114 protein-coding genes (1 of these 114 cut by a window edge) are annotated in these 112327 nt (G+C 64.0%); 52 read left to right on the top strand and 62 right to left on the bottom strand.

What is annotated here, in order from left to right:
- The 4 genes from AC5RTB_RS07915 to AC5RTB_RS07900 form a co-directional block, all read right to left on the bottom strand.
- Positions 1–739: the 5' portion of an ABC transporter permease gene (locus tag AC5RTB_RS07915; RefSeq protein ID WP_494060520.1), read on the bottom strand. Its footprint begins 275 nt before the window's first position; only the first 739 of its 1014 coding nucleotides appear in the window; its start codon is at positions 737–739; the stop codon falls past the left edge of the window.
- A gap of 2 nt (positions 740–741) precedes the next feature.
- Positions 742–2322, bottom strand: a complete 1581-nt coding sequence (locus AC5RTB_RS07910) for an ABC transporter substrate-binding protein (RefSeq protein WP_494060519.1) — start codon at positions 2320–2322, stop codon at positions 742–744.
- 150 nt (positions 2323–2472) lie between these two features.
- Positions 2473–2859: a VOC family protein gene (locus AC5RTB_RS07905; RefSeq protein WP_494060518.1), complete on the bottom strand. Its 387-nt coding sequence runs from the start codon at positions 2857–2859 to the stop codon at positions 2473–2475.
- Positions 2860–2961: 102 nt separating this feature from the next.
- Positions 2962–4869 carry an FAD-binding monooxygenase gene (locus tag AC5RTB_RS07900; RefSeq protein ID WP_494060517.1) on the bottom strand — a complete coding sequence of 636 codons (1908 nt, stop codon included), beginning with the start codon at positions 4867–4869 and terminating at the stop codon, positions 2962–2964.
- Between the two features lie 244 nt (positions 4870–5113).
- On the opposite strand from AC5RTB_RS07900, the gene AC5RTB_RS07895 reads away from it, so the two are divergent.
- Genes AC5RTB_RS07895 through AC5RTB_RS07865 form a run of 7 tightly spaced genes read left to right on the top strand, consistent with a single transcriptional unit; the run spans position 5114 to position 13105 of the window.
- Positions 5114–6610 (top strand): fumarylacetoacetate hydrolase family protein, encoded by a 1497-nt coding sequence (locus tag AC5RTB_RS07895; protein ID WP_494060516.1) that lies wholly within the window; start codon positions 5114–5116, stop codon positions 6608–6610.
- Positions 6603–7310 (top strand): GntR family transcriptional regulator, encoded by a 708-nt coding sequence (locus tag AC5RTB_RS07890; protein WP_494060515.1) that lies wholly within the window; start codon positions 6603–6605, stop codon positions 7308–7310. The genes AC5RTB_RS07895 and AC5RTB_RS07890 overlap by 8 nt, the downstream gene beginning before the upstream one ends.
- A gap of 25 nt (positions 7311–7335) precedes the next feature.
- Positions 7336–8874: a 5-carboxymethyl-2-hydroxymuconate semialdehyde dehydrogenase gene (gene hpaE / locus AC5RTB_RS07885; RefSeq protein WP_494060514.1), complete on the top strand. Its 1539-nt coding sequence runs from the start codon at positions 7336–7338 to the stop codon at positions 8872–8874.
- 34 nt (positions 8875–8908) lie between these two features.
- Entirely contained in the window at positions 8909–9994 is a 1086-nt protein-coding gene (hpaD, locus tag AC5RTB_RS07880) for a 3,4-dihydroxyphenylacetate 2,3-dioxygenase (protein WP_494060513.1), read from the top strand.
- A 2-nt stretch (positions 9995–9996) separates the two neighbouring features.
- Positions 9997–10782, top strand: coding sequence for a 2-oxo-hept-4-ene-1,7-dioate hydratase (hpaH, locus tag AC5RTB_RS07875; RefSeq protein ID WP_494060512.1), 786 nt, complete (start codon positions 9997–9999; stop codon positions 10780–10782).
- A complete protein-coding gene (locus tag AC5RTB_RS07870) occupies positions 10767–11582 on the top strand; it encodes an HpcH/HpaI aldolase family protein (protein WP_494060511.1) in 816 nt (271 codons plus the stop codon). Before hpaH ends, AC5RTB_RS07870 begins: the two co-directional genes overlap by 16 nt.
- A 17-nt stretch (positions 11583–11599) precedes the next feature.
- Entirely contained in the window at positions 11600–13105 is a 1506-nt protein-coding gene (locus AC5RTB_RS07865) for an NAD-dependent succinate-semialdehyde dehydrogenase (RefSeq protein ID WP_494060510.1), read from the top strand.
- Between the two features lie 88 nt (positions 13106–13193).
- On the opposite strand, the gene AC5RTB_RS07860 is transcribed toward AC5RTB_RS07865, so the two are convergent.
- Positions 13194–14189 carry an acyl-CoA thioesterase gene (locus AC5RTB_RS07860; protein ID WP_494060509.1) on the bottom strand — a complete coding sequence of 332 codons (996 nt, stop codon included), beginning with the start codon at positions 14187–14189 and terminating at the stop codon, positions 13194–13196.
- A gap of 62 nt (positions 14190–14251) precedes the next feature.
- Positions 14252–14485 carry a metallothionein gene (locus AC5RTB_RS07855; protein WP_494060508.1) on the bottom strand — a complete coding sequence of 78 codons (234 nt, stop codon included), beginning with the start codon at positions 14483–14485 and terminating at the stop codon, positions 14252–14254.
- Positions 14486–14715: 230 nt separating this feature from the next.
- On the opposite strand from AC5RTB_RS07855, the gene AC5RTB_RS07850 reads away from it, so the two are divergent.
- From AC5RTB_RS07850 to AC5RTB_RS07840, 3 genes are read left to right on the top strand one after another with little or no spacing between them, the layout of a single operon-like run.
- Positions 14716–15834, top strand: coding sequence for a LolA family protein (locus AC5RTB_RS07850; RefSeq protein ID WP_494060845.1), 1119 nt, complete (start codon positions 14716–14718; stop codon positions 15832–15834).
- Positions 15831–16787, top strand: coding sequence for an ATP-binding cassette domain-containing protein (locus AC5RTB_RS07845; RefSeq protein ID WP_494060507.1), 957 nt, complete (start codon positions 15831–15833; stop codon positions 16785–16787). The genes AC5RTB_RS07850 and AC5RTB_RS07845 overlap by 4 nt, the downstream gene beginning before the upstream one ends.
- Positions 16777–17646: an ABC transporter permease gene (locus AC5RTB_RS07840; protein WP_494060506.1), complete on the top strand. Its 870-nt coding sequence runs from the start codon at positions 16777–16779 to the stop codon at positions 17644–17646. The genes AC5RTB_RS07845 and AC5RTB_RS07840 overlap by 11 nt, the downstream gene beginning before the upstream one ends.
- Before the next feature lie 26 nt (positions 17647–17672).
- On the opposite strand, the gene AC5RTB_RS07835 is transcribed toward AC5RTB_RS07840, so the two are convergent.
- Positions 17673–18668, bottom strand: coding sequence for an adenosine deaminase (locus tag AC5RTB_RS07835; protein WP_494060505.1), 996 nt, complete (start codon positions 18666–18668; stop codon positions 17673–17675).
- 94 nt (positions 18669–18762) lie between these two features.
- Here AC5RTB_RS07835 and AC5RTB_RS07830 point away from each other — a divergent pair, with 94 nt between their 5' ends.
- Positions 18763–18996 (top strand): hypothetical protein, encoded by a 234-nt coding sequence (locus AC5RTB_RS07830; protein WP_494060504.1) that lies wholly within the window; start codon positions 18763–18765, stop codon positions 18994–18996.
- On the opposite strand, the gene AC5RTB_RS07825 is transcribed toward AC5RTB_RS07830, so the two are convergent.
- Positions 18993–19580 carry a pullulanase X25 domain-containing protein gene (locus tag AC5RTB_RS07825; protein ID WP_494060503.1) on the bottom strand — a complete coding sequence of 196 codons (588 nt, stop codon included), beginning with the start codon at positions 19578–19580 and terminating at the stop codon, positions 18993–18995. The two genes, AC5RTB_RS07830 and AC5RTB_RS07825, sit on opposite strands and share 4 nt — an antisense overlap.
- Before the next feature lie 352 nt (positions 19581–19932).
- Between AC5RTB_RS07825 and AC5RTB_RS07820 the strand changes: the two genes are divergently transcribed.
- The 3 genes from AC5RTB_RS07820 to AC5RTB_RS07810 all read left to right on the top strand — a co-directional run bounded on the left by AC5RTB_RS07820 (position 19933) and on the right by AC5RTB_RS07810 (position 23437).
- Positions 19933–20427 carry a nucleoside deaminase gene (locus tag AC5RTB_RS07820; RefSeq protein ID WP_494060502.1) on the top strand — a complete coding sequence of 165 codons (495 nt, stop codon included), beginning with the start codon at positions 19933–19935 and terminating at the stop codon, positions 20425–20427.
- Positions 20428–20437: 10 nt separating this feature from the next.
- Positions 20438–21946 carry an NCS2 family permease gene (locus AC5RTB_RS07815; protein ID WP_494060501.1) on the top strand — a complete coding sequence of 503 codons (1509 nt, stop codon included), beginning with the start codon at positions 20438–20440 and terminating at the stop codon, positions 21944–21946.
- A 159-nt stretch (positions 21947–22105) separates the two neighbouring features.
- Positions 22106–23437 carry an alpha-galactosidase gene (locus tag AC5RTB_RS07810; protein WP_494060500.1) on the top strand — a complete coding sequence of 444 codons (1332 nt, stop codon included), beginning with the start codon at positions 22106–22108 and terminating at the stop codon, positions 23435–23437.
- A gap of 18 nt (positions 23438–23455) precedes the next feature.
- Here AC5RTB_RS07810 and AC5RTB_RS07805 read toward each other — a convergent pair whose 3' ends face one another.
- From AC5RTB_RS07805 to AC5RTB_RS07790, 4 genes are read right to left on the bottom strand one after another with little or no spacing between them, the layout of a single operon-like run.
- Positions 23456–23758: a DUF4193 domain-containing protein gene (locus AC5RTB_RS07805; protein WP_490892667.1), complete on the bottom strand. Its 303-nt coding sequence runs from the start codon at positions 23756–23758 to the stop codon at positions 23456–23458.
- Between the two features lie 54 nt (positions 23759–23812).
- Positions 23813–24646, bottom strand: a complete 834-nt coding sequence (xdhC, locus tag AC5RTB_RS07800; RefSeq protein WP_494060499.1) for a xanthine dehydrogenase accessory protein XdhC — start codon at positions 24644–24646, stop codon at positions 23813–23815.
- A gap of 1 nt (position 24647) precedes the next feature.
- Positions 24648–27038 carry a xanthine dehydrogenase molybdopterin binding subunit gene (xdhB, locus tag AC5RTB_RS07795; protein ID WP_494060498.1) on the bottom strand — a complete coding sequence of 797 codons (2391 nt, stop codon included), beginning with the start codon at positions 27036–27038 and terminating at the stop codon, positions 24648–24650.
- On the bottom strand, positions 27035–28531 hold the full coding sequence (locus AC5RTB_RS07790; protein ID WP_494060844.1) for a xanthine dehydrogenase small subunit: 1497 nt from the start codon (positions 28529–28531) through the stop codon (positions 27035–27037). The genes xdhB and AC5RTB_RS07790 overlap by 4 nt, the downstream gene beginning before the upstream one ends.
- Before the next feature lie 279 nt (positions 28532–28810).
- Between AC5RTB_RS07790 and AC5RTB_RS07785 the strand changes: the two genes are divergently transcribed.
- Positions 28811–30832 (top strand): FG-GAP-like repeat-containing protein, encoded by a 2022-nt coding sequence (locus AC5RTB_RS07785; RefSeq protein ID WP_494060497.1) that lies wholly within the window; start codon positions 28811–28813, stop codon positions 30830–30832.
- A gap of 23 nt (positions 30833–30855) precedes the next feature.
- On the opposite strand, the gene AC5RTB_RS07780 is transcribed toward AC5RTB_RS07785, so the two are convergent.
- Positions 30856–31344, bottom strand: coding sequence for a flavin reductase family protein (locus AC5RTB_RS07780; RefSeq protein WP_494060496.1), 489 nt, complete (start codon positions 31342–31344; stop codon positions 30856–30858).
- 164 nt (positions 31345–31508) lie between these two features.
- Here AC5RTB_RS07780 and AC5RTB_RS07775 point away from each other — a divergent pair, with 164 nt between their 5' ends.
- From AC5RTB_RS07775 to AC5RTB_RS07765, 3 genes are all read left to right on the top strand, one after another.
- Positions 31509–32912 carry an LLM class flavin-dependent oxidoreductase gene (locus AC5RTB_RS07775; protein WP_494060495.1) on the top strand — a complete coding sequence of 468 codons (1404 nt, stop codon included), beginning with the start codon at positions 31509–31511 and terminating at the stop codon, positions 32910–32912.
- A gap of 224 nt (positions 32913–33136) precedes the next feature.
- The gene (locus AC5RTB_RS07770) at positions 33137–34210 is read left to right on the top strand and encodes an alkene reductase (protein ID WP_494060494.1); all 1074 of its coding nucleotides are present in this window, start codon (positions 33137–33139) and stop codon (positions 34208–34210) included.
- Between the two features lie 15 nt (positions 34211–34225).
- Complete coding sequence (locus tag AC5RTB_RS07765; protein WP_494060843.1) at positions 34226–34930, top strand: YwaF family protein; 705 nt, start codon at positions 34226–34228, stop codon at positions 34928–34930.
- On the opposite strand, the gene AC5RTB_RS07760 is transcribed toward AC5RTB_RS07765, so the two are convergent.
- Genes AC5RTB_RS07760 through AC5RTB_RS07745 form a run of 4 tightly spaced genes read right to left on the bottom strand, consistent with a single transcriptional unit; the run spans position 34923 to position 40049 of the window.
- Positions 34923–35735 (bottom strand): bifunctional allantoicase/(S)-ureidoglycine aminohydrolase, encoded by an 813-nt coding sequence (locus tag AC5RTB_RS07760; protein ID WP_494060493.1) that lies wholly within the window; start codon positions 35733–35735, stop codon positions 34923–34925. The two genes, AC5RTB_RS07765 and AC5RTB_RS07760, sit on opposite strands and share 8 nt — an antisense overlap.
- Before the next feature lie 10 nt (positions 35736–35745).
- The gene (locus AC5RTB_RS07755) at positions 35746–37011 is read right to left on the bottom strand and encodes a DUF6986 family protein (protein WP_494060492.1); all 1266 of its coding nucleotides are present in this window, start codon (positions 37009–37011) and stop codon (positions 35746–35748) included.
- Positions 37012–38610 carry a malate synthase A gene (gene aceB, locus AC5RTB_RS07750; protein WP_494060491.1) on the bottom strand — a complete coding sequence of 533 codons (1599 nt, stop codon included), beginning with the start codon at positions 38608–38610 and terminating at the stop codon, positions 37012–37014.
- A gap of 11 nt (positions 38611–38621) precedes the next feature.
- The gene (locus AC5RTB_RS07745) at positions 38622–40049 is read right to left on the bottom strand and encodes an NAD-dependent malic enzyme (protein ID WP_494060490.1); all 1428 of its coding nucleotides are present in this window, start codon (positions 40047–40049) and stop codon (positions 38622–38624) included.
- Between the two features lie 305 nt (positions 40050–40354).
- On the opposite strand from AC5RTB_RS07745, the gene AC5RTB_RS07740 reads away from it, so the two are divergent.
- The 7 genes from AC5RTB_RS07740 to AC5RTB_RS07710 all read left to right on the top strand — a co-directional run bounded on the left by AC5RTB_RS07740 (position 40355) and on the right by AC5RTB_RS07710 (position 47245).
- Positions 40355–41116, top strand: coding sequence for an IclR family transcriptional regulator (locus AC5RTB_RS07740; RefSeq protein WP_490892646.1), 762 nt, complete (start codon positions 40355–40357; stop codon positions 41114–41116).
- Positions 41117–41144: 28 nt separating this feature from the next.
- Positions 41145–41735: a GNAT family N-acetyltransferase gene (locus tag AC5RTB_RS07735; protein WP_494060489.1), complete on the top strand. Its 591-nt coding sequence runs from the start codon at positions 41145–41147 to the stop codon at positions 41733–41735.
- A gap of 42 nt (positions 41736–41777) precedes the next feature.
- Positions 41778–42446, top strand: a complete 669-nt coding sequence (locus AC5RTB_RS07730; RefSeq protein ID WP_494060488.1) for a TetR/AcrR family transcriptional regulator — start codon at positions 41778–41780, stop codon at positions 42444–42446.
- Between the two features lie 67 nt (positions 42447–42513).
- Positions 42514–43428, top strand: a complete 915-nt coding sequence (locus tag AC5RTB_RS07725; RefSeq protein WP_494060487.1) for an ABC transporter ATP-binding protein — start codon at positions 42514–42516, stop codon at positions 43426–43428.
- A gap of 5 nt (positions 43429–43433) precedes the next feature.
- Positions 43434–45089 (top strand): ABC transporter permease, encoded by a 1656-nt coding sequence (locus AC5RTB_RS07720; RefSeq protein WP_494060486.1) that lies wholly within the window; start codon positions 43434–43436, stop codon positions 45087–45089.
- A gap of 42 nt (positions 45090–45131) precedes the next feature.
- Positions 45132–45728: a DinB family protein gene (locus tag AC5RTB_RS07715; RefSeq protein ID WP_494060485.1), complete on the top strand. Its 597-nt coding sequence runs from the start codon at positions 45132–45134 to the stop codon at positions 45726–45728.
- 128 nt (positions 45729–45856) lie between these two features.
- Positions 45857–47245, top strand: coding sequence for a glycoside-pentoside-hexuronide (GPH):cation symporter (locus AC5RTB_RS07710; RefSeq protein ID WP_494060484.1), 1389 nt, complete (start codon positions 45857–45859; stop codon positions 47243–47245).
- 24 nt (positions 47246–47269) lie between these two features.
- On the opposite strand, the gene AC5RTB_RS07705 is transcribed toward AC5RTB_RS07710, so the two are convergent.
- Positions 47270–47635 (bottom strand): VOC family protein, encoded by a 366-nt coding sequence (locus AC5RTB_RS07705; protein WP_494060483.1) that lies wholly within the window; start codon positions 47633–47635, stop codon positions 47270–47272.
- Between the two features lie 139 nt (positions 47636–47774).
- Here AC5RTB_RS07705 and murJ point away from each other — a divergent pair, with 139 nt between their 5' ends.
- Positions 47775–49307 carry a murein biosynthesis integral membrane protein MurJ gene (murJ, locus tag AC5RTB_RS07700; protein WP_494060482.1) on the top strand — a complete coding sequence of 511 codons (1533 nt, stop codon included), beginning with the start codon at positions 47775–47777 and terminating at the stop codon, positions 49305–49307.
- An 8-nt stretch (positions 49308–49315) separates the two neighbouring features.
- On the opposite strand, the gene AC5RTB_RS07695 is transcribed toward murJ, so the two are convergent.
- The 6 genes from AC5RTB_RS07695 to uraD form a co-directional block, all read right to left on the bottom strand.
- Positions 49316–50515 carry an ATP-grasp domain-containing protein gene (locus AC5RTB_RS07695; protein ID WP_494060481.1) on the bottom strand — a complete coding sequence of 400 codons (1200 nt, stop codon included), beginning with the start codon at positions 50513–50515 and terminating at the stop codon, positions 49316–49318.
- A gap of 132 nt (positions 50516–50647) precedes the next feature.
- Entirely contained in the window at positions 50648–51997 is a 1350-nt protein-coding gene (locus tag AC5RTB_RS07690) for an 8-oxoguanine deaminase (protein ID WP_494060480.1), read from the bottom strand.
- A 141-nt stretch (positions 51998–52138) separates the two neighbouring features.
- Entirely contained in the window at positions 52139–53692 is a 1554-nt protein-coding gene (locus AC5RTB_RS07685) for a nucleobase:cation symporter-2 family protein (protein WP_494060479.1), read from the bottom strand.
- A gap of 129 nt (positions 53693–53821) precedes the next feature.
- Complete coding sequence (gene pucL / locus AC5RTB_RS07680; RefSeq protein WP_494060478.1) at positions 53822–54784, bottom strand: factor-independent urate hydroxylase; 963 nt, start codon at positions 54782–54784, stop codon at positions 53822–53824.
- Between the two features lie 2 nt (positions 54785–54786).
- Entirely contained in the window at positions 54787–55128 is a 342-nt protein-coding gene (gene uraH, locus AC5RTB_RS07675) for a hydroxyisourate hydrolase (RefSeq protein ID WP_494060477.1), read from the bottom strand.
- Positions 55125–55619, bottom strand: a complete 495-nt coding sequence (gene uraD / locus AC5RTB_RS07670) for a 2-oxo-4-hydroxy-4-carboxy-5-ureidoimidazoline decarboxylase (protein ID WP_494060476.1) — start codon at positions 55617–55619, stop codon at positions 55125–55127. Before uraD ends, uraH begins: the two co-directional genes overlap by 4 nt.
- Positions 55620–55862: 243 nt before the next feature.
- Between uraD and AC5RTB_RS07665 the strand changes: the two genes are divergently transcribed.
- The 3 genes from AC5RTB_RS07665 to AC5RTB_RS07655 all read left to right on the top strand — a co-directional run bounded on the left by AC5RTB_RS07665 (position 55863) and on the right by AC5RTB_RS07655 (position 58514).
- Entirely contained in the window at positions 55863–56879 is a 1017-nt protein-coding gene (locus AC5RTB_RS07665; RefSeq protein ID WP_494060842.1) for a PHP domain-containing protein, read from the top strand.
- Positions 56876–57640: an SDR family oxidoreductase gene (locus tag AC5RTB_RS07660; protein WP_494060475.1), complete on the top strand. Its 765-nt coding sequence runs from the start codon at positions 56876–56878 to the stop codon at positions 57638–57640. The genes AC5RTB_RS07665 and AC5RTB_RS07660 overlap by 4 nt, the downstream gene beginning before the upstream one ends.
- Positions 57641–58130: 490 nt before the next feature.
- A complete protein-coding gene (locus AC5RTB_RS07655; protein WP_494060474.1) occupies positions 58131–58514 on the top strand; it encodes a helix-turn-helix domain-containing protein in 384 nt (127 codons plus the stop codon).
- Here the strand turns inward: AC5RTB_RS07655 and AC5RTB_RS07650 are convergent.
- Positions 58494–59711 (bottom strand): PucR family transcriptional regulator, encoded by a 1218-nt coding sequence (locus AC5RTB_RS07650; protein WP_494060473.1) that lies wholly within the window; start codon positions 59709–59711, stop codon positions 58494–58496. The two genes, AC5RTB_RS07655 and AC5RTB_RS07650, sit on opposite strands and share 21 nt — an antisense overlap.
- A 320-nt stretch (positions 59712–60031) precedes the next feature.
- Here AC5RTB_RS07650 and ald point away from each other — a divergent pair, with 320 nt between their 5' ends.
- Positions 60032–61144, top strand: a complete 1113-nt coding sequence (gene ald, locus AC5RTB_RS07645; protein ID WP_494060472.1) for an alanine dehydrogenase — start codon at positions 60032–60034, stop codon at positions 61142–61144.
- Here ald and AC5RTB_RS07640 read toward each other — a convergent pair.
- Positions 61141–62163: a Gfo/Idh/MocA family protein gene (locus AC5RTB_RS07640; protein WP_494060471.1), complete on the bottom strand. Its 1023-nt coding sequence runs from the start codon at positions 62161–62163 to the stop codon at positions 61141–61143. The genes ald and AC5RTB_RS07640 overlap by 4 nt on opposite strands.
- 141 nt (positions 62164–62304) lie before the next feature.
- On the opposite strand from AC5RTB_RS07640, the gene AC5RTB_RS07635 reads away from it, so the two are divergent.
- Together AC5RTB_RS07635 and AC5RTB_RS07630 are read left to right on the top strand one after the other, a co-directional pair.
- The gene (locus tag AC5RTB_RS07635; protein ID WP_494060470.1) at positions 62305–62814 is read left to right on the top strand and encodes a helix-turn-helix domain-containing protein; all 510 of its coding nucleotides are present in this window, start codon (positions 62305–62307) and stop codon (positions 62812–62814) included.
- Between the two features lie 147 nt (positions 62815–62961).
- Positions 62962–63525, top strand: a complete 564-nt coding sequence (locus AC5RTB_RS07630; protein ID WP_494060469.1) for an NADPH-dependent FMN reductase — start codon at positions 62962–62964, stop codon at positions 63523–63525.
- 85 nt (positions 63526–63610) lie between these two features.
- Here the strand turns inward: AC5RTB_RS07630 and AC5RTB_RS07625 are convergent, their stop codons facing one another.
- The 3 genes from AC5RTB_RS07625 to AC5RTB_RS07615 all read right to left on the bottom strand — a co-directional run bounded on the left by AC5RTB_RS07625 (position 63611) and on the right by AC5RTB_RS07615 (position 65043).
- Positions 63611–63802, bottom strand: a complete 192-nt coding sequence (locus AC5RTB_RS07625) for a hypothetical protein (RefSeq protein WP_494060468.1) — start codon at positions 63800–63802, stop codon at positions 63611–63613.
- Positions 63803–63852: 50 nt separating this feature from the next.
- Positions 63853–64812, bottom strand: a complete 960-nt coding sequence (locus tag AC5RTB_RS07620) for a lantibiotic dehydratase C-terminal domain-containing protein (RefSeq protein WP_494060467.1) — start codon at positions 64810–64812, stop codon at positions 63853–63855.
- A gap of 96 nt (positions 64813–64908) precedes the next feature.
- A complete protein-coding gene (locus AC5RTB_RS07615) occupies positions 64909–65043 on the bottom strand; it encodes a hypothetical protein (protein WP_275450934.1) in 135 nt (44 codons plus the stop codon).
- Positions 65044–65394: 351 nt separating this feature from the next.
- Between AC5RTB_RS07615 and AC5RTB_RS07610 the strand changes: the two genes are divergently transcribed.
- Positions 65395–66396, top strand: a complete 1002-nt coding sequence (locus AC5RTB_RS07610) for a LuxR C-terminal-related transcriptional regulator (RefSeq protein ID WP_494060466.1) — start codon at positions 65395–65397, stop codon at positions 66394–66396.
- A 46-nt stretch (positions 66397–66442) separates the two neighbouring features.
- A complete protein-coding gene (locus AC5RTB_RS07605) occupies positions 66443–67744 on the top strand; it encodes an aminotransferase-like domain-containing protein (RefSeq protein WP_494060465.1) in 1302 nt (433 codons plus the stop codon).
- Positions 67745–67782: 38 nt separating this feature from the next.
- On the opposite strand, the gene AC5RTB_RS07600 is transcribed toward AC5RTB_RS07605, so the two are convergent.
- The 4 genes from AC5RTB_RS07600 to AC5RTB_RS07585 form a co-directional block, all read right to left on the bottom strand.
- Positions 67783–69225: a dihydrolipoamide acetyltransferase family protein gene (locus AC5RTB_RS07600; RefSeq protein ID WP_494060464.1), complete on the bottom strand. Its 1443-nt coding sequence runs from the start codon at positions 69223–69225 to the stop codon at positions 67783–67785.
- A 10-nt stretch (positions 69226–69235) separates the two neighbouring features.
- Positions 69236–70210, bottom strand: coding sequence for an alpha-ketoacid dehydrogenase subunit beta (locus AC5RTB_RS07595; protein WP_494060463.1), 975 nt, complete (start codon positions 70208–70210; stop codon positions 69236–69238).
- Entirely contained in the window at positions 70210–71382 is a 1173-nt protein-coding gene (pdhA, locus tag AC5RTB_RS07590; protein ID WP_494060462.1) for a pyruvate dehydrogenase (acetyl-transferring) E1 component subunit alpha, read from the bottom strand. The genes AC5RTB_RS07595 and pdhA overlap by 1 nt, the downstream gene beginning before the upstream one ends.
- A gap of 123 nt (positions 71383–71505) precedes the next feature.
- Positions 71506–72645, bottom strand: coding sequence for a histidinol-phosphate transaminase (locus AC5RTB_RS07585; RefSeq protein ID WP_494060461.1), 1140 nt, complete (start codon positions 72643–72645; stop codon positions 71506–71508).
- A 102-nt stretch (positions 72646–72747) separates the two neighbouring features.
- Here AC5RTB_RS07585 and AC5RTB_RS07580 point away from each other — a divergent pair, with 102 nt between their 5' ends.
- A complete protein-coding gene (locus AC5RTB_RS07580) occupies positions 72748–73152 on the top strand; it encodes a phage holin family protein (protein WP_494060460.1) in 405 nt (134 codons plus the stop codon).
- Here the strand turns inward: AC5RTB_RS07580 and AC5RTB_RS07575 are convergent.
- Both AC5RTB_RS07575 and AC5RTB_RS07570 read right to left on the bottom strand, forming a co-directional pair.
- Positions 73114–74379, bottom strand: coding sequence for a hypothetical protein (locus AC5RTB_RS07575; protein WP_494060459.1), 1266 nt, complete (start codon positions 74377–74379; stop codon positions 73114–73116). The genes AC5RTB_RS07580 and AC5RTB_RS07575 overlap by 39 nt on opposite strands.
- Positions 74376–74576 (bottom strand): hypothetical protein, encoded by a 201-nt coding sequence (locus AC5RTB_RS07570; protein WP_494060458.1) that lies wholly within the window; start codon positions 74574–74576, stop codon positions 74376–74378. Before AC5RTB_RS07570 ends, AC5RTB_RS07575 begins: the two co-directional genes overlap by 4 nt.
- A gap of 263 nt (positions 74577–74839) precedes the next feature.
- On the opposite strand from AC5RTB_RS07570, the gene purB reads away from it, so the two are divergent.
- Complete coding sequence (gene purB, locus AC5RTB_RS07565; protein WP_494060457.1) at positions 74840–76279, top strand: adenylosuccinate lyase; 1440 nt, start codon at positions 74840–74842, stop codon at positions 76277–76279.
- Positions 76280–76307: 28 nt separating this feature from the next.
- Positions 76308–77228 (top strand): AEC family transporter, encoded by a 921-nt coding sequence (locus AC5RTB_RS07560; protein ID WP_494060456.1) that lies wholly within the window; start codon positions 76308–76310, stop codon positions 77226–77228.
- On the opposite strand, the gene AC5RTB_RS07555 is transcribed toward AC5RTB_RS07560, so the two are convergent.
- The 5 genes from AC5RTB_RS07555 to AC5RTB_RS07535 all read right to left on the bottom strand — a co-directional run bounded on the left by AC5RTB_RS07555 (position 77220) and on the right by AC5RTB_RS07535 (position 81355).
- The gene (locus tag AC5RTB_RS07555) at positions 77220–77738 is read right to left on the bottom strand and encodes a 2'-5' RNA ligase family protein (protein WP_494060455.1); all 519 of its coding nucleotides are present in this window, start codon (positions 77736–77738) and stop codon (positions 77220–77222) included. The genes AC5RTB_RS07560 and AC5RTB_RS07555 overlap by 9 nt on opposite strands.
- Before the next feature lie 2 nt (positions 77739–77740).
- Positions 77741–78646: an FHA domain-containing protein gene (locus AC5RTB_RS07550; protein ID WP_494060454.1), complete on the bottom strand. Its 906-nt coding sequence runs from the start codon at positions 78644–78646 to the stop codon at positions 77741–77743.
- Positions 78647–78649: 3 nt separating this feature from the next.
- Positions 78650–78895 carry a hypothetical protein gene (locus tag AC5RTB_RS07545; protein ID WP_494060453.1) on the bottom strand — a complete coding sequence of 82 codons (246 nt, stop codon included), beginning with the start codon at positions 78893–78895 and terminating at the stop codon, positions 78650–78652.
- Positions 78896–79004: 109 nt separating this feature from the next.
- Entirely contained in the window at positions 79005–79727 is a 723-nt protein-coding gene (locus tag AC5RTB_RS07540) for a response regulator (protein ID WP_494060452.1), read from the bottom strand.
- Entirely contained in the window at positions 79724–81355 is a 1632-nt protein-coding gene (locus AC5RTB_RS07535) for an ATP-binding protein (protein WP_494060451.1), read from the bottom strand. The genes AC5RTB_RS07540 and AC5RTB_RS07535 overlap by 4 nt, the downstream gene beginning before the upstream one ends.
- Positions 81356–81564: 209 nt before the next feature.
- On the opposite strand from AC5RTB_RS07535, the gene AC5RTB_RS07530 reads away from it, so the two are divergent.
- Genes AC5RTB_RS07530 through AC5RTB_RS07515 form a run of 4 tightly spaced genes read left to right on the top strand, consistent with a single transcriptional unit; the run spans position 81565 to position 85061 of the window.
- Positions 81565–82566, top strand: coding sequence for a Bug family tripartite tricarboxylate transporter substrate binding protein (locus AC5RTB_RS07530; protein WP_494060450.1), 1002 nt, complete (start codon positions 81565–81567; stop codon positions 82564–82566).
- Positions 82567–82571: 5 nt separating this feature from the next.
- Complete coding sequence (locus AC5RTB_RS07525) at positions 82572–83120, top strand: tripartite tricarboxylate transporter TctB family protein (RefSeq protein WP_494060449.1); 549 nt, start codon at positions 82572–82574, stop codon at positions 83118–83120.
- Positions 83113–84672 (top strand): tripartite tricarboxylate transporter permease, encoded by a 1560-nt coding sequence (locus AC5RTB_RS07520; protein WP_494060448.1) that lies wholly within the window; start codon positions 83113–83115, stop codon positions 84670–84672. The genes AC5RTB_RS07525 and AC5RTB_RS07520 overlap by 8 nt, the downstream gene beginning before the upstream one ends.
- The gene (locus AC5RTB_RS07515) at positions 84669–85061 is read left to right on the top strand and encodes a universal stress protein (RefSeq protein ID WP_494060447.1); all 393 of its coding nucleotides are present in this window, start codon (positions 84669–84671) and stop codon (positions 85059–85061) included. Before AC5RTB_RS07520 ends, AC5RTB_RS07515 begins: the two co-directional genes overlap by 4 nt.
- 56 nt (positions 85062–85117) lie before the next feature.
- Here AC5RTB_RS07515 and AC5RTB_RS07510 read toward each other — a convergent pair whose 3' ends face one another.
- From AC5RTB_RS07510 to AC5RTB_RS07495, 4 genes are all read right to left on the bottom strand, one after another.
- Entirely contained in the window at positions 85118–85618 is a 501-nt protein-coding gene (locus AC5RTB_RS07510) for an SRPBCC family protein (protein ID WP_494060446.1), read from the bottom strand.
- A gap of 26 nt (positions 85619–85644) precedes the next feature.
- Positions 85645–85977 carry an ArsR/SmtB family transcription factor gene (locus AC5RTB_RS07505; RefSeq protein ID WP_494060445.1) on the bottom strand — a complete coding sequence of 111 codons (333 nt, stop codon included), beginning with the start codon at positions 85975–85977 and terminating at the stop codon, positions 85645–85647.
- 33 nt (positions 85978–86010) lie between these two features.
- Positions 86011–86568 carry a dihydrofolate reductase family protein gene (locus AC5RTB_RS07500; RefSeq protein WP_494060444.1) on the bottom strand — a complete coding sequence of 186 codons (558 nt, stop codon included), beginning with the start codon at positions 86566–86568 and terminating at the stop codon, positions 86011–86013.
- Positions 86569–86629: 61 nt separating this feature from the next.
- Positions 86630–87187 (bottom strand): TetR/AcrR family transcriptional regulator, encoded by a 558-nt coding sequence (locus tag AC5RTB_RS07495; protein ID WP_494060443.1) that lies wholly within the window; start codon positions 87185–87187, stop codon positions 86630–86632.
- Between the two features lie 64 nt (positions 87188–87251).
- Here AC5RTB_RS07495 and AC5RTB_RS07490 point away from each other — a divergent pair, with 64 nt between their 5' ends.
- Positions 87252–88796: an MFS transporter gene (locus tag AC5RTB_RS07490; RefSeq protein ID WP_494060442.1), complete on the top strand. Its 1545-nt coding sequence runs from the start codon at positions 87252–87254 to the stop codon at positions 88794–88796.
- Positions 88797–88864: 68 nt separating this feature from the next.
- Here the strand turns inward: AC5RTB_RS07490 and AC5RTB_RS07485 are convergent, their stop codons facing one another.
- A complete protein-coding gene (locus AC5RTB_RS07485; protein WP_494060441.1) occupies positions 88865–89509 on the bottom strand; it encodes a thioredoxin-like domain-containing protein in 645 nt (214 codons plus the stop codon).
- 58 nt (positions 89510–89567) lie between these two features.
- On the bottom strand, positions 89568–90221 hold the full coding sequence (locus AC5RTB_RS07480) for a DUF305 domain-containing protein (protein WP_494060440.1): 654 nt from the start codon (positions 90219–90221) through the stop codon (positions 89568–89570).
- Between the two features lie 130 nt (positions 90222–90351).
- On the opposite strand from AC5RTB_RS07480, the gene AC5RTB_RS07475 reads away from it, so the two are divergent.
- Genes AC5RTB_RS07475 through AC5RTB_RS07465 form a run of 3 tightly spaced genes read left to right on the top strand, consistent with a single transcriptional unit; the run spans position 90352 to position 93274 of the window.
- Positions 90352–90669 (top strand): metal-sensitive transcriptional regulator, encoded by a 318-nt coding sequence (locus AC5RTB_RS07475; RefSeq protein WP_494060439.1) that lies wholly within the window; start codon positions 90352–90354, stop codon positions 90667–90669.
- 34 nt (positions 90670–90703) lie between these two features.
- Entirely contained in the window at positions 90704–90928 is a 225-nt protein-coding gene (locus AC5RTB_RS07470) for a heavy-metal-associated domain-containing protein (RefSeq protein WP_490892951.1), read from the top strand.
- Between the two features lie 48 nt (positions 90929–90976).
- Positions 90977–93274 (top strand): heavy metal translocating P-type ATPase, encoded by a 2298-nt coding sequence (locus tag AC5RTB_RS07465; protein ID WP_494060438.1) that lies wholly within the window; start codon positions 90977–90979, stop codon positions 93272–93274.
- Positions 93275–93332: 58 nt separating this feature from the next.
- On the opposite strand, the gene AC5RTB_RS07460 is transcribed toward AC5RTB_RS07465, so the two are convergent.
- From AC5RTB_RS07460 to AC5RTB_RS07425, 8 genes are all read right to left on the bottom strand, one after another.
- The gene (locus tag AC5RTB_RS07460; protein WP_494060437.1) at positions 93333–94310 is read right to left on the bottom strand and encodes an EamA family transporter; all 978 of its coding nucleotides are present in this window, start codon (positions 94308–94310) and stop codon (positions 93333–93335) included.
- A gap of 105 nt (positions 94311–94415) precedes the next feature.
- Complete coding sequence (locus AC5RTB_RS07455) at positions 94416–94994, bottom strand: HhH-GPD-type base excision DNA repair protein (protein WP_494060436.1); 579 nt, start codon at positions 94992–94994, stop codon at positions 94416–94418.
- Between the two features lie 21 nt (positions 94995–95015).
- Complete coding sequence (locus AC5RTB_RS07450) at positions 95016–95384, bottom strand: helix-turn-helix transcriptional regulator (RefSeq protein WP_494060435.1); 369 nt, start codon at positions 95382–95384, stop codon at positions 95016–95018.
- A gap of 9 nt (positions 95385–95393) precedes the next feature.
- Positions 95394–96446 (bottom strand): TerC family protein, encoded by a 1053-nt coding sequence (locus AC5RTB_RS07445; protein WP_494060434.1) that lies wholly within the window; start codon positions 96444–96446, stop codon positions 95394–95396.
- Positions 96447–96634: 188 nt separating this feature from the next.
- Positions 96635–97066, bottom strand: coding sequence for a DUF1761 domain-containing protein (locus tag AC5RTB_RS07440; RefSeq protein WP_494060433.1), 432 nt, complete (start codon positions 97064–97066; stop codon positions 96635–96637).
- Between the two features lie 17 nt (positions 97067–97083).
- Positions 97084–97419 (bottom strand): hypothetical protein, encoded by a 336-nt coding sequence (locus AC5RTB_RS07435; RefSeq protein WP_494060432.1) that lies wholly within the window; start codon positions 97417–97419, stop codon positions 97084–97086.
- A 39-nt stretch (positions 97420–97458) separates the two neighbouring features.
- Positions 97459–98049: a hypothetical protein gene (locus AC5RTB_RS07430; RefSeq protein ID WP_494060431.1), complete on the bottom strand. Its 591-nt coding sequence runs from the start codon at positions 98047–98049 to the stop codon at positions 97459–97461.
- Positions 98050–98091: 42 nt separating this feature from the next.
- Entirely contained in the window at positions 98092–99429 is a 1338-nt protein-coding gene (locus tag AC5RTB_RS07425; RefSeq protein WP_494060430.1) for an MATE family efflux transporter, read from the bottom strand.
- 105 nt (positions 99430–99534) lie between these two features.
- On the opposite strand from AC5RTB_RS07425, the gene AC5RTB_RS07420 reads away from it, so the two are divergent.
- Positions 99535–99780 (top strand): hypothetical protein, encoded by a 246-nt coding sequence (locus AC5RTB_RS07420; RefSeq protein ID WP_494060429.1) that lies wholly within the window; start codon positions 99535–99537, stop codon positions 99778–99780.
- Positions 99781–99785: 5 nt separating this feature from the next.
- Here the strand turns inward: AC5RTB_RS07420 and AC5RTB_RS07415 are convergent, their stop codons facing one another.
- Positions 99786–100415 carry a TetR/AcrR family transcriptional regulator gene (locus tag AC5RTB_RS07415; protein WP_494060428.1) on the bottom strand — a complete coding sequence of 210 codons (630 nt, stop codon included), beginning with the start codon at positions 100413–100415 and terminating at the stop codon, positions 99786–99788.
- A gap of 234 nt (positions 100416–100649) precedes the next feature.
- Here AC5RTB_RS07415 and AC5RTB_RS07410 point away from each other — a divergent pair, with 234 nt between their 5' ends.
- On the top strand, positions 100650–101882 hold the full coding sequence (locus AC5RTB_RS07410) for a saccharopine dehydrogenase family protein (protein ID WP_494060427.1): 1233 nt from the start codon (positions 100650–100652) through the stop codon (positions 101880–101882).
- A 23-nt stretch (positions 101883–101905) separates the two neighbouring features.
- On the opposite strand, the gene AC5RTB_RS07405 is transcribed toward AC5RTB_RS07410, so the two are convergent.
- From AC5RTB_RS07405 to AC5RTB_RS07390, 4 genes are read right to left on the bottom strand one after another with little or no spacing between them, the layout of a single operon-like run.
- A complete protein-coding gene (locus AC5RTB_RS07405) occupies positions 101906–103504 on the bottom strand; it encodes an amidohydrolase (protein ID WP_494060426.1) in 1599 nt (532 codons plus the stop codon).
- Between the two features lie 3 nt (positions 103505–103507).
- On the bottom strand, positions 103508–104317 hold the full coding sequence (locus AC5RTB_RS07400) for a sulfite exporter TauE/SafE family protein (RefSeq protein ID WP_494060425.1): 810 nt from the start codon (positions 104315–104317) through the stop codon (positions 103508–103510).
- Positions 104314–105870 carry a gamma-glutamyltransferase family protein gene (locus tag AC5RTB_RS07395; RefSeq protein WP_494060424.1) on the bottom strand — a complete coding sequence of 519 codons (1557 nt, stop codon included), beginning with the start codon at positions 105868–105870 and terminating at the stop codon, positions 104314–104316. The genes AC5RTB_RS07400 and AC5RTB_RS07395 overlap by 4 nt, the downstream gene beginning before the upstream one ends.
- A 17-nt stretch (positions 105871–105887) precedes the next feature.
- The gene (locus AC5RTB_RS07390) at positions 105888–106637 is read right to left on the bottom strand and encodes a FadR/GntR family transcriptional regulator (protein WP_494060423.1); all 750 of its coding nucleotides are present in this window, start codon (positions 106635–106637) and stop codon (positions 105888–105890) included.
- Positions 106638–106745: 108 nt separating this feature from the next.
- On the opposite strand from AC5RTB_RS07390, the gene AC5RTB_RS07385 reads away from it, so the two are divergent.
- The 5 genes from AC5RTB_RS07385 (at position 106746) to AC5RTB_RS07365 (ending at position 111554) form a co-directional block, all read left to right on the top strand.
- Positions 106746–107603: an ABC transporter substrate-binding protein gene (locus tag AC5RTB_RS07385; protein ID WP_494060422.1), complete on the top strand. Its 858-nt coding sequence runs from the start codon at positions 106746–106748 to the stop codon at positions 107601–107603.
- Between the two features lie 23 nt (positions 107604–107626).
- Positions 107627–108436, top strand: coding sequence for an amino acid ABC transporter permease (locus tag AC5RTB_RS07380; protein ID WP_494060421.1), 810 nt, complete (start codon positions 107627–107629; stop codon positions 108434–108436).
- Between the two features lie 16 nt (positions 108437–108452).
- Complete coding sequence (locus AC5RTB_RS07375) at positions 108453–109265, top strand: amino acid ABC transporter ATP-binding protein (protein WP_494060841.1); 813 nt, start codon at positions 108453–108455, stop codon at positions 109263–109265.
- Between the two features lie 97 nt (positions 109266–109362).
- On the top strand, positions 109363–110109 hold the full coding sequence (locus tag AC5RTB_RS07370; RefSeq protein ID WP_494060420.1) for a TetR/AcrR family transcriptional regulator: 747 nt from the start codon (positions 109363–109365) through the stop codon (positions 110107–110109).
- Between the two features lie 26 nt (positions 110110–110135).
- Positions 110136–111554 carry an NAD-dependent succinate-semialdehyde dehydrogenase gene (locus AC5RTB_RS07365; protein ID WP_494060419.1) on the top strand — a complete coding sequence of 473 codons (1419 nt, stop codon included), beginning with the start codon at positions 110136–110138 and terminating at the stop codon, positions 111552–111554.
- Here AC5RTB_RS07365 and AC5RTB_RS07360 read toward each other — a convergent pair.
- From AC5RTB_RS07360 to AC5RTB_RS07350, 3 genes are all read right to left on the bottom strand, one after another.
- Positions 111504–111833: a hypothetical protein gene (locus AC5RTB_RS07360; protein ID WP_494060418.1), complete on the bottom strand. Its 330-nt coding sequence runs from the start codon at positions 111831–111833 to the stop codon at positions 111504–111506. The genes AC5RTB_RS07365 and AC5RTB_RS07360 overlap by 51 nt on opposite strands.
- Complete coding sequence (locus tag AC5RTB_RS07355) at positions 111833–112066, bottom strand: hypothetical protein (protein WP_494060417.1); 234 nt, start codon at positions 112064–112066, stop codon at positions 111833–111835. Before AC5RTB_RS07355 ends, AC5RTB_RS07360 begins: the two co-directional genes overlap by 1 nt.
- Before the next feature lie 176 nt (positions 112067–112242).
- Positions 112243–112327 (bottom strand): integrase core domain-containing protein (locus AC5RTB_RS07350; protein WP_494060840.1); only part of this gene is annotated, 85 nt, incomplete at its 5' end.

The raw sequence follows: 112327 nt of genomic DNA, 5'->3' as shown, positions 1-112327 counted from the left end.
TCCCCGCGAGGCCCTTGGTCCGCGCGAAATGCACCTGCTCGGACTCCAGGATCTGCGCGACTGTGTCCCTGGTGACCCGCGCGAACAGGCCGGAAAGACCGACTGCCAGTGTCAGGGCCGGGAGCACGATGTTTCCCCGCTCCCCGTGCCCGGCAGCCGGCACCCAGCCGAGCTGGACGGAGAAGACAATGATGAGGACGAGCCCTAACACGAAGGGCGGCAGGGCCCTGACCACCGCTACCCACCCGTCGGTGAGTCGATCGACCGCACCGCCACGGCTCTGGGCGGCCAGCAGGCCGATGGTCATCCCGAGGGTAATCGAGAGTATGAGCGCCGCCGCCGCCAGTTGCAGGGTTGCCGACAAGTGGTGTGTCAGCTCCTCGATGACCGAGGCGCCGGTGACCAGGGAGGTGCCGAAGTCCAGGCGGAGGGCACCGAGGATCCAGTCACCGAGCTGCTGCCAGGCCGGGGCATCAAGACCGACGTCGGCGCGGACTTCTGCGGCGGCTGCGGCATCCACCTTGTCGTATCCGTAGCGGCCGGCGGCGATGCGAAAGGCGATGTCGCCGGGCAGGTGCTGGACGATGACAAAGCAGGTGACTGTCACTGCGAGGGCGACGCCGACCGCCTGGGCTGCGCGGCGGGCGAGGATCCTGCCGACGGCCTGCGCCAGGGTGTGGTCGCGGTCGGTTCGCCCGGGCGAAACATGTTCTGCCGAAGGGGCTGAAAGGGTGCTCATGGCTAGCCCTGGATGGAGACGTCGGCCAGGTTCCAGTTGCGCTCGAGCGGGTCGAGGACGAAACCTTCGACGGCTTCGTTGACGATGACGCTCTGGCGGTACCAGGACACAGGTACGACGGGCAGCTCTTCCTGCAGGGTGCTCGCTATCTGCTCGCGGGCGGTGTCTGCCTCAGCATCTGTGTGCTCCGCGTCTGTGACCAACTGGTCCAGGGCCCTGAGCATGTCGGGATCGCTCCAATTCATTGAACCCCAGTCGGCGCCTTCAGCCGGGTAGTCCTTCAGGAGCGTGACAATCGGGTCCGGTACCAGGGCGAAGTTGCGGGTGAAGAGCGCCATTTCGAGTGTGTTGTCGGCGTGGGCGGCTGGGATCTCGCTCGAATTGTCTACCCGCACCTCAACGTCAACGCCCACCTCGACCAGTGCTGCCTGGATAGCGGCTGCCATTGTCGGCAGCTCGGGACGGTCGGGGAACGTCAGCAGTTCCACCTGCAACGGCTGCCCATCCTTCTCGCGCACGCCGTCGGCGCCCATAAGCCAGCCTGACTCGTCAAGGAGCGCGGCGGCGCGCTCAGGGTCAAACGTCAGCGGGTCGAGGCCCTCGTTATGCCACGATGCGAGGGCAGGAGGGAACATCTGGGTGGCGCTGATCTCGGGATCCCGCAGCACGGCCGTAGCCATCGCTGAGCGGTCCAGGGCCATCGACAGTGCCTGCCGTACGCGCTGATCCGAAAGGGCCGGGTGCTCGGCGTTGAGCTTGAGCACTATGGTGCGCGGAAGCAGCGCAGACTCGACGTGCAGCCCGTGTTTACCCTCGACTCGCTGCAGGCTGGTTGGATCCATCCCGAACGTGAGGTCGGCCTGTCCGCTCTCGGCCATCAGGGCGCGGTTTTCTGCCCGTCCGACGGTCTCGTAAATCACGCGGTCCACCCTGGGGGCCTGCCCGTCGTAGCCCTCGAAGGCTTCCAGTTCAATCCTTGACGGTGGTGCCACCTCGAGCACCCGGTACGGCCCGGAACCAACGACTTCGGAAACCGTTCCATCCTCGGCGTAGGAAGAGGGAGCGAGAATCTGTGTGCTTGTTGCAGCCAGAACCGCCGGCAGCGGCGCGAATGGTTCGGACAGCGCAATGACGACGGCGGCGTCCTGGGCCCGTACTTCCGCTATCGGGGCAACGGCGATGGTGTTCGCCTCGGAGGTACGCGCTGCCTCCAGAGCGGCGACTACGGCTTCGGCGTCTACTGGTGTGTTGTCGTGGAATACAGCGCCCTCGCGCAGGGTGAATGTCCATTCCAGCCCGTCCTCGGATGCACTCCACTCAGACGCAAGTCCGGGCTGCAGCTGCCCCGACTCATCCGCATCCACGAGCGTCTCGGCGACCTGCAGGCGCGTGAAGATTCCCTCGGCGGTGGTGGGATCGAGGCCGTGGACTTCGTATGGGCCGATCACATCGAGCACACCGTCTCCAGCTCCGGCATCGGGGGCGCTGACTGACGCCGGGTTATCACTGGCACAACCGGCGAGCGTAACCGCGACGATGGCCGCCATAGCGGTAGTGGAGAGCAGGAAAGGGCGTAGGGGCATGGAGCAGTCCTTGAATCAGGGGAAGTGTTGGCCGGTAGGGCACCAGAAAGACTATAGGTAATGATAATCGTTTTCAATTACAGATATGAGAATGATCCAGTGAGGTGACCGGTCCGGGCATACGGCCCCGAAGAGGCCTGTTCGGCAGGCCTAAGTGTTAATGGTTGACGCGCTTCGCTCTTCGATCCGGGTCAGCGCAATCTTGGCTCCCGAAGGGTCCGTCACAATGGCAACCCAGTGCCCAGGGGCGCTCTCCACGGGCTCGAGCAGAACGCTCCCGCCAAGCTCCACCGTGCGGGCCAGCGCGGCGTCAAGGTCCGCCGGCTCGAAGTAGGGGACCACGTCGCCGGGCTCGAGTACAGCGATCACCGGGGCAAACCCGTGCTGCAGGTCCGGGAATCCGCCTGCCACGTTTCCGGCGTTGAATCTGGTGTGCTGACCCGACTCCGTTTCGAAGCCCAGCACGCCCTCATAGAAGGCTGCGGACCTGGCCGGATCGGTCGAGGCGATATCGATAAATCCCAAAGGAGTCGGCATGAGGCTCAGCCTATAAAAGCTGACGCCGCTGCCTCAATGGGTCACAGGGAGAACAGAAAAGTTGCCGGGGAACCCTCGTTCCCCGGCAACCTGATGAAACCGCTACGCCTGGTTGCTGACCAGCCCGCGCCCTGTCCGAATCCCCGCGAAGAAGGCGCCGAGTTCTGACGTCGCCGTCAGCGGCAGCACGTTGGCCACGTACTGGTCCGGACGGACGACGACGACGACGCCTCCCCGGTCCAGACCGCGAACCTCGAAGATGTCCGCTTCCGGATCAGCACCGAAGACCTTTTCCAGGTAGTTGAGCTTGAACGGTCCGACCTCGGGTTTAAAGACCGCGGGCACGGCATTGATATCGATCGTGTGGTGATCCTGCTGGTAAATCACCTTGACGTCGAACCACGCGTCGATATCCGCACCCTCGGGCGTTGCGGACAGCGGTGACTCGGCCGAGTTCGTCAGCCACTCGGCGAAGTTGGTGACCTTCGACGGGTTGCCCGGCAGCGGCTCGTCCGCGAAGACGTAGATCCGCCAACGTCCGTCCGCCGTCGCGTGGTGGCCGAGGTGAACCGGGTTGGTGTCACAGACCCTGAAGACGGGTGCCGACTTGAAACGCTTGCCGATCGGGAATCCGGTGGCAAGCTCCTGGTGCGTCGCCTCCCCCACAATCATGGACGGCGAATACTGCGTCATGAACCCTGCGGGGAACTCCATGGTGCGGACGTAGAAGTTCTCGAGTTCCGTGGGGTCTTCGAACTCTTCGGGCTTCTTGGCCATGAGCGAGGACCATTGCTTGTCGAAATCGATCAGGTTCTTCGCAACCACCTGACGTTCGGCGGAGTACGTGGACAGCAGGCTCTCCGGGCTGCGGCCTTCCAGAACATGGCCGAGCTTCCAGGCGATGTTGAAGCCGTCCTGCATGGAGACGTTCATCCCCTGTCCGGCCTTCGCGCTGTGTGTATGGCAGGCGTCGCCGGTGATGAAGACGCGTGGAGTGCGGGTACCCAGCTCTTCAGGGCGGACGTCGTCGAACCGGTCAGTGAGGCGGTGGCCAACCTCGTACACGCTGTGCCAAGCAACGTTGCGCACATCAAGCGTGTAGGGGGAGAGGATCGCGTTGGCCTTCTCGATGATTTCGTCGATGGTGGTACTGCGGATATCACCCTTGGTGTGCGCCTCCACCTCACCGAGATCCACGTACATACGGAACAGGTGGCCGCCCTCGCGCGGGATCAGCAGGATGCTTCCGCCCTCGCCGGACTGGATGGCGCACTTCAGCCGGATATCGGGGAAGTCCGTGACAGCGAGGACGTCCATGACCCCCCACGCATGATTGGCCGCATCACCGGCCAGCGTGCACCCGATCGCCTTACGCACTTTACTGCGGGCTCCGTCCCCGCCGATCACGTACTTGGCACGCACAGTCCGTTCCTGCCCCTCGCGCGGCCCGGCCGTGTGGAGCAGCGTGACGCTGACGGGGTACTCCCCCTCGTTGGAAACATCGAGACTCTGGAATTCCAGCCCGTAGTCCGGCTTCATTCGGGTCGGGGAATTCGCCATGAACTCGGCGAAGTAGTCAAGGACACGCGCCTGGTTCACGATCAGATGCGGGAACTCGCTGATCCCGGTGGGGTCATCGAGCGGCCGGGCGGTCCGGATGATGCGGGATGGGTCAGCGGGATCGGGCTTCCAGAAAGCCATTTCGGTGATCCGGTACGCCTCGGCAGTGATGCGCTCAGCAAACCCGAACGCCTGGAAAGTCTCAACACTTCGGGCCTGAATGCCGTCCGCCTGACCAATGGCGAGCCGCTCGGGCCGGCGCTCCACGATGCGCGTGGTGATATTCGGAAACTGGGACAGCTGCGCGGCGGCGAGCATGCCCGCTGGTCCGCTGCCCACAATCAGGACGTCGACCTCGTCCGGCAGCTCTTCGGGCCTGTCGATGCCGACGCCGGCCGCTGCCTGGATCCGCGGGTCACCGGATACATAGCCGTGATGGTGAAACTGCACGGGCTTTCCTCACTCACATCTTTGTGGAACTTTACGGGGTTGCCGCCCCTTCAATATGTTCGTTATTTGAACAGGTAATTCAATAATCGAATGAGCGGTGTCAAAACTGTACGACGGATATGATGCGCAACACAACACTTTTCGCTTCACCGGAAGGGGGTTGACGTGTCTCACTTCACAAGCCATACTTATCGTATACGATTTCGTACATCAGTAACGAACTCATCGACGAGGAGACAACGGCATGACCATGGAGTCCCAGACCCGGACAGCGAGTGCAGAATTGCTTGCCCGCACCCGCAAGGTCATCGCCGTCCACATCAACTACCCAAGCCGTGCCGCCCAGCGGGGCCGCACGCCGCAGCAGCCCTCCTACTTCCTGAAGCCGCCGTCGTCGCTCGCGTTGGGATCGGTTGACGCACCGGGCACCATCGAGCGTCCCCTCGGGTGTGAACTGCTTGGGTATGAGGGCGAAATCGCGCTCATCATCGGCAATCCTGCACGCAGGGTGAGCCTCGAAGACGCTTGGGGGCATGTCGCTTGGGTTACCGCCAGCAATGACCTCGGAATTTATGATCTGCGCTACGCAGACAAGGGCTCAAACGTCCGCTCCAAGGGCGGGGACGGCTTCACACCGGTTGGCCCTGAGCTGATCCCGGCGGGCGAAATCGACCCCGCCGCGATGCGACTGCAGACCTGGCACAACGGTGAACTCGTGCAGGACGACACCACCGAAGACCTCCTCTTCCCATTCGCGCAGCTCGTCGCTGACCTGTCGCAGCTCCTCACCCTCGAGGAAGGCGACATGATCCTCACCGGCACGCCGGCGGGTGCCTCCGTGGCCAGGCCGGGCGACGTCGTCGAAATCGAAGTCACCGCAGGCGGATACAGCAGCGGCAAGCTCACCACCCGCGTGGTGGAAGGAACGACGCCGTTCGCTGACTTCGGCGCGCAGCCCAAGTCGGACGACTCACAACGCGAGGAGGCCTACGGTTCCCGTGAGGCCGCCGGCCTGGAGCCGGCCACGCAGGCGCTGCCCCCGGAACTGAAGAAGAAACTGGAGAGCGTCGCCACTGCCACACTCTCCTCCCAGCTGCGCAAGCGGGGGCTGAACAACGTCAGCATCGACGGCCTGCAGGCCACGCGACCGGACCGCCGCGTCGTCGGCCTGGCACGCACCCTGCGTTACGTCCCCAATCGTGAAGACCTCTTCAAGACCCACGGCGGTGGATTCAACGCGCAGAAGCGCGCCATTGATTCAGTGAACGACGGCGAAGTCCTCGTCATGGAGGCACGCGGCGAGAAGGGCACGGGAACAGTAGGCGACATCCTCGCCATGCGCGCCCAGGTGCGCGGAGCGGCCGCGATCATCACGGACGGCGGCGTCCGCGACTACTCGGCCGTCGCCGACCTCGATATGCCCACCTACTTCGCCAACCCCCATCCCGCGGTGCTCGGCCGCCGGCACGTCCCGTGGGACACCGACATCACCATCGCGTGCGGCGGAACCACCGTACAACCCGGCGACATCATCGTGGCCGACTCCGACGGCATCCTGGTGATCCCGCCCGCACTCGCCGAGGAACTCGTGGATGACTGCATCCAGCAGGAGAAGGAAGAGACCTTCATCTTCGAAATGGTCAAGCAGGGCAACAGCGTTGACGGGCTCTACCCCATGAACGCGGACTGGAAGGCGAAGTACCAGGAGTGGACTTCAGCGGAAGGAGAAACCGGTGAGTGAAACCGCCGTCGCACGATCCGCCGTCGTACAGGAAGCCGGCGAGACCAAGGCGGGCAGCAAGTCAGAGCAGGCCTATACCTCTATCAAGGCACGCATTGTGGAGGGGACCTTCTCCCCCGGCTACCGGCTGGTGCTGGCGAAGATCGCCGAAGACCTCGGCTTCAGCGTGGTGCCCGTACGTGAAGCGATCCGGCGTCTGGAAGCCGAGGGGCTCGTGAAGTTTGAGCGCAACGTCGGCGCCACGGTCTCCGGGATCGACCCGACGGAGTACCTCTACACGATGCAGACGCTCAGCATCGTGGAGGGAGCGGCCACCGCGCTATCAGCACCGTTGATCGATTCCACGGCGATCGGCCGCGCCCGTGCCGTGAACGAGGAGATGCGGAACTGCCTCGACCACTTCGACCCGGTCCGCTTCACCTCGCTCAACCAGGACTTCCACAGCGTCCTCTTCGAGCACTGTCCGAATCCGCACATCCTCGATCTGGTCCACCGCGGCTGGAACCGGCTGGCTTCGCTGCGGTCGTCAACCTTCCGGTTTGTCCCCGGACGCGCACATGAATCCGTGCGCGAACACGAAGCGCTGCTTCAACTCATCGAATCCAATGCCGACGCCGACGCCATCGAGCGCGCGGCCCGGCAGCACCGCTCCGCCACCCTCGACGCTTACCTCGCGCAAGCGCCCGCCACCACTGAATAAATCCCAGCAGTCAGGAAGAGAAACAATGACGTCCACCGTCCCTGAAACCACCCACTACGTGCCCAAGGACCTGCCCACGCACATCCAGCACTACATCAACGGGAAGTTCGTCGACTCCGTCGGCGGGAAAACCTTCGATGTTCTGGACCCGGTGTCCAACAGCAACTACGCCACCGCTGCAGCAGGCCAGAAGGAAGACATCGATCTGGCAGTCGCCGCCGCGCGCGAAGCCTTCGTCAACGGCCCGTGGCCGAAGATGAAGCCCCGCGAGCGTGCCCGCGTCCTGAACAGGATCGCCGACGCCGTCGAAGCGCAGGAATCGCGCCTCGCCGAACTCGAAACCTTCGACACCGGCCTGCCCATCACCCAGGCAAAAGGCCAGGCCTTGCGTGCGGCCGAGAACTTCCGCTTCTTTGCGGACCTCATCGTGGCCCAGTTCGACGACGCCATGAAGGTTCCCGGCTCCCAGATCAACTACGTGAACCGGAAGCCCATCGGTGTTGCCGGGCTGATCACGCCCTGGAACACACCGTTCATGCTTGAGTCCTGGAAGCTCGCCCCGGCGCTGGCGACCGGCAACACTGTAGTCCTCAAGCCCGCCGAGTTCACTCCGCTCTCCGCTTCCCTGTGGGCCCAGATCTTCAAGGACGCGGGCCTGCCCGACGGCGTCTTCAACCTGGTCAACGGTCTCGGTGAGGAAGCCGGTGACGCCCTGGTGAAGCACCCGGACGTTCCGTTGATCTCCTTCACCGGTGAAACCACCACCGGCCAGACGATCTTCCGCAATGCCGCCGCCAACCTCAAGGGCCTCTCGATGGAACTCGGCGGAAAGTCACCCTGCGTGGTGTTCGCTGATGCGGACCTCGACGCCGCGATTGACTCCGCGCTCTTCGGCGTGTTCTCCCTCAACGGCGAGCGCTGCACCGCGGGTTCGCGCATCCTCGTGGAGCGGGCCGTCTACAACGAGTTCTGCGAGAAGTACGCTGCCCGCGCGAAGACCATCGTCGTGGGTGACCCACACGACCCGAAGACTCAGGTCGGCGCGCTGGTCCATCCCGAGCATTACGAGAAGGTTGCCTCCTACGTGGAGATCGGCAAGTCCGAGGGCCGGCTCCTCGCCGGCGGCGGACGCCCCGAGCACCTTCCGGAAGGCAACTACATCGCACCGACCGTTTTTGCCGACGTCGCACCTGAGGCACGCATCTTCCAGGAGGAGATCTTCGGTCCCGTCGTCGCGATCACCCCGTTTGAGAACGACGACGAAGCGCTCGCCCTGGCGAACAACACCAGGTACGGCCTGGCGGCCTACATCTGGACACAGAACCTGACCCGCGCGCACAACTTCTCCCAGAATGTGGAGGCCGGCATGGTGTGGCTCAACAGCCACAACGTCCGCGACCTCCGTACCCCGTTCGGTGGAGTAAAGGCCTCCGGCCTGGGCCACGAGGGCGGTTACCGCTCGATCGACTTCTACACCGACCAGCAGGCCGTGCACATCACGCTCGGCCCTGTTCACACCCCGAAGTTCGGCAGCGTCGAAGACTCCGCCGCCAACGAGGGCTAACCACCCCCTTCCTGCTCAAAGAAGAGAGAACATCATGACCAACTTCGTACCCACCCCCTCGGTCCCGGCTCCGGACATTGTCCGCTGCGCCTACATGGAGATCGTGGTCACTGACCTCGTCAGGTCGCGCGAGTTCTACGTCGACGTCCTCGGTCTGCACGTCACCGAGGAAGACGAGAACAACATCTACCTCCGTCCCCTTGAGGAATTCATCCACCACAATCTGGTGCTGCGGAAGGGACCGGTGGCCGCGGTCGCCGCCTTCGCCTACCGCGTGAAGTCACCCGCCGAGGTGGACGCCGCGGAGGCCTACTACAAGGAACTGGGTTGCCGGACCGAGCGCCGCAAGGAAGGCTTCACCAAGGGCATCGGCGATTCCGTCCGCGTCGAGGACCCGCTGGGCTTCCCCTACGAGTTCTTCTACGAGGTGGAGCACGTCGAGCGCCTCACCCAGCGCTACGACCTCTACTCCGCCGGCGAACTGGTGCGCCTGGACCACTTCAACCAGGTCACCCCGGACGTGCCGCGCGGCCGCAAGTACCTCGAGGATCTGGGCTTCCGGGTCTCCGAGGACATCCAGGATTCCGACGGCGTCACGTACGCCGCTTGGATGCACCGCAAGCAGACCGTCCACGACACCGCGCTGACCGGCGGCAATGGCCCCCGCATGCACCACGTTGCCTTCGCCACCCACGAGAAGCACAACATCATCCAGATTTGCGACAAGATGGGCGCGCTGCGCATCAGTGACCGTATTGAGCGCGGTCCCGGCCGTCACGGTGTGTCCAACGCGTTCTACCTCTACATCCTGGACCCGGACGGTCACCGCATCGAGATCTACACGCAGGACTACTACACGGGTGATCCGGACAACCCCACGATCACCTGGGATGTCCACGACAACCAGCGCCGCGACTGGTGGGGCAACCCGGTTGTTCCCTCCTGGTACACCGAGGCGTCCCTCGTCCTGGACCTCGACGGCAACCCGCAGCCGGTCATCGAGCGCGAGGAGAAGAGCGAGATGGCCGTCACGGTCGGCGCTGACGGTTTCTCCTACACCCGCAAGGACGGGTCGCCGGAGGGCGACCGGACGGGCTTCAAGCTGGGAGCGCAGCTGTAGCCATGCTGGACGACGCGACGATTGAGGCCATTGCAGACGAACTGGTGGAGGCCGGCCGCAGCCGCACCCCCATTCCCCGGCTGACCGCCCGCTACCCGGACATGACCGTCGAGGACTCCTATGCTGTCCAGCAGTTGTGGCGCCGGCGCAACGAGGAAGCCGGTCGCACCCTGGTGGGACGCAAGATCGGCCTCACGTCCAAGGCCATGCAGGCAGCCACCGGGATCACCGAGCCGGACTACGGCGCCATCTTCGATGACATGGTGCTGGAAACTGGCTGCTCGGTGGAGTGGGACAAGTACACCCACCCGCGCGTCGAGGTGGAGCTGGCGTTCGTGTTGAAGGACGGGCTGAAGGGCCCGGGCTGCACTATCTTCGACGTCCTGAACGCAACGGACTACGTGGTTCCGGCCCTCGAGATCCTGGATTCCCGGATCGAGATGGAAGGCCGGACCATCGTGGACACCATCTCGGACAACGCCGCGATGGGTGCCATGGTGGTGGGCGGGCGTCCGGTGAAGCCGGACGCCGTCGACCTCCGCTGGGTCGCCGCCATCCTCTACAAGAACCAGACCGTGGAGGAGACGGGCGTCGCGGCCGGTGTGCTGGACCACCCTGCGGCCGGCGTCCACTGGCTGGCCAACAAGATTGCGGCCCACGGGGACAGCCTCAAGGCCGGGGACATCATCCTCGCCGGTTCCTTCACCCGTCCCCTCTGGGTTCACAAGGGCGACACCGTCCACGCCGATTACGGACCACTCGGAGCTGTGACATGCCACTTCCACTAGAGACCACCTTCCGCGACGCGCTCCGCAAGCAAAGCGGTAAAGCAGGCCGGCCGCTGGCGGGAATGTGGGTGTGCTCGGGCAGCCCGCTGATCGCGGAACTCTGCGCGGGAGCCGGTCTGGACTGGCTCCTCGTCGACGCCGAGCACAGTCCGAACGGACTCGAGTCGATCCTCGCCCAGCTCCAGGCGATCCACGGTTACCCCGTCTCCACAATGGTCCGGCCGCCCGTGAACGACACTGTCCTCATCAAGCAGTACCTGGACATCGGTGTGCAGAACCTGCTCATCCCGATGGTCCACTCTGTCGCGGAAGCCGAGGCCGCTGTGGCCGCCACGCGATACCCGCCGGAGGGTGTGCGCGGGGTCGGTTCGGCGCTGGCGCGCGCGGCGCGCTGGAACCGGGTGCCGGACTACCTGGCCCGGGCCTCCGACACGATCACCGTGACAGTGCAGATCGAGTCCGCGGCCGCCGTCGAAGCCGTGGAGGACATCCTCAAGGTCGACGGTGTGGACGCCATCTTCGTCGGCCCCTCCGACCTCGCGGCTTCCATGGGCGTGCTCGGCCAGCAGGAGCACCCCGAGGTTCGCGCCGCCGTCGAACGCTGCCTTGAGGCAGCGCAAAAAACCGGGAAGCCGGCGGGCGTGAACGCCTTCAATCCTGATACCGCCCGCCACTACCTGGACGCCGGGGCCGGCTTCATCCTGGTGGGTGCCGACGTCGCCCTGCTGGCTCGGGGCTCAGAAGCCCTCGCCGCCCAGTTCATCCCCGCACCCGATGGCGATACTCCCAACAGCTACTGACCTTCGAAGGGCACCCCATGACAGTTTCCCCAGCGCACTCCTCTGCCGTCTCGTCTGAACGCGAAGCCCGGCTCCTCTCCACCGTGCCCACCGGCCTCCTGATCGGCGGCCAGTGGGGGGACGCGTCCGACGGCGGCACTTTCGACGTGCGTGACCCCGCCACCGGCGAGGTGCTCGCCACTCTTGCCTCAGCGACCAGTGAGGACGCGGTCGCCGCCCTCGATGCCGCCGATGCAGCTCAGGCGTCCTGGACGCGGACCGCTCCACGCGAACGTGCCGAAATCCTGCGCCACGCGTTCGACCTGGTGACGGAGCGCGCCGAGGACTTCGCGCTGCTGATGACACTGGAAATGGGCAAGCCGCTGGCCGAAGCACGCGGCGAAGTGACCTACGGCGCCGAATTCCTGCGCTGGTTCTCGGAGGAGGCCGTACGCGACTACGGCCGCTACCTCACCACCCCTGAGGGCAAGAACAAGATCCTGGTCCAGCACAAGCCGGTCGGCCCCTGCCTGCTCATCACGCCATGGAACTTCCCGCTGGCGATGGCAACCCGGAAGGTGGCTCCCGCCGTCGCAGCCGGCTGCACCATGGTGCTGAAGCCTGCGAAGCTCACGCCGCTGACAGCACAGCTGTTCGCCCAGACCATGCTCGACGCCGGCCTGCCCGCGGGAGTGCTCAACGTCGTACCTTCCTCCAGTGCCTCCGGAATCTCCGGGCCGCTGTTGAAAGATTCCCGGCTGCGCAAGATCTCCTTCACGGGCTCAACGCCGGTCGGCAAACGCCTCATGGCAGATGCCGCACAGAACGTGCTGCGCACCTCCATGGAGCTGGGCGGCAATGCGCCGTTCATCGTGTTCGACGACGCGGATCTCGACAGGGCCGTTGAGGGAGCAATGGCCGCGAAGATGCGCAACATGGGCGAAGCCTGCACCGCCGCGAACCGCTTCCTCGTGCAGGAGTCCGTCGCGGAGGAATTCACCGCAAGGTTCGCCGCCGCCATGGGGTCGTTGACCACGGGGCGCGGCACCGAGCCCGGAACGCAGGTAGGCCCGCTGATCGACGGTGATGCCCGGGACGACGTGCACGCTTTGGTCAGCGCCGCCGTCGACGCCGGTGCCACAGCCGTGACCGGCGGCTCACCAGTTGAAGGGGCAGGTTACTTCTACCCCCCGACGGTCCTCGGCAACGTGCCCAACAACGCCGACATCCTCCGTCAGGAGATCTTCGGTCCGGTAGCACCCGTAACAACGTTCGCCACCGAGGAGGACGCGATCCGCCTCGCCAACGCCAGCGAGTACGGCCTGGCCTCCTACCTGTACAGCAGGGACTTCAATCGCCTGCTGCGCGTAGCCGAACAGATCGAATTCGGCATGGTCGGATTCAACGCCGGTGTCATCTCCAATGCGGCAGCGCCCTTCGGCGGTGTGAAGCAGTCCGGGCTGGGCCGCGAGGGCGGCTCCGAGGGAATCGCGGAGTACACCACAACGCAGTACATCGGGATCGCGGACCCCTACGCCAACTGATCCCCCGGAACTTTTGTGCGGCTGTGGTGACTCTGCAGCCGCTTGGGCCGCCGTGGTTGCGCAAAAGTTGCGGTATGGACCGCTGCCGCTAGCCGGAGAGGTGGTTGGGGAGGCTGCTTCCCGGCGCCCGGCCCCGGATTTCCAGCAGTTCCCTGGCGTGCGCTGCCAGGCGCTTGTCCTCTTCCGAGCGCGGTTCCCACGGTGGAACCGGCACCGCGGTACCTGACTCATCCCTGGCCACCATTACGGTGAGGCAGTACGTGGTGAGTTGCATGTCCCGTCCGGTCGGCTTGCCGGAGCGGACATGGACGGCGATGTGCATGCCCTTGTTGCCCGTGTAGACCAGGCGTGCCTCCACCTCCACGAGATCGCCGATCAGCAGCGGCCGGTAGAAGCGTACGCCGCCGGAGAAGACGGCCACCGTATCCTGGCCGCAGTAGCGCGTGGCGCAGATGTAGGCGGCTTCATCGATCCAGTCCATGACGGTGCCGCCGTGCACCTTCCCGCCCCAGTTCACGTCCGTGGGTGCGGCGAGGAAGCGGAGGGTTACGCGTTCAGCGGTGCCGGCGCCGGTATATTCCTGCCCGTTCATGGCGGCGACGATGGCATCGCGCACCTCGATCCGGGCAATAGCCTGGTCGCGCAGCTCGATCTCTTTGGGAGTCTCCGGCTGGAACTGCGGCACCGGTACGGGTTTGCCGTCCGGTCCCACTGCAACGAAGATCACGAGGCACTGGCTGCGCATCGTCGCCTCGCCGCCCTTGACGTCCCCCGAGGAGACGATGGTGCGGATGTGGAGCGAGGACCTGCCGGTGTAGACGATGGTCGCTTCGACTTCGACCATGTCGCCGACGTTCACCGGGTCCGCGAAGTGGATATTCCCTACGTACGCCGTCACGCAGTAGCTTTTGGCCCAGCCGACGGCGGCCGCGTATGCCGCCTTGTCCACCCACTCGAGCACCGTTCCGGCGTCCACGGAGCCGCTGTGTCCGAGGTCCGTGGGAGCGGCGAGAAAGCGCAGCGTCACTGAGTGCGGGTTGGGGCGTTCAGTCGTTTCGGCGCGCCCTCGCGTCCCGGTATCCATGGTTTTTACGGTAGCGGAAGGAGGCCTTTACGCACGGGTTGTGACTCCTCCGGCCGCCCTGCTCATGAACGGTCGGACACCCCCTGCTCCCCTGACGCGCGTGCGCAGTGGGCGCAGCAATACATGGTTCCGTCACTTTCGACTCCGTGGCCGAGGATGCGGCAGTTGCAATGCGCGCAGCTCGGAGCCATCGCATGAACGGCACATTCGAAACTGTCGAAGGTGCCCCGGGACTCGCCCCTGGTCACGGTGAAGGTCTTGTCGTACTCATTACCGCAGGTGTCGCACGTTGCCATGACTACTCCCTAGGTTTTGCTGTGATCTAACTCACACAACAAGCCTACTCTCCCTCGAGCAGGAGGAGGGTCGGCGAAGGTTCGACCAGGCATGCAGCAATTCTCCTGTGCGACCTTGGGGGAGCTTTGATACGCGCGGGGGCGGAAACTCCAACGCAATTCTCAGGTTCCGGGTGTACCGTGGCGCGAAGGATCCATTCCGCGTTACCACCAGAACGAGGAAGTTTGTGATGACTCCTACAGGGCAAAAATCATGGCGTCAGTGGACTCCGGCAGCCGTCGCTGCCGGGGCGGTAGGCGCAGCGGCGCTGGTGGCTCCGTTCAGCGCCAACGCAGCGGTTGACCTTCCTGACAAGACCGCCGAGGAAGTCCTCGCGCTCGTCCAGGAGAAGAACGCGGACGTGTTCTCCGGCACCGTGGAGCAAAGCTCAAACCTCGGCCTTCCCGACCTCTCCACTCTTGAGGCGACGGGCGGAGGAGGCGGCTATAACGACGACGGCGAAACCTTACCGGCGAGCGCCGCCGTCGAACTTTTGACCGGCTCCCACACCGCCCGGGTATTCGTCAACGGGCCCGAACAGGCACGCCTGCAGGTGCTCGACCGGCTTGAGGAACGCAACGTTATCCGCAACGGCGATGACCTCTGGTACTACAACTCGGATGAAAATGAAGCCATCCACGCCACCCTCGAGGGCCATGACAAGCCCCACGGCGGGACCCACGCACCCAACGACGTCGCCGCGCATTTCCTCGAGAAGGTCGACCCGTCCACTGAGGTCACCGTCGGGTCCGACCGCATGGTCGCCGGGCGCCCGGTCTACGATCTGGTCCTGACACCGCGCTCAACTGACACGCTCGTGGGTTCCGTGACCATCGCCGTCGACGGCGAAACCGGCCTCCCGCTCGGTGTTACGGTGGCGACCGCCGGCAACGGTGCCCCGGCGTTCAGCTCCACCTTCACCAAGATCAGCTACGAGGAACCCGCCGCGGACGTATTCGCGTTCACCCCGCCGGACGGTGCCACCGTCACCGAGATCGAGCACGACGGGCACAAGCACGGACACGGGCACTGGGACGGGCACAAGCACGGCCACATGCATGATCATGCCGACATGGATGCTGCGGCGGCAGAAAAGCCGACGGTCGTCGGCGAAGGCTGGGACGCCGTCGTCGTTGTTCCTGCCGGGCAGCAGCAGATCCCGGAAGAGCTGATGCAGCTCAGTACGCCGGTCGACGGCGGCCAGCTTCTCTCCACTGCGCTGGTGAACGTGCTGATCACTGACGACGGCCGCATCATCGCCGGTTCAGTCACCGTTGAACGCCTGCAGGCAGTAGCCGCGCAAGCGTGAGCGGGGGCGCCGACCTCGTCATCGAGACAGCAGGCCTGACCAAGCGGTTGGGCGGACGGAACGTGGTCAACGGGATCGACCTCGCGGTGCCGCGGGGTTCGGTCTTCGGCTTCCTCGGTCCCAACGGTTCCGGGAAAACCACCACCATCCGCATTCTACTCGGCCTGGTGTCCGCCAGCTCCGGGGATGTCCGGGTGCTCGGTAAGTCCATTCCACGGGCACTCCAGGAGGTGCTCCCCCGCGTCGGAGCCCTCGTGGAGGGTCCCGGCTTCTATCCGTTCCTCTCCGGCACCGCGAACCTGCTCCGCCTCGACGCCGCCGACCGCTACGTCTCCCCCTCCACACGTCGGCAGCGTGTTGAAACGGCACTCGACCGGGTCGGGCTCTCGCAGACGGCAAACAAGGCAGTAGGCCGCTATTCGCTTGGCATGAAGCAGCGCCTCGGGATCGCGAACGCGCTCCTCACGCACCGGGACCTGATTGTCCTCGACGAACCCACCAACGGCCTCGACCCGCAGGGCACCCGCGAGGTCCGGCACCTCGTCCGGTCCCTGACGGAGGAGGGCACCACGGTGTTCGTCTCGAGCCACCTGCTCACGGAGGTCGAGCAGATCTGTTCCCACGCCGCGGTGCTCAGCGCCGGCTCCCTCGTGGCGCAGGGCAGCCTGGAGGAACTGCGCCGCTCCGGCGAACCCCGTATCCGCGTGGTCACCCCGGATGTGCCGGAGACCCACGCCGTCCTGCGGCGCCTCGGAACCACACCCGACGACGACGGCGCCCTCAACGGCGCGCACAGCGTCACCGCGCTGCTCCCCGCCGGACTGCCGCCGGACCGAGTGGTGCGGGCGCTGGTCGAGGCGGACGTCCGCGTGAACGGCTTTACCGTGGATCAGGCCGGCTTGGAGGATCTTTTCGTTGCGCTCACCGGGGAGGGGTTCGACGTTGTCCAGTGACACAGCGTCTACCAGTACAAGGACGGCGTCAACGCGGCGTAGGTCTTTCGGCTGGCGTTTCCTCGCGTCCGAACTGTCCGTGCTTTTCCGTAGACGCCGCACGTGGGCGCTGCTGGCCGCGCTCGCGGCGATTCCGGTGCTCATTGCCATTGCCGTGAAGCTTTCCTCCGGCCCGTCCCGGGGGCGGGGACCGGCGTTCCTCGACCAGGTCAGCCAGAACGGATTGTTCGTTGCGGTCGTCGCGACCATCGTCGCTATTCCGCTGTTCCTGCCGTTGACGGTCGGGGTGGTCGCGGGCGACACGGTCGCCGGTGAAGCAAGCACCGGCACGCTGCGGTACCTGCTCATGTCTCCGGTGGCGCGCGGGCGGCTGCTGATCGTGAAGTATGTGGGCGCCGTCGTCTTCTGCCTGGCGGCGACCTTCACCGTAGCGGCGGTGGGCACGCTCATGGGTGCGCTGCTGTTCCCGGTTGGGCCGGTGACCCTGCTGTCGGGCACGAGCATCGAGGTACCCGAAGCGCTGCTGCGCATTGCACTGGTGAGCCTCTACGTGACACTGTCCCTGTTGGGGTTGTGCGCCGTCGGGCTGTTCATGTCCACGCTGACCGACGTCCCGGTGGGAGCAATGGCTGCGACCGTGGTGGCGTCAGTGGTCAGCCAGGTGATCGGGCAGCTTCCGCAGCTGGAGTGGATCCATCCGTGGCTGCTCACCCAGTACTGGCTGGGCTTCGCGGACCTCCTGCGCGACCCGATCGTGTGGGACTCGTTCACCGCGAACGCCCTGCTGCAGGCGGGCTACATCGTGGTGTTCGGTGCCCTCGCCTACGGTCGCTTCAGCACCAAGGACGTGCTCGCGTAAGGCTCCCCGTCGGACATCACGAGCTGCTACTGCCTTTCTGCCCGCCAGGCGTCGATCTCGGCAAGAAGCTCCCCGCGGCGCATGTCGGTGATGAAGGCGGAGCGCACTGAGTTCGTGGCGAGTTGTGCCAGCTGAGCGTCAGTGAAATCGAAGACCGCCTGGAGTTGCGCGAAGTTGTCATCCACATAACCGCCGAAATACGCGGGATCATCCGAGTTCACGCACACGTTCAGCCCGCGCTCCATCATGCGGGGCAGCGGATGATCGGCGAGCGTGTCGACAGCCCGCAGACGCACGTTCGAGAGCGGACAAACAGTCAGCGGCGTCTGCTCTGTCACGAGCCGTTCCACCAGTTCCTCGTCCTCCATGCACCGGATGCCGTGGTCAATCCGCGAGACCTTCAGCAGATCGAGTGCCTCCCGGATGTGCTCCGGTGGGCCCTCCTCCCCTGCGTGGGCAATGCACTTCAGACCTGCCTCGTGGGCCCGCTCGTACAGGGTTACGAAGTTCCGCGGCGGATGGCCTACTTCCGCCGAATCCAGGCCGATGCCGATGATCGGAGCATTAGTCGCCAGCAGTTGCTCGAGTACTGCCAGTGCTTCCTCGGCTGGTTCATCACGAAGGAACGCGGCGATCAATTCGGTGCTGATGCCGTACTCCTCCTCGCTGCCCTGCAGTGCGGAAGCCACCCCGTTCACGCAGGTGGCGAGTGATATTCCGCGCGAGAGGTGCGCCTGGGGGTCCATCATGATTTCGGCGTGCCGGACCCCCGCCGCCGCGGCGCGCGAAAGGTAGGCGCGGGTCATATCCGCGAAATCCTGCTCGGTTTGCAGGACAGCCATGTTCTCGTAGTACAGGTTCAGAAACGCCTGCAGATCCGCGAACTGATACTGCCGGCGCAAATCCTCAACATCCGCGTAGGGCAGCTCGATGCCGTTCCGTCTGGCGAGCGCGAAGATCAGGTCCGGCTCCAGCGTCCCTTCAATATGCAGGTGCAACTCGGCCGTAGGCAACACAGACATGGCAGCTCTCTCTTTCGGGTGTGCGGCATGGATGCTCAAGCATGAAGAGGACTACGCTAGCGCGGTCTGCCGCATTGATGAAAGGATCACACCCATGACTGACAACGCCGCTGAGAGCACGCACACGCACCACGCCGACCCTCGCGAGGCGGTCATCGAACCTGCCCCGCACGCCGGACACGCGGCGAACATCCGCGAGGAGCAGGGGACGCACGAGGCCGGCGCCGTCCCACCGGCCTATGTTGGCGAGGGCGAACCCGGGAACAGGCCGGAAGACGCCGCCGACGACTCAGGCCACTGGGACGAGCTGGGCCGGGAAAACCCCTAGACCAGGGCGCCGTCCAGTACGGTCACGTCGACGTCCTTCGAGCGGTGGTCGTACCGGAAGGTGACCACACCGCCGTCGTGCTGGAATACGTGGTTGGCGCCGTCCCGGACGCCGAACGCGCCGTAGTTCTCTTCCCAGGAATGGTCGATGGCGACCTTGTACTCGTAGGTGCCGGCCGGCAACTGCGCGGTCAGTTCCCAGCGCTGCGAGACGGGGCTGTAGGCCATCTGGACCTGCTCGGCTGCCGGTGCCCAATCTTCGGCGCCCAGGCGGTGGCCGAAGTTGCCGGCGAGAGCAACGCCGTTGGGCGCTGCAGCGTAACGCGAGCCTTCCTCGGTGACGGTCCAGCCGGCGCGGCCCTTGACGATGAGGCCGGACTTCACGAGCGAGGCTGTGGCCGCCGTCAGGCGCTTGACGCCGCGGGCGGCGCCGCCGCTGAGGACTTCGCTCTCCCACTCGCTGAGCGGAACGCGGCTCACCGCTTCTGCCAGCACGTCGGTGCCTTTCACAGATTCTCCGCGCTTTTCAGCCAGGATCTGGACGATGGCCTTCAGTCGACCGGCAGTGTTGTCTTGAGCACTCATGTGTGGACCTCCAAGTAGCTGTGCTTCCATAAGAATTTTGACAGCGCTTGCTCCTAATCTCGGGAGCCCCGGCGGCGTTCGGCATGTCGTGTCGGAATGTGACCTGAACCTGTTCCACCATCACAGGTAGATTCCATAAAGTGAGAAAGAAATTTCGCAAAACCTATGGCGCACGTCACAAACCACTGCTAACGTCATGTAACGAAGCCAACGGCGGGCTCCGCGAACCGGAGCTATCTACCAGGTGGACCTGCAAATCCCCATACCGCAGCAGTCTGGTCGCATGACACCGCTCCCTCGTTGGCGCCCGTGGACTCGAGTGATTGCTGCCCCACGTTTCGGGAGTATCACCGTGACTACCACCACCAAAGAAGAGCAGTTCCTCTCCAGAGCCATTTCCCTGGCAACTGACAATGTTTCCAATTCCGGTGGGCCGTTCGGCGCGCTCATCGTGACACTCGACGGCAAGGCATTCGAAGGAGTCAACCGGGTCACCGCCAACAATGATCCGACGGCGCACGCCGAGGTCATGGCGATCCGCAACGCCTGCGCGGCCCTCGAAACCTTCGACCTGTCCGGCAGTACCCTCTACTCCAGCTGCGAACCGTGCCCGCTCTGCCTGTCGGCCGCCCTCTGGGCCCGGGTGGACGCCGTCGTCTTCGCTGCCGACCGGACCGACGCAGCCAAAGCCGGTTTCGACGACGCGGTGTTCTATGACTACTTCGCCACGCCTGTGGAGGACCGGTCGATGCCGGTGCGCCATCACAAACTCACTCCGTCGGCGCAAGTAACCGCCACGGCACCCTTCGAAGCGTGGAGCACTCTCGCCGCGCGCGTGGATTACTAGGGAGCACGCCATGGCTATTCTCACCGAGACCGGCGGCCACCCCGAGCCCTCCGGCCGGGGTTCCACCCGTCAACCCGTTCGCCCGGCGGCGCTGACCCCGCTCGACCGATACTTCAAGATCACCGAACGCGGCTCGACGAAGAGCCGTGAGGTCCGCGGCGGCTTCGTCACGTTCTTCACGATGGCCTATATCGTCATTCTCAACCCGCTGATCCTCGGCGGATTCAGTCCCGACGCCGCTGCGCTCGACGTCGAGGGAGGCTGGCTTCAGGCCACCCAGATTGCCGCCGTGACCGGGCTGACTGCCGGTGTCATGACCATTCTCTTCGGTGTTGTTGCCAACCTCCCGTTCGGCATTGCTGCCGGACTGGGGATCAACTCGTTCCTCGCCGTGTCTGTGGTCGGCGACGTTACCTGGGCCGAAGCGATGGGGTTGGTCGTCATCAACGGCCTGTTGATCGTGCTCCTGGCGGTCACCGGCCTCCGATCCGCAATCTTCAACGCGGTTCCACGGCAACTCAAGGCTGCGATCACGGTGGGAATCGGCCTGTTCATCGCCTTCATCGGCTTCGTGGACTCGGGGTTCGTCACCCGCACGCCGGGCGGTCCGCCAGTGCAAATGGGCGACGGCGGCTCCATCACCACTGTGCCGACCGTGGTCTTCATCATCGGCCTCATCACCATGGGGATCCTGATCGCCCGAAAGGTTCAGGGCGGCCTGCTCATCGGTATCATCGTCACCACGGTGATCGCGATCATCGTCGAAATGTCGCTGCGGCTCGGCGCGGGCGGACCGGACAATCCCACCGGCTGGCACCTCAACGCGCCGGTCATTCCCTCGAACATCGTCTCGCTTCCGGACTTCAGCCTGGTGGGGGCGTTCGACCTCTTCGGTGCGTTTGACCGCATCGGCGCGCTTGCCGCGACGATGCTGGTGTTCACCCTGGTCTTCACCAACTTCTTCGACGCCATGGGCACTATGACCGGCCTCGCAAAGCAGGCCAGGCTGACGGACAAGCGCGGTAACTTCCCCCGCCTGAAGTCGGCACTGGTGATCGAGGGTGTGGGTGCGGTTGCAGGCGGTGGATCGTCGGCGTCCTCCAACACCGTGTTCATCGACTCGGCAGCCGGCATCGGTGAGGGCGCTCGGACGGGTCTCGCCTCGGTGGTGACCGGCGCGCTCTTCCTGGCGGCCATGTTCTTCACCCCGTTGACCGCGGTGGTGCCGCTGGAGGTAGCGGCGGCGGCCCTCGTCGTCGTCGGTGCCATGATGGTGGCGCAGATCCGCGAGATCGACTTCCGCAACTTCTCGATCGCACTGCCCGCATTCCTGACCATCGTGACCATGCCGCTGACGTACTCGATCGCGAACGGCATCGGCGCCGGGTTCATCAGCTGGGTCATCATCCGCGCATCGTCCGGGAAAGCGCGCAAGATCCATCCGCTCCTGTGGGTGGTGGCCGCGGGGTTCCTGGTCTACTTCGCCCGCGGACCGATCACGTTGTGGATGGGCGGCTGACCCGGACCTTCCACACTCCCCCTCCGGCATCGTTCCACTTCGGGACGGTGCCGGAGGAGCGCGGCGACCGTGTGAGGCTTACGCTATCCATTGACGCCTAAGGTCTCAGCGGGCGCTTCAAAGATGCACGTCGCGATGCTAACCGGGGAGAGATCTTTCATGGCGCAAACACCCTCCATACGCCCACCCATGGGTTGGAACAGCTGGGACTGTTACGGAACCACCATCACGGAAGCAGAAGTGCTTTCGAACGCACAATTCATGGCGGACTTCCTCCTCCCTTACGGGTGGGACACCGTGGTCGTCGACATTGACTGGTCGGACCCTGATGCCCGTTCGCACGGTTACAACCCGGGGGCTTCGCTGTTCGTCGATGACTACGGTCGGCTCATCCCGGATCCTGTCCGGTTTCCCAGCTCTTCCGGCGGCGCGGGCTTTAGGCCGTTGGCCGATAAGCTGCACACCCTCGGACTGCGGTTCGGCATCCACACCATGCGAGGCATACCGCGCCGAGCAGTTGAGCTCGGCACCCCGGTACTCGGGACCAGCGTCTCCGCCGCCGAAATAGCAGATCCGAGCAACGTCTGCGAGTGGAACCCGGACATGTTCGGGCTCGACCTCTCGCACCCCGCAGCGCAGGCCTACTATGACTCGACTCTTGAGCTTTACGCCGACTGGGGCATCGACTTCATCAAGGCCGATGACATGCTGTGGCCATACCAGAGCGGGGATATCGAAGCTTACAGCCGGGCGATCGCCCGGACGGGGCGTGCGATTGAGCTGAGTCTGTCACCCGGCCGAGACCTGTCCCTCTCACATCTGGATCACCTCCGCCAACATGCCACGATGTGGCGCATCTGCGACGATCTGTGGGACAACTGGGACGACGTGCAGGGGAACTTCGCCCGCTTCGCGCGCTGGGCTCCAGTCGCCGGTCCCGGTGGGTGGCCTGACGGCGATATGTTGCCGCTCGGTCGGCTGGGCATCCGCGCGGAACGCGGAGAACCCAGGGACGACGGACTCACGCCCGCCGAACGCATCTCCCTGCTCACTCTGTGGGTCATCGCCCGATCACCACTGATGATCGGAGGCGATCTTCCGACATCCGATCCGGAAACCATCGCGCTATTCACCAAACCGGACGTATTGGCGTTGCACGCGGAAGCCACCGCGAGCCGCGAAGTGTTCCGCGAGAACGGGCTCGTCTTATGGACGGCCGACGGTCCCGACGGCGTACAGTGGGCTGCCGCGTTCAACCTCCGCGACGAAGCCCGTTCACTCGCCCTCGATGTGCGCAGCATTGGACTGCCTCTGTCAGCGCATGGTCAACTTCGCGGCAGCGTGACCAACGTCTGGACAGGGGACCCGTTACCGGCAACAGCGGTTACCCGACAGAACGACGACGCACGCGGCGTCGCGCCTGGCAGCGTTGCGCTCCAAGCTGATCTGGAAGCGCATGGCGCGCTTCTCATCCGCTTCGATCCCCGTTGACGCTTACAGTCCCTGCAGTCAGCTTTCGCAGTCGGCGCAGAACTGCGCGCCGTTTTTCTCCCGGGCCAGCTGGCTTCGGTGCCGTACCAGGAAGCAGGACATGCAGGTGAACTCGTCCGCCTGGGCGGGGATCACGTGGATCTGGAGTTCCTCTTCGAGCATCGCGCCCGGCAGGTCGAACCCCTCAGCGGTGTCCGCTTCATCGACGTCGTTCACGGCTGTCTTCGCGGCGGAACTACGCTCAGCCTTCAGCGCCTCAAGCGACTCGTTTGCGGGCTGATCTTCTTCACGGACGCGCGGGGCGTCGTAGTCTGTAGCCATATGTGGTGCTGATCCTCCTTATAGATGCGGTGCAACAGCGTACATGCACATGAGTCATTTCGCATCGCCCTCCAACGTCTGTTCGCTCGTGGCAGGAGAGGAGAGGCTCCGCAGCAGATCCGCCGCCGCACTCACCGCGATGACCGCCGGCGCCTTCCCCGTCACATCCGGCAACCCGATGGGGCACTGGATCCGCTCAATCTCGGCCTCGGCGTACCCCTCCGCCCCCAACTTCTGCCGGAACCGTGACCATTTCGCCCGCGATCCGATCAGCCCAACGCTCCCCAGATCCCCCCGGCGAAGTGCTGCATCACACAGCAGGAAATCCTCGGAGTGGTCGTGGCTCATGATGAATACGTGCGCGCCGGCGGGCAGTTCACCCAGGAAGGAATCCGGCACCGGAGTGTGCACCACGTGCACGTTTGCCACACCGGAGGTCACATCGGCAAGACGCTCGGGCTGCAGCTGCTCAGCCCTGCTATCCACCAGGTACAGATTCATGGGCAGCCGCGACAGGATCCTGCCGAGCTCATACCCCACATGCCCGACGCCGAACACCGCCACCGTGGGCAGCGACAGGAACGGCTCAAGCAGCACCCGCACCTTCCCACCGCAGCATTGCCGGCCGTGCTGCGTCACCGCATGCTCACTCAGGGAGAACTCGGCGTTCTCCGTCTCCGCGACGCCCGCGGCCATCATCTCCCGCGCGCGGTCGATCACCGTGGCCTCGAGGTTGCCGCCGCCGATGGTGCCCCAGGTGGAAGATGCGCCCACGACCATTTTCGCCCCGGCTTCCCGAGGTGAATGCCCACGTACCTCCGACACAGTCGCCAGCACACCCGGCAGACCCGAGGACCTCAGGTGCTGCAGCGCCTCCAGCCAGTCCATGTCAACGTGCTGAACTCGAGGCGGAGGTGAGCTCGTCCACGTCCAAAGAAGAGGACGACGACGACGGCGCGGTGACCCGCTCGATCGCCCAGAACACCGCTTCCGGAGTGGCCGGGCTGGCGAGCTCCACGGCGCAGTCGCCCGGCCCGAAGGCCGCAACTGCTTCGCGGAGGGCCTCGCGGACACTGAACGCCAGCATCAACGGGGGTTCGCCCACGGCCTTAGACCCGTAGACCACGCCGCTTTCGGTGGCCCGCTCGAACAGGTGGACGTTGAACTCCTCGGGCATCTCGGAGAAGCTCGGCAGCTTGTAGGTGCTGGCGGACTGCGTGGTGATCCGGCCGCGGTTGGCGCCGTCGGAGGTGTCCCAGCGCAGGTCCTCGAGCGTGAGCCACCCGGCGCCCTGCACGAAGCCGCCCTCGATCTGCCCGACGTCGATCATCGGCGAGAGGCTGTCGCCGACGTCGTGCACGATGTCCGTGCGCACCTGGCGATAGGCACCGGTGAAACGGTCGACTTCCACCTCGCTGAGCGCCGCGCCGTAACTGAAGTACTTGAACGGTTCGCCCTGCATGCGGGAGCTGTCCCAGTGCAGGCCTTCCGTCCTGTAGTACCCAGCGGCCCAGAGGGAGACCCGCTGGAAGTACGCGTCGCGGGCCACCTCGGCGAAGGTGAGCTCCGTATCGTGGAAGCCGATGCCGGTGACCTTCCCGTCGTCGAAACGGACGTCGTCGGGGTGGATGTTGAGCTTCCGGGCAGCAACCTCAGCCAGCCGGGAGCTGATCTGCTCGCAGGCGTTCTTGATGGCGCCGCCGTTGAGGTCGGCACCGGAACTTGCCGCCGTCGCCGACGTGTTGGGCACCTTGTCCGTCCGCGTCGGCGCGAGCCGAACCAGGGACAGCGGAATGCCAAGCGCCGTTGCAGCAACCTGCCGCATCTTGGTGTGTAGGCCCTGGCCCATCTCGGTGCCACCATGGTTGATCAGCACGGAGCCGTCTTTGTAGACGTGCACCAGCGCGCCTGCCTGGTTGAACGCGGTGAGGTTGAAGGAGATGCCGAACTTCACCGGGGTCATGCCGAGCGCCCGCTTGGTATTGGGGTGCTGCGCGTTGAACTCGGCTATTTCCTCGCGGCGCCGTGCGACGTCGGAACGATCCGCGAGCGACTGCCAGATCGCAGTCAGCCGTTCCGCATGCCGCACCGGCTGCCCGTACGGCGTGCTCTGCCCCGGCTCGTAGAAATTACGACGGCGAAGCTCGCTCGGATCGAGCCCCAGCAACGGCGCGCACCGACCCAGCAGGTCCTCCATGATGAGCATGCCCTGAGGGCCGCCGAAACCGCGGAACGCCGTCTGGGACGTCTTGTTAGTCTTCGCGATCCGGCCGTGGACCTCAATGTTCGGGATGTAGTACGCGTTGTCGATATGGCACAGCGCCCGCTGAAGCACGGGCTCGGAAAGGTCGAGGCTCCAGCCGCCGTCGCTGGTGAGGGTGGCTTTGAGCGCCTGGAGGCGACCGTCGTTGTCGAACCCTACTTCCCAGCGCGCGTGGAACGGGTGACGCTTTCCGGACATCGTGATGTCCTGCGTGCGGTTCAGCCGCAGCCGGACCGGCCGCCCGGTGAGGGTGGCGCCGAGGGCCGCGATGGCCGCGAAGCCGTGCGGCTGCATTTCCTTGCCGCCGAATCCGCCACCCATTCGGAGGCACTGCACCGTGACATCGTGGTTGGCGAGGTTCAGCACATGCGCCACGATCTCCTGCGTCTCCGAGGGGTGCTGGGTGCTGCACTGGACGAACATCTGCCCGGCCTCGTCGATGTACGCGAACGAGGCGTGGGTTTCCAGATAGAAGTGCTCCTGTCCGCTGAACTGGAACTCGCCGCTGAACCGGTGGGCTGAGTTCTCCAGAGCCGCGTCCGGCTCACCGCGCGCGATTGTCGGCCGGTTCCCCTGGAAGCTCTCGGCTTCGATGGCTTCTTCAACCGTGATCACTGACGGGAGCGGCTCGTAGTCAACCTCGACTGCCTCCGCCCCGAGGCGTGCAGCTTCCAGTGACTCGCCCAGCACCCAGCACACGGCATGGCCGTAGTACATGACTTCGCTGGGGAAGAGAGGTTCGTCGTGCTTGATTCCGGCGTCATTGACTCCCGGGACGTCCGACGCCGTCAGTACCCTCACCACGCCGGGAACCCCGAGCGCGGGCTCGGTGCGCATGCCAACGATGCGGGCGTGCGCGTGCGGGGCCTGGACCGGCCAGGCGTGCAGGACGTTCTGCCTCCGGACCACAAGGTCGTCGGTGTACAGCGCTGTTCCGGTTACGTGGGCGGCGGCGCTCTCATGGGAGACGGGAACGCCGACCACAGGGTTCACGGGACGATCGGCGAGCGACTTCACTTGGTCACCTCCAGAGCAGGTGCGTTCTCGGCATGGAATCTCAGCAGGGCCTGCCTCAGCATGGCGGAGCGGTAGAGCGAGCTGGCTCTCATGTCATCGATCGGCGTCCCTTCACCAGCCATAACGACGGCGGCGGCCGCCACCGTGTCGGATGTCCAGGGCTGCCCGACCAGCGCGCCTTCGGTTGCCAGTGCGCGTATCGGAGTCGCCGCCACGCCACCCAGCCCAATGCGGATGGAGCTTACGACGCCGTCACTGAGCTGAAGCGCGATAGCCACCGACACACTGGAGATGTCGTCGAAGCGCCGCTTGGCAATCTTGTAGAAGGCAGTGCTTTCGGCGAGCGGCAGCGGAATCCGGATGGCCCGGAGCATCTCGTGGGGCTTGCGGACGCTCTGGCGGTAGCCGGTGTAATACTCCGACAGCGGAACCTCCCGCTCACCGTCGGTGGAGGAAAGGACAACCCTCGCATCCAGCGCCAGGAAGACCGGCGCGGAGTCACCGATGGGTGAGCCGGTGGATAGGTTCCCGCCGAAGGTCGCGGCATTGCGGATCAGGCGTGAGGCGAACTGCGGGAACAGGTGGCTCAACAGCGGAACCCTGCCGTCGATTGTCCGCTCGACTTCTGAGAGTGTCAGGGCGGCACCGATCTCGATGGAGTCGGTGTCGAACGTCAGCGCCCGAAGTTCCTCCAGACGATCTATGGCGAGGACCAGCGGCGGACGCGAATGCCGGAGATTGACTTCAACGCCGAGGTCCGTGGCACCGGCAACGAGCTTCACGTCCGAGCTGTCCCGCAGGGTCTGATGCACTTCGTTCAGCGACTGCGGGCGGAGGAACTCAGCCTCGCCGTTGACCCTCGTGTGGCGCGGCGCAGGGGCCGGGCGGTTCTGGCGCTCCAGCAGTGGGTCGGAGTCTGTCGGTGTATCGAGTGCGTAGGCCGCGTCGCGGATGGGCCGGTAGCCGGTGCAGCGGCACAGGTTGCCGCTCAGCGCGTGGAGGTCGAATCCATTGGGGCCGCACTCGTGGTCGGTAGCATGCTCTTCACCGACGACGGCTGTTCCTGTTTCCTTCTCGCTCTCCGCCGCGCTGCGCTCCGGCCGGTAGTACTCCGCAGCCATTGAGCAGATGAATCCGGGGGTGCAGTATCCGCACTGCGAACCTCCGCGGTCCGCCATCTCGCGCTGTACCGGGTGCAGCTCCTCAGGAGTGCAGGCGTCCGAGACGTTTCCCAGCCCCTCGGCGGTGATGATTTCCTGGCCGTCGAAGGCCAGCGCCGGGGGTAGGCACGCGTTGACCGAGGTCCATCGACTGCGGTCGGATCCGTCCGGGCGGGCCACCAGGACCGCGCAGGCGCCGCACTCCCCTTCAGCGCAGCCTTCCTTGGATCCTGTAAGACCTTCGTCCCGTAACCAGTCGAGTAATCGAGTGTGGGGGTTTGTCCCGCTGCAGTCCCGGACTTTGCCGTTGACGGTTACCTTGATTCCGTCCATCATTCACGCTCCCGTACGAACCGGACCGACGCGCCAACCGAACCGCCTGGACAATCCCGGACCGCGTGGAAGGTCCGTGTCCAGAGTGTTCGTTACGTAGTTTCGGTGTGATCTAGCGTACACCCTTTCGACGGAAAATTGTTTCCACAATGTGGGATTTTCTGCGCTGCGACGACGAAGGCGATCGGGTGCGCTGGTGGTTTCCAAATGTCTGCTATATCTTCAGCGATAGAAACGTGCGGCTGCGGATCAGTCCCACGCTGATCAGGGGACACGCACGTGCACATATCTTCCCGCCTGCCCGGACGCCGGCAGCAGGCCATTGCAGTATTCTGCGCCGCTTTGACGACGCTCATCTTCATTTCGCCGATAGCTCCTGCTGCGGCCACTCCCGCCAATCCTCTGGCTGCCAATGAAGCCACTGAGCCAATCGTGACGTTCTCAAGCGTCCCTGTGGTCGGGGATCAGTTCCGGGCCGATGCCAAGATCGACCGGAGGGCGGTTTGGGAGAAGATCTCGTACCGCTGGTTTGTGGACGGGCAGCACGACCCCTCCGTATTGGGCCCTAGCTCCTTTACGGTCCGCCCGGACCACTTTGGTCGCCGCATTTCGGCTGAGCTGACTCTGAAAGCGTACGGCGAGGATCCAGTAGTTTACATGTCCGAGGAGTCTCTGCCTGTCCAAGGTGCCATCAGCTTCGGCTGGCAGGTGAACCCGGAGACGCCCATTCTGGGCAAGACTATTTCCACCGGCGCAAACGGCTTTATTCTGTCTCCCGTCCTCGACAGCGGACCGGAAAAAACCTACGTGTGGTCCCGGAACGGAGCCCCGATCCCCGGAGCGGATTCACCCTCCTATACGGTCACCGAGGAAGACCTGGGCGCCGATCTCACGAGCACAGTCACAGTGTCCGCGCCCGGATACAAGACGTGGACCAGCACGTCTTCCCCAGCCGAAGCGTTCCGGGGATACCTGGAACTGTCCTCACCGCCCACCATCACCTGGGACCGTAGCGTCGCCTCCAACAACGTTCCCACCGGCACCGTGCTGCGAGCCTCTGCCCCTCCGGTCACCGGTACCGCGCCAACTGACCTGACCTATGCGTACCAGTGGTATGCCTCGGGCGACTGGACGACCGAAGCGATTCCCGGCGCGACCGGGTCGACGTACACCGCTGCCCCGGGATACATCGGCAAGAGTATTAATGTCGGCGTCACACCAGTCGCTGCTCATTACAAGGGCCGGGTAGGGGGCGTCGCATCCAACCTACGACCGTACGTCTGGGGCAAGTTCACGGGAGTCACCGCCCCGACTATCAAAGGCACGGCCCTACCCGGTGAAGTCCTCACCGCCGTGCCTGGAACCCCCAGTCCTTCTGCTGAGACCATCATGTACGAGTGGTACCGAGACGAAGAGAAGCTCACCGTCTGGAGTGCCGACCCGACGTATGCGGTCACGCGGGATGACCGCGGACACAGGATTTCGGTGCGCGCCCGATACCACCGCACCCACTATTACGACAGCACCACGAGCTTATCCAGGCCGATAGCACCGACCTTCGACCCCCGCGCTTTCATGGATTTCACCGGCGACGATAAATCAGACGTCCTGGCACGTGACAAAGCCGGTGTTCTCTGGGTATACCCAGGCAACGGAGCTGGCGGCTGGAAACCCCGCTACCAGCTTCAGAACGGACACGAGGGCTTCCTCGGCCTCGTCAGAACGGGCGACTTCAACGGTGACGGCCTCCCTGACTATCTCGCCCAGGACGCCTGGGGAAAGTTGTGGATGTCCGACGGGCCTTCCGGATCCTTTGTCGGAACCGGCTGGAACGGATTCACCATTATTGCCCCTGACGACTTCAACGGCGACGGGAAGGTCGATGTCATGGCCCGGGACAAGTACGGTGCCCTCTACCTCTACCCTGGCAACGGGACCGGCGGCTTCAAGCCTCGGGTAAAGATCGGCTCAGGCTGGCAGAACTTCACGACCATCTTCGGCCCCGGGGATTTCAGCGGCGACGGGAAGGTCGATGTCATGGCCCGCGACAAGTATGGGGCCCTCTACCTGTACCCGGGAAACAGGTCCGGCGGCTGGAAGCCACGGGTGAAAATCGGCTCAGGCTGGCAGAACTTCACCAGCGTTAGTGCCGCGGGCGACTTCGACGGCGACGGGAACGTCGACGTCATGGCCCGCGACAAGTATGGGGCCCTCTACCTGTACCCGGGAAACGGGTCCGGCGGCTGGAAGCCGCGAGTGAAAATCGGCTCAGGCTGGCAGAACTTCACCAGCATCTTCTAGCCAGACGGTCGCACCTAACAGCACTACCAAGGGGAAGGAATCCCGTAACTCCCCCGATAGAACAACAAAGGATCTTCGTCGTTGCCCTCTTCCAGCGCATGGACCAGGGCCGCAACGATGGTGTGGTCACCGCCGTCGTACTCCGCCCACAGCGTGCAGTCCGCCCATGCAATGCACCCGTCCAGAACCGGTGCTCCCGAAGGTGCCGGCGACCACCGGACGCCGGCGAAGCGATCCGCTCCCGGGCGCGCGAACGCGTTGCTGATTTCTTTTTGCTCCACGGAGAGAACATTGATGCAGAAGTTGCCGGCGTCGCGGATCAAGGGCCATGTCGTCGAGGTCCGCGCAGGATTGAAGCTGACAAGCGGCGGGTCCAGCGACAGGGAGGCAAAGGACTGGCAGGTGAAGCCAACCGGGCCGTCGTCGCTCACGGCAGTCACGACGGTGATACCGGAGCAGAATCTGCCCAGGACCTCGCGCTGCGTTTTGCCGCCTCCGGGGAACGGTGCCATACGGTGATCCTCTCGGCCGGGACCAGGACCGGCATTGAATGACCCCTTAGACTCTCGACTGCCATGGGCGAGGTATCCAGTTCTTTACCTCAGGTTTCGCTTCTCTCTGCGGCTCGGGAACCGGCACCCATACTGGGAAAAGCGCCAGCTTCGAAGGAGACCCCATGGCAACCACTGACGGACCACGCCGACACGTCCGCTTCAACGCGTTCGACATGAACTGCGTGGGACACCAGTCCCCCGGCATGTGGCGCCATCCGGACGATCAGTCCTGGCGGTACAAGGACATCCGCTACTGGGCGGATCTGGCGCAGACATTGGAGAAGGGCCTCTTCGACGGCATCTTCATCGCCGATGTCCTTGGAACCTATGACACCTACGGGTCCTCCAACGCCTCCGCGCTCCGGGAGGGCACACAGGTCCCCGTCAATGATCCCTTCCTCCTGGTGTCCGCGATGGCCGTTGTCACTGAGAACCTCGGCTTCGGCGTCACGGCCGGCACCGCCTACGAGCACCCTTACCCGTTCGCCCGCCGCCTATCCACGCTGGACCACATCACCAACGGACGCTTCGGTTGGAACGTGGTGACCGGCTACCTGCCATCCGCGGCGCGCAACATGGGCAACGAGGACCAGCTCGAGCACGATGAACGCTACAACCACGCAGACGAATACCTTGAGGTGATCTACAAGCTGCTCGAAGGCTCCTGGGAGGACGACGCCGTCGTGCGCGACCGCGAGCGCGGCATCTTCACCGATCCGGAGAAGATTCACGAAATCCGGCATGAGGGCAAGTACTTCAAGGTCCCCGGCATACACATCAGCGAACCTTCGCCCCAGCGCACCCCCGTGATCTATCAGGCTGGGGCGTCCCCCCGCGGCATGGGTTTCGCGGCAGGGAACGCGGAGGCGATCTTCGTCGCCTCGCCCACCAAGTCCATCCTCAAGGACACAGTGACGAAGATCCGCGACGCCGTCGAGGCGGCCGGACGGGACCGGCACTCGGTGCGGATCTATACCCTGCTCACCGTTATTACCGACGAGACCAGCGAAGCCGCGCACGCCAAGCACGAGGAATACAAGCAGTATGCCAGCAACGAGGGTGCGCTGACCCTGATGTCGGGCTGGATGGGCATCGACTTGTCTGAGTACGCCCTCGATGATCCGATCGGTGAGGTGAAGTCCAACGCCATCCAGTCGACGGTGTCGAACTTCCAGAAAGTGAACGACGACGGCAAGCCCTGGACAGTGCGCGACATCGCGGAGTCGGCGAGTATCGGCGGCCTTGGCCCGCGACTGGTCGGTTCCGGCGCGGAGGTGGCCGAGGAGCTTATTGCCTGGGTCGACGAGACCGACGTCGACGGCTTCAACCTGGCTTACGCCATCACGCCCGGAACCTTCGAGGACATCGTGAAGTACGTTGTGCCCGAACTGCAGGCGCGCGGTGCCTACCAGACCGAATACGCTCCCGGAACGCTCCGCAACAAGCTCTTCGGCAAGGGCGACCGGCTGCCGGAGGACCACAAGGGCAGCGGTTACCGGGTAGGAGCTGCAGTCCGGCAGGGTTAGTCACCTCATAGGCCTGAGCAGCGCTGCCGCCGGGCTCACTGCCAGACTGGACCACATAAAACTTCCTCCTGCTGGTTACCGCCGACGATCCACTCAGCCCGCTGTCCAATGCGTCTTCCAGCCTACGGTGCACCAGCCGTCTCATGTGATCCACATCGCACCCGGAATAGGTGCTCCCGCACGAGTGCTTCATCCTATGAAAGCTTCCGTGAAAGGACTCCCGCATGCTGTTTTCCCCGATCACCCTTGGCGAGCTGAAACTGCCCAACCGCCTGGTCATGGCGCCGCTTACCCGCTGCCGTTCCGGGGAGGACGGTGTTCCCGGCCCCATGGTCGTCGAGCACTACCGCCAGCGCGCATCTCTCGGGCTGATCGTCAGCGAGGGAACGTATCCCAGCCACGCCGGCCAGGGCTTTCCAGGCCAGCCGGGGCTGGTGACCGAGGAACAGCTCGAAGGCTGGTCGCGGGTCACTGACGCCGTTCATGCCGAAGGCGGCCGCATCTTCGCTCAGGTCATGCACGCAGGGCGCGTCACCCATGAGGACACCAATGGCGGCCGGACCGTCGTGGGCCCAAGCGCCATCGCGATCGATGGCCTGACCCGCACCTACAAGGGCAAGCAGCCCTACCCGGTCCCGCATGCGTTGACGCCCACGGAAATACAGGGCGTCATTCAGGAGTTCGTCCAGGGTTCACTCAATGCCATCAAGGCCGGGTTCGACGGCGTCGAGATGCACTCCGCCAACGGTTACCTCCTCCACGAATTCCTCTCCCCCGCTGCCAACCAGCGCGATGACGAGTACGGCGGCTCCCCGGAGAACCGGGTGAGGTTCGTTGTCGAGGTAGTGAAGGCAGTAGCCGAAGAAGTCGGCGCAGAGCGGGTAGGAATCCGTATCTCCCCGGAGCACAACATCCAGGGCGCAAACGAGCTGGACCATGAGGATCTCCGCCGCACCTACTCACTGCTGACGCAGGCTCTTTCACCGCTGGGCCTGGCGTATCTCAGCGTGCTGCATAAGGAGCCCGCCGGTGAGCTCGTCCGGGAACTGCGCGAACAGTTCGACGGCGCGTTCCTGCTGAACACGGGGTTCAGCGTCATGACCACAAGGGATGAGGCGATCGCACTGGTCGAGAACGACCTGGCCGACGCCGTCGTCGTCGGCCGTCCGGCCATCGCCAATCCCGACCTGGTGCGTCGCTGGAAGGAAGACCTGCCGGTCAACGAACCGGACATGGCGACCTTCTACACCAGCGGCGCCGAGGGCTACACGGACTACCCCGCCTACCAACCGGCCTAAGCTTAGGCGGTGACCATGGAGTTGCCTTGGGCGGTACAGGTGTTCACCCCGTATGGGATCACGCACTTGGGCCTCCTGGTCGGAGTCACCGTCGGTTCGGCGCTGCTGGTGATCCTCGGACGTCGGCACCGGTGCAGCCCCGGCAGCCGTACCTTCTCACGTGCATTCGCCTCGGTGCTTCTGGTGTACGCGTTGACTATGCTGGTCTTCCGCCTGCAACCTTCGCAATGGGACCTTGATTCCTCGTTACCCCTGCACATTTCGGACCTCGCCTGGATGGTGGCTGTCTACGCCCTGTGGAGCCGGCGAAAATGGGCTTTCTCGCTGACCTACTACTGGGGGCTTACCCTGATACCGCACGCGATGATCACGCCTGCCGTCAGAGCCGGTTTTCCGGACATCTACTTCATCGACTACTGGGTCCAGCACGCTTTGGTGCTCTGGGCAACCGTATATCTCACCTGGGGTCTCGGAATGCGGCCGAACTGGCACAGCTACGCCACGGTTGTGGCGGCCACCCTGGTGTGGGCTGTCCTGGTGTTCGGATTCAACGCGGTCGCCGGGACGAACTACGGTTTCCTCAACGCCAAGCCTCCCGATTCCTCAGTATTGGACCTGATGGGAGACTGGCCCTGGTACCTGGCCGTTGAAGTTGCCGTCGCCCTCTCCCTTTGGGCACTGATCACCTGGCCCTGGACGCGGAAGCCCGTGGTCAGGTGAGCTTGATCTGCCGGTTCACGTCCTTGTACAGCAGGTACCGGAAGTTGGACGGGCCGCCCGCGTAGCAGGCTTGGGGGCAGAAGGCGCGGAGGGACATGTAATCGCCCTCCTGGACCTCCACCCAGTCCTGGTTGAGCCGGTACACGGCCTTGCCTTCAAGCACGTACAGGCCGTGCTCCATGACGTGGGTCTCCGCGAAGGGAATGACGGCGCCGGGCTCGAAGGTGACCACGTTGATGTGCATGTCGTACGCCATGTCATCGGTCGGCAGCATGCGGGTGGTGCGCCACTTGTTGTCCGTGCCGGGCATCGCGCCGGGCTCGATATCCTGCTCGTTGCCCACACGCGCCTTCGGGGTGTGCCCGGCGAGCGGCTGGTAGGCCTTGCGGATCCACTGGAACTTCGCGGGCTCCGGCGCGGAATTGGACACCTCCCAGTCAGCTCCCGGCGGAACGAACGCAAAGCCGCCCGGCGTGAGGTCGTGCAGTTCGCCGTCGAGCTTGACGGTGAGCGTTCCCTCGAGGAGGAACACGAACGACTCCACTCCGGCCTCGGGTTCGGGATCGGTGGACCCGCCGCCCTGCGATACCTCCACGAGGTACTGGGCGAACGTCGTCGCACCGCCGGCCACCGGGCGGTTCAGGATCCAGGTGCGGGTTCCCGTCCATTCAGGGAGTTCGCTCACCACGATGTCGCGAAGGACCCCGCGGGGAATCACGGTGTAGGCCTCGGTGACGACGGCGCGTCCGGTCAAAAGGTCCGTCTGCGGCGGCAGTACGGATTCGGGTGCGTAGTAGTTGCTCAACGTTCAGTCCTTAGATATTTTCAGCTGTTTCAGGAAGCTTCCGCGGATGCGCGAGAGCTTCCAGGTCGGGAAGGGATATGCCGGCCAGTTCGTTTACTTCGGCCTCGGTGACGGCGCCGCAGAGCACGCCGCGGTGGACGAAGCGGGCAAGTGCCCTGGCGGTTGCAGGCTCATCGAGGATCGCGCTCTCGATCCGGTGCACGTAGTTGCGAAGGCGCGTGGCCGCTGCCGGAAGGCCCTCCCGGTAGAACGTGTACGTGGAAATGAACCGGCTGGGCAGCTGCGCAGGGTGCAGGTCCCACCCCTGGTAGTAGCCGCGTTCCAGCGAGCGTCGCACCAGCCTGGCGTGCAGTGCCCAGGCCGCGGACACCTCGGTGTCCGTGCCGACCGGCAGGATATTGGTCGACCCGTCCGACAGTCGGACGCCGGTGCCGGCGACCGCCACCTGCATGACCTGCTTGGCATAGTCGGCCGCGGGGTGTTCCATCGACTGGTAGGCGGCGGCGATCTGCAGCGAATCGCTGTAGTCATACGTGCCGTAGTGCAGGGCGGATACCCGGCCCTCCGCACGGTGAAGCAGTTGTGCAACAGGCACGGTGCCGTCGGCAGCCAGAATCAGCTGCGGCGTTTCCATCTGCACCTCGAACCGGAGCCTGCCTGACGGAAGGCCATGCACGGCTTCGAGCCGCTCGCATGCGAACACCATGGCTTCGACCTGCGCCACCGTCGACACCTTCGGCAGGGTCAGCACCAGCCCCTCGGGAAGCGGACCTTCAGCGAGCAGCCCGCCCACGAAGAGGTCCAGCGTCCGCAGCGCACGACGGCGGGTCGGCTCCTCGAAGCACTTGAACCGGATGCCGATGAACGGCGGCGCGATCCCGTCCCGCGCCGCCCGTGCCACGGCGATGGCTGCGCGGGCAGCGTCGGCATCCTCTTCGTCGTCGGGCCGGTTGCCGTACCCGTCCTCGAAGTCGAGGCGGAGGTCCTCGATTGGCTCGGCGGCGAGCTTCGCGCTCACCAGCGTGCCGACGTCGTCGTTCGCGCCCAAAGCGCTGCACAGCGCACCCATGCCACCGGAGCGTTCGACGGCGGCAACCGCCTCACGCCCCCAGTCACCCGGGAGGGAAGGCTGGTACCGGTCGGCCGGAACATACACCGTATGCACCGACTGCCGGGCACCGCTGTCGCCGGGGTAGCTGAAGCGCAGGAGACGGTCAGTGTCAGCCAGCTTCGAGTCGATCGCGGCATAGTCGTCGAAACCGAGAGCGAACTTCACTCAGCTCACCAACTCATAGGCAGGGAGGGTGAGGAAATCCGTGTAGTCCTCGGAGACGCAGATGTCCGCGATGAGGCGACTTGCCGGCTCGTAGAACCTGGTGAACGCTTCGTCGCCGACTTCGCCGTGCAGCCTCTCGGTTTCCTCCGCGAGGATCGAGTTCACCAGGTCGGGGGTGACCGTATTGCCGGTGTCGGCCAACACGACCTTGTTCCGGATCTGCTGCCAGACCTGGGAGCGGGAGATTTCTGCCGTTGCCGCATCTTCCATCAGGTTGTGGATGGCGACCGCACCGTTCCCGGACAGCCACACCGCAACATAGGCGACGGCGACATAAAGGTTGGCGCGCAGGCCCACCTCGGTGACGTCACCGTCGGCGGATTCCACGTCGAGGAGTTGCTCTGCAGTTACGTCGACCTCGGGCCGCTGCCGGTCAATCTGGTTCGGCTTGTCTCCCAGGACGGCATCGAAGACCTCACGGCACACGGGCACGAGGTCGGGGTGGGCAACCCAGGAGCCGTCGAAGCCGTCATTGGCCTCGCGGGTCTTGTCCGCGCGGACCTTCTCGAAGGCCTGGGCCGTAACCTCGGGTTCGCGGCGGTTGGGGATGAACGCGGCCATGCCGCCCATGGCGAAGGCGCCGCGACGGTGGCAGGTCTTCACCAGAAGTTCGGTGTACGCCCGCATGAATGGAGCGGTCATGGCAACCGACGCACGGTCAGGCAGGATGAAGGATTCACCGCCGTCGCGGAAGTACTTGATGATGCTGAAGAGGTAGTCCCAACGCCCGGCGTTCAGGCCGGAGGCGTGGTCGCGCAGTTCGTACAGGATCTCGTCCATCTCGAACGCAGCCGGAATGGTCTCGATAAGCACCGTCGCGCGGACCGAGCCCTGCGGGACCCCGACGTAATCCTGTGCGAACACGAAGATGTCATTCCACAGCCGAGCCTCAAGGTGGCTCTCCAGCTTGGGCAGGTAGTAGTAGGGACCGCTGCCGGTCTCGAGGAGGTGCCTGGCGTTGTGGAAGAAGTGGAGCCCGAAGTCCACCAGCGCACCAATCGCGGGCTCACCGTCGATCGTGATGTTCTTCTCCGGGAGGTGCCAGCCTCGTGGGCGGGCAACGACGACGGCGAGCGGCGCGTCCGTCCGCAGCGCATACTCCTTGCCCTCGGGCGAGGTGTAGCTCAGCGATCCGCGGGCCGCCCGGTACAGGTTCACCTGGGAATCGACGACGTTGTGCCAGGTGGGCGAACTTGCATCCTCGAGGTCCGCCAGCCACACCTTGGCGCCGGAGTTGAGGGCGTTGATGGCCATCTTGACCGGGGAGGCCGGGCCGGTCATTTCCACGCGGCGATCCTGAAGCTGCGGCGGTGCCTCGGCGACGGTCCAGTTTGCCTTGCGGATCTCGGCGGTCTCCGGGAGGAAGTCCAGCCTGCCGGTCTGTGCCACTTCCTCCCGGCGCCCCGCGCGGGCGGTCAGCCGCTCGTTCCGCGTTGTCCGGAATTCCTGATGCAGCTTCTCGATGAACTGGAGCGCCTCCGGGGTGAGGATGGTCTCCGCGCCGTCGACCGGCGCCTTATCCGTGAGTTCGATAGACATATGTCCTGCTCCTACTCTGCTGATACTGCGGCGGGGCGCTGATCCGCTGAACCGGCGGACGCGTGAGCTGCTGCGGCAACCGCTGCGGCAACGTCGCCGGCGACGTGCGGATCAAAGACGCTGGGAATGATGAAGCTGGCGTTGAGTTCATCATCGTCCACCCGGGCGGCGATTGCGACAGCCGCGGCAACAAGCATTTCCGGGGTGATGTCGGAGGCACCGGCGTCGAGCAGTCCCCGGAAGAAGCCCGGGAAGGCGAGCACGTTGTTGATCTGGTTCGGGAAGTCACTGCGGCCGGTGGCGACGACGGCCGCATGCCGTGCGGCGATGATCGGGTCGATCTCCGGATCCGGATTGGCCATCGCGAAGACAATTGCCTGGTCAGCCATGGAAGCGACCTGCTCCTCGCCGAGGATGTTCGGGCCGCTGACGCCGATGAAGACGTCCGCGCCGGCCAGCGCTTCGTGGAGTGATCCAGCGAAGCCGTCCTGGTTGGTATTCTCCGCGATCCAGCGCCGGTGCTCGTCCGTGTGGGTCTGCCCGTTGTGGATCGCGCCCTTGCGGTCGCACGCGACGATGTTCTTCGCGCCCTGCGCCTGCAGCAGCTGGATGATGGCGGACCCGGCAGCGCCGACGCCCGAAACCACAATGCGCACGTTCTCGATCCGCTTGTCCACTACGCGGAGCGCGTTGGTGAGCGCGGCCAGCGTCACGATGGCGGTGCCGTGCTGGTCATCGTGGAAAACCGGGATGTCCAATTCCGCTCGGAGCCGGTTCTCGATTTCGAAGCAGCGCGGCGCGGCAATGTCCTCAAGGTTCACGCCGCCATAGACGGGCGCGAGCGCCTTGACGATGCTGATGATTTCCTCGGTGTCCTGGGTGTCCAGGCAAACGGGCCAGGCGTCCACGTTGGCGAACTGCTTGAACAGGGCGGCCTTGCCCTCCATCACGGGCAGCGCGGCAGCCGGGCCGATATTGCCGAGGCCCAGCACGGCCGAACCGTCGGTGACCACAGCAATGGTGTTGCGCTTGACGGTGAGGCGGCGGGCGTCGTCGGGATTTTCCGCAATGGCAAGACAAACGCGTGCGACGCCGGGAGTGTAGGCACGGGAGAGATCGTCGCGGTTGCGCAGCGGAACCTTGGGGACGACTTCCAGCTTTCCGCCGAGGTGCATCAGGAAGGTGCGGTCGCTGAGCTTCTTGACGTGAACGCCGTCGAGAGCGTTGAGCGCATCCCGCACGCGCTCACCGTGGGCGGCGTCCGTGGTGTTGCAGCTGACATCCACCACGATGCTGTCGTGGTGGGATTCGGTGACATCGAGGGCGGTGATGGATGCGCCGGTGGAGCCGACGGCAGCGGCCAGTTCCGCAGTAGCGGTAAAGCTCGACGGCGCCTGGACGCGCAGGGTGATTGAGTAGCCGGGGCTAGGACTCGCCATTGAAGATCCTCCTGGGTGCGGCCGTTCCCGGCCTGCTGTGTGTTTCCGTATTATGGATATTATTATCTGTCTTATGGAAACACAAGCGCCTCGCCATTTGACGGGCGATCCTTCCGGAGAGGCCAGTGCAGCAGTGCGGCCCACCGCGGCACGAGCCCGTCTCGGGACCCAAGAATAGTTACAGTCCCTCCGTTCACAATCGAGGGAAAATAGTTTCCATCAGGTGGAATTGCGATATGGTTAGGGAAACTATGCACACGGGTCGAGCTGAGCAGCGCGAGCGATCCGATGAGGAAGGAAACCCAATGGCTGAGAAGGCTGCAGGTGGCGGCGTCCAGTCGGTTGAGCGCGTATTCGAACTGCTGGAGTTGATCACCGACGCGGGCGGTGAGGTCACTCTGAGCGAGCTGTCCTCCTCGACAGACCTGCCGCTGCCCACCATCCATCGGCTCCTGCGCACGCTGGTGATGAAGGGCTACGCCCGCCAGCTTCCCAACCGCCGCTACGCCCTCGGTCCTCGACTGATCCGGCTGGGCGAGGGCGCCAACAAGCAGCTCGGCGCGCTGGCGCGTCCGCAGTTGAAGATGCTCGTGGACCGCCTGGGCGAGACCTCCAACATGGCGGTGCTCGACTCGGACATGGTGGTCTACATTGCCCAGGTACCTTCTTCACACTCCATGCGCATGTTCACCGAAGTGGGACGCCGGGCTCATACCCATGACACCGGCGTCGGGAAAGCCATCCTGGCCCAGCTGGACAACGAGACCGTACGCAACATCGTGACGCGGGCCGGCATGCCCACGCCCACGGAGAAGAGCATCAGTTCAGTGGATCAGCTTCTTGAGGAGCTCGACCAGATCCGCGAGCGCGGTTACTCCATCGATGAGCAGGAGCAGGAGCTTGGCGTCCGCTGTTTCGCGATGGCCGTGCCCAACGCTCCCACTCCGACCGCCATCTCGGTTTCCGGACCGATCTCCCGCGTGGACGAAGGATTCGCTGACAAAGCCGTACCGCTGCTCCGATCCGCGGCGCAGGCCATCTCGGACGACCTCAACCTCGCCAGCTAGGTTCACGCAAGCGGCGTATCATGCGTCCATGACGGTTGAGGTCCACCCCGCCACGGCTGACCGGTTCGACGACGTCGCCTCCCTCCTTGCGCCGAAAATGCCGGGCGCCGGGGCTTGCTGGTGCCTGTCTCCCCGTTTGGCGTCGTCCGAACTCAGTGCGCTGGGCACCGAAGGCCGGCCTGCCCGGATGCGGCAGTTGTGTGGTGAGGACCCACCGCCCGGACTGCTCGCCTACCTTGAGGGCGAACCCGTGGGCTGGTGTGCCGTCGGCCCCCGGGCCAACATGGGGCGGCTCACCCGTTCGCGCACGATTCAGCAGGTGGACGATGTTCCGGTGTGGAGCGTCATCTGCTTTGTGGTCAAGGCGGGATACCGGCGTCGTGGGGTTGCCACCCGGCTTTTGCAGGAAGCCGTGACGTTTGCCGGTTCACACGGCGCACCTGCGATCGAGGGCTATCCGATTGACGCCGAGGGCACCCGGATCAACACCACACTGGCCTTCGTCGGCACCACGGCGCTGTTCGAGAAGGTCGGCTTCGAGCGGGTCGCTGAAACGAAGGCGACGAGTGCCGGACGCACTAGATGGATCATGCGGCGTGATCTGGGACAACTCACCTAGCCCCTATTGCCTCTGGCTGAACACAGGTTTAGCATACTGAACATGCGTTTAGTCTCGAAGGACGCGGCCGACGCTGACCGCTCCGATCTCACCGCCCGCGCGAGGTTGCGCGACGCGGCTGTTGAGCTGTTCGGGCGCTCGGGCTTCAACGTCAGTGTGCGCGCCATCGCCGATGCTGCCGGCGTCAGTCCGGCATTGGTTCTGCATCACTTCGGATCGAAGCAGGGCCTCCGCGAAAGCTGTGACACCTACGTTCTGCAAAGGATCCGGGAGTACAAGCAGCAGGCAGTCCGCCCAGCGTCCGCTGATAAGCTCCTGCTCACCATGGCCTCCGTGGAGGAGTCAGCGCCGTTGGTCGGCTACGCGCTGCAGAGCCTGCAGGCCGGAGGAGATCTCGCGCGGTCATTCATCGACCACTTCGCAGCGGACGCGGAAGAATGGATAGCGGAAGGGGTCAAAGCGGGAACCATCCTCCCCTCACTCGATGAAAAGGCCCGCGCCCGGTACCTCACAGTCCAGGGATTCGGCGCCTTACTACTGGACCTGAACCTCAATCCGCCTACCGACCCCTCGGATATCGCCAGCGCACTGCGGGGCTACCTCGCCCGGATGGGCCTGCCCAGTACCGAGCTCTTCACGCAGGGCCTCATGACCGATCGTTCCATGCTGGATGCCTACCTCATGTACGTCGGCGACCCCCCACAGCCCTGACTCCTGCGCGCCTTCACAACACCGCCTCACCCCACTGTTCCAACACTCTTCCCAGAAGGTGTTTGCCATGTCAGCAATCATTGACGTTCGGCAGCTGAACAAGAGTTTCGGCTCCGTACACGCACTCGACCAACTCGATCTCACGCTTGATCCCGGCGAAGTCCACGGATTCCTCGGCCCCAACGGTGCGGGAAAGTCGACCACCATCCGCATCCTGCTGGGGCTGCTCAGGGCAGACTCCGGCACTGCACGGCTCTTCGGACGGGACCCCTGGGACGCCGTGGAGCTTCACAGCCGGCTGGCGTACGTTCCCGGTGATGTGAGCCTCTGGCCCAAGATCACCGGCGGCGAAGCAATCGACCTGTTTGCCGGTCTGCGCGGAGGCGTCGATCGAGCGCGGCGCAGCGAACTCCTCGAACGGTTCAACCTCGATCCCACCAAGAAGACGCGCTCCTACTCCAAAGGGAACCGCCAGAAGGTGGCACTCATCGCGGCCCTGGCCAGCGACGTCGAACTCCTGATCCTGGACGAGCCGACATCCGGCCTGGACCCACTCATGGAGCGTGAATTCCAGGAGTGCATCCGGGAGGTCAAGGCCGCGGGCCGCACGGTGCTGCTCTCCAGCCATATCCTCGCGGAGGTGGAAGCACTGTGTGACCGTGTCACCATCATCCGGCAGGGCCGGGCCGTGCAGAGCGGGACCCTGGCCGAGCTTCGGCACCTCCGGCGCACCGCCGTCGTCGTTGTTTGCGATGGTGACGCGACAACGGTCACTTCCATCCCGGGCGTCCATGACGTCCGCCGGGAGGAGGACCGGGTGCACTTCACAGCCGACGACGCTGCCCTCCCGCCCGCCTTGGCGCACCTCATTCCGCTGGGCGTCCGCAGCCTCATCAGCACGCCGCCGTCGCTGGAGGAACTCTTCCTCCACCAGTATGGAGAGGGCGAGCGCAACGCCGCCGCCTCCAGCGGTGGGAGGTGAGCCCGATGAACGCCACGATCACTGCTGATCAGCGGAAACATCGAGCCGCCGAGAGCAACGCCGGAAGCCTTACCGGAACCACCAGACTGCTCCGGTTTGCCCTGCGCAGGGACCGGATACGGATTCCTGCGTGGGCACTGGGGATTGGCGGAACGGCCGCGTACTTCGCCGCTGTAATCCCCCTCGCCTACCCTGACCAGGCTGCCCTGCAGACGCGCGCGAACATCATGCAGGAACCCTCCGGCGCTCTCCTTACGGGCCCCGGGTACGGCGCCGACAATTACACCTTCGGCGCCATAGTGACCAACGAGCTTCTCGGCATGCTCGCGGTCGCCGCCGCGCTGATGTCGATCTTCCTCGTCGTCCGGCATACACGTGCGGAGGAGGAAAGCGGCCGGGCGGAGCTGCTCCGTGCCGGCGTGGTGGGAAGGCGTGCGCCGTTGGCGGCCGCCCTCCTTACGCTGCTGGTGGCAAACGCTGCCATCGGTGCCGCTCTTACCGCCGGCCTGTTAGGCAGCGGATTGGCGCTCGAGGACACGCTGGCTGTATCTGCCGGAATGTCCCTCGTGGGTCTGGTCTTCGGCGGCGTCGCAGCAGTAACGGCACAGCTCAGCGAGCACGCCCGCACCGCATCCGGCATAGCGGGGGCTGCTTTGGCATTGGCGTTTGTGGTGCGCGGCGTCGGTGATGCGCAGGAGCCTGGAGGCAGTGCACTTTCCTGGTTCTCACCCATTGCGTGGGCGCAGCAGACACGGGCGTTCACTGACCTGCGGTGGTGGCCGCTCCTGCTTTGCATCGCGCTTTTCGCAGTGCTGCTGGCCGTTGCTGTGCTGCTGACGGCACACCGCGACTTCGGCGCTGGTCTGGTTCCGGCGCGAAGCGGTCGGGGCAGCGCCCGTAGGTCGTTGATCCATCCCGTCGGACTTACCCTTCGGATGGAACGGGGCAACATCATCGGGTGGGTAAGCGGTCTTCTGACCTTCGCCCTGCTGACGGGCTCAATGGGACAGGGCATCGTGGAAAGCTTCGAAGCACAGCCCCAGTTGGCCGCAGTGTTCGGCCAGGGCGCCGGAGGGGATGTCCTGCGGGCAACGCTCGCTTCCTTCACCGCGTTCTTCGCGATGGCAGTGGCCGTGTACGCGGTGGTCTCGGTCAACCGGCTGAGAGGTGAGGAAGCTGATGGTCGCACCGGCGCGGTCCTCGCCACCCCGGTCAGCCGCACGGGCTGGTTGCTCAGCTCGCTCGTGGTCACCACCCTCGGCTCAGCGGTCATGCTTCTGGCGACGGGACTCGGGCTGGGTGCGGGGGCGGGAACTTCGCTCGGCGATCCGACCCTTGTGGGGGACTTCGCCCTCGCGGGACTGGTTTATCTTCCCCTTGTCATGGGCTTCGCTGGTCTGGCCGCAGTGTCCTACGGCGTATTGCGGGCCGGCCGCTGGTGGGTATGGCTCCTGTTGCTGAGTTCGATCATCGTGGGGCTCTACGGCCCCCTGCTGAACCTGCCCGACGCGGTCACCGATGCCGAGCCGTTCGGCCTGATGCCCCGCGTGCCCGCTGAAGACCTCGATCTCATTCCTGTCGCAACGGCGGCGCTGGTCGCGCTGGTGTTAGTCGCTGCGGGAGCTTTTGCCTTCCGCCGTCGGGATCTGGAGGCAGGCTGAGTCTCCATAGTCCTTGTCGGAGGCAGCCAGTAGAGTGCCTCCATGGATGATAAGGAAGTTCTGCACCGATACCTGCGCCTGCGCCGCGCCGACCTCCTGGCCAAGGTGGAAGGTCTGGCTGATTACGACGCGCGCAGGCCGCTTACACCTACCGGAACCAATCTGCTGGGGCTGGTCAAGCACGTCGCAAGCGTCCAGCTGGGCTACTTCGGCGAGGTGTTCAATCGCCCCAGTGGCCGGGACCTCCCCTGGCTGCATGACGACGCCGCACCGGAAGCAGATCTGTGGCTTACCGCAGAGGAAACCCGGGAGGAGATCATCGAGCTCCACCACTTTTCGGCCGCGCACACGGACGCCACTATCGACGCGCTTCCGCTGCATGCCGTTGGCGAGGTTCCGTGGTGGTCACCGGAACGCCGCAGGGTGACCCTGCAGCAGATCCTCGTTCACATGTGTGTCGAGACTGCCCAGCACCTCGGTCAAGCGGACATCCTACGCGAGCAGCTCGACGGCGCCACCGGCCGCGGCCCTGATGACCCCAACATGCCGCAGCGCAGTACCGAGGAATGGGCCGACCACTGGGAACGAATCGAGACAGCAGCGCGGCGATTCGAACACGGTGCACGGCAACCGCGGTAGCAATCCATAGCCTCCGTCATCCCCCGCATCGGAAAGGTCATATGCGCGCTGGCCGCATTTGAACGCTACGCTTAGGAAAACGTTTTCTGAGGTGGTCTCAGAATCCGAGCGAGACCAGAGCGGGGACCATGACGAAGCGAGCGACTCCTCCACGACTCCCCTTCACCAGTGTCGCCGCCTACGGCGCCGGCGACATCGCGAACAGCATGACCTTCTCCACCGCGGGGATGTTCCTGCTTGTCTATTACACCGACGTCGCGGGCATCCCGGCCGCTGCCGCAGGCACTCTCCTGCTGCTGGCCGGACTCTTCAACGCGGCAGCCGACGTGTTCGCAGGGAGGATCGCCGATCGTAACCGCCACCGTCGGCTTGGGAAGTTTCGACCTTTTCTTCTCCTGGGCGCCGTCCCGTTGTTCTTATCGGTGGCGATGTTCCACATCCACACTCTCGATCCCGCAGGCACGCTGACCTACGCCTACCTGTCCTACTTCGCGTATTGCCTCGCGTATAGCCTGGTGAACGTCCCGTACGGAGCCCTCGCCGGCACCCTCACCCGGGATCCCCGGGATCGCGCCCGGTTGGCGAGCGCCCGGACAATGGGCGGATTGGCCACCACGGCCTTCCTCGGCATTTTCATCGCACCGCAGTTCCAGGACGGTGCCAACATCCGGGATGTCCTGACCACACTGACCATCGGGTTCGCCCTCATCGGAACATTCCTGTACCTGTTCACCGCACTGGCGACACGGGAGCAGCTTCCCTCGTCCGCACCAAAGCTCTCCCTGCGGGAGGCTCGGGCAACGCTTACCCAGAACGTGCCCCTACAGGTCCTCTGCGTCAGCTCCCTGTTCTTCATGACAGCGAACGTGGTCACGAACACGGCGAAGCTGTTCTACCTGCGGGATGTCCTTGGCCGACTGGAGCTGTTTGCGTTCCTCACGGGCGCGCAGGTGGTCATCACGCTTGTTCTTGCATTGGTGACCCCGCGCCTTGTTCAACGCTGGGGAAAGCGGTGCATCTACATTTCCGGCGGGATCGTGGGCGCGGCCGGCGGTGTCCTGGTGTTCGCCGCCCCGGAGGAGCTCGTCTGGCTCGCAATAGGGGGCATGTTCCTCTCCCTGACGGGAGGAGCCGCCGTCAGCATTCTGCTGTGGGCCCTGGTTGCTGACACGGTCGAGTACGGCGAGTGGAAAACCGGGCACCGCACCGACGGAACCAACTACGCGCTGCTGGCCTCGACGCGAAAGGTCGGTATGGCCCTGGGTGGCGCGTTGGCCGGCTTCGCCCTCGCCTGGGGCGGCTATGTTTCCGGAGTAACAGAGCAAAGCGCGACGGCGGAACTTGGCATCCGTGTAGCTGCCGGCCTTGCTCCCGCGATCGTCCTTCTTCTCGCCGTCGGCGTCATGCGGTGGTATCCGCTCACTGACGACGCACATGCCAGACTTGTCCTGACCATCCAGCAGCGCAGCTCCGCGGGAAGTGGTTCCGCCGGAAATGACGCCGGCGAGTCACGTTAGGGCCCGTCTGGACGCCGGACCAGCTCAATCGACGAAGAGGCAGAACGGGTGGCCGGCAGGGTCGAGGTAGACCCGGACGTCCTCCTGCGGCTGGAACGCCGCAAGTTCCGCGCCCTGCTCCACCGCGTGCGCACCGGCAGCGTCGAGGTCGTCAACGTAGATGTCCAGGTGCATCATCATCTGCGGGTCCCCCTCGCCCGCCGGCCAGACAGGCCGGGCGTACTGCGGCTCGGTCTGGAAAGACAGCCCCGCGCCGCCCTCGGGCGCCTTGAGCATGACCCAGTCATCGTCCTCGAATTTCACCTCCCAACCAAGCAGGCGACGGTAGAAGTCGGCGAGCGCCCGCGCGTCGGGCGAATCGAGCACTGTTGCCGAAAGTTGCAGCTTCATGGGACCTCCCCGTGGTTGAGCGGTGTAACCGGACCAGTTTGGTGCCTCCCAACAGGTGCTGGAAAGGGGGCATGTATTCTGTCAACGCCGGCCGGCAGGTGCAGCCGTGTGCCGCTCAGGAAGGATAGTGTGGGATTTCGTGGCCAGACTCGGGGGTAAGTCAATCTCGAGGGCTGCCGTCCTTGTCACCGGCCTCACGGCGGTGTCCACACTCCTTGGGTTCCTTCGCGACGTCGTCATAGCGGCAGTGTTCGGAGCGGGTGCGGAGCTCGACGCCTACCTTGTGGCGCAGGGCCTGATGAACATCGTGCTTGGCCTCGTGGCCTATGCGATGGCCCGTTCCGCGATCCCGGTGGTTTCTCGGGAAGCCGCTGCGGAGGAGAACGGGTGCAGGGGCCACACCGGTTTCGACGTCGCCTTCACCCTCACCATGGTGGTCCTCGGCGTGGGCGGAATCGTGATGGGAATCTTCGCCGGCCCCGTCACCTCGCTGCTGGCACCCGGGTTCGACGACGGCGAAACGGCCACCGCTGCGACGCTCACCCGAATAGTGCTCATCGCTACGGTGCTCGTCGCGGGCACCGACCTGCTCGCCGCGCTGGCCCAGTCACACGGGCGCTTCGCATGGGCGTCCCTGCAGGGCGTCCCCTTCAACCTGATCATGATCGCAGCTGCAGGACTCTTCGGTCCCCGCTATGGCATTACGGCCCTCGCCGTCGGATTCGTGGTCGGCTCCGCCGCGCGGCTCCTGCTGCAGTTGCCCCCACTGCGCAGCCTCGGCACACGGGTACGCCCACGGCTGCAGCTTAAGGACCCGGGCTTCCGTGAAATTGCCGTGCTCGTGCCGCCGATGCTGGTGGGCAGCGCCGTCGGAAACGTGAACACGCTCGTGGACCGCGCGGTGGGCTCCACGCTCGAGGAGGGCGCCATCACCGCGCTCTCCTATGGGTGGCGCCTCGTGAATCTGCCGGAGCAGCTCCTCATCGCCTCGCTGCTCGTGCCGCTCTATCCCGCGATCAGCGCCTCAGTGAGCAACCTTCCGGAGCTCAGGCGCCTCGTGAACCGCGGCCTCTCGGTCACCGTGACGATCCTCGTACCCCTGTGCGTGGTGCTGGCGGTCGCCGCTGAACCGCTTGTGGAGGTCGCCTTCGGCCGCGGCGCCTTCTCTCCCGAGGACATCCAGGACACCGCCACCGCTGTTCTCTGGTACACGCCCGCCCTGCTCGCACTGGGGTGCCGCCAGGTGGTTGTGAGTACGGCGTATGCGCTCGGTGACGCAAAAGCACCCGTGGTGGTCTCGGTCATCGCCATGGTGGTCAACGTGGTGGGCGACATCCTGCTGGCACCGATCATGGGAATCGCAGGAATCGCGCTGGCGACGACCGCCTCCCTGGTGCTCGCCGCCGTCGCGAATGCCTGGCTTCTCAGATACCGGCACGACGGCGTGGACCTGCGTGCTGCTCTTGTCCTCCTGCTGCGCGCGGCTCTCCTGGCCGCCGTCGCCGGCGCTGTAGGCGTGCTCCTGCTGAACCTGGTGCCCGGGCCGGCGCTGATGACGGTTTCCGTGGTCGCGGTCGCGGTGTGCGGTACCTACGCGCTCGGGCTGATTGTGCTGCGCGCTCCCGAGGGCCGGGTGCCTTTCGACATGCTCCGGGCGGCACGGCGCCGCTGACCGGTCGGTTACGACGTGGCGGAAGGTCGAAGCGTGACCGGTTTGTCCCGCATGAACCGGGACGTAATCAGGTGCATGGTTGGTCCGGGGTCCTTCGGATCCCACACACTGTGCTTTGACATACTGGCCCAGCGCAGGGTGTCGAGGACGTCGGCAACAAGTCCGCCACGCCGCTCGATGCGCGCCCGGCGCAGGTCACCCGCCGTCCACGCGTACTTGAATCCCGGAGGCGCATCGGCCAGGTGAGGGACCGCCTCGCCGAGCGCCAGCCTGCCCCACGCGTCAGCCAGCCCGGGGCGGGCGGCATTCGTCAGGGCGATCGACCCGAAGAACCGGCCGTTGAAATCGATGAGGTGGGAAACGCCGTCGTCGTCGGTCAGGAACTGCAGCTCCACCAGTCCCCACCAGCCGATGTCTGTGAGCAGCGCTTCGACCTTTTCCGCGAGCGCCTGGTTGACGGCTACTGTTGTTGCCCGTGCGGAGGCACCGTTCGGAGTGGGCCACAGGCGCGGGGTCTGCTGCTGGACCCTACCCTCGAGTTTTCCGTCCCGGAAGAACCCGATCAGTGCGCCCAGCTGCCCCCTGATTGGTTCCTGAAGGAGCGGTTCGGCCCCGAGCTGCTCCATGTAGTCCACGCGTTCCTTCGCGGCAGCGACGCTGTCGAACAGTCGCGCCTCGATGCGGTGCGGCCGGGTCTGCCCGGGTGACCAGTGGGCACGGGACTTCACAACAACCGGACCGTCCCACGCGGCCACCGCATCCGGTGTTGCCGGTACCGTTCGCGGCGCCGGCAGTCCTACGCGCCCAGCGCTCTCAGTGAGCAGCACCTTGTCCAGGGCCTTCCTGACCGCCTCCGGCGAAGGGTGCACCACCGTCGTCGGGATTTTGTTGCGGTAGGTGGCGAGTGCGGCCATCCAGTCGTCGCCGCCGCCGAAGACGACGTCGTATCCGCCGGCTTCGACGGCAGCACGGACACCCGCGATGAAGGCGTCACCGTCTCCGCGGGGACGGGGAACAACGTGACGGGCGGAGACTGCCCGGGAAGTACAGAGCATCCCCTTGCCGTCAGGGGTGCCCACCCCTACCGTCCAGCCGTCGGCACGGAGCGAGCGGGCCGCAGCGAGCGCACCCCGGTCACGCGAAGTACTGACAATCAATGCACGGCGCTGCGTAATGGCACTGTGGGCACTTTCAGGGTGCGGGTCCACGAGGCCTTCCTGTAATTGGGCGGGAAGTCTTGTCCCAGCTTAGGAAAGTTAGCTGAGAAACCTTTGAAATCGACTGGGAACGGCGGGTCGTCGCGCAATATTTCCCGGCAAGGAGGAATATGTGAATGCCGTTCATCCCACCAGCCGCCGCGCAGCTGCCGAGTGCTCGGCAATGAGCGACTCCAGATCGAGACCGACGACGGCGCCGTCCACGACGCGCCACTGACCGCCGACCATGACCCTGTCCGCCCGGTCCGCGCCGCACAGCAACAGGGCGGAGAGCGGGTCGTGGCTACCGGAGAAACGCAGTTCGTCCGGTCGAAACAGTGCAAGGTCAGCCTGCTTCCCCACGGCGAGCTGGCCGATATCGTCCCGGCCGAGTGCCGCCGCCGATCCCCGCGTCGCCCATCCCAGCGCCCGCGCAGGGGTAGCCAACTCAGCACCGTACCGCAGTCTCTGGATGTAAAGAGCCTGGCGGGCCTCGAGGATCAGGTTGGAGGCATCGTTCGACGCCGACCCATCCACCCCCAGCCCGACCGCAACACCCGCTTCCTCAAGTTCCACCGCGCGGCAGATTCCGGAAGCGAGCCGCATATTCGACGTCGGGCAATGTGCGACGCCGACTCCCGCTGCTCCCAGCTGCGCAATTTCGCCGTCATCGAAGTGGATTCCGTGCGCCAGCCAGGTTCGCGGACCCAACCAGCCGACGCTGTCCAGGTACTCGACGGTCCTCATGCCGAAGCGCTCACGGCAGAAGTCCTCCTCATCCAGTGTCTCCGCCAGATGCGTGTGCAGCCGGACGTCGTGCAGATCCGCGAGCGCGGCGCTTGCCTTCATGATCTCCGTCGTCACGGAGAACGGGGAGCACGGCGCGAGTGCTATCTGAACCTGCGCTCCGGCGCCCCGTTCGTGATACCTGCTGATCAGCCTCTCGCTATCCGCGAGAATCACCTCGGCGTCCTGCACGGTCTGCTGCGGCGGCAGGCCGCCGTCGTCCTCGCCAAGGGTCATGGAACCGCGCGTCAGCATGGCGCGCATGCCGAGATCGCGGACCACGGACACCTGCACATCGATGGATTCCTCCATCCCGCCGGGGAACAGGTAATGATGGTCCGCGGCTGTGGTGCAGCCGGAGAGCAGCAGTTCGGCGAGCGCCGCCGTCGTCGCCAGCTCAAGGTCGCGCGGCGTGAGCCGTGCCCACACGGGGTAGAGATTCACGAGCCAGGGGAACAGCGGCACGTTGACCACCGGCGCCCAGGCCCGGGTGAGTGTTTGGTAGAAGTGGTGATGCGTATTGATGAGACCGGGAATCATTACGTGGCCGCGGGCGTCGAAGACGGAATCGTAGCCGCCCGACGGCGTCGCGCCGGTCCCGACAAGCTCCACGATGGTGGCACCCTCGATCACCAGCCCGCCACCGGCGTCGGAATCGTTGGCGGTAAACATAGCGAGCGGGTCGCGGACCCAGATGCGTGTAGACATATGCCTTCTCGTTTCAGTAGATGAAACGGCACAGGACCACCGGCGACGGCGGGGTGTGCCGTCAGCTCAGTGGTCCTGTCTGCTGATCCAGGTGTGGGATCCCTGCCTGCCTCCCTGTGTCTGGAGGGCACGCAGGCAGCTTTAGTGCTGCTTGCCGGGTGACTCGTCGCAGATTCTGCGGATGTCCTCGACGCAGCTGATTTCACCGTTATCCAGCTTCTCCTTCACCACGACGTACTGCGCCGCGGTCACCACGGGGATCTCCGTGCCGTCTGCGGCCACCAGCTTGCCGCCCTGGAAGCTGTCGCCGTCCTGCAGTGCGGCGAGTTCGTCTGCCCGCACCATGCGGGGCGGGCTCGCAACGAACACGGACGCGCGATTGGGATTGCCTGCCTTGAGGTGGTTGAAGAGCAGGTTCATCAATACCGCCATGATGGCTGCAGAGCTGATACCCGAGTGGAAGATGATGCCGAACCAGGTGGGGAACTCATCATAGAAGGTCGGCGAGACCACGGGAATCATGCCGAACGCGAGGGAGACAGCAACAATCACGAGGTTCATGTTGCCCTCGTAGTCCACCTTTGCCAGCGTTCGGATGCCGCTGGCTGCCACCGTGCCGAACAGGACGATGCCTGCACCACCAAGGACCGGTGTAGGTACAGCAGCGACGAGACGGCCGAGGATCGGCAGAAGGCCGAGGATGACCATGATCAGGCCGCCGGCACTCACTACATAACGGCTGCGGATTCCCGTGATGGCGACCAGCCCCACGTTCTGCGCAAAAGCGGTCTGAGCGAAGGAGTTGAAGACGGGCGCGAGTGCACTGGACAGCATGTCGGCGCGCAGTCCGTCGGCGATACGGCGCGAGTCCACCTTGGTTCTGGCGATTTCACCAACGGCGAGAATGTCCGCCGTCGTTTCCGTCATGCAGACAAGGATCACGATGGTCATTGAGATGATTGCTGCCAGGTCAAAGACCGGCCAGCCGAAGGCGAACGGCTGGGGGAAGGCGAAGATTGCACCGCTTCCCACGTTTGAGAAGTCCGCCAGCCCCAGGAGCGCTGCGATAATCGTGCCGCCCACAATCGCCAGCAGGATGGAAAGCCGGGAAATTGCGGCATTGCCGAGCTTGCTCAGCAGCAGCACCAGCGTCAGGGTTCCGGCGGCGAGCGCAATGTTGGTCAGACTTCCATAGTCGTCCGCGCCCGGATTGCCGCCCATAGCCCAGTTGGCCGCGACAGGCATGAGCGTAAGGCCAATGGTGGTGATGATGACCCCAGTGACAACCGGAGGGAAAAACTTGATGATCTTCGCGAAGAATGGGGCAAGAATAAGCCCGATCACCGAAGCCACCAGCACAGCTCCGAAAACCGTTTGGAGCCCGCCGCCGCCGCTGAGGATCGCGGTCATGGTCGCGACGCCGGCGAAGGAGACACCCTGCACCAGCGGGAGCTGCGATCCGAAGAACTTGACGCCGTAGCTCTGCAGGATGGTCGCGGCGCCGCCAACGAAGAGGCACGACGCAATCAGGACGGCAATGTCATCCTGTTCAAGCCCTGCAGCTGTACCGACGATCAGCGGTACGGCGATGATTCCGCCGTACATGGTGAGGACGTGCTGAAACCCGTAGGCGAACGTGCGTCCGAGGGGCAGCCGTTCATCCTCGGGACGCTGTGGTTTGGCCTGTGATTTCATAGAGCTGACTGCTTTCATGAGTATGACTTCCTTGTCTCACATGAGTAGTTGGTTGAACGACCGGACACGTGCCGGTGGCCGGTCGTCCACGGTTGGGGCGGCGTCGTCAGACGTCCGCCCCAACCGTTCTCAGCAGAATCCGGGGATGTTGGCCCAGATTGCTGCTTCGCCTGGAGCTCCGCCGGGGCGCTCGCGCTCGACGGTGGCTTCGATGAGTCCGTAGGGGCGGTCGGCCGCGAAGAAAACCTCGCCCGGGTTGTCGAGGCCGAAAGGCTCGAGGTCCACGAGGAAGTGGTGCTTGTTCGGCAGGGAGAGCTTGATCTCCTCAATTTCGGGGTGCGCCTCGAGCGCCTGCTTGCCCATCTCGAACATGGTCTGCTGGAGAGCCAGCGAGTGGGTCTGGGCGAAAGCGTCAAGGAAGATCCCGCGCACGCTGCTGTAGATCCCTGTGAAGTTGATGTCGGTGGTGTCCGGCGCGTAACGCCAACGGGCACTCACGTCGGTGGCCAGGATGCGATCGGTCGTTTCCTTCAGCGTGGTGTACCGGTCCCGGGGGAAGCCGTGGAACTCTGATCCGGTCGACTTCAGCACGGTGAGGTCCTGGATACCGGCCACGATGTGGCGCACGCCGTTCTCAATGAGCAGGACCGCTGTGCGGGTCTCGGACTTGTTGCGCGAGAACGCGTGGTCATGATCGTTGATGCGGTCCCAGAAGTACTGCTCCGCTTCCCAGCGGCCACCGGAGACCCAGTCGAAGCTCTCGGTGAAGTGCCTGCCGAGGCGCAGCAGGAACTGCTCGGGAGACCCGATTCCGTCGCGGGCAAACGCGTACACGGTGTTCTTCTGGGTGTCGGTGGCAACAACCTTTGAGTTGTCGCCCTCGGTGTGCGCGGACTGGAAGTCGCCGTGCAGCTGCGAGGTGACGTTGAGGTCCTCGATCTGGTGGCGGGCCGTGTCGCGGGTGATCTTCACGAGCCGGCATTCTGCTTTTCCGTACTGGTTGCGGCCCAGGACGATGCGGCCACCGCTGGACGCGGCGTTCTCGTCAGGGTTGGGTGCGGTGGAGCTTGATTCGATGGTTGGCGTAGTCATTGTCAGCTTCCTCGGTAGGTGGAATAGGCGAAGGGACTAATCAGGAGTGGCACGTGGTAGTGCTGTGCCGGGTCGGTGAGTTCGAAGATGAGCGAGACGGACGGGAAGAAGGTCTCTGTGCCGGCGGCTGCGAAGTAACTGCCGGTTTCAAAGTCGATCCGGTAGGTGCCCGCGTCGAGTGCCTCTGGCCCCAAGGAGGTGATGCGGCCGTCGTCGTCGGTGGTTCCTTTCGCGACTTCCTGCCAACCGTCCGACGCCTGCCGGTCCAGGCGGGCGGCGACCCCGACGGCGGGGCGTCCCGTTCCGGTGTCGAGCACGTGGGTGGTGATGTGGCTGCGGTTCATGCTGCAAGGACCCCCTTGAGTCGAAGGATGGCGATTTCGCGCAGCTGCTGGGCGATGATGTCCAGCTCCTGCTCGGACGTATTGTGCAGGCGCTCGTCGAGCGCGGCGAGGATGTCCTCAGCGCTGCGTCCCGCGGCCCGGATGAGGAAGACACGTCCGAACTTCTCCTCGTAGGCGCGGTTGCCCTCCAGGAGCGCCGTTTGGGTTTCGGTGGCGGTGCTGACGCCCGCCTGCTCGCCCCGGGACATGGTCGCTTCGGTGGTGTCCCCCTGGGCCCGTTCACCGATGCGCGGATGGTGTGCCAGGGCGCCGTCGATTTCGGCCTCCGTCCACGGATTCGCTGCGATACCGGCAAAGGCGATTAGTTCAGCTTCCGAGGAGAACGGCCGTGCATCGATGATGGCGTCAACCCACCGCGGGATATCAACGCAGGGTGTCAACTGCGCGGCGGCGTCAGCGGGGGAACAGGTGTTGAGGGTTTCAAGGCGCATGGGTGTCAGCTTTCGTTGTAGCGCTACCGCCAGCGCTGAACACCCTTACCCTCGAACGAATTCGATTTGACTCGATGTTTCCGGCGATAGTCTAGGAACCAGAAGGTTTCTATATTGTGGAATTTGGATTCCGATTTCAGTGTAGTCCGTGTCACACGGTTGCTGTCAAGCGTTATCTGGATCACATCTTAGAACCGACTGCGCGGAACCTGCTACAGGACGGAAATGATGCAAGATAGGCCTATGGACGCCGCCGCTGCCCTGAACGAAATCGCCTTCTGGCTGGAACGGGAACTGGCCCCCGGTTTCAAGGTGCAGGCTTTCCGCCGTGCGGCCGCAGCGATCGCCGACCTCGAGCCGGACGAACTCGCACAGCGGGCCCGCGATGGCCGGCTCAAACGCATGAAGGGCATTGGAACGCGCTCCTTCGAGGTGATTACCCAGGCGCTCGACGGTGAAATCCCGTCCTACCTCACCGACCTGCGGGAGCGGTCAAAGGAAGCACTCGCCGACGGCGGTTCCCAACTTCGCACCCTCCTCCGCGGTGATCTGCACAGCCACAGCGACTGGTCCGACGGCGGAAGCCCCATCCCGCTCATGGTCGACGCCGCCCGCGCACTCAACCACGAATACCTCGCGCTGACCGACCACTCCCCCAACCTGAAAATCGCAAACGGCCTGAGCGCGGAGCGCCTCACCGAGCAGCTGCAGATCGTGGAGCAGATCAACGACGACGGCGACGGCTTTCGTCTGCTCAAGGGCATCGAAGTGGACATCCTCGAGGACGGAACACTGGACCAGTCTCCGGAGATGCTCGGCAGGCTGGACATCGTCGTCGCCAGCGTCCACTCCAAACTGCGGTCGGACCGCCGGACCATGACCGCACGCATGCTCGGCGGCATTCGAGATCCGCACACCAACGTCCTCGGCCACTGCACGGGGCGCCTGGTCCAGGGTTCCCGGGGCCAGCGCCCGCAATCGGAGTTCGACGCCAGGAAAGTCTTCGCCGCCTGCGCCGAGAACAATGTTGCGGTGGAGATCAACTCCCGGCCGGAGCGGCAGGACCCTCCCGACGACCTGATCCAGCTGGCCCTCGATGCCGGCTGCCTCTTCAGCATCGACAGCGACGCCCACGCCCCCGGCCAGCTGGACTTCCTCCAGTACGGCGCGGAACGGGCGGAGGCGAACGGAGTGCCGGCGGAGCGCATCATCACTACCTGGCCGCTGGAGAAGCTCCTCGACTGGGCCCGCACCTCATGAAACAGCCGAACCTCCAGGACCCGCGCATCGCCGTCATCACGGGCTCCGGCTCCGGCATCGGGCAGGCGGTGGCGCACGCTTTCCTCGATGCAGGATGGGCCGTAACCCTTACCGGACGCCGGCGCGAGCCCCTCGAAGAGACCGCCCGCGGGCGGGAGCTTGCCCAGGTTGTGCCCGCGGACATCAGCAGGCCCGACGACGTTGCACACCTCTTCAGTCAGATTCGCGAACGCTGGGGCCGGCTCGATCTGTTGTTCAACAACGCCGGCACCTACGGTCCCGCCGGAGCCATTGACGAGATAAGTGTGGAGGAGTGGACGTCCACGGTGGCAACCAACCTCACCGGCTCATTCCTGTGCGCCGCGGAAGCTTTCCGCACCATGAAGAACCAGGACCCGCAGGGCGGCCGGATCATCAACAACGGCTCAATCGCGGCGCATTCTCCGCGTCCCCGGTCGGTAGCGTACACGGCGACCAAGCACGCGATCACCGGACTCACGAAGTCGATCGAACTCGACGGCCGCGCCTATGGCATCACGTGCGGGCAGATCGATATAGGCAACACCCACACGGCGATCATGACAACGCTGGGCGTCGGCGACGGAGCGCTGCAGGCGGACGGCACGCGGCGGGTGGAGCCGACATTCCCGGTTGAGGAAGCAGCCCGCACGGTTCTGCATATGGCACAGCTGCCTGCATCGGCCAGCATCGGCACCGTCGTGATGACCGCAAGCGGCATGCCCTTCATCGGCCGGGGCTAACCTGCCTGGTCGCGGGAAAGCTGCTCCGCACACACGAAAGCCCCCATCAGGCGGGGGCTTTCGCGAACTCAGTTGAAGTGCTCAGCTGTACCAGAACCAGTGCGGAGGGCTCCACATCGGTGGTACCTGGTGCCCGTTGAACGAGCCGCACATAGAGCAGGAATAGCTGACACTGGCGGGAAGCAGATCCCGCCCTTCCGAGGAGACACGCGCAGGAACAAAGTCCTCATAAATCAGGAACTCATCGGTTCTGCAGCGATCGCACCAAGGCAAGGCGCTGTCCCGATCAACAAGCTGCCCGGTCGAGGGCAGCGAGGTACTTCGATGTTCTGGGTTGATAATCGTCATTGTTTAATCACCCTCCAACTGCAAGTCGTTACGGCAAGCAACCTCTAAGCTCGCTTAGTAAAGGTCTTATTACGATACCTTTTGTGCGCTAATTGTGAAAGTTTTTGTGGTGATAAGCAAACCCATTGACAGAATGAAGTTTATGATTCGACCCCGCTCCCGCACCGCCCCGGCACTCTCCGACGCGCAGCGCCGGTCGCTCTCGCGTGCGCTGACGGAGAACGACGACGTCACCGTGTTCGTGGACGGCACTGCGGTGAAGCTTCCTACTGAGGCAAGGAACGCCGTCGTCGACCTTCTGCAGCGACTGGCATCGGGAGACTCTGTAACCGTCTCCTCCGTTGCGGAAACGTTGACCACTTCCCAGGCTGCAGAAGCGGCCGGCATTTCCCACACCTATCTGAGGAACCTGACCGACGCCGGCGTCATCCCGGTCGAGTACCGCGGAACCCACCGGCGCATCAGGCGGGACGCGATCGATGCCTGGCTGGCCTCGCAGAAGAAGTCAGATGCGGGGACGCCGTGACCACCGCCGCGCCTTGAGTGCCAGGTGCAATTCCAGACGGACGGGTCCGCTCAGCGGATCAACGCCAATCACCGTGCGCACCCGCGCCAGCCGGTTGTAGACACTGCTGCGGTGCAGGTGAAGTTGTTGCGCCACGTCCTGCACCGAACCGTTCTTGTCGAACAGCAACTCCAGTACGGGCAGGAGCTCATTGCTGCGGTCGTGGTCCTCGAGTTCGGCGAAGTAGACCGAACGCGGCGTAGAGGCCTGCCAGCCACCGCCCGCCAGGAACTGGTACGCCCCGATCGAGCGGTAATCAACGGCGTCCCCAAACTGTGGGTCCACGGCGGCTGCCTGCGCCGCCGACCGCGCCTGCACGTATGCACCCGCGAGACCGTCCGGGGCGGCGAAGGGTTCGCTGGCACCGCTGATGAGGTCGATGTTCCCGGCTCCCGTGACTGCCGCCAGCCGCTCGCCATAACGACGCCGGACCGTCGCCAGCTCAGCCTGACCGGCGTCGTGACGTATCAGAAGGACTGAATGCGATGCCTCACCGGCACTGAAGACGACGACGTCGGCACCCACCGTGGCCTGCAGGGCAGCGGTGCGCCGGGCGAGGGTGGCGTCGTCGGAATCCGGCGAAGCTCCCCGCGAGCTCGACGGACGGTCGAGCAGCACTGTGAGTTGCCACGGCGACGTGCCGTCCAGTTCCGGCCACCCCGCGCACTCCTCCAGCGCATGGCCGTCTCCGGCCATCGCCGCCAGAAAGACCCTCTCCCGGCGCGTGCGGTGCTCGGAACCGGCAGTATTGTCCTCCAGCAGCAGCGCCGCGAGCCGGTCAACGTCCTCCCGGACCCGGGGCAGCTGCTCAAGGATGTGCGCAGCGGTGTCTTCGCCGGCATCCTGCTGTACCCACAGATACCCGACGCGGAAGCCGCGAACCAGCAGTGGGACGCACACCCGTCCAAGCATCCCGAGATCAGGGTTCGCGGGGACCGACACCGGACGCACCGCCGTCATAATGCCGTGCTGCAGCTGCCAGGCGCTGACGTCGGCGGGGACTTTCTTGCTCAACAGGAAGTTGACGCGCACGCGGTCAGCCGACGACTGGTGGCTGCTGTAGGCGAGGAGCACGCCGTCGAGGTCTTCCAGGGAGAGGCCGCGTCCGAGCCGCGCGGCTATCCGCTCCACCTCGAGCTCCACCTGCGTTGTCTGCACGAACTCATCCTAGGACCGCGACGACGACACTTGGTCCTCCAGAACTCGACAAATGTCGATTGGGATACCAGGCAGACCCATGCTAGTGGCCCCGGTCACATCTCCTTCCGATCCGCACTCCTGCCCGGAATGGCACAGTAACGACGACGCCGGCATCTGCCGCCGTCATTCTTCGCTGCGCGGGTGGGCAGATCCGTGCCCTGTCGGCGCGGCAGAACCGCTCGTATCCTGTAATTGCGGAGCCACAAGCTCGCTGCTCGACCCCCAACTGAACCTGAGAGCAAACCTCTAACTCAACCTGAGAGCAAACGGAGAATCCCGTGATCATCGGCGTCCCCAAAGAAGTGAAGAACAACGAGTTTCGCGTAGCCATTACGGCCTCGGGTGTGCACGAGTTCCGCACCCACGGCCACACGGTTCTGGTGGAGCGGTCAGCCGGCGTCGGATCAAACATCACCGACGATGAGTATGTCGCCGCCGGTGCGGAGATCGTCGACGACGCCGATGACGTCTGGGCGCGCGCCGACATGGTCATGAAGGTCAAGGAGCCGATCGCGGAGGAGTACCACCGCTTTCGGCCGGGCCTGGTCCTCTTCACCTACCTGCACCTCGCGGCTGAACCGAAGCTGACGCATGCGCTTATGGAATCCGGCGTCACGGCGATTGCCTATGAGACCGTTCAGGACGGCCGTGCACTGCCCCTCCTGGCCCCTATGTCCGAGGTTGCCGGGCGCCTTTCCGTCCAGGTGGGAGCACAGGTCATGACTGCGCCGGCCGGAGGACCGGGACTCCTGCTCGGCGGCGTGCCGGGCGTGCGTCCGGCGAAGGTGGTTGTGCTCGGAGCCGGGGTTGCCGGGACCAATGCGACCGCGATGGCCGTAGGCACGGGGGCGGACGTCACCGTCATGGACATCAACATCGCGCGTCTGCGCGAACTCGACGCCCAGTACGCCGGCCGGATCAGGACAATCGCATCCAACGCCTTCGAGATCGAGCGGGCTGTCCTGGACGCTGACCTGGTCATCGGCTCGGTCCTCATCCCGGGAGCGAAGGCACCGAAGCTGGTCACCAACGACATGGTTTCGCGTATGAAGCCGGGCAGCGTGCTCGTGGATATTGCGGTGGATCAGGGCGGCTGCTTCGAGGACTCGCACGTGACCACCCATGAGGACCCCACCTTCACGGTCCACCAGTCGTTGTTCTACTGCGTGGGCAACATGCCCGGAGCCGTTCCGAACACGTCGACCTACGCGCTGACCAACGTCACGCTCCCCTACGCCATAGCGCTGGCCGACAAGGGAGTCCGCGGCGCCTTCGAGGCCATTCCGGCGCTGTCGCACGGGCTCAACATCGCCGACGGCGCGGTGGCGCACCATTCGGTGTCCGAAGCCCATGGCCTTGACCTCACCGAAGACTGGCGCCAGCTCGTCTAGAAGTTGTGCGCCGCCTCAATGATCCGGTGGGCGCGCAGGCTGTCCGCCGGATCGACCGGTGCAGGACCGCCGTCCTGCAGCGCCGCTGCGAGAACCTCGTAGAACCCCGGGTAGTTGCCGTTCTCGGTGGGCTGGCGCGTCGCTTCATGGTCGAACCCGAGCAGTCCCCACGCAAGCTTGTCCTCAACGCCATAGCCGGGGTCGGTGGGCAGCATTCCCGCATCCACTGCGGCCTCCTGCACGTCCACTCCCCACTTCGTGTACGCCGACTCCGAACCGGTAACCCGGAACCGCGGTGCCGCCTGCGGCGCGAGGGCGTTCATCCAGAGATGGCTGATTACGCCTGAGGAGTGCCGGAGGGCGAGGAAGACGTCGTCGTCGGGCCCTTCGACTTCCCGGTGGGCTGCGCGCTCCACGTGCATGAGTTCCGCGTCGCCGAAGAGCTGCAGCGCCTGGTCGATCAGGTGGGGGCCGAGGTCATAGAGGATCCCGCCACCCTCTTCCGCCCCGCTCTTGGCCTTCCATGGCTTGGTGACCAGCGGTTTGTACGTCTCCATCCGGGATTCGAAACGACGAACCGTCCCGAATCTGCCCTCCTCGAGCAGCTTGCGAACGGTCAGGAAATCGCCGTCCCAACGCCTGTTCTGGAAGACAGTCAGCAGCTGTCCTTCCTCCCGGGCGAGGTCAATGAGCCGCTCACCGTTTGCTGAATCCACCACGAACGGCTTATCAACAACGACGGCGGCGCCTCCCTTCAGCGCTCGCTCCGCCAGCGGCGCGTGGGTGACCGGAGGCGTACTCACGACTACGAGATCCAGCTGATCGAGCTGCTGCCACAGCTCGTCGACGGTACGGAGAATTCGGGCTTCGGGGTACTGGGCTTCCACCTGCGTGATGCGGTCCTCGTTGGACGTCACGACGACATCGAGGGAATACCGGTCATTGGTGCTGATGAACGGGGCGTGGAAAACCCTTCCGCCCAAGCCGAATCCGATGAGGGCAGTCCTGATTTTCTCCATGACCCAACCCTAGGGCGGCAGCTCCTCTTCAGCACCAGCCAATGGCCCAATACGTGAGAGTTTACGACGGCCGAAAGCCATACTATGATCATTCATCGGTCAAGCAGTGGCCACGGAAATCCTCGTACCCAAGGGACCTCAATGGCCACTGCCCAGGACCGCAGCGCTCAATCCACTCCAGACTTCGGCGCCGACGTGCCCGCTTCGCCCGTCTCTTCCGGTGCAGCTGAAATCGGCCAAGCCGACGGCGCCCCCGTAGACACCCACTCGACGCGCCTCATGCTCACCACGGCGGCCCACTTTGTGCAGCAGCACCTTCACGCCCAGCTGGCTGAACTCGGGCTGACTCCCCTTGACCTGTCCGTGCTGAGCGGCCTCGCGGAACTAGAGGGAGCTACTGTGTCAGAGATTGCGGCGCAGTGCCTCCTCTCCGAGTCCGTCAGCGAAAGCTCCCTCAGCAACCTGACCAAGTCGGGGTTTGTGGAGGCAGAGGGAGGCGTCCACTCGATCACCGATACGGGCACCAAAGCCCTTGCCGAGGCGCGCGCCCTCGAGGACGAGCTTTTCGCCGAGAAAAGCACCACGCTTCGGATGGAGCTCAGTTCGCTCATCAGCCGTCTTCGTGACGGCGGAGTCCTCGACGCCAAGTAGAGCGCTTACGTGCCCATGGGGCGGTGAGGCCGCTGCGGCGTCGTGCATGTCACAGTCCCGACCGGAATAGCGGGTCGCAACGGAGGGTTTTAACTCCTGTAAAGCTTGATCGGCGCGCCTGCGCCACAGCGCCCCGAGGAGTAATTTATGGCGAAGTTCACTGTTCTCACGCTTGTTGGAAGCCTCCGGGAAGGTTCCATCAATCAGCAACTTGCTGAAGCCTTCGCCCTGCGTGCGTCCGAGGGCGTAAACGTGGTCCAGTTCGACCAGCTCGCCGACATCCCGTACTACAACGAAGACAAGGACAACGACGCCGACCGGCACCCGGCAGGCGCCGCGCTGCGGGCAGCGGCCCAGGCCGCCGATGCCGTGCTGGTGGTTTCCCCCGAGTACAACGGAACCATGCCGGCTGTGCTGAAGAACGCCATCGACTGGCTGTCGCGCCCCTTCGGCGCGGGGGCAATCAGCGGAAAGCCCGCCGCGGTAATCGGCTCAGCATTCGGTCAGTACGGCGGGGTGTGGGCCCACGACGACGCACGCCGCTCCCTCACGGTGGCCGGCGCCCGTGTCCTTGAGGACGCAAAGCTGTCCATCCCCAGCTCGGTCACACGCTTCGCGGACGTACACCCCAAGGACGACGAGGAAGTGGTTGAGCAGCTTCGGTCCATCGTGAAGTCACTGGAGGGCGTCGCTGTCGGAGCAGCCGCATAGATGCCTTCGCGCTGAAGCCCGGACCCATGAGGGTCGGGGCTTTTACGTTCAGTGCCTACCGAATTCTTGTTCCGGTTGAGTTGGCTCAGTGCCAGAGACTGTCTGCCCAGGCGGCGTCGCGAAGGTAGTCCCGCGCAGCTCCGACTTCCCAGAGCTCGCCCTGGGAGGCGATTACTCCCATTCCGCGAAGATTCTCCACGGTGTCAGGCGAACATCCCAATGCCTCGCTCAGGTCGTGTGCGTCAGCGGCGAGGATGACGTCTTCGTTGTAGGCCATGCTGCACTTTCCTTTCTCGTCATAAGTGGCGACGATCGAGCAGGACGTAGTCAGTTTCGGTTGAACAGGGCGCGTTCATGGTCCACGCTCCACGTGCGGGCATACAAGCCGAGGACGGCTTCTTCACGGGGGCTGAAACCAAGGCGGTTTAGGGTCATGTGCGCCTGGTGCACTGTCAGGTGCTGGGCGCTGCGGCTTACGCGTGACTTGTCCGCGCGGTAAAGGTAGGTGTCTACCGTACGGAACCACCGGCGTCGCCAGTTGTGAACCGCTGATTCGGCGGCGGTTGCGGCCATGAGGCCTTGGAATGCCGGTACTCTCGCGTTCACCTGGTTAGCGATCGCTTCCCGGACTCCGGTGCCGCGCGCCCCGAGGTCGGGTGTGCAGGTCTTGAGGTGGCTGTCCCAGTAGTAGTCCCAGGAAATCCGGCGCCGATCAGCCCAACTGGCGGACCGCGAGCCTTTCATCATGCTTCGTGCAGAATCGAAAAGGACCAGTGCGGCAAACGCGGAGCGGCTGTGCATTTTTGAGAAGCGCTGCGTGCCCCATGCAGCCAGTTCGGAGGAGAGCTCGAAGACTTCCTCCGCCAGCGCAAGACCCTCGACTCCGCCGTACTTGTACAGCTCAGCTTCGAGCTGAGGGTCGGCATCCTCGATACCCCGCAGATAGTACCCGCTGGTGGCGGGGGTGGAAATGGACTGACGGGAAGGCAGCGCGGCCAACGTGTCGGGGTTGCGGTTCTGCAGCACCTGATGCGCCGTCCGCAACCGTTCGATGGTGGCGGGCTGCGTCAGGATATGGAGTCGCACCTGAACAGCAGATGGTTCCACACTTCGCGTGTAGAACCATCTTCCGGCTCGCAATACTTGAGCCTGCGCCGCCAGCGGGGTAACCAGGTCTACGATGATGCCGTCCGCTACATCGAAGCCGCCTGCATGAGTGGAGAGATGCCACCATTGAGCGCTGGGTGCAGTTCGTGAGGCGGTTCGAACTGCTGTCAGCTGACTCATGGCATCCTCCTCCGGGCTAATGGTTACCCCCGCTGGGGCGAGTCTTTGAGCGTTCCAGCTTCAGCGATGAAGGCCTGAAACGCTATTCATCTGGTCTTATTTCGGCCAGTCCCAGCTCGCGGTTACGGTCTTTGGCCAATCCCAGCTTGCTGCTCCAACTGCCGGGGTGGCCGGCGCGAGGGCTGCTGCTGCGACAAGGAGGCCTGCGGCTGCGCCGATGATTTTCTTCACTGGACGTTCCCTTCCGTCAGGTTGCATGTGACGCTGTCCCGCTCGCCGTCGAGCCGGTGGAACCAGCATGTGTGTGACTCTCAGGACGTGTCCACCTGAGAAGATGCCCTCTTCAGGACATGGCCTGATACGGACATCACGGCCGTTGGAGACCCGTCACAGAACTCCGAAACACACCCGGCACGCCGAGCATTTGCGCTGATTACGGACTTTTGGGAAGAGGTGTCGTCCAGTCGCGCGAGCAAGGTCATTAACCTGACATGTCATCTTTTTCGGCGTCATTTTCGGGCTTTACGGCGGCCGGCGCGGACCCCGAACGCAGGTCCCTCACGGCGGGTCTGTAGGCTACCCATGAGAACGCAGCCAGCTGGAAAGGGAACCCGGATGCTCGACGGTATGTCCATTGAGCTATACCGCTATGCTGTCGGCCACCCGGGATGGACCAAATCGGAAGCCTCGGACGCGCTTGGCTACACCCTACGGGAGATCGACTCGGCAATGGAAGTGCTCGTGGAGCGCCGCCTACTCAGCGAGCAGGGCGCCTCCCCTGACGCCTATGTTGCCGTATCTCCCGACGTTGCGCTGGCCGATCTCGTCGATGCAGATGAGCGCACGGTGCAGAACCTCCGGTCAAGGATCAGTGCCCGACGGCGGGAACTCTCCACCCTCGTGCCGACCTACCTTGAAGCTCGAAAAGGCGTCATCACCAGCTCATCGGTAGAGACGCTGGAAGACCCGCACCTCATCCATCGGGTGCTCATCGATTACGGCAGGGACGTCACTGAGAAGGTGCTGATTGCCCAGCCCGGTCAGGGATCGACGGCGGATGTTCAGGAGGAGAACGTCCGGAAGGACCTGGAGCTGCTGAGTCAGGGCGTTGAGCGCAAGACGCTCTACGACGTCAGCACACGCGATCATGTCCCGACGCGCAAGGCGGTTGCCGCGATTACCGCCGGAGGCGGGCAGTTCGGAGCACTGCCACGCGTCCCGCTCCGCATGCTTATATTCGACCGAAAACTCGCTCTGGTAGCACGTCAGCTCAAGCACGATGACAAGGCAGCGCTCGTAGTCCGGGATCCTCACCTGATCCACATCTTCACCCAGCTGTTTGAGTTTGCCTGGGAGCTCAGCGAGCCCTTCCTCATTGACGAACCGAAACCATCACCTCTCAACAGCACTCAGCGCGCCATCCTTGAGTGCCTCGCGGACGGTTACTCCGATGAGGTCATCGCCCGGCGCCTGGATATCAGTGTGCGCACCTGCCGGCGCCACATCGCCTGGATGCTTGAGGCCCTGCACGCAGACAGTCGTTTCCAGGCGGGCATCAGAGCCTGCCAGGCAGGGTGGATCTAGGAAACTTCCGTTGCCTATCGGTCAACGCGTCCTCTAGACTCGACGCGTGACCTCTCAGGATGAACTGAATTCGACGCTGCTGCCCGCCGAAACCGAAGTGGCCCTCGAACGGGCTGCGGAATCGGCCCACCGACACGAGGATTTGTTCTCCGAACGGGCTGCAAACATCAAACAGTCCGCAGTCCGGGACGTCTTCGACATCTCCATCCGACCGGGACTTGTCTCCCTGGCGGGTGGGAGCCCCTACCTGAAGTCGCTTCCGCTGCAGGAGTTGGGGAAGACGGCCGAGCGGCTCATCTCGGAGCACGGTCTGGAGGCGCTGCAGTACGGCGGCGGCCAGGGCATGGAACAGCTTCGCCGGCAGATCTGCGAGGTGATGGCCGCCGAAGGGATCACCGACGCGGACCCGGCAGACATCGTTGTAACAACGGGCTCGCAGTCCGCGCAGGATGTCGCTGCCAAAGTCTTCTGCGACCCCGGCGACGTGATTCTGTGTGAAGACCCGACGTATGTCGGCGCCCTCAACACGTTCGAGGCGTACCAGGTGGACGTACAGGCTATCGAGATGGATGAGCAGGGTCTTGTTCCGGAAATGCTTGAGCAGCGCATCGCGGAGCTGCTCGCGGAAGATCGCCGCATCAAGCTGCTCTACACGATTCCCAGCTTCAACAACCCGAGCGGCATCACCATGGCCGCTGACCGGCGCCAGCGTATCGTCGACATCTGCCGTGCCAACAACATCCTGATCCTCGAGGACAATCCATACGGTCTGCTCCGCTTTGACGGGCATCCGCTGCCGCCCATGCGGGCCGGCAACCCGAATGACGTCATCTACCTCGGATCCTTCTCGAAAATCTTCGCTCCCGGTGTCCGGCTGGGCTGGGCGCTTGTCCCACGGCATCTGCACCGCCGGTTCTACCTGGCGTGTGAAGCCGTGGTGCTGTGCCCGTCGCCGCTGACCCAGATGCTGGTTTCCGCATACCTGAGCGACTACGACTGGCAGGGGCACCTCTCCAATACCCGCTCCCTCTACAGCGAGCGGTGCGACACCATGCTGAAAGCCCTTGCCGAGCATCTGCCGGAGGGCGCCTCCTGGACCACACCGGACGGTGGGTTTTTCGTCTGGATCACCCTGCCGGAGGGGGTGGACACATATCCGCTGCTCTATCAGGCCATTGATGCCGGCGTCGTCTTCATCCCCGGCGCCGCGTTCACGCCGTCGGATGACCCGTCAAACAAGCTGCGTCTTGCTTTCAGCGCGGTTTCGCCGGAGGACATCAAGGAGGGGGTTCGCCGTCTCACACCCATCCTGAAAACAGCGATCGGAAACAACTCCGCCCGCGAGTAACCGACGGCGGAATACGCGCCGTCGGCGTCCCCCACGGCTCAGTCGAGCAGCAACGCGGGCTCTTCGAGGATCGACGCGACGTCGGCCATGAACCTGGCGCTCAGGTCACCGTCGACAACGCGGTGATCAAACGAACCGCCAAGGGTGGTGATCCAGCGCGGTATGACCTCGCCGTCAAGCACCCAGGGCTTCTGCTTGATGGTTCCGAACGCCACGATGGCCACTTCACCCGGGTTGATGATCGGAGTTCCGGTGTCGATGCCGAGAGCGCCGATGTTGGTGATGGTCAGGGTTCCGCCCTGCATCTCCGCGGGCTGCGTCTTGCCGGCCCGTGCGCGCAAAGCCAGATCGTTGAGCGCCAGCGCCAGTTCCTTCAGGGAGAGGTCCTGGGCATCCTTGATATTCGGCACCATGAGTCCGCGCGGGGTGGCGGCCGCGATACCGAGGTTCATGAAGTGCTTGACCAGGATTTCCTGATCCGTCCAGGTTGCGTTGACCGATGGATTCCGTGCTGCTGCCCAAATGACGGCCTTGGCGAGGATCAGCAGCGGCGATACCTTGATCCCCTCGAAGTCGCGTGAGGCCTTGAGCCGCTTCACGAACTCCATGGTCCGGGAGGCATCGACGTCGACGAAGATGCTCACGTGCGGCGCGGAGAAGGCACTCTCGACCATCGCCCGGGCGGTGGCCTTGCGGACGCCTTTCACGGGGATGCGCTCAATCCGCTCATCCTGCGGGCGGGTAGCAGCACCCCAGAACGACGGCGCGTGGTCCTGCTCGGCGTCGCGCTGTGCCTGGTAGCTCAGGAGATCCTGCTTGGTGACCTCACCGGCACCCCCAGTGGCGGGGACATCGGCCAGGTCGATTCCGAGATCCCGGGCGGCCTTGCGGACCGGAGGCTTCGCGAGGGCACGACGCAACGCGCCGGACGGTTTGGCGAGGGCACGACGCACCGCGCTGGAAGGCTCCGCGGGGGACGGAGCGGGCGCCGCGGCCCTGTGGGCCGGCTGAACGTCGGTGACGTGCGCCGATGCGGGTGCCGTCGTCGTCATCGGTTGTTCGGATGCGGCGGGGCGGTTGGTCCGCGGTCTGCGGCGGGAGGAATCGGCTTTGGGGCCGGTTCCGACCAGGGGCGCATTCGCGTCCGATGACGGCGCGGCCGCCGGCGGAGTGACAAGCTCGCCCGGCACGTGTTCGGCGGCCGGCGGATTCTCCGTAGCGCCGGCCGGATCTCCGAGCGCAACGTCCGAGACCGAAATAATGGGTGTTCCCACTTCAACGGTCTCGCCCTCCTGAACGAGGAGTTCTGCGACCACCCCTGCGTAGGGCGACGGGAGTTCGACCAGGGACTTGGCGGTTTCAATCTCCACGATGACGTCGTTGACGGCGACGGTAGCGCCGGGTTGAACCTGCCAACGGACGATCTCGGCTTCCGTGAGACCCTCGCCCACGTCAGGGAGGTTGAAGGTATTCAGCGTCATGGGAGTCCTTCTAGTAGGCGAACACCGTATCGAGCGAGTGCAGGATACGGTCGAGGTCCGGCAGATAGTGCTCTTCGGTGCGCGCGGTGGGATAGGGCAGGTGGAAGCCGCCTACGCGCGTAACCGGCGCCTCAAGGGACAGGAACGCGCGCTCGGTAATCCGCGCGGCAATCTCCCCCCCAATGCCGCCGAAGGTAGGGGCCTCGTGGGCCACCAGCAGCCGCCCGGTCTTGAGTACTGAGGCGGTGACGGTATCAAAGTCGATCGGTGAGATGGAACGCAGGTCGATGACCTCGACGCTTCTGCCGTCCTCAGCGGCGGCGTTCGCCGCGGCAAGGGCAACAGGCACCAGCGGACCATAGGCCACGATGGTGGCGTCGCTGCCTTCACGCAGTACCTCGGCGTGGAAGGGACTCGACGGTACCGCTGACACGTCCACCTCCCCCTTCAGCCAGTAGCGGCGCTTCGGCTCGAACACGATCACCGGGTCCGCACACATGACCGCCTGCTGGATCATCCAGTAAGCGTCATGCGGGTTGGACGGCGTGATGATCCGAAGGCCGGCTGTATGGGCGAAAAGCGCCTCGGGCGACTCGGAGTGGTGCTCAACGCTCCCGATCCCGCCGCCGTAGGGAATCCGGATCACGACCGGTGCGGTCAGGAGTCCGTCGCTGCGGGCATGGATCTTTGCCAGCTGCGTGGTGATCTGGTTGAAAGCGGGGAAGACAAACCCGTCGAACTGGATCTCACAGATGGGCCGGTACCCGCGGAGGGCGAGGCCGATGGCGGTGCCGATGATCCCGGACTCGGCGAGCGGCGTATCCACCACGCGGTCCGGCCCGAACTGCGCCTTCAGGCCCTCGGTAACCCGGTAGACACCGCCCAGGTCCCCGATGTCCTCCCCCATGAGGAGGGCGGTCGGGTGTGCGCTCAACGCGGCCCGCAGGCCCTCATTGAGTGCCTTCGCTATGGTCATGATGGCCATCAGCGGGCACCTTCCTCGACGTCGAACCCGGCTTCATAGTTCCGCCAGGCTTGCAGTTCTTCCTGGATGAGCGGGTGCGCTTCTGCATAGGTAGTAGCGAACCGATGCTCCAGGCCGGGCGCTTCCATGGACAGGACCGCGGCGCGCAGCTTCCCGGCGAGGCCCTTCGCTTCCTCCTTCAACTGCTGGAAGAAGTTGTCTCCGATGCCGGTGGCGCGCAGGCGGAGTTCCACCCGGGCCAGCGGGTCACGTGCCACCCACTGCTCTTCCTCTGCTGCAAGGCGGTACTTGGTGGGGTCATCAGCCGTGGTGTGCGCGCTCATCCGGTAGGTGAACGCCTCGATCAGTACCGGGCCTCCGCCGTTGCGCGCGCGGTCCAGCGCCCAGCGGGTCACGGACTGCACCGCGAGGACATCGTTGCCGTCCACCCGGATACCCGGGAAGCCGTAGCCGTGGGCGCGGTGCGCCAGCGGAACCCGAGACTGGACCTCGGTGGGCACCGAGATGGCCCAATGGTTGTTCTGGCAGAAGAAGATCACCGGAGCATTGAAGGAGGCAGCGAAGACCATGGATTCGTGCACGTCGCCCTCAGAGCTGGCCCCGTCGCCGAAGTAGGCCACGGTGGCTGCTTTCGGCGCGGACGGCTCCGCAACCTGATCGCGCTGCATGCCCATGGCGTAACCAACGGCGTGCAGGCACTGGGCTGCGAGCACCAGCGTGTAGAGGTGGAAGTTCGAGTCCTTCGGGTCCCAGCCGCCGTTCGTAATGCCCCTGAACAGTTTGAGCAAATCTGCGGGTGCTACGCCCCGGGAGACTGCCACACCGTGCTCGCGGTAGGTCGGGAATGCGTAATCCTGCGCCTGCATGGCCTGGGCGGAACCGATCTGTGCTGCCTCCTGGCCGCGCATCGGCACCCAGAGCGCAAGCTCACCCTGCCGTTGCAGCGCTGTGGCTTCCTGATCGAACCTCCGGATCAGATACATCTCCCGGTAGAGCGAGGCAAGCTCGTCCTCGGCCGGAGCATAGCCCCTGAAGTCCGAGTTCTTCAGCTCGCCCTCGGGCGTGAGCATCTGAAACATTCCAGAGGGCTCCCGGGGGTACTCGGGGAGGTGGTGCGCGTCGAGCTGCTCCTCTGCATCGAACTCGGCTGCAGGCAGGCGGGGTGTTGCCATACTCTGGTTCCTCGCAAATAATATTCCGTGGGTAGTATATGTTTTTCTGGTTCATGCACTAGAGTGCATGCGCAGTCTTACTAGAGTAGCGATGACGGCGCCCACCACCTATTTTTTGAAGTGCTAGGAAACGCCTGGGCCCCTTGTGTAGGTTGCACAAAGCTCGAGAAAGCGGGAGTTTGCGTCGGGTTCTCCGATGCTGACCCGTATACCCTCTGTGCCGAATGCCCTCACTGAGAGGGCTTGCTGTTCTGCGAGCGCAGCAAACTCCGGGGTGTTCTCCCCCAGCGCGAGCCAGATGAAGTTTCCTTCTGCTTCCGGGATCCGCCATCCGAGATCTCTCAATCCGCTGACCACCCGGGAGCGCTCGTCAACGATGCTCTGCACTCGCTCCCGGACCTCGGCGATGTGCCGCAGCGAAGTGACGGCAGCGTGCTCGGCGATCTGGGATACCGCGAAGGGTGTGGCGCTCACACGAAGGTGCTCGGTGAGAACGGGCTGTGAGATGGAATACCCCACCCGCAGCCCCGCGAGGCCGTGCGCCTTGGAGAACGTGCGGAGTACGACGACGTTGGGATAGTCGCGATAGAGCGGGAGCCCCTCGACGGCGTCGGCCTTCCGGACAAACTCCACATAAGCCTCATCCAGCACAACGACGACATTGCCTGGCACTCGGGCAAGGAAGCTCCGCACTTCCTGCTCGCTGAGTGCGGGGCCGGTTGGGTTGTTTGGGGTGCACAGCAGAATGACCCGGGTGCGGTCGTTGATGGCTGCGGCCATGGCATCGAGGTCGTGGGTTGAGTCCGGGAGTAGGGGAACCTGCACGCTCGTGGCGCCGGCCAGTCCGACGCAGATCGGGTACGCCTCGAAGGACCGCCAGGGGTAGATCACCTCGTCGGGTGCGTCGTAGTCATTTTGACCTGCGAATGCGGCGAGGATCTGGTTGAGCGCGCCGAGACTTCCGGCGCCTGTGACGATGTCCTCCGGCGGCACCCCCAGGAACGCACCGAGTTCGGTGCGAAGGGTTGTGGTCATCGGGTCGGGATAGCGGTTGATCTGCGTCTGCTGGGCAATGCCCTCCAGTACCGCGGGGAGGGGCGGCAGCGGGTTCTCATTCGATGAAAGCTTGTAGCTGTCCAGCCCTTCGATGACTACCGGGGGTTTCCCGGCGGCGTAGCGGGGCAGACGACCAAGTACGCTACGCGGGTGGATGCGGGTGACCTTTTCCGCAGCAACGTCGGTGTGGTTTTCGGGTGCACTCATGTGCACAAGCGTACTGGCGAGGCTCGCTCAACGGGCGACGGCGGGCGCTGGGAACTCTGGTCAGCAAGGGATCAGAGCGACCGGGTGTGACAGCATAAGTACATGCTCAGGTTTATTGTGAGGGTTTTCATCAACGCTCTTGCCCTGTGGGTGGCGGCATGGCTGTTACCCGGCATCGAATTGGGCTCGGAAGCCGCCGTTGAAGTCTCCAGCAATGAAACAGTCGAAAGCGTGCTCTCCTTTCTCTTCGTCGGTCTGGTGTTCGGCATTGTGAACGCACTGGTCCGACCGGTGGTGTCGCTGCTCTCGCTTCCTCTGACCATCCTCACTCTCGGCCTCTTCACGATCATCATCAACGCCGGCATGCTCATGCTCACCTCGTGGCTCACCTCCTTCACCCCGATCAACTTCGTGGTGGACGACTTCTTCTGGACCGCGATCCTCGGGGCGATCATCATCAGCCTGGTCTCACTTGTCGCGGGGACGATCACCGGCACCAGGCGTTGAGCGTTCCTTGGCCTGTTGGTCCTTGAAGGGCGTGCCTGCCGGAGCCGGCTGAGGAACGGTGAGCGGCGCCCTGGTGACCTGGAAGACGTGACGCTTGGCTGACGGTCCCGCGACGGCCGTGTTGAGCGCCGCCGCGATCGGTGCGATGGACGGATGCGAACTCAGGTCAACGGCCTGCGCCCCCTCCCGGTAACTGTTGATCTTGTGGGCCGGGCCGAGGTCGTAGTTCTCGCCTGGCGCCAACTCGACAGGATGATCAAGCACGACTGATACCTGGTTGGGTCGGTCCGTGATGGGGGCGAAGTTCCACTTCGGGATGCGATCGTCCTCATGGGCAAGGTGGAGAAAGGTGGTGCTCTGCGGAACGTCCTCCTCGGTGATGGGAGATCCTGCCGTAATAACCAGCTCGACCGAGTACGTTTCATGCACCCGCCCGCTGTTCGCGAGATTCACCGCGTGCATCCCTCCCTGGCTGTAGCCAACCAGCACGACGTTGGCGCCCGCATCCGCACCCACCCCCTCAAGAGCACTCGCTACCGCTTCATTGACGTGCGTGCTGTCCTCGAATTTCGCTTCGGCTATTCCATCCGCGTTGAAGGGCTGGCCCGGATCTGTCCACTCCGTTCCGGGGATGACAACGACATAGGTCGGTCCGGACTGACCTGCTACTTCCAGGACCTCGAAGGACGATCCGGGCTCGTTTCTGGCTTTGGACACCCGCGACAACAGACCGTCCACCGTCCCCTGCAGCTGAATGGAGTCAGTCCTCGTGTGCGTCAACCTCACGGGTGTGGACCGGTAGGGCACCGACGGGAGAACTTCAGCAACGGCGTGACTGATGTGGTCCCTGGTGCTGATTTCAGCGAGCTCATACGCCAGGCGGCTTCTTCTGATCCTGTCCGCTGTTCCGTCCAGCGCGGAGCTGCCTTCCGAGAGCCGTTGAAGGCCCGCATGTATCCCCTCGGCGGCGACTGCCCCCGCTGCGGCGGACGTACCGGCGGCAAGGATGTCGCTGAGCGACCGCACCGTTGACAGGCGCAGGTCAATCCACTTGATACTTACCCATATTCGCTGCAGTTCCGCGGCCGCATCGCTGACGATCTGCGCGCCTCTGTCCAACTCATCCCATTGGAAACGGATACCGCCAACTCCACCGATCACCCTTGCTACCCCGTCTGTATCAGCGGGCGTGACGATCGGCTTGAGGTCTGGACCAGGAGATGTCATCCGAGTGCGCCCTTTCCCTCGGTACTGGCCAGTGCCGAGCCGTAGGCATCAAGCGCGAAAGCCACTTCACGCAGGTGTGCAGCCGTTACCGTCACCGTCGTAGCCCGCTCAGCCAGGTAAGCCCGGAAATTCCGCCCAGCCGGGGAGTGCCAGCTGATCCCTTCGGCTCCCCGGAGGCGTTCACGCACCGATTCCACGGCTTCCGCCTCAATCCGAAGCGCTCTGGCAATGTCCTGGACAGTCTGATGAGACTCCGGCTCGCACGGTAGCGCCGGCCTCGTACTGGGATACATGCGCGGTCCCTCCCCAATCAGCGGTTGTGCCTCCCAAAACGGTAAGCGGCAGGCCAGGGCCGGTAACGGGTACGTGCGCCTATGTTGATATCCCGCACCGATCCCGCGCGAGTGGAGGAAGTGTCACGCATGGGGCGTATGCCGCCGATCATGGAATGATTGGAGGCATGCCGCATACTCCTTCCTCCCGGGTCAACCTTGCGTCCGTATCAATCCACCAGGGTGATAGCCAGGTCCCCATCGCGCTGGGACCCCTCGACGGAAGGTACCGTCCAGCAGTTGCCCCGCTGGTCGACTACCTCTCCGAAGCGGCGCTGAACCGGGACCGCGTGCATGTGGAAGTGGAGTGGCTCATCCACCTGACGCGCAATAGCGTCCTCCCCGGAGCAGATGCGCTCACCAGCGAACAGGAAGCAGCACTGCGCGAGATTGTCACCACCTTCGACGGCAGCGCCGTCAGCGAGCTTGCAGAGATCGAGCGGGTCACTGTCCACGACGTCAAGGCAGTCGAGTACTTCATCGGCAGCCGGCTCGAAGGCATCGGCATCAGCCGCCTCAAGCCGCTCGTTCACTTTGGCTGCACCTCCGAGGACATCAACAACCTCTCCTACGCCCTCGGAGTGAAGGGCGCTGTGGAGCACATCTGGCTTCCCGCCGCGTCATCCCTCGTGGACCAGGTGAAGGCGATGGCCGAGGAATCGCGGTCCGTACCCATGCTCTCCCGGACACACGGGCAGCCCGCCACCCCCACCACGCTGGGCAAGGAGCTCGCCGTCGTAGCGCACCGCCTCGAACGGCAGCTTCAGCGCATCCGCCGCACCGAGTACCTCGGCAAGATCAACGGCGCAACGGGAACCTTCGCCGCACACGTCGCCTCCGTACCCCAAGCGGACTGGCAGAGCGTTGCACGCGACTTCGTCGAGGGCCTGGGGCTTTCCTGGAACCCGTTGACCACCCAGATCGAATCCCACGACTGGCAGGCGGAACTCTACGCCGACGTTGCCCGCTTCAACCGCATCCTGCACAACTTCTGCACGGATGTGTGGAGTTACATCTCGATCGGCTACTTTGCACAGGTTCCGGTGGCGGGAGCCACGGGCTCCTCGACCATGCCGCACAAGGTGAACCCCATCCGCTTCGAGAACGCTGAAGCCAACCTCGAAATCTCCTGCTCCCTGCTGGATGTCCTGGCGTCGACCCTCGTCACCTCGCGGTGGCAGCGTGACCTGACCGATTCCTCCTCGCAGCGCAACATCGGCGTAGCCTTCGGACACTCGCTGCTGGCCATCTCCAACGTATCCAAGGGCCTTGAGCGGCTGGACGTCGCCGAATCCGTCCTGGCCGAGGACCTCGACACCAACTGGGAGGTTCTCGGTGAGGCCATTCAGATGGTCATGCGAGCCGAAGCGATTGCCGGCACGCCGGGAATGGAAGATCCCTACGAACGGTTGAAGGATCTCACCCGCGGGCATCGTGTCGATGCTGAGCGGATGCGTGATTTTGTTCTTGAACTCGGCCTTTCTCCCGAGGCCGAGGAACGGCTGCTTGCACTCACCCCGGAAACCTACACAGGCATCGCCGACACGCTCGTAGACCACCTGCGCTGACCCAGCCCACAACCAGGAAGGTCCTGCGATGGCGGGCGTGTTGATTGGCTTTGCCATCGTGGGCGCCGTCATCTTTGTTGGTTACCTCGCAGGCAGGTTCGAGCTTGCGGGTCGTGACGCAGGCCCGGTGCTCAGCCGGACGGCTTTCTTCATCACCAACCCGGCACTGCTGTTCACCATCCTTGCGACGGCGGACCTGGAGGAGGTGTTCTCCGCCTACGCGCCGGTGGCGCTCCTCACCTCGGTCTCGTCTGCCCTGCTTTACGTTCTGCTGAGCCGAATCTGGTTCAGGCGGCGGGCAGCAGAGACGGCTGTCGGCGCGATGAGCGGTTCGTTCGTCAACGCGAACAACATCGGTATCCCCATTGCCGTCTACGCGCTGGGTGACGCCACACCCGTGGCACCGGTTCTTCTGGTGCAGCTTCTCATTCTTGTCCCCTTCTACCTGGCCTTCCTGGACATCGCCTCAGGAGGAAAGGCATCCTTCAGCCGAATCGCCTCCCAACCCATACGGAACCCGATGATCATCGCATCGGTCCTTGGCGTGCTGGTCGCGCTCACCGGGGTGGACATCCCGGAACCGGTCTACGAGCCCCTGGTCCTGCTCGGCGGCGCAGCGGTGCCGCTGGTCCTGCTGGCTTTCGGGATGTCCCTGCGCGGCACCCGCCCACTCGGCGCGCGGGAAGTGCGCACGGAAGTCATCGTTGCGACCCTCATCAAGACGGCGTTCATGCCGGTGATCGCCTATGTGCTGGCCCGGTTCGCATTCGGGCTCGAGTCTGAGCTGCTCTTCGGAGCAGTTGTGATGGCGGCGCTGCCCACAGCGCAGAACACGTTCCTTTTCGCCAGCCGCTACAACCGGGGCATTCCGATCGCGCGCGATGTCGTCGTGCTCACTTCGGCGCTTGCCGTGCCGTCGCTCATCCTCGTGACCGCTCTCCTAGCCTGATCCCAGCAGCGTCGTCGTTTTTTCGTGGCTGTCCCAGCGCCGCAGTGCGGTGAGCGGGAGCAGTCCGTGGTCACCAGGCAGGAGGTCGGTCGCCCGGGCGACCTGCGCCGGATTCATCCCCCGCGCGAGCGTGATGTGCGGTACCCAGCGGTCCGGGACACAGTTCCCGGCGACCTGGGGAACATCCCGCAGAACCCCGTGCACCATCCGATGAAGCTCAAGAAGTGCCCCGCTGACGACGCCGAGATGTGCAAGTACCTGCCCACGACCGGTGCGGAAGATGACGAGGCCGGCAATGTGGATGGGAAGCGGCAGTACCTCGGCGAGCGCCGCCAGCGCGCCGTCGTGCTCGGCGGGGATGCGGTGTGCAGCCAGCAGCGTGATGTGCGGGCGGTTGGATGCGGCGGTGTGCCTGGCCTGGGACGGGAGGCCTGCCTGCTTGAGGGCGTCCCAGTCCCGGTGCAGAAGCTCCTCCCCGCGCAGGTCGAGGAGGAGCTCCACGCTGTCCATGGTCAGCGTGGGTTTTGCCGGTAGTCACCTATACCGACGGAGCCGTCCTCCTCCACCGCGCCTGTCCGCGGGTCATACTGCGGCCGCTGGTAGGCCAGTTCCCCTCCGCTGCGTCCGCCGAAGGGACGCCCATGATCGGCATACTCCTCACGGAAGTAGGCCAGGCACCAATCACCGAGCTGTACGCGTGCACCTGTCCTCAGGATTGAGGGGGTGTCGGGCTGGACGCTGCCACGGACGGGACCGTGCGGCACAAGTACGTACTCGTCATCAGCGTTGTGCTCCACTGTGGCGTGCACCGGCAGCAATCCTTCAAGCACCAGGTCCGCGTCAGGCGAGCTGCCGATGACGACCTTCTCCTGAGCCAGGTTCACCTCACGCGGAACCTGCCCGTTCCAGGTGTCGGAATCCTGCACGAAGATGAGCCGTGGACGCCCGCTGCCCGGCGTGTGATGGGTAGTGGTCACCTGCCGCCGGATGCGCCGGTTCACGGTGGGTACCAGAGGGAACGGGGTCGACGGCGGCAGCAGCGGAGTGTTGATCTTCCGGCTTCCTCCACGGATCAGGGGCGCCAACGCCGCCAGCGACCCGGCGCGGATGTGGGGCGATCGCGTCATCAGACGCTGGGCCATCGACGTCTCGACCTTGCCGATGCTGACCAGTGTCCCCGCGGGGCCGGCGATCGTGACGGTGAGACCTTCGTCGGCGAGGCTTGCTGCCAACTCGCGCACACTGTTCAGTGACGGTAGGCCGCCGAAACCTGCTATCGACGGATCCTCACAGTAAATGGTCACCTCAGAGCCGGCTGCACTAACGGTGCCGTGTTTCTCCTCGGCGGCGCCGCCGTCGTCGTCGGTGTCCGAGAGCGAGAAGGCGAGATCTATATCGAGGCGTACCCGCTGTGACACTGGTTAGCTCCGGTGCTTGTCGGAGCCTGCGGCGTCGTTATCGCTGGTGGTGACCCGGACGGTTCCGTTCAGCTTCCAGGTTGCGCGGGGCGCATCCGGTCCGATGTCCCGCGGGACCTCGATGGTCATGTCGATGAAGCTGTAATTGACCGCTGCACCCTTGCCGGTGAGGTAGGACCACATTTCCTCGGCGAGGTCGGCCCAGTCACGGATGCTGCGGTTGTTTTCAACAGAGGTGTTTTCAGACATGGCGAATTTCCTTGCGTTTATTCGGCTCTGTCCGGCGCCCTCTACCCGCCTGACCTGACAAACCTGAGCCTAACGGCTTCCCCGGCCGCTGTGAACCCGTTGCTGCGGACTAGTTTCGGGTCCATACGTAGAATTTCTCCGGCCTGCCCGCCGCTCCGTACTTCGGCACGATGCGGGCATTGCCCTTCGTGACGAGGTATTCCAGGTACCTTCGTGCGCTCACCCGGGCAAGGCCCAACTGCGCCGCAACCTCGGAGGCCGAGAATCCTGAACCGGACGAGCGGAGCGCGCCGATCACTGCCTCGAGCGTGGGCTGGGACAGACCTTTGGGGAGGGAGACTGTGAGCACCGGGGATACCGTGGGCGCGGCCTTCGTCGGCGTGGCGGCGAGCAGCCTGTCGATGCGTTCCTGATCCAGCGGTCCGGCTGAAACGGAGCTGTGTTCCATGATGCTCGCCCGGTGCCGCACATAGTCATCGAGCCGCTGCATCAGCACCTTCGAGTTGAAAGGCTTGACGAGGTAGTGGAGCACACCGCCGGCCATCGCGGCGCGGACCGTTTCCAGCTCCCGTGCCGCGGTGATGGCGATAATGTCCACCGGGTCACCGGGCAGGTTCCGCGCCGCCCGAAGCACCTCGATGCCTGACATGTCCGGCAAATGGATGTCCAGCAGCATCAGCTCGGGCTTCAGTTCGCGCACCTTCTCGAGCGCCTCACCGCCCGAGTTGGCAACGCCGACGACGTCGAAGCCTCCGTGCGCAAGCAGGAACCCTGAATGCACACCGGCGATTTCCTGATCGTCGTCGACGACCAGCGTTCGGATGAGGTTCATGAAGTCAGCATCCCGGTAGTACGAGCGGGGTGCTGCTCTGCTGCCTGCGGGTCGGCGTGGGCCAACAGCTTGGGCGCGGGGCCGAGCCTCACCTCGATATGCGCACCACCCAGCACCGACTCCGAGACCGTGACTGAGCCGGAGCGGCGTTCGGCCACCCGGTGCACTAGCGCGAGCCCGAATCCGCGCGAGCCGGAGCCAACCGCGTCCTTCGTCGAGAAACCGGAGGCGAACACGTCAGAGCGCAGCTCTTCGGGAATGCCCGGGCCGTCGTCGGACACCGCGATGGAGCAGCCCCCGGCGTCGGAGGTCAGTTGAACGTGGATGGTTCCGTTGGAGCCGACGGCGTCCACCGCATTGTCGACGAGGTTCCCCAACACGGTGACCGGGTCAGTGGTGCCATCGGCCTCGAAGGTCGACGTCTCGTCGACGATCAGCATGATGCCCTTCTCCGCGCAGATCGTGGTCTTGGCCATCAGCAGACTGGCAGTGTCCGGATCGCTGACGCCGGGCGAAACATCTCCCGAAACCACCGAGCCGCCGTGCCCGGACCGCGAGATAAAGTCGACTGCCTTGTCCGTGTGGCCCAGTTCAAGCAGGCCAGAAATGACATGCATCTTGTTTGCGAACTCGTGCGCCTGGCTTCGCAGCGCCTGGGTAACGTCCCGCGCTCCGTCGAGATCCAGCAGCAACTGGTGCAGTTCGGTGCGGTCACGCAGGATCAGGACCCTGCCCACCCGCCGGCCATCGACGATGGCGTCACTCGAGCGCGCGAGCAGCACCCGTTCCCCCACAAGAACGGTTTCATCGGCGTCACCGGCTGATTCGAACATGCTCCAGAGCGCCGGTTCCAGAACCGAACTTGCCGACCTTCCGATCGCTTCATCACCAAGGTCGAGCAGCCGCCTGGCCTCATCATTGAGCACGGCCAACCGCCCACGTTCGTCAACCGCCACGACCCCTTCACCGATGCCATGGAGCATCGCGTCGCGGGTTTCAAGCAGCGCGGCGATCTCTTCCGGTTCCAGCCGGTAAATACGGCGCCAGATAAGCCTGGAGATCCAGATGGAGCCCGCGGTTCCGGCCAACGCAGCGAAGATGAGCCAGGCCAGGAGCACCGGCATGTCTTCCTGCAGGTCAGCGGCGAGGGTCGACTCGAGAGTGCCCACCGAAGCGGTCCCGATGACCGTGCCGTCCTCACTCCGGATGGGGACTTTCACCCGCCATGATTCGCCCAGCGTTCCGGTCTGCGTGCCGATGTAGGTTTCGCCGGAGAGCGGTACGGACGGATCAGTGGAAACCATCTGACCGATCATGTCCGGGTTCGGGTGTGAATACCGTATTCCAGCGTCGTCAGTCACCACCACATAGGTGACCCCGGTGGCCTGCCTAGTAAGTTCAGCGATCGGCTGGATCACCGAGCTGGGATCCTCGTCGTCGAACGCGTCCACCACTGACGGCAGCTGCGCCATCGACTGCGCCACCCCGACCATGCGGCCCTGGTAGGCGTCACGGATCTGCTGCTCCTGCATGCGAACGGCAACCGTTCCGGCAACCAGCACGATGATCAGTACGATCAACAACTGCAGAAAAAACAGTTGTGATCTAAGCGACATCGTGCGGATCATCCTTCCATTCTCGCATGATCGGGTGTATGAGCCCGCCTCGGAACCACGGGTGGGAATGGACCTGTAGCCATGGTCGTAACTGCGGGAGTGACGATGACCAAAATGACCACTACGCACGTTGTGACCGTATGGTTCCCACGCTGATTTTCCCTTCCTACGCTGGACCAGAACGTGTGGTGAGGCGCATCACACTCATGGAAGGAAACCCAATGAAGCTCGAGAGCACAACGAAGCGCTTGTCGGCTGTCGGCGCCATCGGCGTCGCATCTGTCCTTGCCCTGTCGGCCTGCGGCACCACGTCCGGCGGCGGCGCAGAAGCAGAAGCCGGGATTGACCGGCTCAACATCATCGTCCCCGCCGACCCAGGCGGCGGATGGGACCAGACCGGCCGCGCCATGCAGAAAGACCTGCAGGAGACGGACCTCGTAGGCAACGCGTCTGTCGTCAACGTCGGCGGCGCCGGCGGCACCAACGGCCTTGCCCAGCTGGCCACCGAGAAGGATCCGAACACGCTGATGGTCATGGGCTACGTGATGGTAGGCGCTGTCGAGACCAACGCCGCCCAGACCCGCATCGAAGACACCACGCCGATCGCACGGCTGACGGAGGAGCCGCTGGTCGTCGTCGTACCCGCCGACTCGCCGTTCCAGACCATCGATGATCTGCTGTCCGCCATCGAGAAGGACGGGCAGGGCGTTTCCATCACCGGTGGATCAGCCGGAGGTGCAGACCACATCCTCGCGGGCCAGATGCTCAAGGAAGCCGGCATCAGCCCGGAAAACCTCAACTACATCCCCTACTCCGGCGGCGGCGAGTCCCTCGCAGCACTGCTCGGCAACAAGGTGTCTGCCGGAATCTCCGGTGTCGGCGAGTACGCAGAACAGGTAAAGGCCGGAAAGGTGCGCGCACTGGCAGTCTCCGGTGACGAGCCCGCAGCCCTGCTGCCGGACGTTCCCACCCTGACTGACGAAGGCGTCGACCTGGTGCTGACCAACTGGCGCGGCGTCGTCGCACCGGGCAGCATCGACGAGGCCAAGGCGGAAGAGCTGACGGAGCTCGTGACCAAGATGTCGGAGACCGAAGAGTGGCAGACCACGCTTGAGACCAATGCCTGGTCCGACGCGTTCCTTGCCGGCGAGGAGTTCGAGGCCTTCCTTGAGGAAGACATCGCCACCGTCAAAACCACTCTGACCGAGATCGGTTTGCTGTAACGACGATGAGCTCTTCAATCAACGGAGCGTCGAGTGGGCGCGGTACTGCTACCGCGCCCGCTCGGCCCCTCGGAGAACTGGTCTTCGCAGGACTCATTGTTTGCGTCGGCATTGTTGGATTCGTCGCCGGGGCAGGAATCCCGATTCCTCCCTCAGCCGGCGTTGTCGGTCCCCGCGTCTTCCCCTTCATCGTCTCCGGAATCATGGTGGCCATCGGCATCGGGCTGATCATTCAGCTGCTGCGCGGGCACACCGGAGCCGCCGAGGAAGGCGAGGACATTGACCCCAACGTGAAGACCGACTGGCTGACCGTCGGCAAACTCGTGGGGTTCCTCGCCATCCACATTGCACTCATCGTCCCCCTCGGTTGGCCGGTAGCGGCTGCCGTCCTGTTCTTCGGTGCCGCGTGGTCCCTCGGTGCGAAACCGTGGTGGCGCAACGCGATCATCGCCGTCGTACTCGCCCTGATCCTCCAGTTTGTGTTCGCAGGCCTCCTCGGAGTCTCCCTGCCGCCTGGGTTCCTCCTGGAAGGGGTGGCAATCTTCAATGGATAACTTCTTTGCACTGCTCGAAGGCTTCAGCGTTGCGATGCAGCCCATCTACCTGCTGTACGCGCTGGGAGGCGTACTGGTAGGTACTGCGGTAGGTGTCCTGCCCGGCATCGGCCCCGCCATGACAGTGGCGCTGCTCATGCCGATCACCTACAGCCTCGAACCCACGGCGGCGATCATCGTCTTCGCGGGCATCTACTACGGCGGCATGTACGGCGGGTCAACTACCTCGATCCTCCTGAATACGCCAGGCGAATCCGCCTCCATTGTGACGGCCCTAGAGGGCAACAAGATGGCCAAGGCGGGCCGGGGTGCTGCAGCGCTGGCGACGGCGGCGATCGGCTCCTTCATAGCCGGAACCGTCGCTACCGTGCTGCTGAGCTTCGTCGCACCCTACGTCGCGGAATTCGCCGTACAGATCGGCCCCACCGAGTACGTCGCGCTGATGATCGTTGCGTTCCTGACCGTCGGCGCCCTGCTTGGAGCTTCCGTGCTGCGGGGTCTCGCATCGCTGGCGCTGGGCCTGTTCATCGCGCTGATCGGCGTCGATGCGCTGACCGCCCAGCAGCGCTACACCTTCGGCAATCCGTTCCTGGCGGACGGCATCGACGTCGTGCTTGTTGCAGTGGCGCTCTTCGCGGTGGGTGAGGCACTTTACGTAGCTTCACGGCTCCGCCACGGACCCGTGAAGGTGATTCCCGTAGCAGGACGCTGGACAAGCTGGATGCGCAAGGAAGACTGGAAGCGGTCCTGGAAGCCCTGGCTCCGTGGAACCTTCATCGGCTTCCCCGTGGGAACCATCCCTGCCGGCGGCGCCGACGTCGCGACCTTCCTTTCCTACGCTTCGGAGCGGAAGCTCGCGAAGGGCGAGCACAAAAAGCAGTTCGGCAAGGGAGCAATCGAGGGAGTCGCAGGTCCGGAATCGGCCAACAATGCGGCAGCGGCCGGTGTGCTCGTTCCGCTGTTGACCCTTGGTATTCCGACGACGGCCACCGCGGCCATGATGCTCGTTGCGTTCCAGCGCTACAACATCCAGCCCGGACCCCTGCTGTTTGAAGTTGAGGGTGCACTGGTGTGGGCGCTGATCGCGAGCCTCTACGTCGGCAACCTGATGCTGCTCGTCCTCAACCTGCCGCTCGTGGGCATCTGGGTGAAGATCCTGCAGATCCCCCGGCCCTATCTCTACTCTGGCATTCTGGTCTTCGCTGCCATGGGCGCTTTCTCGGTGAACTTCACCCCCGTGGACGTCTTCGTCCTGCTGGTGGTTGGCGTGATCGGGTTCTTCATGCGCCGCTACGGCTATCCGATCGCACCAATGGTGGTCGGTCTGATCCTCGGACCGATCTTTGAGGACCAGCTGCGGCGCTCCCTGGCGATTTCGCAGGGCGATCCAATCGCCCTCGTGAGCACGCCGATCGCAGCGACCATCTACGTGGTGCTCATTGTCATCTTCGTCCTCTCCTTCTGGCTGAAGAAGAGGCAGCAGGCCATGGAGTCCGAGGTGCTCGAAGAAACCCCGATCGCAGCAGTCGACCAGAAAGAAGGCGGAAAATGAGTGCCGTTGTACTCGGCTACGTGCCGAACGCGCTGGGTGATGCCGCGGCGAAGGCCGCTGTCGAGGAGGCGAAGCAGCGCAAAGCGAAGCTGGTGGTGGTCAACACCACCCGTGCGGACCGCCTGGTGGACCCCGCCTTCGCCGACGACGACGACATGTCCCGCCTCCAGCGCACGCTGCAGGCAACCGGTGTGGACTTCACCGTCCACCACGGAACGTCCAAGGACACCGCTGCCGAGGACGTGCTCGAAGCCGCTGAACGCAACGCTGCCGAGCTCATCGTCATCGGACTGCGCCGCCGTACGCCGGTGGGCAAGCTCATTATGGGCTCGACTGCCCAGTCGATCCTGCTGGGCGCCACGTGCAACGTGCTGGCGGTAAAGGCCTGACGGCTGTCATGTGATGGCCTCGGTGGGTTCAACCCACCGAGGTCATTCTCTTTTGGTCAGACGCTGGCCCGCTCGGCGAGGATCCCGTCGATCTGGCCCATCGCCTGCTGCAGTCCTTCCTCCATGCCCATGTCGAGCATCTGCTGGAGTTGGTCGACGCTCTCGAAGCGGGATGCCACCGTCATGCGCGTGCGGCCTGCTTCAACTTCCTCCAGGGTGACGACGGCGTGGGTCTCACCCATCGCCTGCACGTGCGCACCCTCCTCGTCAGCGAAGCCGTCGTCGAATTCAAGGCGGCTGGGCGAATCGATAGCCGTGAACTTCCACCAGCCCCGGCTCTTCTCGCCGTTGGGCCCGGTCATGTAGTAGCTGGCTGAGCCGCCTTCGCGGAACTCATGCTTTTCGAAGGTCGCCGGCCAGGTGGGCGGACCCCACCAGCGCTCAAGCTGGCGCGGATCCTCCCAAATCTGCCAAACGCGTTCGACGGCGGCGTCGAACTCCGCGACGACTGTGAGGCTGAGCGCCTCGAGGTCCTTTTCCGTGCTGATTACAGCCATGATGCTGCCCTTCCTGATCCTGACTTCTAGCCCTCGGCGAGGATGTCCGCGATCCGGTCGACGCGTTGCCGCCAGATCTTCTCGTACTCGTCCAGCAGCTGCCGTGCCTTCCTGACCGTTTCCCGGTTGGCGCGCACGATCTGCTCCCTTCCGCGCTTCTCCTTGGTGATGAGCGCTGCCTGTTCCAGCACCGCTACATGTTTCTGCACCGCCGCGAAGCTCATGGCGTAGTGCGCAGCCAGGGCTGAAACGGAATGCTCCTCGCTGATGGCGCGGACAACAATGCTGCGCCGGGTACTGTCCGCGAGAGCGTGGAACAACCGGTCCACTTCAGATTCTGAAAGCTGATCTACAACCATTTGGTTGTAGGTTATCCCTCGGCGGTGGCTGCGTCAAGGGTTTCGTCGGTGCTCCTGGAGGACGGTGTAGCGGGTCTGCACCGCGCCGCCGTCGAGCGCCTTATGGTCGTCGAGCCGCAGGTGCACGTCAGATGGTAGGGCTCCAAACAGCGGCTTGCCTTCACCAATAAGCACGGGGACCCGCGTGAGAGTCAGCGTCTTGATCAGTCCCGCCGCGAGGAAGGTGCGCACTGTCCTGCCGCCGTCGACGTACACGTTGCGGGCGCCGTCGTCGTCAAGCATTGATGTGACCTCGTCCAGTGAACGCGCGATCCGGATGCGGGGATCATCTGTCTGGAGCGTAGTGCTCAACACATACACCGGCGTATCACCGTAGAACCACTCCCCCATCGCCTGGACGATGTCGTACGTACTTCTCCCCATCACCAGGTGATCCACCGAAGCCATGAACTCCATGAAGCCTGACGCTTCGGGATCCTCCGCTTCACCCGCGGAGCCCATCAACCAGTCCAGGTCGTCGTCCGCCCTGGCGATCATGCCGTCAACGCTCATTCCGATGAAGACGTGTCCCGACCACTGCCGCTCAGTCATGGAAGCATCGTAGACCCGGTGCACACGGAAGTGGATAGGGGTGCCGATTATTTGAAGGCGGCTAAGCCCCGCCGTGCGCCTGCGCGCCCTCGCGGACGATGAGGTCCACGATGGCGAGAACATCCTTCAGCTCTTCGCCGCTCTGCTGCTCGGACCCCGCACCGGCGAAGAACGCGGCGTCGTAGTACAGCCCGTCCCCGAGGAGCTTGACCGCACGGGCCACGGCCCGGCTTCCCAGCTCGGCCTCGAGTGCGCCGAGCCACTGCTCCTGAATGAGGACGAAGGTGGCCTGCGCCTTCGGGTGTCCCTGCTGCGCCAACCGCGCCATGGCAACAAGCGCCCGATCCAGCGGACTGTTCTCATACATGGAGGTGCGCACGTAGTAACGCGCCGGGCCCTCGGGATCCGCTGCCATAGCCTCCCGGTCACGGGCAACCAGTCCCTCGAGACGTTCAGCCAGCCCATCGACCAGGGCCTCCTTGGAGGGAAAGTGGTAGAGCAGGCCGCCCTTGGAGACGTCGGCGGCCGCGGCAACCGACTCCATCGTGGCGCTCCGCTCGCCGTCGCTGATGAGAATGCTTTCGAAGCTGTCGAGGATCCGCTCCCGGGCACTGGCCATGACGTTCATCATACTGAAGCTTTATGACTTTACTGTACCGGCTGGACGGTATAGCTTTGTTTGCATGACTCAGTACACGTCTGTCTCGACTGCGAACTCCCCAGCTGCCAGCACCCCGCGCGCCGGCCGCCGCGAGTGGGCCGCACTCGCGGCCCTCATGCTGCCGGTCCTGCTGGTGGCGGTGGACAATACCGTTCTGAGTTTCGCCATGCCGGAAATCTCCCTGGCCTTCAATACCAGCGGCACTACGTTGCTGTGGATCATCGACAGCTATCCGCTGGTCCTCGCCGGCCTGCTCGTCGCGATGGGCAGCTTCGGAGACCGTTTCGGACGACGCCGGCTCCTGATGATCGGAGCCACCGGCTTTGCCGTGTTCTCGGTTGTCGCCGCCTTCGCACCGACCGCGGAGCACCTCGTCGCAGCCCGTGTAGGCCTGGGCGTTTTCGGAGCCATGCTGATGCCTTCCACGCTGTCGCTGATCCGGAACATCTTCCTTGACCGCCACCAGCGCCGCCTTGCCGTCGCTGTGTGGGCTGCGGGCTTTTCGGCCGGCGCGGCACTGGGTCCACTGGTGGGCGGGGCGCTCCTGGAGCATTTCTGGTGGGGCTCGGTCTTCCTGCTGGCGGTCCCCGTACTGCTGGTCCTGCTCGCCGTCACCCCACTCCTTGTCCCGGAGTCGGCGGATCCGAATCCCGGCCGCGTGGATTACGTCAGCATCGTGCTGTCCGTGGGAACAATGCTGCCCATCGTTTTCGCCATCAAGACCTTCGCCAAAGGGGGGTCGGCGGCGGTGGTCGCGGCCGCCGTCGTCGTTGGAGTTGCTGCCGGCGCGGGCTTTGTCCGGCGCCAGCTGAGGCGCGAGAACCCCATGCTCGACGTGCGGCTCTTCACGGTCAGGCCGTTCACCGGTGCGGTGCTGGTGAACCTGCTCGCGATCTTCTCGCTGGTCGGGTTCCTCTATTTCGTGTCACAGCACCTGCAGCTGGTACTCGGTCTCAGCCCGCTCGAGGCCGGCGTTGTGCTGGTGCCGGGCCTGGTCATGACGATCATCGCCGGACTGACAGTGGTGCCGCTTGTGCGGCGAATCCCCCCACACCGCGTGGTACCGACTGCTTTGCTGCTCTCGGCGGCGGCTTACGCGTTTGTTGCCCTGACCAGCCAGGGCGGATCAATCGCGGCATTGCTCGCGGCCTTCGTTCTGCTCGGCGCGGGAGTAGGGGCATCGGAGACGGTGTCGAACGACCTCATCCTGTCCAGTGTCCCGGCCGCCAAAGCCGGTGCCGCTTCGGCGATTTCCGAGACAGCCTACGAAGTCGGTTCCGTCTTCGGAACCGCACTCCTCGGCAGCATCCTGCTGGCCTCCTATCAGGAGCACCTCGTCCTTCCCGCGGGGCTGAGCGCAGGGCAGGGCACGACGGCGACGGAAACGCTGGGCGGCGCCATCAACGTTGCGTCGGAGCTGCCTGCCGAAACCGGGTCCCTCCTGCTCGAATCAGCGTTTCATGCGTTCGACAGCGGCGTGGTGATCACTGCCGGTATCGGTGCGGTGCTCATGGTCGCCGCTTCGGCACTGGCTTTCTGGAGCCTGCGCAAGCCGGCATCCGCATAGCGTTCATTAAGCAGGACACGCCGCGAATCCCGGAGGAAACGCGGCGTGTCCTGCCAGCTCAATCAGGGCTAGGCGGAGGGGTCCAGCGCTCCGCTGCAGGATGCACCCGGCTCGCGGGTCTGCTCGCCCTGGACATACTTTGCAAGGAAGGCGGCAAGGCGCTCGTCCTCAGCTGAATCGACGCCGAGCTGCAGCCCCCAGGCACTGGCCATGACCGGCGACTCCTGACCCTCGTACGGGCTCAGGAGCACGTAGCCCCGATCGCCCACCAGGTCGGTGAGCGCGTCGATCTCCGACTGGGGAAGGTCCGGCTGGTACGTGATCCACACGGCGCCGTGCTCCAGAGAGTGGACTGTGTTTTCATTCGGAATCGGCTCAGTGTAGATACCGCAGTTTGTCCAGAGCGGACTGTGGTCACCGCCGACGGGAGGAGCCTGGTCATACTCGACGGTGCCCTGCACATGCTCGAACGAGGTCACTTCGATGGTCTCAACACCCTCGATGTCCTGTCCGGCAAGCTCATCGATCCGGTTGTTCTCCTGAACCTGCTGCACAATGACGATCGTGACCGCGACAATGATGGCGACAATCACCAGCGCGATCCCGCCGAAAATCAAACTGTTCCGCTTCCGTTCGCTGGCCCGCTGCTGTGACTGGAGTGCAGCCAACCGCGCCTGGCGGTCCAGATTCTCCTGAGCTCGCTTCTTGTTCAACGCGCTGATTCCTTCTGTATTTTCAAGGGTTCGGGTCTAAATGTACCGGGCAGAAGTCCTAGAGCTGCGCCAGGAGCTTTTCCATCTCTACGATTTCGATGACCTGCCCCTCCGCCATCTTCTGCGCCAGCTCGCGGACCCTCGGCTCCTGGGCGAGGTCCGCACCGGCCCGTGCCATATCGGCTCCTGCCTCATGATGTTCGATCATGAGCTCCAGATAGAGTCGTTCAGCGTCCTCACCGGACGCTTCCGACAGTGCCCGCATCTCTTCGGGCGTCGCCATGCCGGGCATCAGGCCGTCAGCGGCGACGGTACCGGCGTCGCCCTGGCTGCCCTCTCCGGTGTGAGCATGGCCGCTGCCGGCCATCCATGCCATGCGGTCTGCATCGCTGCTGTGGGGAAGACCCCACTCCTTCAGCCACGCGTACATCTGACCTATCTGGTGCTGCTGTGTCATGGCGATGTCATACGCGATGGTGCGCAGGACGACATCGTCGGTGCGGTCACGGACGATGCGTGACATCTCCACAGCCTGGGCGTGGTGGATCTGCATGTCGCGGGCGAATCCGGCGTCCGCACTGTCGTTGCCCGGATTCTGCGGTGCGGCAGCCACTCTCCCGGCGGTGAAGGCGAGCGCAAACAGGCCGGCTACAGCGACGAGGCCGAGAAGGAGGAGGACGCGCTTCTGCCACGCCTCAAGGTTGAGGGTCATGAAGGTTGCCTTTCGTGTCTTGCTATCTAACGTAGGGCACAGCACCGACCGTTCCCACTCGAATACCCCCTGGGGGTAGTTGACCCATACCCCCTATGGGTATAGATTGGGGTGCGACCCGGGAGGAATCATGACGCAGGAAACCACTGAGCAGCACCATGGCTACACCGCCGACAAGGAGGCCTACCTCCGCCGGCTCAAGCGCATCGAAGGACAGGTGCGCGGGATAGCGCGCATGGTGGAGGAGGACAAGTATTGCATCGACGTCCTCACCCAGGTTTCGGCCGTCAACAAGGCGTTGCATGCTGTCAGCATCGGGCTCCTCGAGGAGCACATTGCGCACTGCGTAGTCGGCGCCGCCAACGAGTCCCAGACCTCCGGAGACCCCCGGGCAGTCAACGAAAAAGTGCAGGAAGCCTCAGCAGCGATCAGTCGGCTGCTGCGGTAATCGGAACCCGCACGCCAACACAAGGAGAACAAGCATGAGCACCACCACCGTCAGCATCTCGGGCATGACCTGCGGCCACTGCGTTGACTCCGTCACCGAGGAAATCTCGGCGATCGACGGCGTCCAGAGCGTCACCGTGGACCTGAACAAGGGTGGAATTTCCACCGCAGTCGTCAACTCCGAGAGCGACATCGACCCCGAACAGATCGGCGAAGCAGTAGCTGAAGCCGGTTACGTCGTCGTCTCCAACGACGCGTAGCAACCTGCCGACAGGCGGCCGGCGCCCAGCCGGCCTGGAAGGACCACCATGACCAGCGAACCGGAAGTCGCAGAAACAGCGGGCACCACCCGGACTGTTGAACTGGATATCCAGGGCATGACCTGCGCCTCCTGCGTGGGCCGGGTAGAGCGAAAGCTCGGCAAGCTGGACGGTGTTGAGGCGAGCGTGAACCTGCCGCTGGAATCCGCGGTGGTCACAGTGCCCTCACACATCTCGGACGAGGACATCGTCAATACGGTTAACGCCACCGGATACAGCGCGCAGTTGAAGAAGCAGGAGCAGCAACCCGGGCCGTCGTCGGAGGGCGAACCTGCCGCTGCCGGGTTGGAGCCCGTTGGGCACGACGGCAGCCCTGATCACCTGACGCACGGCGGGACGGCCGCTCAACTGCGGCCGCGTCTGATCACTGCCGCCATCCTCACCGTGCCGGTGTTCCTCATCTCGATGATCCCGGCCCTGCAGTTCCCGCACTGGGGCTGGGTGGTGCTGGCGCTCAGCACGCCGGTGGTCACGTGGTCAGCCTGGTCCTTCCACAAAGCCGCGGCCATCAACGCCCGGCATTTCTCCTCCACCATGGACACCCTCGTGTCCATCGGCGTTACGGCGGCCTACCTCTTCTCCCTCTGGCAGCTCCTCGCCGACCCCATGGTCACTGCGCACGTCGGAATGGACATGGGCGGCCACGGGCTCTACTTCGAGGTCGCCACCGTCATCGTGACTTTCCTCCTGCTCGGGCGTTATTTCGAAGCCAACGCGAAGCAGCGGGCGGGTGGTGCGCTGAAGTCCCTCCTGGACCTGGGCGCCAAGGACGCCACCGTGCTGCGCGAACGAAACGGCGAACGCGTTGAAGTGAAGGTGCCGGCGTCGTCGTTGGTGCATGGTGACGAGTTCGTCGTCCGTCCGGGCGAGAAGATCCCTACCGACGGCTTCGTTGTTGACGGCCGCAGCACCGTCGACACGTCGCTCATCACCGGGGAATCACTTCCGGTCGAGGTCGGACCGGAAAGCACGGTTACAGGTGCCACGATCAACACTTCGGGGCGCCTGATTGTCCGCGCCACGCGAGTCGGCAGTGAGACCACCCTCGCTCAGATGGGTCGGCTGGTGAGCCAGGCGCAGAGCGGCAAGGCTCCAATCGCGCGGCTTGCTGACCGGGTCAGCGCCGTGTTTGTTCCGGTGGTCCTGGTCATCGCCGTACTCACCTTCATTGCCTGGATGGTTCTCGCCGGAGACGTGCAGGCAGCGTTCACCGCCGCCGTCGCCGTCCTGGTCATTGCCTGCCCGTGTGCACTCGGCCTTGCAACCCCGACGGCTCTGCTCACCGGAACAGGCCGGGGTGCCCAGCTCGGCATCCTCATCCGCGGGCCCCAGGTTCTTGAAGACACCCGCACGGTGGACACCATCGTCCTCGACAAGACCGGCACCGTGACCAGCGGCCGGTTGTCGGTGACGGACGTCGTCGTACTTGGCTCGCGCAGCCGCGATGACGTGCTGGTGCTTGCGGCGGCCGTGGAGTCAGCGAGTGAGCACCCGATCGCCCAGGCCATCGCGGCGGCAGCGCCCGGGCACCCGAAGGTCAGCGACTTCATAAGCGCCGCGGGCGGCGGCGTGCGTGGCACGGTTGACGGTTCGGTGGTGCTGGCAGGGCGTGCCGGTTGGCTTGAAGAGAACGACGTCGCCATCACCGGCGCGCACCGTTCGGCCCTCGCTGCGGAGCAGGAGGCCGGATCGACTGCCATCTGGGTCGCGGTCGATGGCGACGTTGTGGGGCTGATCAGCCTGCAGGACACCGTCAAGGAGTCTTCAGTCGCAGCGATTGCGCGGCTGAAGGAGCTGGGTCTGCGGCCAATACTGCTCACCGGTGACAATGCCCCCGTCGCGCGGAAGATCGCCGCGGAAGTGGGCATCGCGCCCGAGGACGTCATGGCTGACGTCCTCCCTGAGGGCAAGGTCGACGCCGTGAAGCGGCTCCAGTCCGAAGGAGCCACCGTGGCGATGGCCGGCGACGGCGTGAACGACGCCGCTGCGTTGGCCCAGGCCGACCTCGGTATCGCGATGGGGTCAGGCACCGACGTCGCCATTGAAGCCGCTGACCTCACTGTGATGGGCAATAGCCTCGACCAGGTGGCTCAGGCAATTGAGCTGTCACGGAAGACGCTCGGAACCATCAAGAGCAACCTGTTCTGGGCGTTCTTCTACAACACAATCGGCATTCCTGTTGCTGCCCTGGGCCTGCTGAACCCGATGATCGCCGGCGGTGCCATGGCAGCCAGTTCCGTGCTGGTTGTTGCAAACTCGCTACGGCTGCGCCGGTTCGGCAAGTGATCAAATGGAAGGCATCGGCTCCCCAAGAACGTATTGGGGGAGCCGGTGCCTTCCGTTCTCAGCTGTGCGGAGCGGAGGGCACGGGTTCGACGACGTTCGGCCGGTCGAGCGGATCTGTGGGGTCTGCCGGTTGGCGCAGCTCGTCGACGCGGACGAGGATCACTCCCCCCACAATAAGCGCCCCGCCGAGCAACTGAATCGGGGAGGGAAGCTCTCCCAGGATCAGCCAGGACGCGAGCACTGCGAACATGACCTCCGTAAGCCCGACGAAGGATGCGACCTTCGAGCCGAGGCCACGAGCGGCAAAGATGCCCGTGACATAGGCGAGAACCGTGGCGATCAGGACCAGCGCCAGAACCGGAACGAGCCAGTGGGTCTGCCAGCCGGCGAGGGTAACGTCGCGGAACTCGAACGCGAAGGGCATCACGCCCACGAGCCCGAGAACCAGGATCGTCAGAGCGCCGACCACCATGCCGCCGCCGGCCATGATGAGGGGCGGGAGGTCGTCGTCGGCCCTGGCTGACATCACGAAGAACACGGCGAGGCAGACGGCGGCCGCGAGTCCGTAGAGCACGCCGAGGGGGTCCAGCCGCTGGTCCCCGGTGAGGTCGAGAACGAGGAGCAGTCCGAGCATGGCCGCTATGGACCCGCCGATTGTCAGCCTGCTCGGCCCCCGACGGGAACGGACCCACAGCCAGCCGACGATAAGCACGGGCGCAAGGTACTCAAGGAGCAGCGAGACCCCGACGGACATGCGCTGCACGGCACTGAAGTAGAAGAACTGGCACAGCGCTATAGCGGTCACCCCATAGATGATGAGCGTGAGCGAGTTGCGACGGAGGGTACCCCAGCGGCCGCGCAGGCCTACGGCCACGGGGATGAGCAACACGAGGGCAGCACCGCCGATGCGGATTCCGACGGCGGCTCCCGGGCTCCAGCCGATTTCCAGCAGCGACTTCGCGAAGGGACCGGAGACGCCGAAGGAGGCAGCCGACAGAAGCGCGAACCACAGTCCGGTAGCGGTACCGCTTCTCATGGGACTCCTCATTACGTCATAACCAAAGTGTGCTTACAGTGATGACGTTATGCTCCGACTGCGTTATGAGTCAATACAAGTTACGGTCATGACGCACAGAATGCTTTAGGCCTTCTGCTTCGCAGCGGCCTTTGCTGCCCGCTTGGTCTCGCGCACCTTCGTCAGGGACTCCGGGTCCACGATGTCCGCAACCGACCGGAAACTTCCCTCTTCACCGTAGGAGCCGGCCGACTCCTGCCAGCCCTGTCCGGTGAAGCCGTAGCGTTTCCCGAGCAGCGCAAGGAAGATTTTCGCCTTCTGGTCACCGAATCCGGGCAGGCCCTTCAGCCTGCGCAGAACTTCCGGACCGTCGGGTTCACCGCGGGTCCAGATCGCCGAGGCATCACCGTCCCACTCATCGACTACGGTGCGGCACAGCGACTGAATCCGTCCCGCCATGTTTCCGGGGTAGCGGTGCACCGCGGGAGGGGTGCGGCATAACTCAACGAAGCCGTCGGCGTCGTGATCTGCGATGGCGGCGGCATCGAAGGTGCCGAGCCGATTCCTGATCTTGGCCGGTCCGGCGAATGCCGTTTCCATGGCAACCTGCTGGTCGAGGAGCATGCCGACCAGGAGGGCGAGCGGATCGTCGGACAGCAGCTGGTCGGCCTCGTTGTCACCGGTGATGTTTACGTTTGGAGCCATAGGTCCATGCTAACGAGCACTTCAGCGGTCCGGGCGCCCGTCCCCGGTCCCTTCCCCGGCAAATATCTTCAGCAGCGCCCCAACGTCGTGGTCCGCTTCAGCAGGGTGTCTGAATGGTCGGTTCCCTTCCACCAGGTAGTGCGTCCGGCGCCCCTCTTTCACGCGCTCGATGTACCCGGTCTCTTCGAGGTCCTTCAGAATGTGAAGGGTTGCGCGCCGTGTGATGCCCACACGTGTGGCGATATCTTCAACGAGCATGTCCGGATCACGCGCCACCGCCAGCAGAACGTGGCCATGGTTGGTAAGGATGGTCCACGAGGGGCGACTTTCACCGCCCCTCGCGTCCTCCGGATCCTGGCCTGCTGTCGGGCCCTCTGCAGCACCCGACATGCCGCCTCCTTAGTTGTCCGCGTCCCCCTTGCCGGCACCTACTCCGGCCACCACGCCATTCTTACCCCAAAGCGGCTGGAGGTCATCCATCTCCTCCGGTGTGGCCTCACGGAATGGAGGAGTCGTGGGCGTGGGGAGCACCTGGCGCTTCTGTCCACGAGTCGCCCGAAGGCTGGCCGCAACCGAAATGGCGAGGATCGTGAGGATTACCGCGAGGGAGATCGGAGTAGGAATGTAGTAAAGGTCAACCTTGAGCACCATCTTGATGCCTACCCACACCAGCACCAGGGCCAGTCCGACCTTCAGGTAGACGAATCGGTGGATCAGGTCTGCGAGGAGGAAGTACATGGCACGCAAACCGAGGATTGCGAATGCGTTGGCGGTGAACACGAGGAACACTTCATCGGTCACGGCGAAGATTGCAGGGATCGAGTCAACCGCGAAGACAATGTCTGTGACCTCCACCATCACCAGGACCGCGAGCAACGGTGTTGCGAGCAGAAGTCCGTTTTTCCGTACGAGAAGCCGCTGGCCGTAGAAGGTGTCGGTCATGGGAACGTAACGCTGGAAGAGTTTCAGAGTGCGTGACTTCTCCGGGTCGATGTGCTCGTTGCGCTGCCTGAGCATCTTGTAGCCGGTGAAGATCAGGAATACCGCGAACACGTAGAGCACCCATTCGGCACTTGCGATGATCAGCGCTCCCGCAGCGATGAAAGCCCCGCGGAAAATGAGAGCACCGAGGACGCCCAGGAAGAGGACACGGTGTTGGTACTGGCGGGGCACACCGAAGAAGGCGAAGATGATGGCCCAGACGAAAACGTTGTCCACGGCGAGCGATTTTTCGATGACATAACCAGCGAAATACTGCTGACCGAACTCGGCGCCCCAACCGAGCCACACCACGCCGCCGAACGCCACACCCATAATGACCCAGACGGTCGACCAGATGGCGGCTTCGCGGACGGAAATGACGTGTGCACGACGATGCGCCACCAGATCGATGGTCAGCATCAGGAGAATGAGGCCGATGACGGCCAACCAGAGCCACAAAGGCACGTTCATGGGGTACCTGCTTCCAGTCAGTTACTACTAACTGGAGGTCTTTCCCAGCCGGAATGCCGGCCCGTCCACCGGGAAGCACTGGGGCCGCCGTAATGACGATGGACTGATAGGGGGATACTCCCCTCCGTTATAACAAGTGAACCACAGTTCACCTTTTAGGGGCAACCTGCCGCCGGTGTCGCCGAAAGTCAGGCCGCACTGATCCCGAAGAGGCCGATGATCAGCGCCATCACTACGAAGGTAACCAGCTCGTGGGCGCTGTTGAGGGCCGTCAGACCGGCGGGGCGCCCCTCGAAGGCATCATGTGTGATGAACCGTGAGGCGGTGAACCCGGCCCACAGGATGACTGCGGTGACGAGGGTATTGACCAGGAAGTTGCCGCCGTAGAAATCCTGGGCGATGGCAGCGCTGCCTGCGAGGACCGAGGCGCTGATGAAACTGACCACGAGGGTGATGAGGATCGGCTTGACGGCGTCCTTCGCGTCTCCGCTCGGATTCACTTTCGCTGTTCGCATCCAGTAGTTCCCGAAAACTTTGGGGGTGTACCAGATGGTGCCGATCACCATGGTGGAGAGCGTGGCGATGATGACGGCGAGGACGTTGATCTCTGGAACAGTCACGGTGTGCGCTCCTTCGGTTAGCGGGCGTCGTCGTCGGTGGCTTCAGGCCTGAAGCCGCGCGGGTTTCCGTGCTCGTCACGGTTTGCTGCTCCACGCCGGATCTTGGCGGACGAGCGGTTGATCCCCGTGCCCTTCCCAAGGTGCTCGTCATTGGGCTTCTCCGTCATGAGGAGCAGCGCACTGATGACAAGGGAGACGATGAAGGCAATGCCTGCGGCGGTCAGGCCCAGGTCGACGCGGAGTTCGCGTGTGCCCCCACCGGTGGCGAAAACCATGGTCGCGATTCCGGCGATGGCCGCAAGAACGGCAGAGAAAATGAGAGGACCCTTGACGCCCTTGACCTGCTTGGACACGGTTCCTTCTCCTCAATGTTTTCTACGAATAGTAGAAAGCTAGTTTACGGGCTTGGTGCGGGTTGCCGGGCCGGAGACCTGGCGGGAATCGTGCCGGTAGCTGAGCGCGGCCAGAGCGAGGACGACGGCGGTGATCACCGCACCGCCTCCTGCCACACCGAGCAATGCGTGCGCCCCCAGCGCCTGGAACAGCGGCAGCAGAAGGCCCGTCAATGCCGTCACGATCCCCGTCAGGAGGAAGTCACGGGCAGCCATGTGCTTCCCGCGGTTTCTGGCCCACACAAGAAGGTAGACCACGCCCATGAGGACCAGTGCAAGCGCTCCGGTCTGCGCGAACATGCTGTCGGTATGGATCCACAGGTTCAGCAGTCCGACCACTGCGAGGAATACGGGCACCGTTCGGGTGAGCCAGGCGGGCATCACGTCCTGCTTGTGCAGGCTCTGTTCTGTGAGGTGAACCGCGATGGCCAGCCCGAGGAAGTACAGTCCCCCTGCGACGGACATCACGTGAACCGACGGCAGTCCCCAGAAAATTGTGAGCAGTCCGAATGCACCTGCCACGGCGGCGTGCAGCAGGAAGGCGCGCCAGAGCCCGGGCAGCGCGGGCTTGCCTGCCGTTTCGGCGCTCATGTGTTGCCTTCCTACGGCTTGTGGGACGTTGCAAGTTTAGTCCTAGGCCGCACCGGTAACCATCCAGCGGTCATTCCGGACGCGCCATCCGAGGGTTAGCGCACGCGCCGCCATGAAACCGACGCCGAAAGCTGCCCACAGCCAGACGATGCCCGCTTCACCGGTCAGACCAGCGCCGAACACCAGCGCCAGCAGTGGGATGTAAAGGACAAGATTCACGACGCCGGCGAGCGCCAGGTACCTCGCGTCCCCTGCACCGATGAGCACGCCATCCAGAACGAAGACGTAGCCGCAGATGGGTTGCGCCGCCGCGAGCACCCAGAGGCCGACCGTGAAAGCCGATTGCACGGCTACATCCGAGGTGAAGATCCAGTCGAGGAATGGTGCGGCTGCTGCTAGCAGCACGCCCGTGAGGACACCGAATGCGACGCCCCACCGGATCATTGTGCGGGTTAGGGCATGCGCGAGCGCGCGGTTGCCGGCACCGAGTTCCTTCCCGATGAGCGCCTGTGCTGCGATGGCGAGCGCGTCCAGTGCGAACGCGAGGAAGGTGAAGATGGTCATCACCAACTGGTGCGCTGCAAGTGAAACGGGCCCCTGCGCCGTCGCGACCACGACCGTCGCGAGGATTGCGAAGCGGAGGCTGGCTGTCCGCAGCATGAGCCACGAACCTACCCGGGCGGTGGCGCGGACTCCCCGCCAGGTTGGTCGCAGACCCACCGCATTCTTGCGAGAGAAACGATAAATCATGATCAGGTAGACAATCGCCATGCCCCATTGCACGATGCTGGTGCCCAGCGCGGACCCGATCACAGACAGCCCTGCCCCGTAGACCAGCAGGAAGTTGAGGACAATGTTCGCCCCGAACCCGACTGCCGCAACAACCAGGGGTGTGCGCGTGTCCTGCAGCCCCCTCAGCACGCCTGTTGCCGCCAGGACGATCAGCATGGCTGTCAACCCAGGCATCGAGAACCGGAGGTAGTCAACGGCGAACTGGTGCACCTGACCCTCTGCCCCCATTCCGGCCGCAAGCGCCGGCGCGAAGATCCACCCCAGAATCGACAGGAATATACCGAGCAGAACAGCCAGCCCAACGCCGTCGCGCCCTGCTGCGAGCGCATCCTGCATCCGGCCGGCACCGAGGAAGCGGGCGACCGCGGGCGTAGTGGAGTAGGCGAGGAAAACCATGAGCCCGACGGCGGTCTGAAGCAGCGTCGAAGCCAGTCCGACCCCTGCCAGTTCATTCACTCCGAGGTGACCCACGATCGCGGAATCAGCCAGGAGGAAGAGCGGTTCGGCGATGAGCGCGCCGAGAGCAGGTACAGCCAGCCGGAGAATGGAGCGGCCAAGCTGGCGGCGGTCGGGGACGGTTGTTGTCACGGAACCAGCCTAGGCGCCGCGTCGGACAAACGGAGGTTGGCTGTGGCGCCGTCGTCGGCTGTAGCTCGGTAGGCTGGATACCTGTTCGCTACAGATGGGACGTCCGTGAAAACTGGGGTAAAGCACTTCATCGCTGGTGGTGTGCTCATCTTTCTCAGCACCCTCTTCATTCCGCAGGGCCTGTCGGACTTCGCGGGCGCGTCGGTTCGAGGAGAGCCCGTCGATCCGGGTTCACCGATACTGCTGGCCATCGGTGCCGTACTGGTGGTGACCGCCATCGTACTGTTCGCCCGGGGGCACGTCCTCCGATACAGGGCTCGGACGCGAGCCGCCGCGCAGAGGCGGGACTGAGCGGGTCACAAGCCCTTCTCCACCATCTCCAGCAGGCGCTGCGCGGCGAAGGTCCGCTGCTCCATGTCAAGGCCCCGGAGTGGTCCATCGATGACGAGCATCGCAAACCCGTGGACTGACGACCACGCCAGGAACTCCGCTCCCATGCGCCGCTCCCGCGGGAGGACCCCGGCTTCGACCAGGCCGTCCAGCGCCGCGGACAACAGCTGAAACGGAGTCAGGCCGCTCTCCCCCGCCGAGTCCGCCGTGGCAGCATCGCGAAGGTCAAAATGCTCCGCGAACGCGGTCCGGAAAAGGCCCGGCTGCGTCTGCGCGAAACGCATGTAACCGGCGCCGACCGCGCGCAGGCGCGCCCTGGCGATAGCGCCGTCGTCGTCGTTCTGGTCGATCTTCGACTGCTCTTCCTCGATGGAACGGGCAAGTTCGGCCTGCGCCGCCATCGACACCGCGTGAAGAAGTGCACGCTTGTCCGCGAAATGACGGTAGGCGGCGTTCGGTGTCACCCCTGCGCGGCGTGTGACCTCGCGAAGCACGACGGCGGATGGCCCGCCCTCGCGGGCGAGGTCAGTTCCGGCGGCAACGAGCGCGCGATGAAGGTCCCCGTGACGATAAGTGCTGCGTTTCCGATGCGTCACGCCGCCTCCTCACGGTTGCCGGAGCCTGAAGTGCGCAGTTCAGGCGTATGTGAACACTGTGCACAGATTGTGCCACGATGAGCCAATGCATCGAGTGCACGCTGTCACCGGTGCCGGACTGAATCATTCCAGGCCTTGCTCCGCGAGGCGGCCGGGCAGGACGCTCATAAACTCCATGGGCTCATCGCTGACTTCTCCGCGTCGGTCCGGCCCCGGCCGTGGAAGACTGCTGGCATGGAGGCCCCAGCGCGCGACCACGACCTCGTCCTATTCGGTGCGACCGGCTTCGTCGGTGAACTGATCGCCGGATATCTTGCGGACCACGCTCCGCCGGACCTGCGCGTGGGGCTCGCGGGGAGGTCGAGGGTGAAGCTCGAGGCCGTACGGTCCAGGCTGCCCGTCGCCGCGGACGACTGGTCCCTCATCGAGGCCGACTCGGATCACCCTGACTCGCTCGCTGCGCTGGCCGCGGGCACCAGTGTTCTCTTCACGACGGTGGGTCCCTACGCGAAGTACGGGCTGCCGGTTGTCGAGGCGTGTGCCCGCGCCGGCACCCACTACGGGGACCTGACCGGCGAGGTATCCTTCGTCCGTGAAGCCATCGACCGTTGCGACACCCTGGCAAGGACTACCGGTGCACGGATCGTCCATGCGTGCGGCTACGACTCCGTCCCGTCGGACCTCGCAGTGCTCCTCCTACACCGCGCCGTGGAGGCCGACGGCGCGGGCGGACTGACCGAGGTGCAGCTCGTCGCCAGGGCGAAGGGTGGCTTCAGCGGCGGCACCATCGAGTCGATGCGTGGGCAGCTCGATGGCATGCGGTCGGACCCTGTGTTGCGATCGCTCGCGGGTGATCCCTACTCCCTCACTCCGGACCGGACGGCGGAGCCTTCGACTCCGCAGCCGGCCGACCTGGGGTGGGTCGGCCGTGCGGAGGACGGCCTGTGGACCGCGCCCTTCATCATGGCGTCAGCGAACACGCGGATCGTGCGTCGCAGCAATGCCCTGCAGGGTTGGGCCTACGGTCGGTCCCTGCGGTACGGCGAGGTGATGAGTATGGGGCGGGGGCCCGCCGGTGCCGTCATTGCCGGCGCGACGGCGCTCGGCCTACGGGTATTCGGAGCAACACTGGCCCTACCTCTCACCAGGAAACTACTGGACCGCGTCCTTCCGTCGCCCGGTGCGGGCCCGAGCGAGGCCGTGCGGCGCTCAGGCTGGTTCCGTTCCCAGGTGACTGCTTCCACAGAGAGCGGCCGGCGGTACCGGGCCGTCGCAGCCGGGCCCGGCGACCCGGGATACGCCGCCACCGCCGTGATGGCCGGGGAGACAGCGCTCTCACTCGCCCTCGACGGCGACCGCCTGCCGCCCGCTGCAGGATCGCTGACCCCGGCGACCGCCCTCGGCGACGTCCTGGTTGAGAGGCTACGGGCGGCAGGCCATACCTACGAGGTCATTTCCCTCACCTGACGACGCCGAATCGGGCTCTCAATCTAAATGCTCGATGAGCCTGCGTGAACTACCCGTCCGTCGATGACTGTAGCCGTGACGCGAAGATTCGGTATGTCGTCCGGGACGGTATTCACCGGATCCCGCTCGAGAAGAGTGAGGTCGCATCGGTAGCCGACGGCGACGCGCCCTTCTTGGCCTTCTACCCCTGCGGCGTACGCGGCACCAGTTGTATAGCCGGCGATCGATTCGGCGACAGGCAGACTCTCTCCTTCCAGGATTGGGGCTTCGTCCGATCCCGCTGGTCTGCGAAGCTGTGCGGCAGCGATTATAGGTAGGGGCGCGAAATGCGCAATGGGCCAGTCTGACCCGATTGCTAGCGGGATGCCTGCCTTCTTGAAAGACCCCACCCGCCATGCCCCGTCCGCTCTGGCGCCCACGCGTCGAGACCAGTTGTCCGAGCCGTTTGCCGCGACGAAGTGTGTGCAGTGAGTGGGTTGTACGCTCGCAACTGCGCCACTGGTACGTACCGCTTCGATGACGTTGTCGTCTGATAGCTCCAGGTGCTCAATGCGGTGGCGTGCCGCGCGAGATTCTGTCCGGGCTTCTTGTATGGCCGATGCCGCATACAGAATCGCGGCATCGCCAATCGCATGAGTAGCGGTCCCAATGTGGTGCCGTGCGAAGTACGAGATGGCGGCGCGATATTGGTTCGGGTCGTCCCAGGCACTCCTCAAGGATCGCCCGTCCCGGTCTGGGAACCGGAGCCACGCGGTGCCGTTATCGATAGTTCCGTCAAGAAAAAGTTTCACTCCGTGGTGGGACCACCTCTCACCTCCGGTGCCGACAGACCCAACCGCTTCCTGCCAGTCCCGCTCGTCCATGTCAGGTGTAACCCATTGGTTTATTTTGAGTCGCAGAGGTAAGGGTTCCTCGTGTTCCAACGCGGCGTATCGCTCTGCCGAGTCGTTATTCGCGTCCATAACGTGAGCGCCCGTAAGGCCCGAGGCACTCATGCGGTCGAGAATTTCTCTCAACCGGAGACGTACGGAAGCCTCTGTTTCCTTAGGAACTACTTGCTCGAGCAGCCCCATTGCTTCGCTTTCGAGCAGGTAGCCTGTCGGGGCGCCCGACGGGTCACTGGAGATAGTCGATCCGGTTGCGAAGGTGTGTCCCTGTTCGATGCGGGCTTGCTTCAGCGCCTCGCTGTTTACGAGCATTGAATGGGCGTCGAACATGCGGATCGCGCAGGGAAGGCCTCGCGTCGGATCATCGATGTCTGACCGGTGTGGGTCTCGTCCTTGCCAGATGTTGTGGGGAAGCCCCCACCCCAGGATCCAGTTTCCCTTCCCGGTGCGCGCACGTTCCGCGGCGAGGATGGATTGGAGCTCCATCATGTCTGTTACTCCAGTGAGGTCTACGCCCCGGCTGAAGACTGCCCCAAGGACAGGATGGGAGTGCGAATCTGTGAGACCGGGGAAGATGATGCCGCCCAGTTCGTCGAGGCTCACTCCAAGGCCTCGCCTGGCGCGGATACCGGCATCGTCCAATAATTCGACGATCCGGCCGTCTTCAGCGAGAACCCCCCTCAGACCTGGCGCTCCTGCTATGCCACTTCCGACAATGATTCGTTGGGCTGCCACCGGTCAACTCTTCTTCTTGCGCGCCCTAAGACGCTTGACCAGGAGTTGGATGGCTACGCCTGCCATGAGCACGGAGAAGGCTACGTTGGACCAGAAGGGTGAGATCGCGTGGGCGGTGAGAAGCCCGAGAGGAGATGCTACACAGGCGCTGATGCCGACGTAGGCCGCTATTCTCATGTTCAGGTTTTTTCGGCGAGCGTTTCCAAACGTGGCTGATATTGATCCGGGCACCATCATCAGGAGCGAGGTTCCCTTGGCGATGAGGTCGCTGGCGCCGAAGAAGAAAATAAGCACTGGCACGATGATGATGCCTCCACCGACGCCAAGCAGTGCCGAAAAAATACCCGTGACGATACCGGTGAGGATGAGCGCTATGGAGGTGAGGACAGTCAGTTCTATCTCGTCGTCGCGTTCGGGGATGACGATCCAGAGACTGATGACCACCACGACCATGAAGCTGAGGAAGAGCCAGAACAGCACATCTCTGGGGATTATGTTCAGCAGGTAGGAACCTAGCTGCGCACCTGCGACGATCCCGAGGGCAAGCATGGCACCGGCGATCCAGTCCACGTTGCCGGAGAGGGCGTAGCCAGCAGCACCGACGATGGATGTGGGAAGGATCGCTGCTACAGAGCTCCCTACAGCGATCCGCTGGTCGAGCCCGAGTAGCAGGAGTATGGGAACGACGATTACGCCGCCTCCTATACCGAACAGGCCGGAGAGGTATCCGGCAGCAATACCTAGGAGTATGAGCGGGAGCGGGCGGATTAGGGACGGAGCAGTATGGGACGTTGTGTCGGCTTGTCGCGTCATCGAACTGCGTTCCGTTCGTGCTTGGAGGGTTCGACAACAATCGCGGAGCCATCCGATCGAGGGTCGCTTGCAGCGTCGAGAGCCTTCCCTGAAATACGGATGACGTTGGAATGGCCGAGGCGCTCGTCCCGCGGTTGGACGACTTTGATGGAGAACTTAGAGAGTGACCGGGTCGCTCGGGCGGGCACGTCCGCCTCTATAGTCAAGGTTTCGGCGGTGTCACCGACGTCCTGAGCGCCGATAGCCCAGCGGGGCGCGCTTGTGGCTTCCATGGCAGATGCGCCGTTCAGCAGTCGCAGAAGCAAATGCGTGTGGATTTGCGCTTGTGCTTGGCCGCCCATAGTTGCCATGGCATAGACCAGTTGACCATCCTGAGTCACGAGTACGGGCATCAGAGTGTGCGGCGGTCTGCGTCCGGGGGCGAAGGCCGCTGGATGGGTGGGCTCCAGGGAGAACGAGGTTCCTCGGTTCTGGAAGAGGATGCCTGTGGAGGGTTCGAGGACGGCAGCTCCGAACGCCCAGTAGACCGACTGGACGAGCGAGACTGACCACCCGTCGTCGCTGACGGCGACCAGTCCGACGGTATCTCCACTTGCCACCCTGGCGTCGAGTTCCTCGCCGCTTTCCGCTGACATCATGATCAGTTCATCGGCGCTATGTGTGGCGACATCGGGGTCGGTCAGCCAGTTAGCGCGGATTGCATTATTCGCTGAGAAGATTTCGGCGAGCCTTCCGGCATCCTCACCGAGGGGGTCAAGTAGGTTCTCATCCTGTATTAGGCGCAGAGTTCTTAGCAGTGAAAAGCCTTGGGTGTTCGGAGGACTGGTCAGCACCTCGAAGCTGCCCATCTTCCCCGCAATTGGTGCTTCAACTGCCGGACGATAGCTCTGGACGTCTTCCATGGTGATTGCACTGCCGAGTCCTTGCAGACCCCCCACCCAAGATTCAGCGACCTGCCCGGTGTAGAAGTCCTCCGGCCCGTCCTTGATGAGCCGCTTGAAGGTCTCAGCCAGTGCTGGCTGAAAAAGCATGTCACCTTCACGTAATGGAAAGCCTCCCGGAAGGAACACGCTACGGCATCCAGGGTCTGCGCTCAGAGCTTCCTGTTCGAGCTGGATCGCACGCGCCAATGATCGGGAAACAGGGGCGCCTTCAGCGGCATGCATCCTCGCCGGTGCGAGCAGATCGCTCCAACCTAGCCGTGCGCCCATATCGGCGAGGGAGGTCCACCCTCGGACTCCCCCAGGTACGGTGATTGTGTCGACTCCCCTGTCCGGTAGTGCATTGTTGTGTCGTTCTCTAAGATTTGCGAGCTCTTCGTTCCTCGCGGACCGGCCTGTCGCGTTTATGAATCTGACGGCGCCGGAAGGATCTCGCACCAACGCGACAAGATCCCCGCCGAGGGCGACGTTGTTCGGGTAGACCACACACAGGACTGCAGCGGCGGCGATCGCTGCGTCTAACGCGTTGCCTCCCTTTCGGAGGGCTTCGGCTCCCGCCTCAGTTGCTCGATAGTGCGAGGTAGATACCGCTCCCCCTGTTCGCTCGGACATTGGTGGCGTACCTCCACTCATTCCTGTTCCCCTATCGTCTGCTTCGTTTGGGTGGAGGAGGCCTTCAGTGCCTCGCGGAGCACGGTTTCAACGTGAGCTCGCGCTTCAGCTTCAGCACGCGGCGCGTCGTGATCCGCTAGGGCCTCGAATATCCGGCGATGGGCCCGGCTTGACGCGGCCTTCCGCTCGGGGCTTTGAACGGCACGACGCCTACTTGGAGCGATTTCCGTGGCGATCATCTCAGTGAGTTGGGCTAGCAGGGGGTTGTGCGTGTACTGGGAAATGGCTTGGTGGAAGACACGGTCCAGCTCGGCGTACCGTTCTAGATCCGTTTCCTGTTCCATCTCCTCGACAAGGGCCCGAAGCTGTTCAGCGTCCCGCGAGGTGAGTCGTTCGGCTGCCAGGGCGGCAATCGGCGGCTCGATGATCGCGCGCAGCTCCATGATCCGCGCCAATTCACTTGCACCATTAGAAGCCGAGTTGAGCAGCTCTGTAAGAGCAGAACCTGCCTGCCCGCCCCGTGAAGCGTTCGAGCGCACGACTGTACCGCGCCCTGGCTTCCTATCGATCAGACCGCGCGTATCCAGTTCGTGTAGCGCCTGGCGGATTGAAACCCGCGATACCCCGAAGAGCTGACCGAGCTCCTGCTCGGTAGGTAACCGATCGCCCGCCTTCAGTTCGCCTTCGAGGATCAGCCGCTCAAGATCAACTGCGAGACGGTCGGGCACCGATAGGGCGGGTGATTTCCGTAAGGATGACCACTCCATTTTCGCTTCCTCCTCTGGCGTCTACGTCGCCACTCAGATCGATAGCTTGACAGTTGGTCCTACCAACTGTCAAACTTCCGGAACACCGTCCAGAATGTGAGGTACATCATGATCCGCACCACTACTTCTTACCGTTCCTTGGCGTACGCAGCGCTTGCGGTCACCTCCCTAGCTCTGGTGAGCTGCGGAAATGGACAGGCCGAACCCGCTGGCGGCGGCGCAGCCGACAGCGCCCTTCCGCTCGTCAAAGAGGGCGAACTGGCCTCATGCGCAAACTTCAGCATCCCGCCCAACGTTTTCAAGGAAGAAAACGGAACCCCAGTGGGGGCGGAAGTCGACATCGCGAAGGGCATGGCTGAAGAGCTGGGACTGGAAATCGCGTTCCCTGAATACTCTTTCGCTGGCCTTATCCCGGCGCTGCAGGCCAAGCAGTGCGATGTGATCATGTCGTCGCTATATATCAAGCCTGAACGCGAAGAGGTCGCGAACTTCGTCCCCTACCTGATGTCAGGTTCCAGCGTTGCGGTTTCGAAGGAGAACCCAGCCGACGTGACAGGGTACGACGATTCACTCTGTGGGACAAAGGCTGTCGCCATCAACGGCGCTACAGGTGCATCGCTACTGGAAGAGAAATCCGCAGAATGCGAAAGCGCAGGGCTTGAACCTGTTGAAATCACACTTCTCGACCGCAGTGCGGACGCACTTCAGCAGGTGATAAGCGGCCAAGTAGACGCGTTCCTCGACACCGCTGAACTCATGGGCTACTACGAGAAGCAGTCGAACGGGGACTTCGTGAGGGTTGGTGAAACGGTCGGCGAAATTGAGATCGGGGCCGCAACCTTGAAAGAGAACACTGAACTGCATGACGCCCTGCAAGGCGCCTTCGACGCCCTCGTCGAAAACGGACGTTACGACGAGATCCTTGCGGAATGGGGCCTCGAAGGTAACAGCATCACGAACTCCTAACCAAAACCCAGGAGAACAATCCCATGAACTTTGACTGGCCCTACTTCTGGCAGAGTCTTCTCACTCCTAGCCCTCAGTTCCTCAACGGGCTCGCTCTCACCATCATCATTTCGGTCGTCGCAATGACCTTGGCGCTCCTGCTCGGTCTGTTCATCGCGCTCATGGGGCGAAGCAAGTTCCTCCCATTCAAAATATTCGCCAGTCTCTACATCTGGGTCATCCGTGGCACCCCGCTGCTGGTTCAGCTCGTGATCATCTATACGGGCTTCGCTGCTGCAGGTGTGTTCCGATTCGAAGACACCAACTTAGTTGGAATGCTCATCAAAGGAGCGGTTCAAGCAGCGATCATCGCCCTGATGCTCAACGAGAGCGCGTATATATCCGAGATTGTGCGATCCGGCTTGGAATCAGTAGACCGCGGCCAGAACGAAGCGGCTCTATCTCTGGGCATGACGCCTATGCACGCCATGCGGAAAATCATTGTGCCGCAAGCCATTCGCATCATGGTCCCGCCGCTCGGAAACTCATTCAACGGCCTGATGAAAAGTACCTCCATCCTTTCCATCATCGGCGTCAGCGAAATGTTCCAGGTCGGAAGCACCATGAGCGCTGCGACCTTCAAAGTGTTCGAAATCTACGTAGTGGTAGCCCTGTACTACCTCCTTCTCACCACGGTCTGGACATTCATCCAAACCTGGATCGAGAACACGCTGAATACTCGAGCCGGCCTCCCTCGTGCTGAATCTGTCATCCGACGGCTATTCGGCGCTGGAAGCCGCAAGCAGCCAGGAACAGCAACTGCACCAGCCCTCCAGCCCGCCGACGCCACCTGACGGAGTGAGAATGATAATGCAACACACCGCCTCCACCCCAATGTCCGACTCGACCTCCAAGCGACCCGACGCGATCGTGCAGGCCCGCGACGTGTGTAAATCGTTCGGGGACAAAAGCATCCTCAAGAACGTCAACCTCGAGGTCGCCCGTGGAGAGGTGGTCGTCATGGTCGGCCCCTCAGGTGCTGGTAAAACGACCATGCTGCGCACCATCAATCGACTCGAAACGATCGACTCCGGAGAAATTCTGGTTAACGGCGAACTTATCGGCCAGCGCATCAATAAGCGTGGCAAGCTCGTTGATCGTTCCCCTCGCGATCTCGCCCGACAGCGTGCCGACATCGGATTCGTATTTCAGCACTTCAACCTTTTCCCGCACATGAGCGTGATCGAAAACATTTGGCGCTCTGTTGTGGACGTGAAGCACGAACGCAAGTCCGAGGCGATTGAACACGCACGGGAGCTACTCGATCGTGTGGGACTAGCTGATTGGGCCGATGCTAGGACGCGATCCCTTTCGGGCGGCCAGCAGCAACGCGTAGCTATCGCCAGAGCCCTCGCGATGCGGCCTGCTCTGATGTTGTTCGACGAACCGACCAGCGCCCTTGACCCTGAGATGGTTGGTGAAGTTCTGGAGGTCATGCAGGATCTCGCTCAAGGGGGGATGACGATGATCGTTGTTAGCCATGAGATGGGCTTCACGCGAGAGGTAGCGGACCGCGTGGTCGTTATGGACGCGGGAAGCATTATCGAAAGCGGTGTACCCGATCAAGTCTTCAACGATCCCCAGCACCAACGCACCCGCCAATTCCTTTCCAAGGTTCTTTAGCGCTGAGAGCGGCGCCTGGGAAGGTTCACTGCCAGCAAGCGCGGATCATCTGAAGGATGATGGGAGGGGTCGACCACTTTCAGGAGTCTCCAATCCATTGGTCATCGAAATCCTGAAGTCGACGGTGGACGTTCGGCCGCTATCTGGCGTGGTGCAGAAAGGACGAGAACACCCCATGACTTCGCATACCGCACAACATCGTCCCCGAGGTCGGCCTCGCGACACAGTTCTCTCTGTAGACCGGATAGTCGAAGCAGCCATCAAGATCGTCACCGTAAAGGGGTACGAGCACCTCACGATGAACGCTCTGGCGAAGGAACTTGGGGTATCGGCATCATCGGTCTATAACCATGCCTCCTCGAAGCAGCAAGTGCTGACTCAGGTACAGGACCGGATCAACCAACGTATTGATTGCTCAGGCTTCGGTTCAGAACCTTGGGATGTAGCCCTCGAACGGTGGGCATGGTCATACCGAAATTGCTACGCCGAGCACACTGCCATCATTCCGATAATGGCAGTACTCCCAGTCGCCGATTCCCCTTACACGCTACGGATGTACGAGACAGTAGCGAACGCTCTCGCTGAGGCTGGGTGGGATCGAATGCGGATCCTGAACATCATTATCGGAGTTGAGGCTCTCGTGTTCGGCGCAGCCTTCGACGCCAATGCTCCCGCCGACATATTCGACCCCGGAAGCCTTCAACATCTCGCACCGACCCTCATAGACCTAAACAAGAGCCGACCAACCGACGCCCACACAGCGGCGAATGAAGCATTCCAGGACATGCTCGATGCAATGCTCACCGGGCTTCGCCATCACTTCCTCACGGATACGACAAGATGAATTTTCAAAGAGAAGGAAATTGAGCAATGTCCGCTTACGTACATGCAACGGCCGCCCACGCTTCCGCCGGTCCGCCCTCCTACCGGGTCCTGAACCCCGCCACTGGCGAGGTGGAGGAGGAATTCCCTTGCGCCACGGACGAGCAGATTCAGGATGCATTGACTGCGGTCCACGGAGCATTCCAGGTCTGGCAGAAGGTGCCGATCGAGGAGCGCGCACGGGTGGTGATGCGGATAGGCGAGCTCTTCACCGAACGGGCAGACGAATTGGCTGCGATCATCACCTCAGAAATGGGTAAGCCCCTCTCCCAGGCCAGGGACGAGGCGGAGTTCTGCACCGACATCTTCAACTACTTCGCCACCGAGGGCCCAGCTCTGGCCGCGGACCAGCCGATCAAGCCGATCGGCGGCGGCAAGGCGGTCATTCAGAAGCGCCCGGTGGGAGCGTTGCTGGGCATCATGCCGTGGAACTACCCTTACTACCAGGTGGCCCGCTTCGCTGCGCCGAACCTCGTTCTGGGCAACACCATCGTTCTCAAGCATGCGGAGAGCTGCCCGCGCTCTGCCCTAGCTATCGAGCAGATCATGCAGGACGCCGGCCTGCCCGACGGGGCGTACGTCAATGTCTTCGCCACACATGACCACATTGCGGATATCATCGCTGACAACCGCATCCAGGGAGTGTCCCTGACCGGTTCCGAACGGGCAGGGGCGGCGGTCGGAGCGATCGCCGGAGCCAACCTGAAAAAGGCCGTTCTGGAGCTCGGCGGCTCCGACCCCTACGTGGTGCTGGACAGTGCCGATGTGAAGGCCTCCGCGGCAGCAGCGTGGGCGACGCGCCTGGAGAACACCGGGCAGGCCTGCAACTCAAACAAGCGCATAATCATCATGGAAGATATTTACGACGAGTTCGTTGGCGAACTGGCCGAGCAGGCCCGGAACCTTAGGCCCGGCAACCCGGCCGAGGAGGCACCGGACACTTTCGCCCCGTTATCCTCGCGAGGGGCGGCAGAATCTCTCTACGAACAGCTGCGTGATGCCGTCGATAAGGGTGCTACCCTGCATGCCGGCGGTGAGCTCTCGGATGATGGCACTGCCTACTTCACCCCGGCGGTGCTCACCGGCGTCACTCCGAAGATGCGTGCCTGGCATGAGGAACTCTTCGGCCCCGTTGCTGTCGTTTACAAGGTCTCTTCGGACGACGAAGCCCTGGCTCTCGCGAACGATACTCCGTACGGCCTCGGCGGCGCGGTGTTCAGCACCGACGAAGAACGCGCCCGGGCGATCGCCCTGCAATTGAACGTCGGCATGGCCAACGTCAACGGGGTCGGTGAAGGCGCAGACCTGCCCTTCGGCGGCGTGAAACGCTCAGGCTTCGGCCGTGAACTCGGACCCCTAGGCATGGATGAATTCGTCAACAAGCGGCTGCTTTACATCGCCGAATAATGGCTGGGCGCAGAAAGACAGCGGCGGCACCGACTGGTGCCAGCCGCGGTTCATCAAGCCCGCGCTGAGGATCTGTCCCGAACCCCGTTCAACAGCAGCACGGCTGCCCGGGCTCAGCATCACAACTGCGGTGGGAACACGGGAAGACAGCCCGAATGCGCCAGTGAAGGGGCCGATGACCGCAGCGCCAGTCATGTTCGCTTCGCCCAGCAGGGACGCTGCAGTGCCGGCCCGGGAACCATGGTGCTCGCGCGCCGTTGTCTGGAGCGCCGGAGCCACTAGCCGAATAACGTCGTGAATCTCATGACCGGTCCCATCAGTACCCAGAAACCCAAATCTGAGGCGAGACTGACGCCCCGCAACAGGACCGCCGCGGCCTCAACCAGCGCGGCGGCTCCGAGGTGAACCACGAGGACGGGAAAAGTGCGCCGGACTTTCAGACCGCCGATCTGCGCACCGATCAAGCAGCCCTCTGGCGAGGTGAATACTTCCGGCCTGAGTGCGTATATCACTCGTGATGAGTCGGATAAGTGGCGGTGGTCGACCGGCACGGTGTCAGCACTGAACTCTGGTGTTGAGAACTGGGGTGGCATTGTGAGCGTGGGCAATGACGACGTGGTCCGGCTAGGTTCCGTCAGCGAAGTACAGCAGGGCCGAGCACCGGCAGCGCTCTAGGTGTACCCGGCCATCAGGTTGGTGCCAGTCGACTGATCGGTGGTTTGCCTCCGAGTGCGCTGTGACTGCGTTCAGTGTTGTAGTGCTCGAGCCATGGC

This window comes from Arthrobacter sp. M71 S08, assembly GCF_059089725.1.
The sequence above is the reverse complement of the archived record's forward strand: the minus strand, read 5'-3'. Positions and strand labels throughout refer to the sequence as shown.

Bases quoted from the DNA above. Each gene is read 5' to 3' on its own strand.
- AC5RTB_RS07910 (WP_494060519.1), bottom strand. From the start codon at position 2,322: ATGCCCCTACGCCCTTTCCTGCTCTCCACTACCGCTATGGCGGCCATC.
- AC5RTB_RS07905 (WP_494060518.1), bottom strand. From the start codon at position 2,859: ATGCCGACTCCTTTGGGATTTATCGATATCGCCTCGACCGATCCGGCC.
- AC5RTB_RS07895 (WP_494060516.1), top strand. From the start codon at position 5,114: ATGACCATGGAGTCCCAGACCCGGACAGCGAGTGCAGAATTGCTTGCC.
- hpaE (WP_494060514.1), top strand. From the start codon at position 7,336: ATGACGTCCACCGTCCCTGAAACCACCCACTACGTGCCCAAGGACCTG.
- hpaD (WP_494060513.1), top strand. From the start codon at position 8,909: ATGACCAACTTCGTACCCACCCCCTCGGTCCCGGCTCCGGACATTGTC.
- hpaH (WP_494060512.1), top strand. From the start codon at position 9,997: ATGCTGGACGACGCGACGATTGAGGCCATTGCAGACGAACTGGTGGAG.
- AC5RTB_RS07870 (WP_494060511.1), top strand. From the start codon at position 10,767: ATGCCACTTCCACTAGAGACCACCTTCCGCGACGCGCTCCGCAAGCAA.
- AC5RTB_RS07865 (WP_494060510.1), top strand. From the start codon at position 11,600: ATGACAGTTTCCCCAGCGCACTCCTCTGCCGTCTCGTCTGAACGCGAA.
- AC5RTB_RS07860 (WP_494060509.1), bottom strand. From the start codon at position 14,189: ATGGATACCGGGACGCGAGGGCGCGCCGAAACGACTGAACGCCCCAAC.
- AC5RTB_RS07855 (WP_494060508.1), bottom strand. From the start codon at position 14,485: ATGGCAACGTGCGACACCTGCGGTAATGAGTACGACAAGACCTTCACC.
- AC5RTB_RS07850 (WP_494060845.1), top strand. From the start codon at position 14,716: ATGACTCCTACAGGGCAAAAATCATGGCGTCAGTGGACTCCGGCAGCC.
- AC5RTB_RS07835 (WP_494060505.1), bottom strand. From the start codon at position 18,668: ATGTCTGTGTTGCCTACGGCCGAGTTGCACCTGCATATTGAAGGGACG.
- AC5RTB_RS07830 (WP_494060504.1), top strand. From the start codon at position 18,763: ATGACTGACAACGCCGCTGAGAGCACGCACACGCACCACGCCGACCCT.
- AC5RTB_RS07825 (WP_494060503.1), bottom strand. From the start codon at position 19,580: ATGAGTGCTCAAGACAACACTGCCGGTCGACTGAAGGCCATCGTCCAG.
- AC5RTB_RS07815 (WP_494060501.1), top strand. From the start codon at position 20,438: ATGGCTATTCTCACCGAGACCGGCGGCCACCCCGAGCCCTCCGGCCGG.
- AC5RTB_RS07810 (WP_494060500.1), top strand. From the start codon at position 22,106: ATGGCGCAAACACCCTCCATACGCCCACCCATGGGTTGGAACAGCTGG.
- AC5RTB_RS07805 (WP_490892667.1), bottom strand. From the start codon at position 23,758: ATGGCTACAGACTACGACGCCCCGCGCGTCCGTGAAGAAGATCAGCCC.
- xdhC (WP_494060499.1), bottom strand. From the start codon at position 24,646: ATGGACTGGCTGGAGGCGCTGCAGCACCTGAGGTCCTCGGGTCTGCCG.
- AC5RTB_RS07790 (WP_494060844.1), bottom strand. From the start codon at position 28,531: ATGGACGGAATCAAGGTAACCGTCAACGGCAAAGTCCGGGACTGCAGC.
- AC5RTB_RS07780 (WP_494060496.1), bottom strand. From the start codon at position 31,344: ATGGCACCGTTCCCCGGAGGCGGCAAAACGCAGCGCGAGGTCCTGGGC.
- AC5RTB_RS07775 (WP_494060495.1), top strand. From the start codon at position 31,509: ATGGCAACCACTGACGGACCACGCCGACACGTCCGCTTCAACGCGTTC.
- AC5RTB_RS07770 (WP_494060494.1), top strand. From the start codon at position 33,137: ATGCTGTTTTCCCCGATCACCCTTGGCGAGCTGAAACTGCCCAACCGC.
- AC5RTB_RS07765 (WP_494060843.1), top strand. From the start codon at position 34,226: ATGGAGTTGCCTTGGGCGGTACAGGTGTTCACCCCGTATGGGATCACG.
- aceB (WP_494060491.1), bottom strand. From the start codon at position 38,610: ATGTCTATCGAACTCACGGATAAGGCGCCGGTCGACGGCGCGGAGACC.
- AC5RTB_RS07745 (WP_494060490.1), bottom strand. From the start codon at position 40,049: ATGGCGAGTCCTAGCCCCGGCTACTCAATCACCCTGCGCGTCCAGGCG.
- AC5RTB_RS07740 (WP_490892646.1), top strand. From the start codon at position 40,355: ATGGCTGAGAAGGCTGCAGGTGGCGGCGTCCAGTCGGTTGAGCGCGTA.
- AC5RTB_RS07735 (WP_494060489.1), top strand. From the start codon at position 41,145: ATGACGGTTGAGGTCCACCCCGCCACGGCTGACCGGTTCGACGACGTC.
- AC5RTB_RS07730 (WP_494060488.1), top strand. From the start codon at position 41,778: ATGCGTTTAGTCTCGAAGGACGCGGCCGACGCTGACCGCTCCGATCTC.
- AC5RTB_RS07725 (WP_494060487.1), top strand. From the start codon at position 42,514: ATGTCAGCAATCATTGACGTTCGGCAGCTGAACAAGAGTTTCGGCTCC.
- AC5RTB_RS07720 (WP_494060486.1), top strand. From the start codon at position 43,434: ATGAACGCCACGATCACTGCTGATCAGCGGAAACATCGAGCCGCCGAG.
- AC5RTB_RS07715 (WP_494060485.1), top strand. From the start codon at position 45,132: ATGGATGATAAGGAAGTTCTGCACCGATACCTGCGCCTGCGCCGCGCC.
- AC5RTB_RS07710 (WP_494060484.1), top strand. From the start codon at position 45,857: ATGACGAAGCGAGCGACTCCTCCACGACTCCCCTTCACCAGTGTCGCC.
- AC5RTB_RS07705 (WP_494060483.1), bottom strand. From the start codon at position 47,635: ATGAAGCTGCAACTTTCGGCAACAGTGCTCGATTCGCCCGACGCGCGG.
- AC5RTB_RS07690 (WP_494060480.1), bottom strand. From the start codon at position 51,997: ATGTCTACACGCATCTGGGTCCGCGACCCGCTCGCTATGTTTACCGCC.
- AC5RTB_RS07685 (WP_494060479.1), bottom strand. From the start codon at position 53,692: ATGAAATCACAGGCCAAACCACAGCGTCCCGAGGATGAACGGCTGCCC.
- pucL (WP_494060478.1), bottom strand. From the start codon at position 54,784: ATGACTACGCCAACCATCGAATCAAGCTCCACCGCACCCAACCCTGAC.
- uraH (WP_494060477.1), bottom strand. From the start codon at position 55,128: ATGAACCGCAGCCACATCACCACCCACGTGCTCGACACCGGAACGGGA.
- uraD (WP_494060476.1), bottom strand. From the start codon at position 55,619: ATGCGCCTTGAAACCCTCAACACCTGTTCCCCCGCTGACGCCGCCGCG.
- AC5RTB_RS07665 (WP_494060842.1), top strand. From the start codon at position 55,863: ATGGACGCCGCCGCTGCCCTGAACGAAATCGCCTTCTGGCTGGAACGG.
- AC5RTB_RS07660 (WP_494060475.1), top strand. From the start codon at position 56,876: ATGAAACAGCCGAACCTCCAGGACCCGCGCATCGCCGTCATCACGGGC.
- AC5RTB_RS07655 (WP_494060474.1), top strand. From the start codon at position 58,131: ATGATTCGACCCCGCTCCCGCACCGCCCCGGCACTCTCCGACGCGCAG.
- AC5RTB_RS07640 (WP_494060471.1), bottom strand. From the start codon at position 62,163: ATGGAGAAAATCAGGACTGCCCTCATCGGATTCGGCTTGGGCGGAAGG.
- AC5RTB_RS07635 (WP_494060470.1), top strand. From the start codon at position 62,305: ATGGCCACTGCCCAGGACCGCAGCGCTCAATCCACTCCAGACTTCGGC.
- AC5RTB_RS07630 (WP_494060469.1), top strand. From the start codon at position 62,962: ATGGCGAAGTTCACTGTTCTCACGCTTGTTGGAAGCCTCCGGGAAGGT.
- AC5RTB_RS07625 (WP_494060468.1), bottom strand. From the start codon at position 63,802: ATGGCCTACAACGAAGACGTCATCCTCGCCGCTGACGCACACGACCTG.
- AC5RTB_RS07620 (WP_494060467.1), bottom strand. From the start codon at position 64,812: ATGAGTCAGCTGACAGCAGTTCGAACCGCCTCACGAACTGCACCCAGC.
- AC5RTB_RS07610 (WP_494060466.1), top strand. From the start codon at position 65,395: ATGAGAACGCAGCCAGCTGGAAAGGGAACCCGGATGCTCGACGGTATG.
- AC5RTB_RS07600 (WP_494060464.1), bottom strand. From the start codon at position 69,225: ATGACGCTGAATACCTTCAACCTCCCTGACGTGGGCGAGGGTCTCACG.
- AC5RTB_RS07595 (WP_494060463.1), bottom strand. From the start codon at position 70,210: ATGGCCATCATGACCATAGCGAAGGCACTCAATGAGGGCCTGCGGGCC.
- pdhA (WP_494060462.1), bottom strand. From the start codon at position 71,382: ATGGCAACACCCCGCCTGCCTGCAGCCGAGTTCGATGCAGAGGAGCAG.
- AC5RTB_RS07585 (WP_494060461.1), bottom strand. From the start codon at position 72,645: ATGAGTGCACCCGAAAACCACACCGACGTTGCTGCGGAAAAGGTCACC.
- AC5RTB_RS07580 (WP_494060460.1), top strand. From the start codon at position 72,748: ATGCTCAGGTTTATTGTGAGGGTTTTCATCAACGCTCTTGCCCTGTGG.
- AC5RTB_RS07575 (WP_494060459.1), bottom strand. From the start codon at position 74,379: ATGACATCTCCTGGTCCAGACCTCAAGCCGATCGTCACGCCCGCTGAT.
- purB (WP_494060457.1), top strand. From the start codon at position 74,840: ATGCCGCATACTCCTTCCTCCCGGGTCAACCTTGCGTCCGTATCAATC.
- AC5RTB_RS07560 (WP_494060456.1), top strand. From the start codon at position 76,308: ATGGCGGGCGTGTTGATTGGCTTTGCCATCGTGGGCGCCGTCATCTTT.
- AC5RTB_RS07555 (WP_494060455.1), bottom strand. From the start codon at position 77,738: ATGGACAGCGTGGAGCTCCTCCTCGACCTGCGCGGGGAGGAGCTTCTG.
- AC5RTB_RS07545 (WP_494060453.1), bottom strand. From the start codon at position 78,895: ATGTCTGAAAACACCTCTGTTGAAAACAACCGCAGCATCCGTGACTGG.
- AC5RTB_RS07540 (WP_494060452.1), bottom strand. From the start codon at position 79,727: ATGAACCTCATCCGAACGCTGGTCGTCGACGACGATCAGGAAATCGCC.
- AC5RTB_RS07535 (WP_494060451.1), bottom strand. From the start codon at position 81,355: ATGATCCGCACGATGTCGCTTAGATCACAACTGTTTTTTCTGCAGTTG.
- AC5RTB_RS07530 (WP_494060450.1), top strand. From the start codon at position 81,565: ATGAAGCTCGAGAGCACAACGAAGCGCTTGTCGGCTGTCGGCGCCATC.
- AC5RTB_RS07525 (WP_494060449.1), top strand. From the start codon at position 82,572: ATGAGCTCTTCAATCAACGGAGCGTCGAGTGGGCGCGGTACTGCTACC.
- AC5RTB_RS07520 (WP_494060448.1), top strand. From the start codon at position 83,113: ATGGATAACTTCTTTGCACTGCTCGAAGGCTTCAGCGTTGCGATGCAG.
- AC5RTB_RS07515 (WP_494060447.1), top strand. From the start codon at position 84,669: ATGAGTGCCGTTGTACTCGGCTACGTGCCGAACGCGCTGGGTGATGCC.
- AC5RTB_RS07510 (WP_494060446.1), bottom strand. From the start codon at position 85,618: ATGGCTGTAATCAGCACGGAAAAGGACCTCGAGGCGCTCAGCCTCACA.
- AC5RTB_RS07505 (WP_494060445.1), bottom strand. From the start codon at position 85,977: ATGGTTGTAGATCAGCTTTCAGAATCTGAAGTGGACCGGTTGTTCCAC.
- AC5RTB_RS07500 (WP_494060444.1), bottom strand. From the start codon at position 86,568: ATGACTGAGCGGCAGTGGTCGGGACACGTCTTCATCGGAATGAGCGTT.
- AC5RTB_RS07495 (WP_494060443.1), bottom strand. From the start codon at position 87,187: ATGGCCAGTGCCCGGGAGCGGATCCTCGACAGCTTCGAAAGCATTCTC.
- AC5RTB_RS07490 (WP_494060442.1), top strand. From the start codon at position 87,252: ATGACTCAGTACACGTCTGTCTCGACTGCGAACTCCCCAGCTGCCAGC.
- AC5RTB_RS07480 (WP_494060440.1), bottom strand. From the start codon at position 90,221: ATGACCCTCAACCTTGAGGCGTGGCAGAAGCGCGTCCTCCTCCTTCTC.
- AC5RTB_RS07475 (WP_494060439.1), top strand. From the start codon at position 90,352: ATGACGCAGGAAACCACTGAGCAGCACCATGGCTACACCGCCGACAAG.
- AC5RTB_RS07470 (WP_490892951.1), top strand. From the start codon at position 90,704: ATGAGCACCACCACCGTCAGCATCTCGGGCATGACCTGCGGCCACTGC.
- AC5RTB_RS07465 (WP_494060438.1), top strand. From the start codon at position 90,977: ATGACCAGCGAACCGGAAGTCGCAGAAACAGCGGGCACCACCCGGACT.
- AC5RTB_RS07460 (WP_494060437.1), bottom strand. From the start codon at position 94,310: ATGAGAAGCGGTACCGCTACCGGACTGTGGTTCGCGCTTCTGTCGGCT.
- AC5RTB_RS07455 (WP_494060436.1), bottom strand. From the start codon at position 94,994: ATGGCTCCAAACGTAAACATCACCGGTGACAACGAGGCCGACCAGCTG.
- AC5RTB_RS07450 (WP_494060435.1), bottom strand. From the start codon at position 95,384: ATGTCGGGTGCTGCAGAGGGCCCGACAGCAGGCCAGGATCCGGAGGAC.
- AC5RTB_RS07445 (WP_494060434.1), bottom strand. From the start codon at position 96,446: ATGAACGTGCCTTTGTGGCTCTGGTTGGCCGTCATCGGCCTCATTCTC.
- AC5RTB_RS07430 (WP_494060431.1), bottom strand. From the start codon at position 98,049: ATGAGCGCCGAAACGGCAGGCAAGCCCGCGCTGCCCGGGCTCTGGCGC.
- AC5RTB_RS07410 (WP_494060427.1), top strand. From the start codon at position 100,650: ATGGAGGCCCCAGCGCGCGACCACGACCTCGTCCTATTCGGTGCGACC.
- AC5RTB_RS07400 (WP_494060425.1), bottom strand. From the start codon at position 104,317: ATGACGCGACAAGCCGACACAACGTCCCATACTGCTCCGTCCCTAATC.
- AC5RTB_RS07395 (WP_494060424.1), bottom strand. From the start codon at position 105,870: ATGTCCGAGCGAACAGGGGGAGCGGTATCTACCTCGCACTATCGAGCA.
- AC5RTB_RS07390 (WP_494060423.1), bottom strand. From the start codon at position 106,637: ATGGAGTGGTCATCCTTACGGAAATCACCCGCCCTATCGGTGCCCGAC.
- AC5RTB_RS07385 (WP_494060422.1), top strand. From the start codon at position 106,746: ATGATCCGCACCACTACTTCTTACCGTTCCTTGGCGTACGCAGCGCTT.
- AC5RTB_RS07380 (WP_494060421.1), top strand. From the start codon at position 107,627: ATGAACTTTGACTGGCCCTACTTCTGGCAGAGTCTTCTCACTCCTAGC.
- AC5RTB_RS07375 (WP_494060841.1), top strand. From the start codon at position 108,453: ATGCAACACACCGCCTCCACCCCAATGTCCGACTCGACCTCCAAGCGA.
- AC5RTB_RS07365 (WP_494060419.1), top strand. From the start codon at position 110,136: ATGTCCGCTTACGTACATGCAACGGCCGCCCACGCTTCCGCCGGTCCG.